Genomic DNA, 95,881 nt, shown 5'->3' with positions numbered 1-95,881 from the left:
ATGCCTGATGACCATAGCAAGTTGGTCCCACCCCTTCCCATCCCGAACAGGACCGTGAAACAACTTTGCGCCGATGATAGTGCTGCAACCAGTGTGAAAGTAGGTTATCGTCAGGCTTGTTATATAAAAAAACCCCGCGTGTGCGGGGTTTTTTTTCGTCTGCAGCATTCATCGGATCAGATGCCCCAGGTGATGCTTTCATTTTCCGCCTTGGCCGAGCGCAGCATTTCCATCAAGGGATAGGCGCGCTGCGAAAAATGTACTTTTTGCGCGCGCGCATGAGCGCCCGTTTCGCCATCTTCCAGCGTTTCCGGGGTATGCGCATCGTGTTCGATGTCGTTTTCCGGATGCAATTTGCTTTCCGCGACTTCTTTTTCCAGCAGGGCCAGGGCATCGCCCGCTTCCGCTGGCGTGATGACGCCGCGCGTGGGGTTCTTGTGCAGGATGTCGAGGATGCGTTGGGCATGTTCCTGGTACATCAGTACTTCTGGGGAGGATTTGGATTTGAATGAGATCAACATAAGCGCTTTCTGAAACTTGTTGTTAGTGTCGAAACAATATCACGACTTGAAATGTCGCACAGGCCGTCCGATTGCCCGGATTGCACATTTGCAAGCCGGATAGGGCCATCTGTTGGACAACGCACGTATTTACAAGAGCGTGTTTACCGTGAAAACATCCGTTTAAGCGATCGTTAAGTCTCAATCCAGTTTCACCGAGTCCATGAAAGTGTCGATGGTGTCACGCGACAGCTTGCTTTCTTCACCGAGTATGATGATCTGGAAGATGTGTTTGTCCTGCGCCACAAAACGGCCGACCAGCAGGACCGGCTTGCCCTGCTGCGTTCCCGTCGCTTCGACGCTCAGCGCGCTGCGTTGATGGCTGCCGGCCGCCGTGCTGCTGGCCGTCGATGCGGATTTCTCGCTGCGCACGACACCATTGATATTTTTCAACAGGGCTGTCTGCATGGCGGGCAGGGCCGTTTGTGCCTGTTCCGCACTGTCGAGCACGGCGCTGCCGATGGCGAAGGTATTGCCATCGACCTCGCTCGCCGTCATGGTCAGGCTGACTTTCTTGCCGTCGAGATCGATCTCGCGCGTCAGCACGGCCGGCTTGCCCGGAAACAGGGCCGTAAACTGGGCGTCGGGGCTGCGATAGTCGCGCCAGTCGAATTTCGGACTGCAGGCGGACAGGACGCTGGCGGCCGCGAACGTAGCCAGAAAGAGGGCAAGTGATGTTTTTTTCATCAGCAGATGGTAGCAGCGCTGCCAATCACGCGCAATCGCGCACGTGCGGGGTTCACCGCTTGCCTTATATCTCGCGCAGTACGCGCCGGTACTGGATCGCTTCGGCAACATGCGGTTGCGTGATGGCGGGGCTGCCCGCCAGGTCCGCGATACTGCGCGACACGCGCAGCACCCGGTGGTAGGTGCGCGCCGACCAGTGCAGGCGCGTCATGGCGCCATGCAACAACTGTTCGCCATGTGGTTCCAGGCGACAATGTTGTTCGATTTCTGTGTTGCTCAGCTGCTGGTTCGCTTTTCCCTGACGTGCCAACTGCAAGGCATAGGCTGCCGCTACCCGCGCGGCGATCGCTTGCGTACTTTCGCCGGCGCCTGCACGTCGCCCCAGCGCCGTCGGCGGCATGGCGGCCACTTCAATCTGCAGGTCGATACGGTCGAGCAGGGGGCCCGACAGACGATTGTGATAGCGCAATACGGCGTCTGGCGTACAGCGGCAACGACCGGAAGCGTGGCCCAGATAGCCGCACGGGCAGGGATTCATGGCGGCGATCAATTGAAAACGGGCAGGAAACTCGGCCTGGCGTGCCGCGCGTGAAATGCTGATCACGCCCGATTCCATGGGCTGGCGCAGCACGTCGAGCACCCGGCGGTGGAATTCGGCAATTTCATCAAGAAACAGCACGCCGCAGTGGGCCAGCGAGATTTCACCTGGCCGCGGCACGTTGCCGCCGCCCACCAGGGCTACGCCGGACGCCGTCTGGTGCGGGGCGCGATAGGGCCGCCGTTTCCAATGCTCCACCTTGAAGTGGCTACCCAGCGAATGCACGGCCGCCGATTCCAGCGCCTCTTCATCGCTCATGGGCGGCAGCACGCCGGGGAAGCGGCTGGCCAGCATGGTCTTGCCTGCGCCCGGTGGTCCCACCATCAGGATGTTGTGACCGCCCGCTGCCGCCACTTCCAGTGCGCGTCGTGCCTGCAGCTGCCCTTGCACGTCGGCAAAGTCGGGATAGGGAAAAGCGTGCGGTGCCAGCACGGGCTGGTGGCGTTGCAGGGCAGTCTGGCTGGCGTGCCTGGCAAAATGCGCACAGACCTCGAGCAGGCTGTGGGCGGGATAGATGCAGGCATCGCTGACGAGAGCCGCCTCGTCCGCGTTCGCCTGCGGCAAGATGAAGGCGCGTGGCGTGCCCGACTGGCTGCGCTGCATGGCAAAGGTCATGGCCAGGGCGCCGCGGATGGGACGCAACTGGCCAGACAGCGACAGTTCGCCCGCGAATTCATAGTGCTGTAATTGGTCGCCCGGCAACTGGCCGGAGGCAGCCAGGATGCCCAGTGCGATGGGCAAGTCGAAGCGGCCCGATTCCTTGGGCAAGTCTGCCGGCGCCAGATTGGCCGTGATGCGCCGCGCCGGCATCTCGAAGCCGCAGTTTTGCAACGCGGCACGCACGCGGTCGCGCGACTCCTTCACTTCCGTATCCGGCAGGCCGACTATCGTAAACGAAGGCAAGCCATTGGCAAGGTGGACTTCGACACTTACCTCGGGCGCCTCCATGCCGGCCAGGGCGCGGCTTTTCAGGACGGCCAGGCTCATCAGACTCCCCTGTAGCGCGGACGCGGGCAGGATCAGTCTAGCGCTTGAAAAGGTGTGAGGCTTGAGGTATGCCAGCAAGGTCGCCGATTACGGCGCCCTGCGTGCAGCAGCGGTTCAGGCTTTTGGATCGTTCAGGCGCGTTTCCAGTTCGATCAGACGCAATTCCAGTGCATCCAGTTTGGCACGGGTCTTGGCCAGTACTTGCGCCTGGATATCGAATTCCTCGCGCGTGACGAGATCGAGGCGGGCGAAGCCCTGGGTCATCATCGATTTCACATTTTTCTCGATATCCTTGGCCGGCGAGTTTTCGATGGCTTGATGGATCTTGCCCTGCAAGTCGTTAAAGAAGGTATTCATGTCCATGGTCAGTCCTTTTATGGTGCGGCCGGTGCATCGCACCATTGCGGTGCACAGCGGCGTTAATCTGGTGCGAAACTGGGCGCTTCATTGTGCTTCAGCAGTCCGTTGCCGCATTCCTGGCCGTGTGCAGGGTATGTATGGACGGAAATGCACCTGTCAAGGTGGCAATAGAGCTGGCACGTATTCTGCTAAAGAAGGTATGAACGCTTTGTGATCTCCAGCCAAGATTTTAAACCTCAACCGCTTTAAAAGTTCAATAAAAGGGAATCGCCATGAAGAATCTGTCCAAGAACATGACTTTAGCTGCAGCGTTGACGCTGGCCATGACCGCCTTGTGCGGTAGCGCCATGGCCCAGGATGCAGTGGCGGCGCCTGCTGCGGCCGAAGCGGTACCTGATAACGTGGTGAGCTACAACGTGGCGCTGACCAGCGACTACCGTTACCGCGGCATCTCGCAAAGCCGCTTGAACCCGGCCATCAGCGGCGGTGCCGACTATACCCATAACCCGACGGGCCTGTATGTGGGCACCTGGCTGTCGAGTATCAAATGGATCAAGGACGGCGGCGGCGATACCAATCTGGAATGGGATATCTACGGCGGCAAGCGGGGCGAGATCAGCAAGGATTTTACCTATGACGTGGGCGGCCTGTACTACTTCTACCCATCGAATGGACTGAGCACCAATGCCAACACCTTCGAGCTGTACGGCCAGCTGGGCTATGGCCCCGCGTACATCAAGTACTCGCATTCGACCACCAATCTGTTCGGCGTGGCCGACAGCAAGAACAGCGGCTACCTCGACGTGGGCGCCAACGTCGAGGTGCACGACGGTTACATCTTGAATCTGCACGCCGGGCGCCAGAAGGTTGAGCACAACGATTCCCTCAGCTACAGCGATTACAAGATCGGCGTGACCAAGGACTTCGGCATGGCGACCGTTGCCCTGGCGGTCGTCAAGGCCAATATCGTATCGTTGGCACCGAATGGCAAGAATCTGGCGAAATCCGGTCTCGTGCTGACCGTATCGAAAACCTTTTAAGCGAGACAGCCATGAAAATGATTACTGCAATCATTAAACCGTTCAAACTGGACGAAGTACGCGAAGCCTTGTCGGCTATCAATGTGCAAGGCATTACCGTCACGGAAGTCAAGGGTTTCGGCCGCCAGAAAGGTCACACGGAACTCTACCGTGGCGCCGAGTATGTCGTTGATTTCTTGCCAAAAACCAAGATTGAAGCGGCCGTCGATGACGCCATTGTCGACCAGGCCATCGAAGCGATCGAAGGCGCCGCGCGTACCGGTAAAATCGGTGATGGCAAGATTTTCGTCTACAACCTGGAACAGGTCATCCGCATCCGTACCGGTGAAACCGGCAACGAAGCGCTCTAAGGGGAATATTGATGCATAAAAATATAACAAAATTGCTAGCCGGGATAGCCTGTCTGTGTGCGTTTGGTGTCGCCACGCCGAGCTTTGCCGATGCGCCCGCCAAGACGGAGGCTGCCACGACCGCGGCCGTCGCCGCTCCGGCCGTGACGCCCGTGCCTGACGCCGCCGCTCCGGCTGCCGCCGCTCCGGCCCCGGCCGCTGCCGCGCCAGCCGCCGCGCCCGTTGCCAACAAGGGCGACACCAGTTTCATGATGATCAGCACCTTGCTGGTGATCTTGATGACGATCCCCGGCCTGGCCCTGTTCTACGGCGGCCTGGTGCGCTCGAAAAACATGCTGTCGGTGCTGATGCAGGTGTTCATGGTGTTCGCGCTGGTCATCGTGCTGTGGTGCATCTACGGCTACTCGATCGCCTTCACGGAAAAAACCGCCTTCTTCGGTGGCTTCGACCGCCTGTTCCTGAACGGCATCTGGGATCCGGCCAAGGGCACGTTTGCCGCCGCCGCCACCTTCAGCAAGGGCGTCGTCATTCCCGAGTTCGTCTTCGTCGCTTTCCAGGGCACATTTGCCGCCATCACCTGCGCGCTGATCGTCGGCGCCTTTGCCGAGCGCGCCAAGTTTGCCGCCGTGCTGGCCTTCGTCGTGCTGTGGTTCACGTTCGCCTACCTGCCAGCGGCCCACATGGTGTGGTTCTGGACCGGTCCTGACCTGATCACCAATGCCGCCACCTCGGCCAGCGAAGCCCTGAAGGCGGGCTGGATCTGGCAAAAAGGCGCGCTGGACTTCGCCGGCGGCACCGTGGTGCACATCAACGCCGCTGTCGCCGGCCTGGTGGGCGCCATCATGATCGGCAAGCGCGTCGGTTACGGCCGCGAATCGATGGCGCCGCACTCGCTGACGATGACCATGATCGGCGCGTCGCTGCTGTGGGTGGGCTGGTTCGGTTTCAATGCCGGTTCCTCGCTGGAAGCAGGCGACGTGGCGGCTTTGGCCTTCGTCAATACCTTGCTGGCAACGGCTGCCGCCACCCTGTCGTGGGTGTTTGGCGAATGGATTTCCAAGGGCAAGCCTTCCATGCTCGGTGGCGCGTCCGGCGCCGTGGCCGGCCTGGTGGCGATCACCCCGGCGGCCGGCTTTGTCGGCCCGATGGGCGGCCTGGTCATCGGCTTGCTGGCCGGTGTCGTCTGCCTGTGGGGCGTGAATGGCCTGAAACGCCTGATCGGCGCCGACGATTCGCTCGACGTATTCGGCGTGCATGGCGTGGGCGGTATCCTGGGCGCCTTGCTGACGGGCGTGTTTGCTGCACCACAACTGGGCGGCCAGGGCATCTTCGACTATGTCACCAACAAGATGTCGGCGGATCCGTACTCGATCGGCCATCAGGTGTGGGTGCAGGCGCAAGCGGTCGGCACCACCATCCTCTGGTCGGCCCTGGTTTCCCTCGTTGCCTATAAACTGGTCGACATCGTCATCGGCCTGCGCGTACCGGAAGAGGAAGAGCGCGAAGGCCTCGATATCACCAGCCACGGCGAGCAAGCTTATCATGGCTAAATAGCAATTATCTGGCATGCCAGCGCCCCGGCGCGGCATGTCCTGCTGGAAAAGGCGCCTCATTGAGGCGCCTTTTTTTCGTTATGGGAATGGAAAAGGTCTTTAAAACAAGGCTTTTGCCCCGATTTGGGGTACTTACACGGTAATATAGTCGGCAGTTCTGTGTGCTTTTTTGAATACTGCACATAATTTAAGGATGTAACTATGGTTCCCCATCTCGTCACGGCCCTGACCGGACCGCTGCTCGACCTCGAAAAAAAGATTCTGGCCGCGACGCCGGCCATTGAGCGCTGGTTTCGCATGGAGTGGCAAGAGCACACGCCGCCCTTCTATTGCTCGGTAGACTTGCGTAATGCGGGCTACAAGCTGGCGCCCGTCGATACCAATCTGTTCCCTGGCGGTTTCCACAATCTGGCGACGGAAATGCTGCCCTTGTCCGTGCAGGCGGCCATGGCCGCCATCGACAAGTATTGCCCGGATGCCCGCAACCTGCTGATCGTGCCGGAATTGCACAACACCACGCCGCAATACCTGCAAAACGTGGCGCGATTGATGCAGATCTTCCGCCAGACGGGGCTGCACGTGCGCTTCGGTTCCTGGTCGCCCGACATCACCCAGCCGACACCGTTGGCGTTGCCAGATGGCAACATGCTCGTCATCGAGCCCCTCGTGCGCCTGAACAATGGCCGCCGCCTGGGCTTGAAGGATTTCGACCCGTGCACGATTCTGCTGAATAACGACTTGTCGGACGGCATTCCCGATATCTTGCAAAATATTCATGAGCAAAGCCTGCTGCCGCCCTTGCATGCGGGCTGGGCCTTGCGCCGCAAGAGCAACCACTACACGGCCTACGATGAAGTGGTGAAAAAATTCGGCAAGATGATCGATGTCGACCCGTGGATGCTCAACCCCTTCCACGCCAAGTGCAGCGACGTGAACTTCCAGGAAGGCGAGGGCGAAGATGCGCTGGCCGCCAGCGTCGACGTGCTGCTGGCCAAGATCCGCAAGAAATACAAGGAATACGGCATCAAGGAAAAGCCCTTCGTCATCGTCAAGCCCGATGCGGGCACGTATGGCACGGGCATCATGACGGTGCGCGACGCCGGCGAAGTGCGTGACCTGTCGCGCAAGCAGCGCGACAAGATGTCCATTGTCAAGGACGGCAAGGTTGTCACCGATGTCATCATCCAGGAAGGCGTGCCGACCTTTGAAAGCATCAAGGATGCCGTGGCCGAGCCGGTCGTGTACATGATCGACCGCTATGTGGTGGGCGGTTTCTACCGCGTGCACGCGGAAAAGGGCGTGGACCAGAACCTGAACGCGCCCGGCTCGCAGTACGTGCCGCTGGCATTTGCCCAGCAGCATGCCGTGCCGGACTTGAAGGCCAAGCCGGGCACGGCCGCGCCGAACCGCTTCTATGTGTATGGCGTGGTGGCGCGCCTGGCCTTGCTGGCCGCGTCGCTGGAAATGGAGCGCACGGACCCGAATCCCGAGGTGTATTGATCCATCCCTGCGGCTTGCCGGGCGCGGTGACTACCGCGCCCGGCGATCTCGGCTAGAATCAAGCATTCCTTATCCAGGCTCCCCGATTGGACGCACCATGAAAATTGCATTCCTTGCCGACCCGCTGGCAGGCTTCAAGACTTACAAAGATTCCACCTTCGCCATGATGCGCGAGGCGGCCAAACGCGGCCACGCCGTGTACGCCTTCGAACAGAAGGACATGGCGCTGGAAGAGGGCATCGTCACGGCACTGGTGAAACATATCGAGCTGACGGGCGACGAGCGCGACTGGTACAAGGTCGTTTCCACCGAAGAAGTGCGCCTGTCGGCCCTGGACGCCATCATCGAGCGCAAGGACCCGCCGTTCGACATGGAGTACGTGTACGGTACGTATCTGCTGGAACTGGCGGAAAAGCAGGGCGCGCACGTCTTCAACAAGCCGTCCGCCATCCGCGACAACAATGAAAAGCTGGCCATTGCCCAGTTTTCCGAATTCACCTCGCCGACCCTGGTGACGTCGAACGAAGCGCGCCTGCGCGCTTTCCACGCCAAGCACCAGGACGTCATCTTCAAGCCGCTCGACGGCATGGGCGGCACGGGCATCTTCCGCGTCAAGGCCGATGGCCTGAACCTGGGCGCCATCATCGAGATCCTGAGCGAGAATGGCGCGCAGACCATCATGGCGCAGCGGTTTATTCCCGACATCGTCAAGGGCGACAAGCGCATCCTCGTCATCGGCGGCAAGCCGGTGCCGTTTTCGCTGGCGCGTATCCCGCAGGCGGGGGAAGTGCGGGGCAACCTGGCCGCCGGCGGCACGGGCGTGGCGCAACCCTTGACGGCGCGCGACCTGGAAATCGCGGAAAAGCTGGGCCCGATCCTGGCCGCGCGTGGCCTGATGCTGGTAGGATTGGACGTGATCGGCGACTATCTGACGGAAGTCAATGTCACCAGCCCGACTTGCTTCCAGGAAATCATGCAGCAGACGGGCTTTGACGTGGCGGCCATGTTTGTCGACGCCGTCGAGCATGGCGTTGCGCAAGCGCAGCAGCGCTAGAAGGTGAAATGACTATGGTAGGGATTTTGCTCATGACACATGCACCGCTGGGACAGGCCTTCATCGCCGCCTGCGCGCATGTGTTTCGCGGGCCAACGGAACGGTTTGAAGCCATCGACGTCGTCGCCGACCAGGACCTGGCGGAAGTGCAAAAGCTGGCGTCGGACGCCATCTGCCGCCTCGACGACGGCTCCGGCGTGCTGGTGATTACCGACGTGAAGGGCGGCACGCCGTCGAACTGCTGCAACAAGCTGGCCGATGCGGGGCGGGTGGAAGTCATCGCCGGCATCAGCCTGCCGATGCTGCTGCGCGCCATCACGTATCGCCGCGACACGCTCGACGTGGTGGTGGAGATGGCGCTGGCCGGTGCGCAAAGCGGCGCCGTGCGCGTCGATAACCGCATCCGCGTGGGAGAATAAGGAAGTGCATGGCCGCCGCCCTGAAGGCGGCGGTTTTTATAGGCCAAGATTGTCATCAGCGTAGTGCATTCAGGGATAGAGACCATACAAAAATGATTCAAAGAGAACTCGAAATCATCAACAAGCTGGGATTGCACGCACGCGCCTCCGCCAAATTTACCCAGCTCGCCGCCAAGTTCAAGAGCGACGTCTGGCTGACCCGCAACGCGCGCCGCATCAACGCCAAGTCCATCATGGGCGTGATGATGCTGGCCGCCGGCAAGGGCGCAAAAGTGACCCTGGAAGCCGAGGGCGATGATGAGCAGGCATGTGTCGATGCGCTCACCGCCCTGATTAATGACAGGTTTGGCGAAGGCGAGTAATGCCCGCCGAACGCAGCCGCAGCCGCATTCCGACAGGTCACCCCATGGCATCTTTCACGCTCCACGGCATCCCGGTCTCCCGCGGCATCGCCATTGGCCGCGCGCATCTGCTGGCGCCGGCCGCCCTTGACGTCAAACACTACCTGGTCGCCCAGGAACAGATCGAAGCGGAAGTCCAGCGTTTGCAAAACGCCATCGCCGCCGTCCACAAGGAGCTGCAAACCCTGTGGAACGAGCTGCCGAAGGACGCCCCCACGGAACTGGGCGCGTTCATCGACGTGCATGCGCTGATCCTGTCGGACCCGATGATCGCCGAAGCGCCGCTCGACATCATCCGTTCGCGCCACTACAACGCCGAATGGGCGCTGTTGACGCAGATTGATGAATTATCGGCGCAGTTCGACGAAATCGAAGACCCGTATTTGCGCGAACGCAAGGCCGACATCCAGCAAGTGGCCGAACGCGTGCTGAAGGTCTTGCTGGGCACGGAACAGCTGCTGCCGAAAGCGGCCGCCGACGATGAATTGCTGGCGCAGATGATTGTCGTCGCCCACGATATCTCGCCGGCCGACATGCTGCAGTTCCGCGACCGCTCCTTCATCGGCTTCATCACCGACGTGGGCGGCCAGAACTCGCACACGGCCATCGTCGCGCGCAGCCTGGATATCCCGGCTGCCGTCGGCATGTCGCAGGCGTCGATGCTGATCGAGCAGGACGACTGGCTGATCATCGACGGCGACGCGGGCGTGGTGATCGCCAACCCCAGTCCCCTGGTGCTGGAACAGTACCGCGAGCGCCAGGTGGCCATGCAGCGCGCGCGCAAGAAGCTGGGCAAGCTGAAAAAGACGCCGGCCGTCACCAGGTGCGGCACGCCGATTACCTTGCTGGCGAATATTGAACTGCCCGAGGATTGCCCGTTCGCGCTGGAATCGGGCGCCAGCGGCGTGGGCCTGTTCCGCTCCGAATTCCTGTTCATGGGCCGCGCGCACAAGATTCCCACCGAGGACGAGCAGTTCGAGGCTTACCGCAACACGGTGCAATCGATGAAGGGGCGCGTGGTGACCATCCGCACGCTCGACATTGGCGCCGACAAGCCGCTCGACCAGTCCGACCATACGGCCTTGAATCCCGCCCTGGGCTTGCGCGCCATCCGCTACTGCCTGGCCGAGCCGCAGCTGTTCCTGACGCAGCTGCGCGCCATTTTGCGCGCCTCCGCCTTCGGCAAGGTGCGCATCCTGATTCCCATGCTGGCGCATGCGTTCGAGATCGACCAGTCGCTGGCCATGATCGCGCAAGCGAAGGCCAGCCTGCGCGAGGACGGCGTCAAGTTCGACGACGAGGTCGAAGTGGGCGCCATGATCGAGATTCCCGCCGCCGCGCTGGCCTTGCCCATGTTCGTCAAGCGCATGGACTTCCTGTCGATCGGCACGAATGACCTGATCCAGTACACCTTGGCCATCGACCGCGTCGACTATGAAGTGGCGCATTTGTACAATCCGCTGCATCCGGCCGTGCTGCAACTGATCTCCATGACGATCGCCGCCGGCCACAAGGCGGGCATCGACGTGGCAGTCTGTGGCGAGATGGCGGGCGACGTGAAGCTCACGCGCTTGCTGCTGGGCATGGGGCTGCGCGAGTTTTCCATGCATCCGGCCCAGCTGTTGGCGGTCAAGCAAGAGATACTCAACAGCGATCTTGGCCTGATTGCGCCACAAATGCGCAAAATTATGCGTTCCATGGAACCAAATGTGATCGCGGAAGCTGTCCAGCAACTGCAGCTCATGTAAACTGTCACCTTATCAGCATCAGGACACCTCGCGCGCGGCAAGAGGTGTCCTGATGCTAAAGTTGCAGCACCTATCATCGCGGTGCTGCATCGACCATGGCCCGTGGGGCCGCCCCCCTTTTATAAACCGACACACATGTCATCCATTGGAATTGTTTCGCCGCAAACCATGTATTTTGCGCAACCCTTGCAGCTGCAAAGCGGAGCATCGCTGCAAGACTATATGTTGATGTATGAAACCTACGGCACCCTGAACGCCGACAAATCGAACGCGGTGCTGGTCTGCCACGCCCTGAACGCCTCGCACCACGTGGCCGGCGTCTACGTGGATGAACCGAAAAGCACGGGCTGGTGGGACAATATGGTGGGACCGGGCAAGCCGCTCGACACCAACAAATTTTTCGTCATCGGCGTCAACAACCTGGGTTCCTGCTTCGGTTCGACGGGCCCCATGCACACCAATCCCGCCACCGGCAAGCCGTATGGCGCCTCCTTCCCCGTCGTCACGGTGGAAGACTGGGTCAGCGCGCAGGCGCGGCTGGCCGATGAACTGGGCATCACGCAGTTCGCCGCCGTGATGGGCGGCTCGCTGGGCGGCATGCAGGCGCTGGCGTGGAGCATCATGTTCCCCGAGCGGCTGCGCCACTGCGTGGTGATCGCCTCGACCGCCAAGCTGTCGGCGCAAAACATCGCTTTCAATGACGTGGCCCGCCAGGCCATCCTGTCCGACCCCGATTACCATGGCGGCGACTTCTATGCCCACGGCGTGGTGCCGAAGAACGGCTTGCGCGTGGCGCGCATGGTGGGCCATATCACCTATCTGTCGAATGACGACATGGCCGAGAAATTCGGCCGCAAGCTGCGCGATGCGGCGCAGACGGGCGATTACAAGTTCGGCTTCGGCATCGATTTCGAGATCGAATCGTATTTGCGCTACCAGGGCGACAAATTCTCCGAATACTTCGACGCCAACACGTATCTGTTGATCACCAAGGCGCTCGATTATTTCGACCCGGCGCGCGCACACGGCGGTGACCTGGCCAAGGCCCTGTCGGGCACCAAGGCCAAGTTCTTCCTTGCCTCGTTTTCCACCGACTGGCGCTTCTCGCCCGAGCGCAGCCGGGAAATCGTCGAGGCGCTCGTCTGCAACCGCCGCCAGGTCACGTATGCGGAAATCGACGCGCCGCACGGCCACGACGCCTTCCTGCTGGAAGATGCGCGCTACATGAACATGGTGCGCGCCTACTATGGCCAGGTATGGAACGACATCGGGGCGGGCTTGCCCGCTCCTGCACAGCACACCGCCGTCCGCCAGGGCGCCAAGGAGACCGCATGACTTTTGACGAATTGAGCGCGCTGCGCCCCGACCTGGCCTTCATCGCCCACTGGGTGCCGGACAACGCGCATGTGCTGGACGTGGGCTGCGGCGACGGCGTGATGCTGCAATATCTGCAAAGCGACAAGGAGTGCAGCGGTTACGGCATCGAGATCGCCGACGACAAGGTATTGGCCAGTACTTTGCGCGGCGTCAATGTGATCCAGCAGGACATGGAAAAGGGCCTGGCCGTCTTTGGCGACAACAGCTTCGATACGGTGCTGTGCCTGTCGTCCCTGCAGATGATGAAGCAGGTCGAGCCGCTGCTGCGCGACATCGTGCGCGTGGGCGCCGAGGCCATCGTCTCGTTCCCCAACTTCGCCTACTGGCCGCACCGCGTGGCATTGCTGAAAGGGCGCATGCCCGTGTCGAAATCGTTGCCCTACCAGTGGTACGACACGCCCAACGTGCGCTGCGCAACCATCAACGACTTCCGCGAACTGGCCGAGGAATGCGGCCTGGAAGTGATCGAATGCGTGGCCCTGGCCGAAGGCAAGATGGTTTCCGTGCTGCCGAACCTGCGCGGCGACCTAGCCGTCTTCCGCCTGCGTAAAAAAGCGGTGCATTGATGAGCACAAGCCCGGCACCAGGCTGGCGTTCCTATGCCAATGGCCGCATGCTGGCCGTGCTGGTGCTGGGCTTCAGTTCCGGCCTGCCCCTGTTCATCCTGCTGTATCTGCTGCAGGCATGGCTGGCCAAGTCGGGATTGAACGTGAAGGCGCTGGGGCTGTTCGCCCTGGTGCAGTTCCCGTATATCTGGAAATTCCTGTGGGCGCCCCTGATGGATCGCTACCGCATCCTGGGGCTGGGCCGCCGGCGCGGCTGGATGGCCCTGACGCAGGTGGCGCTGTTCTTTTCCATCGGCGCCATGGGCATGCTCGATCCGCTCACCCAGATCGGCCTGATCGCGGCCGCTGCCGGCGGCGTGGCCTTTCTGTCTGCCAGCCAGGATATCGTCATCGACGCCTACCGGCGCGAAATCCTCAGCGATAACGAGCAGGGCCTGGGCGCCGCCGTCATCGTCAACGCGTACAAGGTGGCGGGCATGGTGCCGGGCGCGCTGTCGCTGATCCTGGCCGACCGCATGCCGTGGCAGCCCGTGTTCTGGATCACGGCCGCCTTCATGCTGCCTGGCCTCGTGTGCACCCTGCTGATCAGGGAGCCGACCGTGTATGGCTCGCCGCCGAAGACCATGCGCGAAGCGATCATCTTGCCATTCCAGGAATTCATCGCGCGCGATGGTTGGCGTAACGCAATGTGGATTCTCGCTTTCGTATTACTCTATAAAATCGGCGACAGCATGGCGACGGCGCTGGCGACGAAGTTTTATCTGGACCTGGGCTTTTCCATGACGCAGATCGGCCTGGCCGCCAACACCACGGGTTTCTGGGCCAGCCTGGCCGGCGGCGTGGTGGGCGGCGTGTGGATGCTCAAGCTGGGCATCAACCGGGGCCTGTGGGTGTTTGGCGCGCTGCAGGCGGTCGCGATTCTGGGATTCGCCTGGCTGGCGCAGGTGGGGCCGAACACCATGCTATTGAGCGCCGTGATCGGTTTTGAAGCTTTCGCCAGCCTGGGCCTGGGTGCGGCCGCCTTTGTCGCGTTCCTGTCGCGCACCACGGACCCGCGCTACACGGCCACGCAATATGCGCTGTTTTCCAGCCTGAGCGCCGTGCCGCGCACCCTGATCAATGCCTCGGTGGGCTTCCTGGTCGCCGAGCTGGGCTGGTTCTCGTTTTTCATCGTGTGCTTCTTCCTGGCCTTCCCGGCCATGATGATGCTGCCTAAAATCGCTCCATGGAGGTCTGCCAATGGCACCAATATCCCTTAAACGTTATACCGTCCTGGCCAGCCTGTGCGCGGCCACGGCGCTGGCGCCCCTGTCCGTCTACGCCCAGCAGGCAACGGTACAGGATGGCATCAAGGTGCGTCCCTTGTCGACGTCGCGCATTTTTGCCGGCGGCACCGATTTCAATGCGGAATCGAAGCAGCAATATACGCAGCTGGTCAACGAAGCGAAGGAAAAAAACGCGCTGGTGCCGGACAGCGATCCGCAAGTGAAACGCCTGCGCGCCATCGCCCAGCGCATCATCCCGTTTGCCACGCGCTGGAACGATGCGGCGGCCAACTGGAACTGGCAGATCAACTTGCTCAACTCGGACGAGGTCAACGCCTTTTGCATGCCGGGCGGGCAAATCGCTTTTTACAGCGGGATCATCACCAAACTGAACCTGACCGACGATGAAGTGGCCGTCGTCATGGGCCATGAAATTTCGCACGCCTTGCGCGAACACTCGCAAGCGCAGGCCGGCAAGGGCAACCTGGCCGCCGTCGGCTCGAAGCTGGTGGGTGCCGGCCTGTCGGCCTGGCTCGGCGTCGACCCGAATCTGACCAGCACCGCCACGAACATGGCGGCCAAGGGCGTGATGCTGAAGTTTTCGCGCGACGATGAACGTGAAGCGGACCTGATCGGCATGGACCTGGCCGCGCGCGCCGGTTTCGATCCGCGCGCCGGCGTGGTGCTGTGGCAGAAGATGGCGGCCGTGAGCGCGGGCGCGCCGCCGGAATTCCTCTCGACTCACCCGTCGGGCAAGGACCGCATCTCGCAGATGAACAGCCACATGGCGCAAGTGCTGCCCCTGTACGCGCGCAGCAAGGGCGTCAGCGTGGACGCCTTGCCGCCGTACCGCAGCAACGCCATCGCGCAGCGCTAGGATGTCTGTACGCAGTCCCGGCAACAAGCCGGCAGCGGCGCCGTTGCCCATGCGCGACGGCGTGGCGCCCAGCTACCTGTGGCTGCCGGAAGGGCAATGGCCCGACATGCTGGCGTTTTTGATCGAGCGCTATCCGCAGATCAGCGCCGCGCAATGGCGGGACCGCATGGCGCGCGGCGAAGTGGTCAACGGCGACGGCGCCGTGCTGGCACCCGGCAGCGCCTACAAGCGCGGCATGCGCATTTTTTACTACCGCGAGCTGGAACGGGAAACGCCTATCCCCTTCCAGGAAGAGATCCTGTTCCAGGACGACCACCTGGTGGTGGTCGACAAGCCGCACTTCCTGCCCATGACGCCGGCCGGGCGCTTCGTGCAGGAGACCCTGCTGACGCGCCTGAAGAAAACCCTGGACTGTGCCGACCTGACGCCGATCCACCGCCTCGACCGCGAGACGGCTGGCGTGGTGATTTTTTCGCGCCAGGTGGCCAGTCGCGGCGCCTATCAATCGCTGTTCCAGCGCCGCGAAGTGCGCAAGACGTACGAGGCGCTGGCGCCACGTCTGGATGGCCGCGATTTTCCATTTACCTACCGCAGCCGCATGGTCGAGGGGGAGCAGTTTTTCCTCATGCGCGAGGAAGCGGGCGAGCCGAACTCGGAAACCGTCATCGACGTGATCGAGCGGCGTGGCGAGTTGAATCTGTACCGGCTGCAGCCGCACACGGGGCGCAAGCATCAATTGCGCGTGCACTTGGCCGCGCTGGGCATCCCCATCGTCAACGATGCGTTTTACCCGGTGGCCCTGCCGTGCAAGGACGACGATATGTCGCAGCCCTTGCAGTTGCTGGCGCGCGCGATCGATTTCACGGACCCGTTGAGCGGCGCGCCGCGCCATTTTGAAAGCCGGCGCAGCCTGTAGCGGCGCTTACGCCTTGAGCGTGTAGTCGATGATCAGCGGCGCGTGGTCGGAGAAGCGCTCGTCCTTGTAGACGCTGACCGTATGCGCCTGGGCCGCGATGCCGGGCGTGGCGACGTGGTAGTCGATGCGCCAGCCCACGTTTTTCGCGTAGGCTTGTCCGCGGTTGCTCCACCACGTGTACTGGTCTTCGCGCTTGTCCAGGCCGCGGTGTACGTCGACAAAGCCCACTTCGTCGAAGACGCGCGTCAGCCAGGCGCGTTCTTCCGGCAGGAAGCCGGAATTTTTCTTGTTGCCCTTCCAGTTTTTCAGGTCGATTTCGTGGTGGGCGATGTTCCAGTCGCCGCAGATGACGACTTCGCGTCCCAGCGCCTTCAATTCCAGCAAATGCGGCAGGAACAGTTCCATGAAGCGGAACTTGGCTTCCTGGCGCTCCGGGCCGGACGAACCGGACGGGCAGTACACGGAAATGACGGAAAGATTGCCAAAATCACAGCGCACGTAGCGGCCTTCGGCGTCGAATTCAGGGCTGCCGAAGCCGATATGCACGGCGTCCGGTTCCACCTTGCTGTACACGCCCGTGCCGGAATAGCCCTTTTTCTCGGCATAGTGGAAATGGCCATGATAGCCGTGCGGGTTGAGGAATTCCGGCGTCATGTCGGGCAGTTGCGCCTTCAATTCCTGCACGCAGATGAAATCGGCCGTCTGCGTGCCCATCCAGTTGAAAAAGCCTTTTTTGGCGGCGGAACGGATGCCGTTCAGGTTGGCGGAGATAATTTTTGGCATAGGTCTAGAGTGAAAGGGCGCTGGACGGGGCCGGCGGGCGCGGCATGGCGATTGTCTCGCCGGTGCGCGCGGATTAAAATACAGGCACTTTTAAAAAATGAGGCTAATGTGAATAATTTACGCCAGCAGTTTATCGCGTTTTCAGTATCCAAGGGAGTCTTGCGGTTTGGCGAGTTCACCACCAAGGCCGGACGCCAGTCGCCGTACTTCTTCAATGCGGGCCTGTTCCATGACGGCGCCACCCTGGCCGAACTGGCGCAGTTCTACGCGCAGACCCTGCTCGACTCGGGCGTGGAATTCGACATGCTGTTCGGTCCCGCCTACAAGGGCATCACCCTGGCCTCGGCCACCGCCGTGGCGCTGGCCGGCAAGGGCCGCAACACTTCGTTCGCCTTCAACCGCAAGGAAGCCAAGGACCATGGCGAAGGCGGCACCATCGTCGGCGCCAAATTGCATGGCAAAGTTGTCATCATTGACGATGTGATCTCGGCCGGTACCTCGGTGCGCGAATCGGTGGACATGATCCGCGCCGCCGGCGCCGAGCCATGCGCCGTGCTGATCGCCCTGGACCGCATGGAGCGTTCGGGCCCCGATGGCCAGCTGTCGCCAAGTTCGGCGGTGCAGGAAGTGTCGAAACAGTACGGCATTCCAGTCATCTCGATCGGCAACCTTGACGACTTGTTCGGCTACCTGAATGGTGCGGGCGCCGATCCGGAACTGTTGAAACATAAAGAGGCTGTTTCCGCCTACCGCACGCGCTACGGGATTTAAAGCGCCCATGGCGGCGTTGCAGCGCGTTGCCGCACTAGCGTGCTGTCTGCCGCGCTGCGCCTTGCCCTGAACACTTTAAATCGCACTACTTTCCAGCAGCGCCCGCAGCCGCGGGTCGCTGCAGGCGGCGCTGGCCTGCGGATGGCATTGCAATAACCGCCGCAGCAGTGCGCCGCCGATGCCGCGCCGGCGGAACGGCGGTTTCACGAACAGCATGTTCACCGTCACTTCGTTCGCGCACTTGCTGATGTCGAGCATGGCCACCTGCTGGCCGTCGATCCACGCGCACAGCGCGCTGTCCCCTTGCCAGTCTATCTGCATCATCACGCCAGCCATGGTTTGAGCGCCGCATGCAAACCCAGGGCGAACAGGCCGATAAAAAAGCATCGCTTGAATACTGGCTGCGCGATGCGCCCGCGCAGCCATTGACCGGCCAGCATGCCGGCCAGCGCCGGCAGCAGCGCATACGCCGACGCGCCGGCCGCACCGAGACTGAAGTCGCCGTGCAGGGCCAGGCTGGCCGCCAGCGCCACGGTCGACGCCGTAAACGCCAGGCCCAGCGCCTGCACCAGCGCATCGCGCGCCAGGCCCAGTCCCTGCAGATACGGCACGGCGGGGATCACGAACACGCCCGTGGCGGCCGTCACCAGTCCCGTTACCGCGCCTGCCACGGGCCCCAGCCACGCTTCGTGCCGCGCCGGCACGCGCAGCTGCAGCGAGAACAGGCCGGCCAGCGCATACAGCATCAGCGCCACGCCCAGCGCGACGATGGCCCAGGCCCCGCTGTCGGCCGGCAGCAGGGCGCCGCCGGCCAGCGTGCCCGCCATGACGGCGGTCAGCATGGGCCACAAGCGACGCAGCAGCGCCCGCAGGCCGGGGCCGGCCGCCAGTTGCCAGACATTCGTCACCATCGACGGCACGATCAGCAGGGCGGCCGCCTGCACGGGCGGCATGACGAGGCTGAGCGTGCCCATGGCCACCGTCGGCAGCCCCAGGCCGACTACGCCCTTGACGAAGCCAGCGACGAGGAAGCTGGCGCCGACGGCCAGCATAAATGACGTCTCCATCTTTTTCATCCCACAGTGATTTTGCGTGGATTCTGCGCGCGCTTGCGGATTTCGCCAAGGTGGATTATTTTGAGTCAGCCTCTGTAAAATACGAAGGCTGATAAGATGGCGAAAAGGAGAGCCGCCATGCGCTTTGATCTGGTCGATTTGCAGCTGTTTGTCAACGTGGTGGAGGCGGGCAGCCTGACGGCGGGCGCCGCGCGCAGCCACCTGGCGCTGGCCTCAAGCAGTGCGCGCGTGCGCGGCATGGAAGAGATGCTGGGCATGCCCTTGCTGCTGCGCGGGCGGCGCGGCGTGGAGCCGACCCCCGTGGGCCAGACCTTGCTGCATCACGCGCGCCTCGTTTTACTGCAAATGGAGAAAATGCGCGGCGAGCTTGGAGAGTTTGCGCGCGGCTTGAAAGGGCAGTTGCGGCTGCTGTGCAATACGGCGGCGCTCAGCGAATTTTTGCCTGAGGCGCTCGGCGCTTTTCTCGACCGCCATCCGAACCTGACCATCGACCTGGAAGAGCGCCTCAGTTACGATATCGTCAAGGCTGTCTCGGAAGGGTTGGCCGATATGGGCATCGTGTCCGACTCGGTCGACATGCGCGGCTTGCAGACGTTTTTGTTTCGCCCCGACCGCCTGGTGGTCATCGCCGCGGCCGACGGCGTGCACCACCGCGCGCTGGGCCAGGATGGTGTCGTCGCGTTTTCCACGCTGCTGGATCACGATTTCATCGGCCTGGCCGATGACAGCGCGATGCAGCAGTATCTGGGCATGCATGCGGCGCGCCTGGGGCGCCCATTGAAGGTACGCGTGCGCCTGCGCAGCTTCGATGCCGTGTGCCGCATGGTGGCCAGCGGCGTGGGCATCAGCGTGGTGCCGTTGGCGGCGGCCAGCCGCTGCCAGCAGACGATGGCGCTGCGCTGCCTGGAATTATCCGATCCCTGGTCGGTACGCAATCTGACGATTTGCGTGCGCCAGTTCAGCGAATTACCCCTGTATGCGCGCCAGTTGATCGATCACCTGAAGGCGTGACAGGGCATGACAGGAGCAGCGATGCGTTTTTCAGAAGACAAGATGGCCAGCCTGCGGTGCAGCGACCAGGTCGAGCGCCCCATCCACATCTGGCAGCCGCCAGGGCCACAACAGCCACGTGCCGTGATCCTGGCGATCCACGGCGGCATGGCGCATGCGGGCGATTACGTCACGCCGGCGCTGTACTTCCGCCAGCACGCCATCGCCACCGTCAGCTTCGACATGGTGGGCCACGATGGCCAGCGCAAGGTCGATATCCCATCGTTCGAGGCTTTCCTCGACGACGAAGAGCTGTTCCTCGCCTGGGTCAAGCAGGCGTATCCAGGCGTGCCGATTTTCGTCATGGGCCATTCCATGGGCGGCTTGATCGCCACGCATCTGGGGCTGCGGCGCTTTGCGGGCGACCCGGCCATCAAGGGTTTTGTCATCTCATCGCCGTATTACGTGAATGCGATTCCCGTGCCGAAGGTGCTGCAGATGCTGTCGGGCTGGCTGGCGCAGCGCTTCCCCACGATGAAGGTGCCGCTGGGGAACCTGACCATGCTGCTCACGCACGACCAGACCATTACCGCGCGCCATTTCCAGGATGAGCGCGACCGCATCCGCGCCAGTGCCGCCTCGGTACGTTTCGCCCATGCCTTGACGTCGGCGCAAAAGGAATTGGCGGGCGGCTTGTCGGGCTGGCGTTTCCCCCTGTTTGCCGTAGTGGCCGGTGACGACAAGCTGGCCGACAGCCGCGCCACGGAGAGCATGCTGCGCAGCGTGCCCGATGGCTTGCTCGACTATCACTACTATCCGGCCAATTATCACGAGAATTTCAATGAACTGAACCGCGAGGAGATCTTCGCCGCCATTCTGGCGTGGATGGAAAAACAACTGGCACCCGCGCGGCGTGAGGCGCAGGTATCGTTATAATCAGGTCAATGGATTTTACCGCCGCATGCCGGCCCGGTCCCCGCGGCGCAGGGGAATACTGAAGGAATGAACGATGCGCTTGCTGATTGCCCTGATATTCCCGTGGCTGACCTTTTTCACGATCGGCCGTCCGATCGCCGGCATCATTTGCCTGATCCTGCAAATCACCTTGATCGGCTGGCTGCCAGCGACGATCTGGGCCGTATATGCGCTGAGCCAGTTCAAGACGGACCAGAAGATCGCCGAGGCCATGCGCCGGCGTTGATGGTTTCCTAAGTCCTGCCTAAGCTGCGCTTCCTATCTTGATTCAACCGACACGAGGAGAGTGAGATGGCATCAAACAGACGCGGTACCCTGGGCCTGGCGGCGGCAATGCTGGCCGCCGGGCTGTTGCTGGGAAGTGCGGCGCAGGCGCAAACGGATAACGCACTGCCGCCCGTGCAGAAGAGCGGGGCGGTGGAGTACCTGAGCGGCGGCATCGGCCTCGACGAGTCGACGGCCATCAAGAGCGCCAGCCGGCATTGGCCATTGAGCCTGGTGTTTTCCGTGCAGGCGGCAGGCAAGGCGGAATTTGCCTCCGACGTGAAGCTGCAGATCAGCGATGCCAAGGGGATGTCGGTGCTGGAAACGACGGCCAGCGGACCGTTCCTGCTGGCGAAACTGCCGCCGGGCAGCTACCGCTTGCGCGCCACCCTGGCCGGCAAGACGTTGGAACGCAAGGTGCAGGTCAAGGCGGGCAGCTCCGCGCGCGTGGAGCTGGTCTGGCCGGCGGGAACGAATCAGGGCCGGCCTTGATGCCGGGCGATGGCAAGGCGCCCGAGCGGGGCGTGCCGGCGCGCGGTTTGTCTGCCCATATCCTGCCCACGTCGGCGACGATGGTCGGCGTATGCATGACGGTGCTGTCGATCGGGCACCTGGCGCCGCGCGGCGAGGTGCGCGTGGCGATCGACAAGCTGCTGGCCGTCGATGCCATCGTCTTTCTCGTCAGCGCCGTGCTTTCGTTCATGTCGCTGCGCCCCGGCCAGTCGCGCTTGCGCTACGAATGGTGGGGCGAACTGCTGTTCATTTGCGGCCTGGCCCTGCTGGCGCTGGGCGCCGTGGTGCTGGCCTTCGTCATCAACTGACCTTGAGTACGCGCCCTTCGGTGGCGCTTTGCAGCGCCAGTTCGATCAGGCGTATCGTCGCCGCCGCATCTTCGGCTGCCACGGGCACCGGTGCGCCGTGGCGGATGGCGTCGGCCATGCCCTGGTAAAAGTCCTGGTAGCGGCCCGCTTGCATCTCGAGGTGTTCGAAATGGCCGTCCGGCTGCGTGCCCAGGTGCAGGGCGCCGCGCACGGGATCCACGCCCCAGCCGGGCTGGTCCGGCCTGCCGCCTGCCTTCAGGGCGTCTTCCTGCGGGTCGAGGCCAAACTTCACGAAACTGCCTTTGTCGCCATGCACGGCGAAGCGCGCCGTCGGCGCCTTTGCCAGGCAACCCGCTTGCAGCACCACGCGCAGCCGGTCGTAGTACAGCACAAGGTGCATATAATCTACAGCCTGCGCGCCGTCGCGCTGCAGGGTGATATCGGCGTACAGTTTTTCCGGCTGGCCGAACAGCTGCATGGCCTGGTCCAGCATGTGCGGACCCAGGTCGTACAGCAAGCCGCCGCCCGGTGCGCCAGACTCGCGCCAGCGCTGGCGGATCTCGGGACGGAAACGGTCGAAATGCGATTCGACGCTGGCGATGCGCCCCAGGGTACCCTGCGCCAGCAGCGTTTTGAGGGTCAGGAAGTCGCCATCCCAGCGCCGGTTGTGATACACGCTGAGCACCAGCTTGCGCTCTTTGGCCAGCGCGATCAGGCTCTGTGCTTCAAAGCTGGAAATGGTAAAGGGCTTGTCCACCACCACATGCTTGCCCGCCTGCAGGGCCGCTTGCGCCAGGCTGAAATGCGCCTCATTGGGCGCGGCGATGACGACCAGCTCGATGGATGGATCGGCAAACAGCTGCGCGGGCTCGGCATACACGGTCGCGTGCGGCCAATCCTTGTGCACGAGCTCCGGTTTGCTGGAAGCGACGGCCGCCAGCTCCAGGGCCTCGATGGCGGACAGCACGGGAGCGTGAAAGGTGGAGCCGGCAAAGCCGTAGCCGACCAGGCCGGTTTTGATCTTGTTCATGGCGTATTCACAGGTGCGTGGAAGAATCCATGATCATACCCGCAAGCGGGCGGCGCATAAAAAAAGGACGCCGCAGCGTCCTTTTGCATGCCTCTCGCGAAGATTACCCCGCCAGTTTGGCCTTCAGCAGTTCCGTCAGCTGGGCCGGGTTGGCCTTGCCCTTGGACGCTTTCATGGCCTGGCCGATCAGCGCGTTAATCGCCGCTTCCTTGCCGGCGCGGTACTGTTCCACCGACTTGGCGTTCGCCGCCAGCACTTCATCGACGATGGCTTCCAGGGCGCCTGAGTCCGAGATCTGCTTCAGGCCCTTGGCGTCGATGATGGTGTCGACCAGATTTTCGTCGTCCGACTTCGCTTCCCACATGCCGGCAAAGACTTCCTTTGCCGCCTTGTTCGAGATCGTGCCGTCGGCGATGCGCTTGAGCATGGCGGCCAGCTGCGCGGCGGAGACGGGGGCGTCGTCCAGGTCCACGCCTTCGCGGTTCAGGGTCGACGACACGTCGCCCATCAGCCAGTTGGCGGCGGCCTTGGCGTTTTCCTTGCCAGCCTTGTCGACCACGGCGACGAAGTAGGTGGCCATGGCTTTCGACTGCGTCAGCACCAGCGCGTCGTATTCCGGCAGCGCGTATTCGCTGATGAAGCGGGCGCGCATGGCGGCCGGCAGTTCCGGCATCGAGGCCTTGACCGTGTCGATCCACGCTTGCGAGATGACCAGCGGCGGCAGGTCAGGGTCCGGGAAGTAGCGGTAATCCTGCGCGTCTTCCTTGCTGCGCATTTCGCGCGTTTCCTTGCGGTCCGGATCGTACAAACGCGTCGCTTGCACGACCTTGCCGCCTTCTTCGATCAGTTCGATCTGGCGGCGCACTTCCACGTGCACGGCTTCCTCGATGAAGCGGAAGGAGTTCAGGTTCTTGATTTCGCAGCGGGTACCGAATTCCTTCTGGCCGACGGGGCGCACGGAGACGTTGACGTCGCAGCGGAACGAGCCTTCCTGCATGTTGCCGTCGCAAACGCCCAGCCACATGACCAGCGAGTGCAGGGCCTTGGCATAGGCCACGGCTTCGGCGGCGCTGCGGATTTCCGGTTCCGAGACGATTTCCAGCAGCGGCGTGCCGGCGCGGTTCAAGTCGATGCCGCTCATGCCCGCGTAGTCTTCGTGCAGCGATTTGCCCGCGTCTTCTTCCAGGTGGGCGCGCGTCAGGTTGACCGTCTTGGTGACGAATTCGCCATCCTTTTCATAGCCGAAGGTCAGGGCGCCACCGATGACGACGGGGTCTTCGAATTGGCTGATCTGGTAACCCTTGGGCGAATCGGGATAAAAATAGTTTTTGCGCGCGAAGACCGAGTGCGGCGCGACGGTGGCGCCGACGGCCAGGCCGAAGCGGATGGCGCGGTCGACGGCTTGCTTGTTCATCACCGGCAGCACGCCTGGCAGCGCCAGGTCGACGGGACTGGCTTGCGTGTTGGCTTCGGCGCCGTACTTGATCGGCGAACCGCTGAAAATTTTGGATTCGGTCGTGAGCTGCACGTGGTTCTCAAGACCGATGACGACTTCCCATTGCATAGTGTTCTCGCTTATTTTTTGGTGGCGCCGCCTGGGCGGCGCGAATTACTTCTTAAATGCCTGCCGGGCTGCGCGTATGCCAGTCCGTCACTTGCTGGAACTGGTGGGCGATATTGAGCAGTTTGGCTTCGCCAAAGTAATTGCCGATGATTTGCAGGCCGACGGGGCGCTTGGCGTTCTTTTCGCCCTCGCCGAAACCGCACGGGATCGACATGCCGGGCAGGCCGGCCAGGCTGGTCGACAGGGTGTAGATGTCGGCCAGGTAGTTCGCCACCGGGTCGTCCGTCTTGTCGCCCAGGTCCCAGGCGACGGTCGGCGCGACGGGGCCCATGATGACGTCGCAGACGGCGTTCGGGCCATTGAGCACGGCGTCGAAATCCTGCGCGATCAGGCGGCGGATCTTTTGCGCCTTCAGGTAATAGGCGTCGTAGTAGCCGTGGCACAGCACATAGGTGCCGACCATGATGCGGCGCTGTACTTCGGGTCCGAAGCCCTGCGCGCGCGACTTCTTGTACATGTCCTGCAAGTCCTTGTACTCGGTAGCGCGGTGGCCGTAGCGCACGCCGTCGTAGCGCGACAGGTTCGACGACGCTTCGGCCGGCGCGATCATGTAATAGGCGGGAATCGACAGGGCGGTGTTCGGCAGCGAGATGTTGACCAGGGTGGCGCCCAGCTTTTCATACTGCGCCAGCGCGTCGCGCACGGCCGCTTCCACGTCCTTGGCCAGGCCTTCGCCGAAGTACTCGCGTGGCACGCCGATGCGCAAGCCCGTCAATGGCTGGCCCAGTTCACGCGAAAAATCTTCCGCTACGCCGCCCTGTTCCGGCGACAGGCTGGTCGAGTCGCGCTCGTCGAAGCCGGCCATGGCGCTCAAGAGCAGGGCGCAGTCTTCGGCCGAGCGGGCCATCGGGCCGCCCTGGTCCAGCGACGAGGCAAAGGCGATCATGCCGAAGCGCGAGACGCGGCCATACGTGGGCTTGATGCCGGTGATGCCGCAAAAGGCGGCAGGCTGGCGGATCGAGCCGCCCGTGTCGGTGCCGGTGGCGGCCGGCGTCAGGCCAGCCGCCACGGCGGCGGCCGAGCCGCCGGACGAGCCGCCTGGTACGGCCGTCTTGTCCCACGGGTTTTGCACGGCGCCGAAGGCCGAGTTCTCATTGCCGGAGCCCATGGCGAATTCATCGCAATTGACCTTGCCCAGAGTGACCATGCCGGCGGCCTGGAATTTTTCCACCACGGTAGCGTCAAACGGGCTGGCGTAGTCGGCCAGCATTTTCGAGCCGGCTGTCGTGCGCCAGCCTTTCGTGACGAACAAATCCTTGTGCGCGATCGGCACGCCCGTCAAGGGCGTGGCCGTGCCGGCGGCGATGCGCGCGTCGGCCTCGGCAGCTTGCGCCAGGGTCAGGGCACGGTCGACGTGCAGGAAGGCGTTCGAGGTGTCCGCTTCGATGCGGTCGAGGAAATGCGTCGCCAGTGCAACGGCGGAAATTTCCTTGTTCTGCAAAAGCGTGGACAGCTGTTTGATGGATTTTGTATGCATGGCGTTTCTATTTTGATATTCGGCAAAAAGGCGGGAACAGCGCTACGGCGTGTTTACTCGATGACCTTGGGCACGAGGTACAGGCCATCCTGTACCTTCGGCGCCACGGCCTGGTAGGCGTCGCGGCGATTCTGTTCCGTGGCGATATCGTCGCGCAGGCGCAGGGCAATATTGTCCATGTGGGCGGCCAGCGGGTGGCTCAGGGGCGCCACGCCATCGGTATTGACGGCTTGCATTTGTTCCGCGAGTGCAAAAATCTTGTTCAATTGGGCCAAAGACGTGACGGCCTGGTCGTCGGCCATTTCAAGTTGGGCCAGGTGGGCGATGCGTTTTACGTCGGAGAGTGTCAGGGACATGGCGAATGGCGCGGAGTGCCGCGCATTAGTATTAAGTTGGCGTTTTGATAAAACGCGGGTATTTACTGCTATTTTGCTCACAAAAATCGAGGAATGCCGCGTAACTCGCGGCTGCAAGAGTCGCACTTTTCCATGGTTTTTGAGCAAATCGCATTCAAATTATAAGGTAGAATGGCGGGTTAATGCGTTGCCGGCGCTGATGGACTGCTGCCGCAGCATAGAAAAGATTGCGCAAGCGCCAAGCGAAACCCGGAAAAATCGCCTTTTGGATTTTCAGGGTGCCTGAAAGCGCCCGCTTTGAAACTCCCCATAAACAGCTTTTGCGCAGCTCGATGCGCTACAGGACACTCATGTTTGGTTTTTTACGCAGGTATATCTCCACCGATCTGGCCATTGACTTGGGCACGGCCAACACCCTTATTTATGTACGCGGCCTCGGTATCGTCCTGGACGAGCCATCCGTTGTCGCCATCCGCCAGGAAGGCGGTCCGAATGGCAAGAAGACCATTCAGGCAGTCGGCAAGGAAGCCAAGCAGATGCTGGGCAAAGTGCCGGGCAATATCGAAGCGATCCGTCCGATGAAAGATGGCGTGATCGCCGACTTCACCGTGACCGAGCAGATGCTCAAGCAATTCATCCGCATGGTGCACGACTCGAAATTCTTCCGTCCATCGCCGCGCATCATCATTTGCGTGCCGTGCGGTTCGACCCAGGTTGAGCGCCGCGCCATCCGTGAATCGGCCCTGGGTGCCGGCGCCTCGCAGGTGTACCTGATCGAAGAACCGATGGCAGCGGCCATCGGCGCGGGCTTGCCCGTGTCCGAAGCGACTGGCTCGATGGTGGTCGACATCGGCGGCGGCACCACCGAAGTGGGCATCATCTCGCTGGGCGGCATGGTCTACAAGGGTTCCGTGCGCGTCGGCGGCGACAAGTTCGATGAAGCCATCGTCAACTACATCCGCCGCAACTACGGCATGCTGATCGGCGAACAGACGGCTGAAGCCATCAAGAAGGCCATCGGTTCGGCCTTCCCTGGCTCGGAAGTGAAGGAAATGGAAGTCAAGGGCCGCAACCTGTCCGAAGGCATCCCGCGCTCGTTCACCATCTCCAGCAACGAGATCCTCGAAGCGCTGACCGATCCGCTGAACAACATCGTCTCGGCCGTGAAGAACGCGCTGGAACAGACGCCGCCGGAACTGGGCGCCGATATTGCCGAAAAAGGCATGATGCTGACGGGCGGCGGCGCACTGCTGCGCGACCTGGACCGCCTGCTGATGGAGGAAACCGGCCTGCCGGTGCTGGTGGCCGAGGACCCGCTCACCTGCGTGGTGCGCGGTTCCGGGATGGCTCTGGAACGTATGGACAAGCTCGGCTCGATCTTCTCCTACGAATAATCTGACAGAAGGGCCGGAAACCAACTCCGGCCTTTTTTTGGTTTTGGCGCCGGCGTCTGACCGGGGCCTGCACGTTGGCGCACTGCGCCTGGCCTGATTATTGGAAGTCATGGAATACAGTCCTCCGCCACTTTTCAAACAAGGCGCCTCCGCCCGCGTCAAGATGATGGTGTTCGCCGGCATTTCAATCGCCCTGCTGCTGGTCGATTCGCGCATGCACGCGCTGACGGCCGTGCGCCAGGCCGTCGGCACCGTGCTGTATCCGGTGCAGATGGCGGCCCTGGTGCCGCGCGATGTGGCGCTTGGCGTCGGCAATTACTTTTCTTCGCTGTCCGCCCTGGAAAAACAGGTGCGCGACCTGAAACACGAGCAAATCGCCTCGGCGCAGATCCTGCAGCAGGCGCAGCTCAACATCGTTGAAAACAACCACTTGCGCAAATTGATGGAAGCGCGCGAGCGCGTTCCCGTCAAGACCATGATGGCCGAAGTCCTGTATGACACGCGCGATTCGGCCACGCGCAAGATCGTGCTTGACCGGGGCATCCAGCATGGCGTGGAACTGGGCCGCCCCGTGATCGACAACCTCGGCGTGGTGGGGCAAGTCACGCGCGTGTTCCCGTTCACCTCCGAAGTGACCCTGCTGACCGATGAAGAGCAAGCCATTCCCGTGCAACTGCTGCGCAATGGCGTGCGCAGCGTGGCCATCGGCCGTGGCAAGTCCGGCACCATGGAGCTGCGCTTCACGGCCCCCAGCGCCGACATCCAGATCGGCGACATCGTCATTACCTCGGGCCTCGACGGCCTGTACCCGGCGGGCCTGGCCGTGGCGCGCGTGACCCTGGTCGAGCGCAATGCGCATGGTCCGTTCGGCCGCGTCGTGTGCCAGCCGCTGGCCGGCATCGAGCGCAACACCCAGCTGCTCATCTTGATGACGTCGCCGGACATTCCACCGCGTCCGCCCGCCGAAGAAGTCAAGACGGGCCGCAAGATCGCCGGCAAGATGGCGCCGATCAAGGACCCTGCCAAGGAGCCTGCGGCTGCCGCTGCGACACCACCGGCTGCCAATACGGCCGCAGTGCCGGCCGCGAAACCGCCTGCCAGCCCCGCGCCGAAACCGGCGGCGCCTGCAGGACCTGTACCAACGCCTGTACCAACACCTGCCGCCGTGCCACCGAAGGAAGCGACACGATGAACCGCCCGCATTACATCCTGCTGCCGGTCAGCCCCCTGTTCATCGGTTTTTCCCTGCTGTGCGCTTTTTTGCTGAACCTGCTGCCGTGGGGGCAGTTCGTCGGCGTTCCCGATTTCGTCGCCCTGGTGCTGGTCTTCTGGGGCATCCACCAGCCGCGCAAGGTCGGTATCGGCGTGGCGTTCTTCATGGGCCTGATGATGGACGTGCACGATTCGACCCTGCTGGGCGAGAATGCGCTGGCCTACACCTTGCTCTCGTATTTCGCCATCATGATGCACCGCCGCGTGCTGTGGTTCCCCATCCTGACGCAGGCGCTGCACGTGCTGCCGCTGCTGCTGCTGACGCAGGCGCTGCAATTGCTGACGCGGCTGATCGTCTCGGGCCGTTTCCCCGGCTGGCTCAATTTCATCGAGAGCTTCGTCGCCGTGGCCCTGTGGCCCCTCGTCACGTGGATCCTGCTGGCGCCGCAGCGCCGCGCCGTGGACCGCGACCACAACCGGCCGATTTGACGAGCGCCTGCCATGACTGAACTCAAGAACACCGAGCGCGAACTGCATTTTTTCCGCATGCGCCTGACCATCCTGGGCGGGCTCGTCTTCGTCTGCTTTTCGCTGCTGCTGGCGCGCTTCATCTGGCTGCAGGTGATCAAGCACGAGGATTATGCGACCAAGGCCGAAGACAACCGCATCGCCGTGGTGCCCATCGTGCCCACGCGCGGCCTGATCCTCGACCGCAACGGCGTGGTATTGGCGCGCAATTACTCGGCCTATACGCTGGAAATCACGCCATCGAAATTGAGCGCCAGTCTCGATTCCGTGATCGACGAGCTGTCGACTCTGGTGCAGATCGACATCAAGGACCGCCGCCGCTTCAAGAAGCTGCTGGAAGAGTCGAAGAACTTCGTCAGCGTGCCGCTGCGCACACGCCTGACGGACGAGGAAGTGGCGCGCTTCACGGCGCAGCGCTTCCGCTTCCCTGGCGTCGAGGTGCAGGCGCGCCTGTTCCGCCAGTATCCGATGGGCGAAATCGCCTCGCACGTGGTGGGTTTTATCGGCCGCATCAACCGCAATGAAGCGAAGGCGCTGGAAGAGGGCGAGGACGCGGCCAACTACAACGGCACCGACCATATCGGTAAGGAAGGCCTGGAAAAAAGCTACGAGAAGCAGCTGCATGGCACCACCGGCTACGAGGAGGTGGAAGTGTCGGCCGGCGGGCGCGCCATGCGCACCCTGTCGCGCACGGCGGCCACGCCTGGCAACAATCTGATCCTGTCGATCGACATCGAACTGCAAAAAGTGGTCGAGGAAGCGTTCGGCGAATGGCGCGGCGCGGCCGTGGCTATCGATCCGGCCACGGGCGACATCCTCGCCTACGTCTCCAAGCCAGGTTATGACCCCAACCTGTTCGTCGACGGCATCGACCAGCAAAGCTGGAATGATCTCAATACCTCGCTGGACCGGCCGATGGTCAATCGCCCCCTGTCCGGCACCTACGCGCCCGGCTCGACCTTCAAGCCCTTCATGGCGCTGGCCGCGCTGGAATTGGGCAAGCGCACGCCGAGCCAGTCGATTTCCGATCCCGGTTTCTTCATTCTCGGCGGGCATACCTTCCGCGACGACAAGGTGGGCGGCCATGGTACGGTGGACATGCACAAGTCCATCGTCGTCTCGTGCAACACCTATTACTATCAGCTGGGCCGCGACATGGGCATCGACGCCATCCACGACTTCATGAAGCCGTTCGGGTTCGGCCAGTTGACGGGTATCGACCTGAATAACGAAAAGACGGGCGTGCTGCCATCGACGGAATGGAAGCGCAATCGCTTCAAGACGCCGCAGCAGAAAAAATGGGTGGGCGGCGACACGATTTCGGTGAGTAACGGCTCCGGCTACAATTCGTATACGCCGCTGCAGATCGCCCACGCGACGGCCAACCTGGCCAATAACGGCGTGGTGATGAAACCGCATCTGGTGAAGATCATCGAAGACGCCGCCACGCGCGCGCGTACTCTGACGGTGCCGAAGGAAAGCTACCGCATCGCGCTCAAGCAGGAAAACATCGACATCATCAAGCGCGCCATGGTGGGCGTGACCAGCGAGCAGGGCGGCACGGCCGCGCGCATCTTCACCGGCGTGCAGTACACGGTGGGCGGCAAGACGGGTACGGCGCAGGTGGTGGGCATCAAGAAAAACGAGAAGTACAATGCCAAGCTGCTGGCCGAACGCCTGCGCGACAACGCCTTGTTTACGGCCTTCGCGCCGGCCGACAAGCCGCGCATCGCGATTGCCATCGTGGTGGAAAACGCGGGCTTCGGCGCCGGCGTGGCCGCGCCGATCGCGCGCAAGGCGCTCGACTACTACCTGCTGGGCAAGCGCCCGAGCGACAAGGAAAAGGACACCACCAAGGTGCCCAAGGAAGATGTCGACGAAGTGCGCACCCTGGAAGAAATCACGGACGAGCAAGCAGCCCCGACGGCACCTGCCAGACAATAAGGAAGCACATGCCCATTAACGAGAGGCGCTCGCTGTGGCGGCGCGCCAAACCCTATCTGGCGGTGTTCGATCCGCCGCTGATGATCATCATCCTGATGCTGCTCAGCACCAGCCTGCTGACCCTGTATTCGGCCAGCATCGGCATCCCCGGCAAGATCGAAGACCATTTACGCAATATCCTGCTGTGCTTTTTCGTCATGTGGGTGGCGGCCAACGTCACGCCGCAGATGATGATGCGCATCGCCGTGCCCGCCTATACGGTGTCGGTGATCTTGCTGGTGGCCGTGGCGCTGTTCGGCACCATCAAGCTCGGTGCGCGGCGCTGGCTGCATATCGGCGTGATCGACATCCAGCCGTCCGAATTCCTGAAGATCGCCACGCCGCTGATGCTGGCCTGGTTCTTCCAGCACAATGCGGGCGCCCTGCGCTGGAAATCGTTCGTGATGGCAGCCGTGCTGTTGCTGGCGCCCGTCTATCTGATCGCGCGCCAGCCCGACCTGGGCACGGCGCTGCTGGTGGTGGCGGCCGGCTTTACCGTCATCTTCCTGGCGGGCCTGTCGTGGAAGGTGCTGGCCGGCTTGCTGATCACCTTTGTTTCCTGCCTGCCGATCGCCTGGTCGCACCTGCATGATTACCAGCGCGACCGCGTGATGATGCTGATCGACCCGACCAAGGACCCGCTGGGCAAGGGTTTCCATATCATCCAGTCCATCATCGCCATCGGTTCCGGCGGCATGACGGGCAAGGGCTGGACGCACGGCACGCAAGCCCACCTGGAGTTTGTTCCGGAACGTACGACCGATTTTATTTTTGCCGTATATTCCGAGGAATTCGGCCTGGTCGGTAACTTGATCCTGATGCTGATGTATTTGCTGCTGGTGGGACGGGGGCTGATGATCGCCGCCAACGCCCCCAGTTTTTTCACTCGCCTGCTGGCAGGAGCGATCACTATGATTTTCTTTACTTACGCCTTCGTCAACATGGGCATGGTCAGCGGCATCGTGCCGGTGGTCGGCGTCCCCTTGCCATTCCTCAGCTATGGCGGCACCGCGCTGCTGACCCTGGGCGTGGCCACCGGTATCCTGATGAGCATTCAGCGCCACCGCAAGCTGGTGCAGACCTGATGCGCGCGCCTTTCGATACCTTTGTCATGCGCGGGCCGAATGTTGCCACACTGCTGGCGGTCTTGCTGACCCTGGCCGCCTGCGGCACGACGCCGCAAAAGCCCGCATCGAATAACGTGCCGCTGCCATCCGGCGGCAAGGTCAAGTCCCCTGTGCGCCAGGATCCCACCTTGCCTGCGCTGCCGGCGGCCGGCTCCGGGCGTGGCGGCTACTACAAGGATGACGGCCCGGGCGACAATCCGCCGGCCAACCTGCGCGACGTGCCCGATGCGGAAGTGCGCAACGAGCCGTATTCCACGCGCTCGAACCGCCCGTATGTCGTCTTCGGCAAGACCTACACGCCGATCACCGATAACGAACCGTTCAAGCAGAAAGGCACGGGTACCTGGTATGGCAAGAAATTCCATGGCCAGCGCACCTCGTCCGGTGAAATCTACGATATGTACAAGATGACGGCGGCCCATCCGACCTTGCCGATTCCATCGTATGCGCGCGTGACGAGCATCGACAGCGGCGAGCAGGTGATCGTGCGCATCAACGACCGTGGGCCGTTCCACGCCACGCGCGTGATCGACGTGTCCTACACGGCGGCGCTGAAACTGGGCTTCCTCGGCAAGGGCAGCCACCAGGTGGTCGTCGAACGGCTGCTGCCGGCAGATATCGACGCCATCCTGGCGGCCCGTGCGGCGCCCAAGCCGGTGCCGTCCGTGGTGGCCATCTCCATCGACACGCCGGTAGAAACGGGCGCCGTGGTGCAGCCGGAAGTGTCGACGCAGATGCTGCCCGTCGATGCGACGGTGGCGATGCCGGCGCCGGCGGCGCTGGCCAGCGGCTTCTACTTGCAGCTGGGTGCTTATTCGCGCGCCGACAATGCGGAATCGGGACGTTCGCGCCTGGCGCCATACGCGGCAGCCCTCGGTACCCTGGGTGTGGTGCAGGCCGGTAACCTGTTCCGCCTGTACGGCGGACCGTTCTCCAGCCGCGCCGAGGCGGCGCGCGCGGCGGCGAACTTGCCGGAATCGACAGGCATCAAGCCTATCGTCATTCAACGCTAGGCTCGCCTGATGCTGCAAAGCACCTGATAAAACCGTAGCGAGCGGCAGCGATTTTTGGCTAAGAAGCGCAGCTGTGCTGGAGCACAGCGAGCATCGCAGGCCGCAAAGCGCGACGCGCAGTAGGTTTAGTCAGGTGCTTATTTGCAGTTGCGCAGTTCCTGGTCAGGGAACTGCGTTTTGATCTTTTCCAGACGCGCGCGCGTGACGGCGTCGAGGTCGCGGAACTGGTAAGCCATCTGCTTGCTGGCGCTGTAGCGCGGTGCGACGCGGGCGCTGTGCACGCCTTGTTTGTTGAGCGATGCCAGCTGGCTTTGCGCGCTGGTTTCCGACTTGAACACCCCCAGTGAAATGCCCCAGCGTAGCGGGCTGCTTTCATTCATGATGAAGTAATTCGTCACTCCCAGCTGCTTCAATTCGCCCGCCTTGCGGTCGGCGCCTTCCTTGCTGCCCTGCGGCGGGATGTACACCATGTAGCTGGAAATCTCCTGGCCGGCCACGTTGCGGCGCGACTGGCGGTCGCCCAGGTCCAGCGACGCCACTTGCGCTTCGAAGCGGCGCCCGTCAGCCAGCAGGAAATTGCCCACTTCCGTACAGGCATACGATAGCGGTGGCGCCGGTGCGGCCGCCGCCGGCGTCACTGCTTCTTCCGCGGCAGGCGGCGCGGCGGGCGCCATGGCCTGCTCCTGCGTCAGCAAGGTGAGCTTGGTCGCCTGCAGCTGGTTTTTCAGGCGCGCCGGCTCGCGTGTCTCCGTGCGAAAACTGCCCAGATAGCCCTGGCCGATGGCTAGCACCAGCAGGTTGACGCCGGCCAGCAGCCAGAAGACGAATTTCAGCATGGGTGATTTCCTTGTGTTCCTGCAGCCCCGGCGCGTGCGGCCGCCTGCAGGCCGAGCATGACGATATTGTCGACCAGGTGCAGCGGCACCGCCAGCGCCAGGGCCGGTGCGATGCGCGATGCGGCGCCGCCCGACAGCAGGCAGGCGCTGGCGCCGTGCATGCGCACGGCCCGTTCGATGGCGCCTGCCTGGGCCGCCAGGCAGCCGGAGAGGATGGCGTCATCCGTGTTGTCGGCAAAGCCGGCCGGCAGCAGGGCGTCGCTGGCGATCTGCGGCAGCTGCGCCGTGTTGCGCGCCAGCGAGCTGGCCATCAGTCCCAGCCCCGGCAAGATCATCCCGCCGAGGAAAACGCCATCGGCCGTGATGGCGTCGATGGTGGTGGCGGTGCCGCAATTGGCGACGATGACGGCCTGGCCAGGCGCCAGCGCGTGCGCGCCGACGGCGGCGGCAAAACGGTCGCAGCCCAGTTGCGACGGCATGCGGTAGCCATTCGTCAGTCCCGCCAGCTGCGGCAGCGAGACAAAGTCGCGGGCAACGACCGGCAGCATGGCGCGCAGGCGCGTGCCGATGACGGCGCCTGCCACGTTCGACAGCAGTGCCTCGCTGATGGCGAGTGACGCCCACTGCGCGGCCAGGGTGTCGATCTGCGCATGCGTGACGGCGCCGCTGGCCAGCCAGCCGCCGGCGGCGCTGTCGGCGGCCACGAGCGCCCATTTGATGCGCGTATTGCCGGCGTCGATCAGCAGCAGCATGCGCTTACCCCCCCGTCAGGCGCAGGGACACGTCGCCGGACATGATGTGCTGCAAGCCATCTTCGCCGCGCAGCAGCAGCCGGCCCAGTTCATCTACGCCGGCCGCCACGCCTTGCTGCAGCAACTGGCCATTGTCGAGGATTTTTACGTGCTGGCCTTGCCAGGCATGCAGTGCGTTCCAGCGTTCCGTGAAGGGCGCAAAGCCCGTGTCGTCGAATTCGGCCAGCACGCCGGCCAGGCGGCTGAGCAGGGCCGCGACCAGGGTGTTGCGCTCCATCTGCGCCAGCCAGGGCACGGCCGAGACGCTGCGGCCGATCTGCCGTTCCAGCGCATCGGGCATCAGCAGGTTGAGGCCGCAGCCGATGACGGCCCACACGCCGCCGTCTTGCGTCTGCTGCGTCTCGACGAGGATGCCGGCCAGTTTATGCCCATCCTTGAGCAGGTCGTTTGGCCACTTCAGCTGCACGGGCACGCCCAGCGCCGTCATGGTTTCGGCCAGCGCCACGCCGACGGCCAGCGGCAGGCCGACCAGCCGGTGCAGCGGTCCCTTGAAGCGCCAGGCCAGCGAGAACATCAGGCTGGCGTCCGGTTGTGACACCCACGGCCGCCCGGCGCGTCCCCGTCCGGCCGTTTGCTGGCCGGCGATGCGCAGGGTGGGGCCGGCCAGGGTGGCGCAGCGCGCCAGCAGGTCGGCGTTGGTCGATCCCGTTTCGTCGACCACTTCGATGGCCACGTGGGAGGCGCCTGTGGCGCAATGGGCGGCAATGGCCGCGCTGTTCAGGTCTGAGTGCTTCGTCATGGTGGTCAGTTCAGTTGCGCGCCTTGTGCGGCGCATTCGCGAAGGCCCGGTCGTAGATGGCATTGGGCAGCGCGCGCAGCAGCTTGGCGACGACGCCCATCTGCCACGGGATCACGCGGTAGCTGTCGCCGTCGGCGATGGCGCGCGCGGCGCGCACGGCGAATTTTTCGGCCGGCATCAGGAAGGGCATGCGGTAGGCGTTATGGCGCGTCATCGGCGTGTCGATGTAGCCGGGCGTGATGGTGACGACCTTGATGCCCGCCGGTTTCAATTCCAGGCGCAGCGATTCGCAGTAGCTGATCACGGCCGCCTTCGAGGCGCTGTAGGCTTCGGCGCCGGGCAGGCCGCGGATGCCGGCCACGCTGCCGATGCCCACCAGGCGTCCGCTGCCCTGGCTTTTCATGGTGGCGATGAAGGGGGCGAAGGTGGCGACGGTGGCCGTGACGTTGATGGCCATCAAACGGGCGAAGGCGTCGAGGTCTTCCGCATGTTCGGTCAAGGTGCCGTACGACACGCCGGCGCTGGCGATGACGACGTCGATGCCGCCGGCATGGGCGATGAAGTCGCCGGCCGCGCTTTTCAGGGCGGCGTGGTCGCACACATCGACGGCGTAGGCGCGGTGGCGTTCAGGGTGGGGCAGGGAGGCGATCAGTTGCTGCAGGGTGTCGCCGCGGCGGGCCAGCAAGCCCAGATGGGCGCCCTGGCGCGCGTACTGCAGCGCCAGGGCGGCGCCCAGTCCGCTCGACGCGCCCGTGATGAAAACGCGATGCATCAGGCGATGCCCGGGCGCGCCAGGGAAGTGGCCATGCTTATTTCTTTTCCGCTTTGGCTTTCGCGACCAGCACGTCCATCACGCTGAGCGCCTGGGCGTTCAGCTGCTCTTCGTTCTTGGCCGACTTGCTGCCCTGGTCGGCCTGCGAAGGGGAGGTGATGTAGCGGCCATCGATGGCGATCATGGGCCAGAACGTCACGTTATAACCCTGCATCATGGCGTCCGCGCGGCGCACGCGGGCCGAGACACCCATCGAACGGTAGGTGTCGATGAACTTCTGGCGGTCCACGCCCTGCTTGGCGACGAAGTCGAAGACGGCATCGTCGGTGTTTAGGCGGTTGCGTTCCACGTGCATGGCGTGGAAGACGCCGGTGTGCAGCTTGTCGACCAGACCCATGGCTTGCAGGGTGAAGAACAAGCGCTGCTGCGGCGCCACGCTGTCATCGCGCGACACGTGCACGCGCTTGAAGACGATGTTGTCGCCCTGTTTCTTGACCCAGGCTGCCAGCTGCGGTTCGAGCACGTTGCAATGGGGGCAGTAATAGGCGAAGAATTCCGTCACTTCGATTTTCTTGCCCGATTCCGTCGCCTGCGGCGTGGGCAGGGTTTCGTACTCGACGCCGTTCTTCGGCTCGGCCGGCGACGCCGACGCCCCCATGGCGGCGGTGCACAGGGCGGCGGCGATCAGGATGTTCTTCAGAAAACGCATGCTGGTTCCTTATTTTTGGTTGCGGACGACGGCGACATCGATGCCGTTTTCAGACAGTTTGGTGCGTGCGCGGTTCATCGCTTCGAGCTGGTTGAACGGCCCGACCCGTACGCGGTGCAGCACGCCCGCATCGGTGCTGCGGTCGCTGATGGCCGCTTCGAAGCCGAGCAGCGCCAGTTTTCCGCGCGTGCTTTCGGCGTCCGACATGTCATGGAAGGCGCCAGCCTGCAGATAATAAATCCATTTGTCGCTGGCTGCATCGGCCTTGGTCTCTTTCGCGTCTGCCTTGACTTGCGGCGCGGGCGCTGCTGGTGCCGCCGTTGGCGTTTTCGGCGCCGGCTTGTCCTTCAATGTACCGATCAATTCCTGCAGCGCGTCCGGCGGCGGCGCCTTCGGCTGCTGCGCGGTGGCGGGCGCGGGCGCCGGTGCGGCAGGCTGCGTCGGCGTGGTGATCTCGCGTGGCTCCTTGGAGAAGTCGCGCGCCGCTTCCTTGGCCGCTTCCTTGTTGCCGTACATCGGCTTGTTCGGGTCGGCGATCTGACCGGCCGTCGGCTCGGCCGATTTGCCGGCCTTGCCCGACTTGTCGGTGAAGGGCGAGGCGCCCTTGGTGATCACCAGGGCGACCACCACGGCGATGCCCAGGCCGATGACCAGGCCGATGATGATGCCGACCAGGGTATTGCCCTGCTGGCGCCGGGACGAAGAGTAGCGGGAAGCGTGATTCATTGACGGTTTGACCTTCGCGATTACATTTTGTTTGGCGCGGACACGCCGATCAGTGCCAGGCCGTTGCGCAGTACCTGGCGCGCGGCGATGACGAGGGCCAGGCGGGCCATCTTGACGGCTTCGTCCTCGACCAGCACTTTTTCGGCGAAGTAGAAGCTGTGCAGGTTGGCGGCCAGGTCGCGCAGGTAGAAGGCGACCTGGTGCGGTCCCAGTTCGGCTTGCGCGCGCGCCAGCATTTCAGGGTAGGCGGCCAGGGTCGCCAGCAGGGTCGCTTCGGTCGGCGCCGTCAGCGGGGAAAGGTCGACGCTGGCGACCGTGCTGGCATCGCCGCCCCAGTTTTCCAGGATGCGGCAGATGCGCGCATGCGCGTATTGCACGTAATAGACCGGGTTTTCATCGGTGGTTTTCAGCGCCACGTCGACGTCGAAGACGAATTCCGTGTCGGCCTTGCGCGAGATCAGGAAGAAGCGCACGGCGTCGCGGCCCTTGGCGATGTCGCCGCCGCCCGACCATTCGATCAGGTCGCGCACGGTCACGTAGGAGCCGGCGCGCTTCGAAATCTTGACTTCTTCGCCATCCTTCATGACGGTGACCATCTTGTGCAGCACGTAGTCGGGGTAGCCCTGCGGGATGCCCATGTCGACCGCCTGCAGGCCGGCGCGCACGCGCGCGATGGTGCCGTGGTGGTCGCTGCCCTGGATATTGATGGCTTGCACGAAGCCGCGCTGCCATTTCACCAGGTGATATGCGACGTCCGGCACGAAATACGTGTAGGTGCCGTCCGTCTTGCGCATGACGCGGTCCTTGTCGTCGCCGAAGTCGGTGGTGCGTAGCCACAGCGCGCCATCCTGCTCATACGTGTGGCCCGCCTTGATCAGGGTTTCCACGGCGCTATTGACCTTGCCGTCCGCGTACAGCGACGATTCCAGGTAGTAATTGTCGAACTTCACGCCAAACGCCTGCAAGTCGATGTCTTGCTCGTTGCGCAGGTAGGTGACGGCGAACGGGCGGATCGAATCGATGTCGTCCACGTTGCCGTTGGCCGTCGCTGGCAAGCCATCGCTGGCCGAGACGGTCTTGCCGGCCTTGAAGTCGTTGGCGATATCGGCGATGTAGTCGCCGTTGTAGGCGGACTCGGGCCATTCGGCGTCGCCCGGCTTGAAGCCGCGCGCGCGCGCCTGCACGGAGTTGGCCAGGGTCTGGATCTGCACGCCCGCGTCGTTATAGTAGAACTCGCGCGTCACCTGATAGCCTTGCGCGTCGAACAGCGAAGACAGGGCGTCGCCCAGGGCTGCCTGGCGGCCGTGGCCCACGTGCAGCGGACCGGTCGGGTTGGCCGAGACGAATTCCAGGATGACTTGCTTGCCGGCGCCTGCCGTGCTGCGGCCATAGCTGTCGGCCTCGCTCAAGATGGTTTTCACCACGGCTTGCTTGGCGGCGGCGGAGACGCGCACGTTGATGAAGCCGGGACCGGCAATTTCCACTGCCTCGACCAGGCCCTTGCCGGCCGGATTGGCCAGCACGGCCGTTACGATGGTTTGCGCCAGTTCGCGGGGATTCTGTTTCAGCTGCTTGGCCAGTTGCATGGCGATATTGCAGGCGACGTCGCCATGCGATGCATCGCGTGGTCGCTCGAGCACTACGCTAGGCGCAAGCGAGGTGCCGGCCAGGACGGGAGCGAGGGCGGCCTGGAACAGGGCGATGATTTCTTGTTTCTGTTGGGCGAGCATGAGCAGGATGGCGGTGGAACCGCGTTAAGAATGAATAGAATGAATCAAAAAGCAAAACGGACGGCCAGTACCCAAGCCGCCCAGACTGCGTTAATTATACTGGTTTGCTGCCGGGAACAATACGCCAGCCGGCAGTGTGCCCTTGCCGGCGCTTTTCACGATATTATCAGGACAGCATGCCTATGTTGGTGCACGAAAACATCAGCATGGCGCATTCTGCTTGTATATATGCAGTTTTTTGCCGCAATTTACATGTATCGCTGCAATCGCTTGGGCCAGAGGGCGCCACAAACGCTACAATCGACCCTTTATTGATGACGCGCGGCCGCGACTTTGCCACCATGCAGCCCGCCGCGCGCAGCCACACCGGATAACTATGAACAAGCGCCCCACGCTGAAATTGAAAACCAAGCCGGCGCCAGGCCAGGCTCCTGCCGCACCGAAATTGCGTCCCAGCTACCATCCCGACCTGAAACCGGTCTTGCAGCCAGGCTTCCAACCCGATTTGCGCGCCGACTCGCTGGCGTTTTGCCTGCTCGGCGCGGCCAATGCTGTGGCGCAAGTGCGCACGGGCACGGCCCTGCCGCAGGCGCTGGCCAAGGTGTTTACGCAATCGAACGCCAGCCCGCAGGCGCGCGGCGCCATCCAGGATATTTCCTACCGTACCATGCGCCAGCTGGGCCGCAGCGAAACCCTGGTCGGCCTGATGACGTCGAAGGCGCCCGAGCCGCCGATGCTGGCCGCTCTGCTGTGCTGCGCGCTGTCGCTGATGTCGGCCGAGCCGGGCGAGCAGCCGTACGAAGAGTTTACCGTTGTCGACCAGGCTGTCACAGTGGCCACTTCGCACCCTGACCTGGCGCATGCCAAGGGCATGGTGAATGCCGTCTTGCGCCGTTTCTTGCGCGAGCGCAAATCCTTGCTGGAAGCGGCCCTGCAGCAACCGTTGGCGCAATGGAATTATCCGCAGTGGTGGATCGACTCGCTGCGCCTGGCTTACCCGCGCGACTGGCAAGCCATTCTGACGGCCGGCAATGCCGTGCCTCCGCTGACCCTGCGCGTGAATCGCCGCAAGAGCACGGTCGAAGCGTATCTGGCCGTGTTGGCGGAGGCGGGCATCGCCGCGCGCCAGGTGGGACCGTTCGCCGTGCGCCTGGACAAACCGATCGGCGTGGCGCTGATCCCCGGCTTCGAGCAGGGCGTCGTTTCCGTGCAAGATGCTGGCGCGCAATTGGCCGCGCCGCTGCTGGACTTGCAAGATGGCATGCGCGTGCTGGACGCCTGCGCGGCGCCGGGCGGCAAGACGTGCCACATCCTGGAGCTGGCCGACGTGCAAGTGACGGCCATCGATGCGGACGCCAAGCGCCTGCCGCGCATCGCGGAAAATCTCGAGCGCCTGGGCCTGGACGCCACCCTGAAGGCGCAGGATGCGCAATCGAGCGCGTGGTGGGACGGCCAGCAGTACGACCGCATCCTGGCCGACGTGCCGTGCACGGCCTCGGGCATCGTGCGCCGCCATCCCGATATTCGCTGGTTGCGCCGCAAGGGGGATGCGTTCCAACTTGCAACACTTTCCTCCAAAATTCTGGACAACCTGTGGCAGATGCTGCGCCCCGATGGTAAATTGCTGTTCGTGACATGTTCATTGTGGCCGCAGGAGTCCGAGGCACAGGCGGCGGCATTTGCGGTACGCAATAATGCGACCCGATTGACAGCGCCTGGCCAGCTGTTGCCGACTGGCAGCGCGGAGCAGGACCACGACGGTTTGTTCTATGCGCTATTCCAAAAAAATGCGGCTTGAGCGATTCGTCGAACCTTTTCTTACGGACACTACCGGCACACTTGTGACAACACGACTCTTCCGACTCCTGGCCCTGCTGCTGATGCTGACATGTACCATGCCACGCGCGCATGCCGCCGACATGGTCGAGATCACCCGTGCCTATATCGAGTCGGGCGAAGAGGGCTACAAGCTGGCCGCCACGTATTCCTTCGAGCTCAATCACGACCTCGATGATGCAGTACAGCATGGCGTGCCGCTGTATTTCACGACAGAAATCGAACTGACCCGGCCCCGCTGGTACTGGTTCGATGAAAAAGCCATCGTGGCGCGCCAGACCAGCAAGCTGTCCTATAACGTGCTGACGCGCCAGTATCATGTGTCGGGCGGCGGCTTGCAGCAAAGCTTTCCCACCCTCGACGATGCGCTGTTCCTGATCCGCCGTCCCAGCCGCTGGCTGGTGGCGCGGCGCGGCGAGCTGAAAGTGGGGCAGACGTACAACGTCACCTTGCGCATGGGCATGGACCGCGACTACCTGCCCAAGCCGATACAGGTCAATGCCTTCAATAACAGCGACTGGCGCCTGGCTTCGAATAAAAAAACCTTCTTGTATACGGCGGAGTAGTGAGTCAAGCATTGCGCTATTTGCTGGTGGTGGGCGGCGGCATTGTCAGTATCCTGCTGTTCCTGCTGGCGTCGGCTTCCGACAATTCCGGCTTTTTCGACCGCTATTACACCTGGCTGCTGGGCCTGAACGCGGCCGTCGCCGTGTCCCTGCTGGCGCTGGTGGGCATTTCCCTGGCGCGCCTGTACGCGCGCTACAAGAGCGGCAAGTTCGGCTCCAAGCTGATGACGCGCCTGGTGATGCTGTTCGCCGCTGTCGGCATCCTGCCGGGCCTGGTGATTTTCCTTGTCTCTGTGCAATTCGTCTCCCACTCCATCGAATCCTGGTTCAACGTCAAGATCGAAGCGGCGCTGGAATCGGGGATTGAGCTGGGCCGTGCCGGCCTCGATGCGGCCCTGGTCGAGCTCGACCACCGGGGCCACAAGGCCGTCGAAGAACTGGGCGCCGACCCGGTGGCCGGTCCGGCCGTGCTGACCAGCCTGCTGCGCGAAGAGGGCATGCAAAACGTCATGCTCGTCAGCGGCGACGGCGTGCTGCTGGCCAGCGCCGGGCCGCACAGCGCGGCCGACTTGCCGACGCCGCCCATGCTGGTGCAGGCAGCCTTGCCGGCCGGCTATGCCTCCGCCGAGGGCGGACTGGAGTTGCACGACGATGGCACGGAGTCGGGCGGCGGCGGTTTCCGCTCGGGCCTGCCGGCGTCGCTGGAAACGGCGGCCAGCCTGCGCCTGCGCGTGCTGGTGGCCGTGCCGGGGCCTTCCGTCTCGCCCCGCTATTTGCAACTGCTGCAATCGGTGCCGCCCAAGCTGGCGACGAATGGCGAAGTGCTGCGCGCCGCCTACAGCGAATACAAGGAACGTTTCGTCGCGCGCGTGGGACTGCGCAAGATGTACATGGAAATCCTCACCCTGACCTTGCTGCTGGCTATTTTCGGCGCCATCGGCAGCGCTTTCCTGATCGCCGGTAATTTGGCCCAGCCCCTGCTGCTGCTGGCCGAAGGCACGCGCGCCGTGGCCGAGGGCGACCTGTCGCCGCGCCCCATCGTCGCCACCAAGGATGAACTGGGCACCCTGACGCAGTCGTTCAACATCATGACGCGCCAGTTGCTCGATGCGCGCACGGCCGTGGAAAGCAACCGCGCCGCCTTGCAAAACGCCAAGGCCCACCTGGAATCGGTGCTGGCGAACATGTCGGCCGGCGTGATGGTGCTCGACGGCGACTTTAAACTGGTGACCTGCAATGAGTCGGTCGAGCGCATCCTGCAGCATTCGGGCATGAGCATGGTGGGCCAGCCGCTGGCGAATATTGCTGGAATGGAAGAGTTTGGCGGCGCCATCATCAGCGCCTTCACGGCGCAAAGCGCGCAATCGGCATCGGGCCGCAACCAGCAGCGCCTGCACTGGCAGCGCCAGATCGAGATTCCGCGCCGCCTGGGCAGCAGTGCCGACGAGCATGACATCACCTTGCTGGCGCGCGGTTCGCGCCTGCCGCTGGAGTCCGGCAGCGGCTACATCGTCGTCTTCGATGATATTTCCGACGTGATTTCCGCGCAGCGCTCGATCGCCTGGGGCGAGGTGGCGCGCCGCCTGGCGCATGAAATCAAGAATCCGCTCACGCCCATCCAACTGTCGGCCGAGCGCCTGCAGATGAAGCTCGAAGGCAAGCTGGAGCAGCCCGATGCCGACCTGCTCAGTCGCGCCACCACCACCATCGTCAAGCAGGTCGATGCGATGAAGCGCATGGTCGACGACTTCCGCGACTATGCGCGCACGCCGCCGGCCGTGCTCACGCCGCTGCGCCTGAACGAGCTGATCGAAGAAATACTGAACCTGTACCTGCGCGGCGACGATGGCGACATCATCCACCCGCTGCTGGCGCCGAATTTGCCGATGGTGATGGGCGATCCGACCCAGTTGCGCCAGGTGATACACAACTTGCTGCAGAACGCGCAGGACGCCATGGCCGACCTGCCGCCGGACTCGCCGCATCCGCGGATTGACGTAAGGACGGAAGCAATTCATTATCGCAGTGCGGACGGCGGCGTGAATATCGCCGTGCGGCTGGCCATCAGCGACAATGGCCCTGGTTTCGCGCCAAAAATCCTGGCGCGGGCCTTCGAGCCCTACGTGACCTCGAAGGCGCGCGGCACGGGATTGGGCTTGGCGATGGTCAAGAAAATTATCGATGAACACGGAGGACGCATCGATATCGAGAACCGGGTCGACGGCAATGGCGCTTCGGTGGTCATTTTGCTGTTAAAGTTAGCTCCCGACACTCCTGCCCAGGAATTCCTGGCGTGAGGGTCTGGTTTAGTATTTAAAACACTAATAAAATCATAGTTGTCCGCCGTGTGCATCTTGTGCGCGACGGCCGGCGAAATGAGGAAGGCAAGACACGAATGGCAAACATACTCGTAGTGGATGATGAAATGGGTATCCGTGAGTTGCTCTCGGAAATTTTGGGCGACGAAGGACATGCTATCCAGCTGGCCGAAAATGCGCAGCAGGCGCGCGAAGCGCGTGCCGCCGGTGCGCCGGATCTGGTATTGCTGGATATCTGGATGCCCGACACCGATGGCGTCACCCTGCTCAAGGAATGGCAGCGCGACGGCTTGCTGACCATGCCGGTGATCATGATGTCGGGCCACGCCACCATCGATACGGCGGTCGAGGCGACGCGCATCGGCGCCATGAACTTCCTGGAAAAACCGATTGCCCTGCAAAAACTGCTGAAGGCAGTCCAGCAAGGCTTGACGCGGGCACAGGAAACCGTGCGCGCGCCGAGCGTGGCGCCGCGCCCCGTGGCGCCCGTGGTGGCCGAGGAAAGCAGCCATCCCGTGCCGAGCTTTGGCGGCAGCGCGCCGCAACAGCTGATGGTGCGCCCAGGCATCGCCGTACCGGCGGTGGCCGAAGGCCATGGCTACAACCTGTCGTTCGACTTGCCGCTGCGCGAGGCACGCGACGCGTTCGAGCGCATGTATTTCGAACATCACCTGGGACGCGAAGGCGGCAGCATGACCCGCGTGGCGGAAAAAACGGGCCTCGAGCGCACCCATTTGTACCGCAAGCTGAAACAGCTGGGTGTCGAACCGGGCAAGCTGGCCAAGAAAAGCCTGTGACGGCAACCGTGCGGCGTCCGACGCCGCTGACTCTGGTCAGCGGTGGACGCGCCGCCGGGCGCGAAGCGGCCATCGCGCAAGCCTTGCCGCCTGGCCAGCCGGTCGCTGTGATCCTGGAAGGATTGGCTGACGGCAACGCCATCCTGGCCGATCTGGCCGGGCAAGTTTCTCCTCCTCCATCATTTCCATTGCAACTGTTGCGCATCGCGCCAGGTTGCCTGTGCTGCAGCGGCAATCTCGTATTGCGTGTAACATTGAATCGTCTGCTGCGCCATCCACCCGCACACTTGTTCATCAGCCTGGCCGACGCCACGCACATCGAACAATTGCGCACCTGGCTCACCGCCAGTCCCTACGATGCCCTGCTGGCGCTGCAAGCAGACATGGTGGTTTCCTGACGATTTCTTGATCGCCTTACCGCAGTCGTAGTTTGCATCTCGTTACAACTCTGTAGCCCGCAGGGTGGCATGGCCGCTTGAAATGGCGCCGTGTGAACCCCACCTCTGTTCTGACACCGCAGGAGCTTCTCCTGCTTGAGCGAAGGATGCAAAATGAACCTGATCTATAACAGCGAACAATACAGCGTCGTGGAATTCGGCGTCGACGGCGACCTCGAAGCCCTGCGCTTTGGCGGCTATGAAATCGTCGACAAGGGGGGCAAGCGGGAAACGTTTATCGCCGGCATCCTTGCGCAACACTTCCGCCGCGACGTTACGGAGCTGATTGCCAGCGAACCCAGCATGGAAGAGATCGATGAATTTTTGGGCAGCTATGATTCCCTCATGAGCCAGCCCGTCCTGTTGCACTAGTTAGAAAGAACCTTAACAGAACCGTAGCGAGCGGCAGTGAGTTGCGGCCGAGAAGCGGAGCTGTGCGAATGTACGGGGGCGCCGAGCCAGTGAGCATCGGAGGCTGCAAATCGCGCCGCGCAGTAGGTTATGTTAGGGTTCTAGGTATGGTATGGTGGTTGTGTTATTCAGCTGCAAACAGACCATGTGCCAACTTCTCGGAATGAATTGCAATGTCCCCACGGACATTGTCTTTAGTTTTACCGGCTTCGCCATGCGCGGCGGCCATACCGATACCCACCATGACGGCTGGGGCATCGCCTTTTTCGAAGGCGCCGGCGTGCGCCATTTCGTCGACCACCAGGCGGCCATCGCCTCGCCCGTGGCCGAACTGATCAAACGCTACCCCATCAAGTCGCGCAATGTCATCGCGCATATCCGCAAGGCGACGCAAGGCCAGGTGGCGCTGGAAAATTGCCACCCGTTCGTGCGCGAACTGTGGGGCCGCTACTGGGTCTTTGCCCACAATGGCGATTTGAAGGATTTCAACCCCGTGCTGACGGGCAGTTACCGCCCCGTCGGCTGCACGGACAGCGAACGGGCTTTCTGCTACCTGCTGCAGGAACTGCACGCGCGCTTTGGCGATGCCCCGCCGGCGTTGCCGCAACTGCATGCGGCCCTGGCGGAGTTGCTGCCCAGCATCGCCGCCCACGGCACTTTCAACATGATGCTGTCGAGCGGCGAGGCGCTGTTTGCCCATTGCTCGACCAGCTTGCACTATCTGGTGCGACAACATCCGTTTCCAACTGCTAAACTCTCCGATGAAGACCTGAGCGTGGACTTTTCCCAGGTGACGACACCCCAGGACCGCGTGGCCGTGATTGTTACCCAGCCGCTGACGACGAATGAGCAATGGACGGCGTTTGCGCCGGGCGAATTGAAATTATTTGTCGACGGGATGGTGCAAGACACGCCAGTCGCCTAATTTGTTGACGACAATAAACTGGATTGCTGCCAAAATACCCACAGCGCGGGCGGAATTCAGCTAAAGTATTGTCAATAGTGAACCTTGATGCGGGCGCGGCGCGGCCGGTGTCACTCGACGTGATTGATGAAGAGTTAATGATCGATATTTCCAGCAACGACATCACCCCGAAACCCTTGCGCGTGCGCGAGTTCTATCTGGGGCGACAACCTATCCTTGACCGCAATCAAGCCCTGTTTGGCTATGAGTTGCTATTCCGCAACGCTCCGGTCGGTCCCGCCAACATTACCAGCGACCTGTCCGCCACGGCCTCCGTCATCGCCCACGCTTCCCAGCTGGGCATGGAAAAGGTCATCGGCGACGCGCTCGGTTTCGTCAACGTCGATGCCGACGTGATCATGAGCGACATCTTCGTGTTCCTGCCGCGTGAAAAAGTGGTGCTGGAAATCGTCGAATCGATGCCCGTCACGCCGGAAGTGCGCGCGCGCATCAGCGAACTGGTGGGCCATGGCTTCACCTTCGCGCTGGAAAACGTCGTCTCCGACACGGAGCAAGTGCAGGAACTGCTGCCGCTGGTGCAATACGTCAAGATGGACATGAGCACGGTCGACCCGAAAGTGCTGGCAGCCCTGGCGCCCCGTTTCAAGCAGGAAAACAAGAAACTGGTGGCGGAAAAGGTCGAGACGCGCGAAGAATTCAAGTCGGGCCTGGACCTGGGCTTCGATTACTTCCAGGGTTATTACTTTGCCAAGCCCGCCATCATGACGGGCAAGAAACTGTCGCCGTCGCAACTGGCCGTCATGGAACTGATGACCCTGGTGACCTCGGACGCCGACAATATGGACATCGAGCGCGCCATCAAGCGCGACGTGTCGCTGGCCCTGAACCTGCTGCGCCTGGTCAATACACCGGCCGTGGGCGCGCGTCAGCGCATCGATTCGCTGAGCCAGGCCGTGACCGTGCTGGGCCGCCGCCAATTGCAGCGCTGGCTGCAAATCATGCTGTATGCGGAACCAAGCAAGCGCGGCCATAGCATGACGCCGCTGCTGATGCTGGCCACCACGCGCGGCCGTTTGCTGGAGTTGCTCGCGCATAAACTGCGCCCGAACCACGCCCATTCGGCCGATATCGCCTTTACGGTCGGCATCATGTCGCTGATGGATACCCTGTTCGGCGTGCCGATGTCGGAAATCCTCGGCCAGATCGAAGTGATCGACGAAGTGGCCGAAGCGCTGCTGTCGCGCGAAGGCTTCTACGGCGACCTGCTGCGCCTGGCCGAGTGCATCGAGCGCATCGAAGACATGGAAGGCGAGATCGTGCCAACCTTGCGCGACCTGGCCATGTCGCCGGACGACCTGGTGGAGCTGGAAATGGCCGCCTACGAATGGAGCGATAACGTTGTCAGATACGCCCTGTAATTGGCATAGCTAGCCATATCAAGAACCCCGCCCGGCAGTGCCCGGCGGGGTTTTTTTACGCCGGTAGCTGCACTACGCCGCGGCGCCGGGCCAGTGCTTGTGCAGTTCGGGGTCGGTGCGCAGTTCCCACAGGGCCAGGACGACAACGGCGATACCGACGACGAGCTCGTTCCACAGGACGACGCGCTGTTCGGCCAGCCGCAGTATCCACGGCGAGGCGGCGACCCAGACGCCCACCAGCAGGTTGACGACGACGGCCCAGAAATACGTCTTGTACAGGTCGAAGGCGGCCAGGATGGCGATCACGAGGCCCGAGACAAAGGCGTTGATCATCTGCGGCGAGCCTTCGGGATAGGAAAACGCCCAGGGCGAGACGACGAGCCACAGGCCCAGCAACAGGATCACCTGATCCTGCCAGCGTTTCAGTTTGAAATTGGTTGCCATATATCCTCCTTGCCGGTTGGGAACGGGCCGGAGCGGGCATGCAGCATGCCGGCCGGCATACTGCGTTAGTGCGCTTCGGCGCGCGATAAGTTCCGCGCGCCTTGTGCTTATATTATGGCATTACGACAGGTTCGGCGCCAGCCAGCGTTCCACGTCCTCGATGCTGACGCCACGGCGCTTGGCCATGTCTTCCACCTGGTCCATGCCGATCTTGCCGACGACGAAGTATTTCGACTCCGGGTGGGCAAAATAGAAGCCGGACACGGCCGCGCCGGGGAACATGGCATACGATTCCGTCAGCTGCATGCCGATTTCCTCGGCTTGCATGACCTCGAACATCTCTTTCTTGACGGTATGTTCGGGGCAGGCCGGGTAGCCTGGCGCGGGGCGGATGCCGACATATTTTTCGGCGATCATGTCGTCGTTGCCCAGGTGTTCGTCCGGCACATAGCCCCACAAATCCTTGCGCACGCGCTCGTGCAGGTATTCGGCGAACGCTTCGGCCAGGCGGTCGGCCAGGGATTTGAGCATGATGGACGAGTAATCGTCGTGCGCATCCTCGAAGCGTTTTTCGTATTTCTCGATGCCGAGGCCGGACGTCACGGCGAACATGCCGATGTAATCCTTCACGCCCGATGCCTTCGGCGCGATGAAGTCGGCCAGGCACTGGTTCGGACGCTGCACGCCGTCGACCACGGGTTTCACGCCCTGCTGGCGCATACCATAGTAAGTGAACGCCACGCTACTGCGCGTATCGTCGGTGTACACCTCGATATCGTCGTCATTGACGCTGTTGGCCGGCAGCAAGGATACGACGCCGTTGGCCGTCAGCCAGCGTCCGTCGATGAGTTTTTTCAGCAAGGCCTGGCCTTCCGCGTAGACCTTGGTGGCCGCGTCGCCCACCACTTCATCCGTCAGGATGGCGGGGAAGGGGCCAGCCAGGTCCCAGGTCTGGAAGAACGGGCCCCAGTCGATGTAGTTGGCCAGGGTGGCCAGGTCGACATTTTTAAAGACACGGCGGCCGATGAACTTCGGTTTCACGGGCGTGCAGGCGCCGTCGAACGGGACGAGCATCTTGTTGGCGCGCGCCTGCGCCAGCGGCAAAATCGGCAGCGCCTTCTTGTTGGCGTGCTGCTCGCGGATACGCGCGTAATCGAGTTCGATGTCTTCCACGTACTTGTCGCGCTGTTCCGGCGTCAGCAAGGATTGCGCCACGGACACGGAACGCGAGGCGTCCGGCACGTAGATCACGGGGCCTTCGTAGTTGTGGGCGATTTTCACGGCCGTGTGGGCGCGGCTGGTGGTGGCGCCGCCGATCAGCAGAGGAATCTTCAGCATGCGGAAGTGTTCGTCGCGCTGCATTTCCTTGGCGACATAGGCCATTTCTTCCAGCGATGGCGTGATCAGGCCCGACAGGCCGATGATGTCGGCGTTTTCCACCTTGGCGCGGGCGAGGATTTCCGAGCACGGCACCATCACGCCCATGTTGACCACTTCGAAGTTATTGCATTGCAGAACGACGGTGACGATGTTCTTGCCGATGTCATGCACGTCGCCTTTCACGGTCGCCATGATGATCTTGCCCTTCGGCTTGGCGACGATGCCCGTGCGCTTTTCTTCCAGCAGCTTTTCTTCCTCGATAAATGGAATCAGATGGGCCACGGCCTGTTTCATGACGCGCGCCGATTTGACCACTTGCGGCAGGAACATCTTGCCCTGGCCAAACAGGTCGCCGACCACGTCCATGCCGGCCATCAGCGGGCCCTCGATCACGTGGATGGGGCGTCCGCCATTGTGCAGCAGCTCCTGGCGCGCTTCTTCCGTGTCTTCCACGATGAATTGCGTGATGCCGTGCACCAGCGCATGCGACAGCCGTTCCTGCACCGTGCCTTCGCGCCAGGCCAGGGTTTGCGCCTCGGCCTTGCCGCCCGCCTTCAGGGTGCCGGCAAATTCGATCATGCGCTCGGTCGAGTCGTCGCGGCGGTTCAGCACCACGTCTTCCACGCGCTCGCGCAATTCCGGGTCCAGGTTGTCGTACACGCCCACCATGCCGGCGTTGACGATGCCCATGGTCATGCCGGCCTTGATGGCGTGGTACAGGAATACGGTATGGATGGCTTCGCGGGCTGGATCGTTGCCGCGGAAACTGAAGGACACGTTCGACACGCCGCCCGAAATCTTCGCGTACGGCAGGTTTTCCTTGATCCAGCGCGTGGCGTTGATGAAGTCGACGGCGTAATTATTGTGCTCTTCGATGCCGGTGGCGACGGCAAAGATGTTCGGATCGAAAATGATGTCTTCCGGCGGGAAGTCCAGCGCATCGATCAATAAATGGTATGCGCGCGCGCAAATTTCGATCTTGCGCTCGAAGGTGTCGGCCTGGCCCTTCTCATCGAAGGCCATGACGATGACGGCCGCGCCGTAGCGGCGGCACAGCTTGGCCTGGCGCAGGAATTCCTCTTCGCCTTCCTTCATGGAAATCGAGTTGACGATGGCCTTGCCCTGCACGCATTTCAGGCCCGCTTCGATGACCGACCATTTCGACGAGTCGACCATGATGGGCACGCGCGAAATGTCGGGTTCCGAGGCGATCAGGTTCAGGAAGCGCGTCATGGCCGCCAGCGAGTCGAGCATGGCTTCATCCATATTGATATCGATCACTTGCGCGCCGTTTTCCACTTGCTGGCGCGCCACGGATAGCGCCTCGTCATATTGCTCGTTGAGAATCATGCGCGCGAACGCCTTCGAGCCCGTGACGTTGGTACGCTCGCCCACGTTGACGAACAGCGACTCGTCATTGACGACGAACGGTTCCAGGCCCGCCAGGCGCAAGTCGTGCGATGGGGCCGGCACGGTGCGCGGGGTATTTTTTGACAGCAACTCGCCGATGGCGGCGATGTGCTCGGGCGTGGTGCCGCAGCAGCCGCCCGCCATGTTCAGGAAGCCCGCGTCGGCAAATTCGCGCAGCAGGGCCGACGTGTCGGCTGGCAACTCGTCGAAACCCGTGTCGCTCATGGGGTTGGGCAAGCCCGCGTTCGGGTAGATGCAGACGAAGGTGTCGGCGATCTTGGCCAGCTCTTCCGCGTACGGGCGCATCAGGGCGGCGCCCAGCGCGCAGTTCAGGCCGATGGTCAGCGGTTTCGCGTGGCGCACGGAATTCCAGAAGGCGGGCACGGTCTGGCCCGACAAGATGCGGCCCGATGCGTCCGTGACGGTGCCCGAAATCATCAGCGGCAGGCGCACGACATCCGGGTTTTGCTCGTAGAACAGGTCGATGGCGAACAGGGCCGCCTTGCAGTTCAAGGTATCGAAGATGGTTTCCACCAGCAACACGTCGGCGCCGCCTTCCACCAGGCCCTGCGTCTGCTGCAGGTAGGCGGCCACCAGTTGGTCGAAGGTGACGTTGCGCGCGGCAGGGTCGTTCACGTCCGGCGAGATCGACGCCGTCTTCGGCGTGGGCCCGAGGGCGCCGGCGACGAAGCGCGGCTTGTCCGGCGTGGAATATTTATCGCAGGCGGCGCGCGCCAGCTTGGCCGCCTGGACGTTCATTTCATAGGCCAGGTGGGCCATGTGGTAATCGTCTTGCGCGATCGTCGTGGCGCCGAAGGTATTCGTTTCGATCAGGTCGGCGCCGGCCGCCAGGTAGCGCTCGTGGATTTCCTGGATGATGTGCGGCTGCGTCAGGGTCAGCAACTCATTATTGCCCTTGACGAACAGTTCGCGCGCGCCACTGTCGGCCGGCGCGGCGAAATCGATGAAGCGGCCGGCGGGGCCGCCGCGGTACGCTTCTTCGTCGAGCTTGTATTGCTGGATGATCGTGCCCATGGCGCCGTCGAGAATCATGATCCGCTGCGCCAGAATGGCGCGCAAGGTGGCTTCGGTCGGGGACATGGCGGGGATCACGGTATCGTTCATTTCATGCTTTCAATAGGCAAACGGGCGGCGGCGCGGCGACAAGACGTTACGAGGCGGATGCGGGTCAGCAGGATCAGCTGACGGAGAGTTGCCGGCCGGGTAGGGCAGGCAGAAGGTGGCAATCGCCTGATTTCACCGGGTCTAAAATTATACGGCATCAGGCTGCTTTGGTTTTAAGCAAAAGCGGCCGTTCGCCCCACGGCAGGCCTTCTTGCAACACATCGCCTGCCGCCACGCCTGCTTCTGAAAATTACATTCCTGAAAATCTTACTCAAAACGTTAATTATTCCAGCAAAGTTGGCAGAACGATATGGCGTCTAGGCTGTGGAAAAATTTCCACATTATTTGCGCCGCATCAGCATATTTTTAATGAGTTGAATGGCAATAGCTGCAAAGGAAAGTAATTTTGATTTTAGCCAATACAGAGTGAGGGGAATAATGCCCAGAGTAAAGTTTGCCAAGCAGATATTTTAATTATTATCAAAACCAATTGAATCAAAAGCATTAATAGTTGTCTTTGGGAATCGAACTAAACCATAATATTGGTTCTTCGAAATTAAATTCTCACCAAAAGTCACCAATATGTCACATTTATCTCGTGTCCTTCCCGGCATCGCGCTGCATCAACATGGTTGCCAGCCATGAAAAACCATCTGCTTGTCGCATTGTTTGTCATGCTGGGCCTGTCCGCCTGCGGCGGTGGTGGCGGTGGGGGCGGCGACACGGTGGTGGCGACCACGTCGGGTACGCCCGTGCTGCTGCCTGCCGTGACGGCCGTTTCGGCGGCGAATGTCGCCGTCGGTGGCAGTCTGGTGCTTACGGGCACGAATCTGAGCCGCGTGACGGCTTTCCAGGTGGGCGGCGTGACCGTTGCCACCAGCGCCGCCAGCGACACCAGCATCACCCTGACCATGCCGGGCGTGCCCGTATCGGGCGCCTTGAGCCTCGTCAGCGCCAGCGGCACGGCGGCCACCAGCTATAACGTCAATGTGTACCTGCCCTTGAGCGTGGGCAGCGTCGCACCGGCGACGGGCGGCGTCGGTTCCAGCGTGACGATCACGGGCGGCGGCATGGGCGCCGTGACGGCGGTGCAGTTTGGCAATGGTGCTGCGGCAACGCCGCAAAGCCAGACGGCCGGCAGCGTGACGGTGCTGGTGCCTGCGGGCGCGGCGACAGGCGCGCTGACGGTGCGCGGTCCCTACAACGATGTGCTCAGCGGCGACACGTACACGGTGCTGGCCAGCGTGACAGTGACGTCGATCACCTCGGCCGTCAATAACGGAAGCTTGTCCGTGACGGTGCAGGGCAGCAATCTCGACCAGGTCACTTCGGCGTCGGTGGGCAATACGCCGGCCGTCATCGTCAGCGCCACTGCCAGCCAGCTGCTGCTGTCCGCGCCGGCCGCGGCAACGGGCAACGTGATGCTGGCGGCTGCGTCGCGCATCGCCGTGAATGCGGGCACGGTGTCGGCCTTTACCCTGGGCAGCATTGATTTCGCGCAAGTACTGAATTTGAATGCCAGCAATACGGCCTTGCGCTTGACGCGCGGCAAGCCGGCCGCCGTGCGCGTGTCCGTGCTGGCCGGGCAGGCGGGCCAGTCCAGCCCGGCGGTCACCTTGAATGCGACCGCCGCCAATGGCAGCAACCTGGGCAGCATCGCGATGACGGGGCCGGCGCTCTTGCCGACGACGAAGAACGATGACAGTTTCAACGGCAATTTCAGTGCCGTCCTGCCTGCAGGCTGGATCTTGCCCGGCGTGCGCGTGCGCGTGACGGCCGTCGGCAATGACGGCGTGCAAGTGAGCCAGGAAGCGGCGCCCGTGGTGGCCAGCCTGGCCAAGATCCGTCTGGTGCTCGTGCCCTTGAGCACCGATGATGGCGTGGCGCAACTGCCTGATGCCGAGGTGATCCGCGCCGCGCTGCTGCGCGTGTATCCGTATGCGACGGAAAATATCAGCATCACGACGCGCGCCGCACTGAGCCTGCCAGGCAGCAGCACGGCCGACAGCTGGTGGAGCGATGCCCTGGGCAAGCTGGAAAACCGGCGCGCGCTGGAAGACAGCGGCGCCTACTATTATGGTTTCGTGCCGAAGATGTCCGTCACCAACGCCGCCGGCCTGGCCTACATCAACCAGCGCAGCAGCGGCAACGACTTTACGTCGGCCATCGGCCTCGATGCCCAGTCCAATAGCATCGCGGCGGTCGACCCATTCTCCAATCAATGGCCTCTGTGGCTGACTACGCTCGTGCATGAGCTGGGCCACAACCACTCGCTGCAGCACGTTCCCTGCGGCGGTCCGGCTGGCGCTGCTGTCGACTACCCATATGCGAATGGCAATCTGGGCCCGCAACCGCTGTACAACAGCAACTATGCAGGCAGCATCGGCCAGCTGAGCAAGGCAGTCTATGGCAACACGCCGATGAAGGACGTGATGAGCTATTGCAGCGGCGCCTGGTTCTCCGACTACAGCTATGCGCGGGTGCAGCAATTCCTGGAAAAACGCAGCACGCAGATTACGGGCAGCAATGTGCTGGCCGCCAGCATGGCCGTGGCCCAGAACGGCTACCTGACCATTTCCGGCCGCATCACGCCTGGCGGCGTGGCCCTGCGCCCGGCTGTTGCCTCGTCGGCGCGCATCGGCACCGCTGCCAGCGGCAGCGGCCATGCTTATACCTTGCGCGTGTTGACGGCGTCCGGACAGACTATCGACTTGCCCTTCGATGGCGTCTCCGTGGCCGACCATGGCGGCAACGCCATGAGCCACTTCCGCGTCAGCTTCGCCAATCCGGGCGAAATCAGCGATGTGCAAGTGTTGGCAAATGGCAAGGCTTTAGCCAAGCTGGAACGCCCGGCGCGCCGCAGCAAGGCCGCCGCCAACGATGCCACGTTTGATGCGGCGCAAAGCGGTGGCCAGCTGGCGCTGGTCTGGAATGCCGAGGCGGAACCGTATGCCGCAGTCATGCACGTGGCTGCCGATGGCCGCAAGACGGTGGTCGCCAGTGACTTGACGGGTGGCAAAGCCAATGTCGACGTGAGCGCCTTGCCGGCCGGCGGCCGTTTCGAGGTCAGCCTGTCGTCGTCCGTGGGCGCACGCCTGATGAAGGTGCAGCGCCGCTAAGCTAGCGGGGCGGATGCAAAAAAGGCTTGCCGCGGCAAGCCTTTTTTTATGGCCATCGGGATGATGGCGCGGTGCAATCCGGTGAAGTCAGGCGAAGCGCTTGCCTTCGAGGGGGAAGCCCTTGATGAATTCGGCCGCAGGCAGGCGCTTGCCGCCCGGTTTTTGCAGTTCCGTCAGGCGCAGCGAGCCATTGCCGCAGGCCACGACGATGCCGTGCTGGGCGTCGGCCGCCAGCACCTGGCCCGGCGCTTCCTTGCTGTCCGCTTCGAGCACGTCGGCGGCCCAGATCTTGATGATGGTGCCATCGACCTGGCCGCAGGCGCCGGGAAACGGATTGAAGGCGCGGATTTTCAGGCCCAGTTCCAGCGCCGGCAGGCTGAAATCGAGCGCCGCTTCTTCCTTGGCGATTTTTGCCGCATAGGTGACGCCCGCTTCCGGCTGGGGCACGGCTTCCAGCGCTTGCAGCTGCATCTTGCGCAGGGTCTCGACGATCATCTTGCCGCCCAGGGTGGCCAGCTTGTCGTGCAGGCTTGCCGTGGAATCGCCCGCTTCGATGGGCGTGCGCTCGATGGCCAGCATGGGGCCCGTATCGAGGCCTTCTTCCATCTGCATGATGGTCACGCCCGTTTCATCGTCGCCGGCTTCGATGGCGCGGTGGATGGGCGCGGCGCCGCGCCAGCGCGGCAGCAGGGAACCGTGGATATTGATGCAGGGTTTGATGTCGAGGGTGCTGCGCGGCAAGATCAAGCCGTAGGCCGCCACCACCATCACATCGTAGTCGGTGGCCAGCAGGCGCTCGTGCGCTGCTTTTGCCTCGGCGGCGCGCTGCGGGTCCTTGCTGTCCATGCGCAGCGACAAGGGCTGCAGCACCTCGATGCCGTGCTGCAGTGCATATTGCTTGACGGCCGAGGCGTGCAATTGCATGCCGCGTCCGGCAGGGCGGTCGGGCTGGGTCAGCACCAGCGGAATCTCGAATCCCGCTTCGTGCAAGTCTTTCAGGGCCGTGGCGGCAAATTCAGGCGTGCCTGCGAAGATCACTTTCATATGGTTCCTTGACGTGAGGTGCGCAGGCCCGCGCCGAAGGCGCCAGGCTGGCAGGGTGTTACGGTCAGTCTATCAGCAGTACTGCAAAAGCGGCTTAGAAACGGCGGTTCTGTGCGCGCAGGCTCGCTTCGCGTTCGAGACCACGGATTTCCTTGATCATCTTGGTCTTGATGCGGTTGCGCTTGAGCGGCGACAGGTATTCGACGAATACCTTGCCCAGCAAGTGATCCATCTCATGCTGGATGCAGACGGCCAGCAAGCCATCGGCTTCCAGTTCGAACTGCTTGCCGTGGCGGTCCAGGGCGCGCACCTTGATGCGGGCCGGACGCTCGACGCCGTCGTAGACGCCAGGCACGGACAAACAGCCTTCGTCGTAGACCTGCTTTTCCTCGCTGGCCCAGGTGATTTCCGGGTTGATGAACACTTGCAGCTGGTTTTTTTCTTCGGTGATGTCGATCACCATCATCTGGATATGCTCGTCCACTTGCGACGCGGCCAGGCCGACGCCCGGGGCGTCGTACATGGTTTCAGCCATGTCGTCGATCAGGGTTTGCAGGCGCGCGTCAAATTCGGTGACGGGCTTGGCGATCGTGTGCAGGCGAGGATCGGGGTAACGCAGGATATTTAATATGGACATACGGATTCGACTGGTTAAGGTGGGCGCCGGTGCGCCGGATTATTCATGCCTGGGCCATGCGAACGATGGCAGGGCTATTTTCTGTTGGGTACGCCATGCTTGGGCGCGTATGGCACAACGGCGCGGCAGATGCGTTTGCCAGTGCGCTAATCGTTTGCTGCAAAGGGAAATTTTATCACAGACGCCCATGCTCCTGTGGATGGGAGGCCGTTTTGCACGCGCCTTGCACGCATCCTTGCGCGCGTCGGTATCGCGTGCGCGCCATGGCGCTAGCATGGGAGGGCACAGCACACAGCGAGGTGGTCATGCATGCACTTGCAACGACGGCAGACACGGCCACGGAATTGGCGGGCTGGCTGCGCCTGCAGCATCTGCCCGGCGTGGGGCCGGTGGCGGCGCGCGCCTTGCTGGCCCGCTTCGGCTTGCCGCCGGAGATCTTCGCCATGCCCTTCGAGGCCTTGCGCGAAGCGGTGCCGGCCAGCGTGGCGCGCGCCATCGTGCAGCCGCCCAAGCCCGTGACCAACAGCCAGCTGGAACTCACCCTGCAGTGGCTGCAGCGGCCCGGCAACGCCGTGCTGACCCTGGCCGATGCCGCGTATCCGCCCCTGCTGCTGGAAATCGCCGATCCGCCGCTGTTGTTATATGTACGGGGGCGGGCGGAATTGCTGTCGCGTCCCGGCGTGGCCATCATCGGCAGCCGCAATGCCAGCGCGCAAGGCATGCAGAATGCGGCCGCTTTCGCGCAAGCGCTGAGCATGGCGGGCCTGACCATCATTTCCGGGCTGGCGCTGGGCATCGATACGCACGCGCACGAGGGCGGCTTGCGCGGCGCGGGTGGCACGGTGGCCGTGATCGGCACGGGCGCCGATCTGGTGTATCCGCGACGTAACCTTGATCTAGCGCAAAGAATTGCCGAACAGGGTTGCATCGTCAGCGAGTACGCGCTGGGCTTGCCCGCCATGCCAGCTAACTTTCCGCGCCGCAACCGCCTGATCAGCGGCCTGGCGCGCGGCGTGCTGGTGATCGAGGCGGCCGCGCAATCGGGTTCATTGATCACGGCGCGCCTGGCCGGCGAGCAGGGGCGCGATGTATATGCCTTGCCCGGTTCCATCCATGCGACCCTGGCCAAGGGCTGCCATGCATTGATCAAGCAGGGCGCCAAGCTGGTCGAGTCGGCCGATGACGTGCTGCAAGAGTTGCAATGGCTGGGCGGCGTGCCCCAGGTGCCGCCAGCGGTGGAAGACGAAGCGCCGCTGCTGGCCGCGCTGGGCCACGATCCCCTCGATGCCGATACCCTGGCCGCGCGCAGCGGCCTGGCCATGGGCGTGCTGATGGGGGAATTGCTGGCGCTGGAGCTGGCAGGCCGGGTGGAACGCTTGCCGGGAGGACTGTTTCAACGCTGTAAATGACAGCTTGTCACTTGTGTGGCGGCCTTGCCGCACGGGGGCGCTTTGTCGGCGCGCACCCTTGTGTCGCAGCGAACTTAGCTGATAGAGTAGAGCCATGTTCGATATCCTGGTGTACCTCTACGAGACTTACTATCGCCCCGATGCCTGCCCCGAGCCGGCAGTCCTGGCGCGCAAACTGTCGGCCGTCGGTTTCGACGACGTGGAGATTTCCGAAGCGCTCGTCTGGCTGACGGACTTGAACGCCATGGCCGGCGTCGAACAAACCCTGACGGCCAGCTCCACGGGCACGCGCTTCTATGTGCAGCAGGAAAGCGACGTGCTGGGCACGGCCGCCGTCGGCTTCATCCAGTTCCTGGAAAGCGCCAAGGTGCTGTCGCCGCTGCAGCGCGAAATCGTCATCGAACGGGCGCTGGCGCTCGACGAGGCACCCGTTTCGCTGGGCAAGCTGAAAGTCATCGTGCTGATGCTGCTGTGGAGCCAGGGCAAGGAACCGGACGCCCTGATGTTCGACGATCTGTTTGTCGACGACGAAGACCTCCCGCCGCGCTTATTGCACTAATATATAGACGTCGCTGGCGGCCGCTGTCGCTGCCTGCCTGACCCTGGCGCCGCTGCCGCGCCATCCCCATTACCATGTGCTGCACCAGCACGCCCGCCAGCCTGTTGTGTTTGCGCTTGCGCATTCTTGCTTGCAGATAACTTGCCGAATTCTTCAATAGGCGCTTATCATTGGCCGCTTGACAAGACCACAAGTCACAAGGCCTTGCGCAGACAAAAGCGTCGGCGCCTGGCAATGCACTGTATGATGCGCATGCTGAAACTATCCTAGAGCATTTTTCGAGACTAAAAAATATGACAAAAACCCTCATCATCGCCGAGAAGCCTTCTGTCGCGAACGATATCGCGAAGACGCTTGGCGGCTTTACCAAGCACGATGAGTACTTTGAATCGGATGAATACGTCCTGTCGTCGGCGGTCGGCCACTTGCTGGAGATCGCCGTGCCGGAAGAATTCGACGTGAAGCGCGGAAAATGGAGTTTCGCGCACTTGCCGATGATTCCACCGTATTTCGCGCTGAACCCGATCGCCAAGACGGAAGCGCGCCTCAAAGTATTAAACAAGCTGATCAAACGCAAAGACGTCACCACCCTCATCAACGCATGCGATGCGGGGCGCGAAGGCGAGCTGATTTTCCGCCTGATCGCGCAAAACGCGAAAGCCAAGCAACCGGTCAAGCGCCTGTGGCTGCAGTCGATGACGCCGGGCGCCATCCGCGACGGTTTCTCGCACCTGCGCAGCGACGAAGAAATGCTGCCGCTGGCCGATGCGGCCCGCTGCCGTTCGGAAGCCGATTGGTTGATCGGTATCAATGGCACGCGCGCCATGACGGCGTTTAATTCGAAGGAAGGCGGTTTTTATCTGACCACCGTGGGCCGCGTGCAAACGCCGACCCTGTCCATCGTGGTCGAACGCGAAGACAAGATCAAGAAATTCGTGCCGCGCGACTTCTGGGAAGTGCGCGCCGAATTCGTTTGCGCGGCCGGTATCTATGAAGGCCGCTGGCTCGACACGAAGTTCAAGAAGGACGAGAACGACCCCGAGAAGCGCGCCGAGCGCCTGTGGAGCAAGACGGCTGCCGATTCGATCGCCACCGCCTGCCGCGGCCGCCAAGGCAATGTCACGGAAGAGTCGAAACCGACCACCTCGATGGCGCCGGGCCTGTTCGACCTGACCAGCCTGCAGCGCGAAGCGAACTCGCGTTTCGGCTTCTCGGCCAAGAACACCCTGGGCCTGGCCCAGGCGCTGTATGAAAAGCACAAGGTGCTGACGTATCCGCGTACCGATTCGCGCCACCTGCCGGAAGACTACATGCCGACCGTGCTGCAGGCGCTGGAAACGGTCAAGGACAACAGCAACTACCACCAGTTCGCCAAGCAGATCATCGACAAGGGCTGGGTCAAGCCGAACAAGCGCATTTTCGACAACACCAAGATCTCGGATCACTTCGCGATCATCCCGACGACGATCGCGCCGAAAAACCTGTCCGAGCCGGAACAGAAGCTGTATGACCTCGTCACGCGCCGCTTCATGGCCGTGTTCTTCCCGCCTGCGGAATTCCAGGTCACTACGCGCTACACGGAAGTGTCCGGCCATCAGTTCAAGACTGAAGGCAAGGTCATGACCAATCCGGGCTGGCTGGCCATCTACGGCAAGGAAGCGTCGACGGACGCCGACAAGGAAAGCAATGGCAACGGCAACCTGGTGCCCGTCGCCAAGGGCGAAAAAGTGCAGACGGAAAGCGTCAACGCCAACGGCCTGGTGACGAAGCCGCCTGCGCGCTTCACGGAGGCGACCTTGCTGTCGGCCATGGAAGGCGCCGGCAAGCTGATCGACGATGACGAGTTGCGCGATGCGATGGCCGGCAAGGGTCTCGGCACCCCGGCGACGCGCGCGGCCACCATTGAGGGCTTGCTGACGGAACGCTACCTGATCCGCGAAGGCCGCGAACTGATTCCGACGGCCAAGGCATCGCAGCTGATGACTTTGCTCAAAGGCCTGGGCGTCAATGAATTGACGGCGCCGGAGCTGACGGGCGAATGGGAATACAAGCTGTCGCAGATGGAAAAGGGCAAGATTTCGCGCGAAGAATTCATGCGCGAAATCGCGCAGATGACGCAGATCATCGTCAAGCGCGCCAAGGAATACGATAATGACACCATTCCGGGCGACTATGCGACCCTGGAAACGCCATGCCCCAACTGCAGCGGCGTGGTGAAGGAAAACTACCGTCGTTTCGCCTGCACCAAGTGCGAATTCTCGATGAGCAAGACACCGGGTTCGCGCCAGTTCGAAATTGCCGAAGTGGAGCAATTGCTGAAGGACCGCACCATCGGCCCGCTGCAAGGCTTCCGCTCGAAGATGGGCCGTCCGTTCGCGGCCATCCTGCGCATCGTGCGCGATGAAGAGATCAAGAATTTCAAGCTGGAATTCGATTTCGGCCAGAACGACGAGAGCGAAGACGGCGAAGGCGTCGATTTCACGGGCCAGACGCCCGTGGGACCGTGCCCCAAGTGCAACGCCGGCGTGTACGAAATGGGCCTGGCCTATGTGTGCGAACACAGCGTGGCCAAGCCGAAGACGTGCGACTTCCGCAGCGGCCGTATCATCTTGCAGCAGGAAATCTTGCCGGAACAAATGGCAAAACTGCTCAACGACGGCAAGACGGACTTGCTGCCGGGCTTTGTTTCGCAGCGTACCCGCCGCCCGTTCAAGGCATTCCTCGTGCGCGGCAAGGATGGCAAGGTGAGCTTCGAGTTTGAAGAGCGCAAGGCCAAGCCGGGCGCCAAGACGAAGGCGGCAGCGGCCGAGGCCGAAGGCGAAGAAGGCGCGGCGCCAGCAAAGAAAACGGCCGTCAAGAAAGCGGCAGCCGTCAAAAAAGCGCCGGCCAAGAAAGCTGCGGCCGTGAAAAAGCCGGCCGCCAAGAAGGCGCCGGCGAAGAAGGCGGCAGCGGCGGAGTAATCCGGCGCCAGCCAGACAGACAAAAGCCAGGGATCGCTCCCTGGCTTTTTTTACGTCCCGGGGCGCTTAGTCCAGGTAGTCCGAATACTCGCGCTGCGCGTAGTTCTGCAAGTTGGCCCACGGCTGCGCCTTGCTGACGGTGGGCTGCAGCTTGACGTCGACCCGGCGATAGAAGGTATTCGCGCGGTCGCCGCTTTCGATGATCAGCGGAATCTGTTTTTGCTCATCCCACAGGATGCGCTGGAACACACCATTCTTTTCCACTTCGCGCCAGCGCGCGCCCGTCACGTTCGACGCCTGTTTCGACAGCGGCATGGCGGCCACCAGTTTCGGGTCCAGCAGATAAAAACTGTTTTCCCAGGAACCGTCGAAATTGACGTTTTCGTACTCGGCCTTGGGGATGGCGACGACGATCTTGTCATGCGCATCGATGTATTCCACGCGCACGGTGTTCTTTTCCAGCATCACGTGGCGCGGTATCAGCACGGGATTGAAGTGCTTGTGCTCATGCTGCGTGGCCGCGGTCGACGTTTTCAATGCCACTTTCTTGTTTTCACCGTGGCTGTGGCCCGCATGCGCATCGGCCGACGGCGCCAGCACGCGCTCGACCCACACGTGGCCGGGGCGGCGCAGCATCTTTTCTTCGTAGCGGCTTTCGCGCGTCACGCCTTCGGGCGTCAGGACGCGGCTGTAATAGGTGATGCCCAGGTCCAGGTCGGCAGGCGTGGCAGGAGCGGCTTGCGCGCTGGCGGCAAAGCCGGCGGCGAGGAGGACGGCGATCAGGGACGATTTCATGGTGTTGCCTTTACGTGCAGAGGGGCGGAGGGCATACGCCATCCGCCCCGGTGGGGTTACCGTGTTGATGTGGATCAGAAGCCGAAGGCCGCCTTCAGCAGGTCAAACACCTTGGTGTTGTCCAGGGTGCCCTTGAAGGCCTTCGCGCCGGCGCCCGTGGCCAGCAGCTTGACGTCGCCGCCGCCGTGGGTTTCGCTGGCCAGGCGCACGCCTGTTTCTTGCAGGTAGTTGTCTTTCAGGGCCGTGGCGCTGTCGACGTTGCTGCGCAGGGCAGGGCGGTTCGGGCCGTTGCCGAACACCAGGGTGGTGTAGGTATTGCCATCGGCATCCTTGCTCGGCTGGTTATCCTTGTAGCCGCGGTTGATGTCGAGGATGTGGTTGCCGCGCTTGCCGTAGCCGTTGAAGGCCAGGGTGTGGTCATGGTCGGCCGTGACGACGATCAGGGTATTTTCCAGCTTCGGATCGGTTTCCTTGATCTTGGCGATGGCCGCCTTGATGGCGTCGTCGAAGGCGATGGTGTCCGTCAGCGCGCGCTTGGCGTTGATGCCGTGCAAGGCGTGGTCGATGCGGCCGCCTTCGACCATCAGGAAGTAGCCGTTCGCGTTTTTCGACAGCAAGTCGATGGCTTTCAGCGTCATTTCCGACAGGCTAGGCTGGGTCGCGCCTTCGCCCAGCGGCGGCGTGGCGGTGCGGTCCAGTTCATATTCCAGGTGGCTGCGGGTGCTGTACAGGCCGATGAATTTCTTGCCGCTCTGCGCCGCGGCCATTTCCGCCTTGTTGGCGGCCACGGTATAGCCCTTGGCGGCAAATTCCGTCAACAGGTTGCGGCCATCGGCGCGGCCATACTTGTTGCTGGCCGACCAAGGCGTAAAGTGGTTGCGGCCGCCACCCATCAGCACGTCGACGCCGTCGCCCAGGGCCGCGTTGTAGCCCGCGCCGCCCGGCACCGTTTGTGCAGCGATCGCGTATTGCGCATTGCGGTTGCAGATGTGCGAGAAAGTCGTCGCCGGCGTGGCGTGCGTCAGTTCCGTGGTGGTGATGGCGCCCACGGCCTTGCCCTTGGCTTTCGCCAATTCCAGGATGGTCGGCGCGCTCTTGCCGCCGGCCGGGCAGTTGTCCACGCCCAGGTTGCCGTTGACGTCGCGGCTCGGTTCCTTGGCGATGGTGTCCTGCGCCATCGAGATGACTTCATTGTTCATCTTGACGCCGGTCATGTAGGCGGCCATCGATGGCGCGCTGTCCGTCGTTTGCGCATCGTTCGAGAACGTCTTGATGCGCGCCGTGCGCTCCAGCGTGTCCATCGTCAGGTTGCCGTCTTCCTGGTACTGGTAGATGCGCGCCGCCGTCACGACGGACGGGCCCATGCCGTCGCCGAGGAAGAAGATGACGTTCTTGGCGTCGGCGGCGTAGGCGCTGGCGACGCTGGCGGCCACGAGCGTGGTCAGCAAGGAGAGTTTCAGGGCCGATTTCAGTGCGGCGGGTGTCGATGCAAGTTTCATGTGCTTGTCCAATTCTTGTCTCTTGGGGATTACAGACCGCCGGCGGTCTTGACCAGGCCGAATACTTTGGTGTTTTCGATGGTGCCAAGGAAGGTTTCCGAACCCTTGCCGATGGCGCCCAGGAAGACGTCGGTGCCGCCGTGGGTTTCATTGCCGACCGAGGTGCGGATCACTGCTTCCTGGTGGTAATTATTGGCGCTGGTGACGGTTTCATCGAGGCTGGCCATGGCGGCGCGGCTCGATTGCGTGCGGTTTTCGCCATTGCCGAAGCCGATGATCGAATACGGTGCGCCATCCAGGTCTTTCTCGACCGCGCCGGTCACGTAATTCTTCACCACGCCCAGCACGCCAGGGTTGCCGGCAGCCGTCTTGCCCGTGCGCTTGGCGTAGCCGTTCAGCACCAGCGTGTGGTCATGGTCGGCCGTGACGACGATCAGGGTATTGGCCAGGGTCGGATCGGTCAGCTTGGCTTTTTCGATGGCGGCCTTGATGGCGTTGTCGAACGCGACGGTGTCTTGCAACGCTTTCTTGGCGGTCGTTTCGTGCAGCGCATGGTCGATGCGGCCGCCTTCGACCATCAGGAAATAACCCTTCTTGTTCTTGGCCAGCACGTCCATGGCCTTGGTGGTCATTTCCGCCAGGCTAGGTTCCTTCGCTGCGTCGCGGTCCAGGTCGTAGCTCATGTGGCTGGACGTGAACACGCCGAACAAACGGTCCGTCTTGGCCGCATCGACGGCCTTGAAGTCGGTGGCGTTGTTGGCGACCGTGTAGCTTTTGGCTTTCAATTCGGCGATCAGGTCGCGGCCGTCGGAACGCTTGCCGCCATCCTTGAATTGCTTGAAGAATTGCGCGCCGCCACCGAGGACCACTTCCAGGCCGGTGGTGCCCAGGGCGCTGTTGTAGCCCGTGCCGCCCGGCACCAGGGCCGCGGCGATATCGTTTTCCAGGTCGCGGTGGCAGATGTGCGAGTAGGTCGCGGCCGGCGTGGCGTGTGTCACGCGCGCCGTGCTGACGACGCCGGCGGCGAAGCCCTTGGCCTTGGCCAGTTCCAGCAAGGTGGTGGCGGGCGTGCCGTTGCCGGTGCCGCATTTGTTGACCAGCTTGTTGTTATTCGCATCCGTGCCCGGATCGATGGCGACCGTGTTGGACGACATGGAGATGACTTCATTGTTCATCTTGACGCCGGTCATGTAGGCGGCCATCGATGGCGCGCTGTCCGTCACTTGCGCGTCGTTCGAGTACGTTTTCACGAAGGCCGTTTCCGGCAGGGTGTCCATGGTCAGCGCACCCTCTTCGCCCACGGAATAGATGCGCGCGGCCGTCATGGTGGTCAGGCCCATGCCATCGCCAAGGAAGAAGATGACGTTTTTCGGCGGCGCTTCAGCCACTGTCTCTTCTTTTTTTGCGTCGCTGCCGCAGGCGGCCAGCATCAGGGTGATGGCGACGCTGCAGCCAGCGACGGAAATTTTTCTGCGTGTCATGTGGTTCATCCGGCTAGGTTTGAAAGAGCTAGCAAGATAACAATCCAATGTGACACCCTCATGACGCTGTGACACATTTTGCGACGGCACTACGCCGCCGCAGTGGCGTGACTTTGGCGCGCGCCGTCGTTGGAAAAATACGCCGTAGCGTGTTCGTCATCGGGTGATTGCATCGATATAAGCAACAAACTATTGCGCTTTACCTAGTTTTTCTACCGCTTTGAGCAACGTAAGATGCAGTCATCCCAATCATCTTGTGAAGGCGCATCATGTTCTCCAAATCCATCAGCAGCGTTTTTGTCTCCACCCTGTTTGCCGCCGGCGCCGCCTCGGCCGCCGCCAGCGCACCCCTGACCCTGGAAGTCTTCAATCCGGGCGAAGCGGCTATCTTTCCCGTCGCTTCCGTGCTGGTCGCGGGCAAGCATGACGCCGTGCTGATCGATGCGCAATTTTCGCGCGCCGAAGCGCAAAAACTGGTGGAAAAGATCCGCGCCAGCGGCAAGAAACTGACGACCGTGTACATCAGCCACAGCGATCCCGATTTTTACTTTGGCCTCGACGTGATCAAGGCTGCGTTCCCGCAGGCGAAAATCGTTGCCACGCCAGAAACCGTCGCGGAAATCCGCCGCAAGGCTGACGCCAAGGTCGCCTACTGGGGCCCGATCCTGAAAGACAATGCGCCGCACGGCATCGTCATCCCCGACGCGCTGAAGGGCAAGCGCATCAGCCTGGAAGGCCAGTCGCTGGACATCGCCGGCCCGACGCCAGCGCGCACCTATGTGTGGATTCCATCGATCAAGGCCGTCGTCGGTGGCGTGGTGCTGTTTGGCAACTTGCACGTGTGGACAGCCGATACGCAAAGCCTGCAATCGCGCCAGGACTGGCTCAAGACCCTGGACGGCATCGCCGCCCTGAAACCCGTCACCGTCGTGCCGGGCCACTTCAAGGTCGGTTCGCCCCTGACGCCGGACAGCATCGGTTTTACGCGTGACTACCTGGTGACGTTCGAAGCGGAAACGGCCAAGGCCGCCAATTCGGCCGCCCTGATCGAGGCGATGAAACAGCATTACCCGAGCCTGGGCCTCGATGGCGCCCTGGAGACCAGCGCGAAGGTCGCCAAAGGCGAAATGAAATGGTAAGCGGCAACAAGGAGTCAACCATGCCCACACTGCACTACATTTTCGACCCCCTGTGCGGCTGGTGCTACGGCGCCGCGCCGCTGGTCGAGGCGGCACGCGCCGTGCCCGGACTGGCGCTGGCCTTTCACGCCGGCGGCATGATGACGGGCAGCAATCGCCGCCAGATCACGCCCGCTTGGCGCGGCTATGTGCTGCCGCATGACCGGCGCATCGAGCAATTGTCTGGCCAGCCGTTTGGCGACGCCTATATCAATGGCTTGCTGAACGACACCACGGCCATGATGGATTCCGAACCGCCGATCACGGCCATCCTGGCGGCGGAAATGCTGGCCGGCAAGGGCCTGGACATGCTGCAGCGCGTGCAACGCGCCCATTACGTGGACGGCTTGCGCATCGCCGACCTGCCCGTGCTGGTGGCGCTGGCGCAAGAACTGGGCATGGACGGCGCCGCCTTCCAGGCCGCATATGCGCAACAGGCGGGCGCCGCCACGCAGCGGCATATCGACGCCAGCCGCGCCTTGCTGGCGCAGGTGGGCGGACAGGGCTTTCCTACCTTCGTGCTCGACGATGGCAGCGGCAAGCTGTCCGTGATCGATATCGGCGGCTTCCTGGGCCAGCCGGCGAAACTGCAGGCGCAACTGGGCGGCGTGTGCGATGCACACGGTTGTGCATTGTAAATATCTATCGGTTCGATAAAATCAATTAGCTTTTCCTTTGTTGTTGACCTCGTTACACTAGTTCTATTAGTCAACAACGAAGGAAAAGCAGCCATGAGCCAACAGCCGCCATTCAGTACCGCCTCGGGCATCCCCGTCGCCGATAACCAGAATTCCCTCAGCGCCGGCCCCCGTGGCCCCTTGCTGCTGCAAGACTTCCACCTGATCGAAAAACTCCAGCATTTCAACCGCGAGCGCATTCCCGAGCGCGTGGTGCACGCGAAAGGGTCGGGCGCCTACGGCACCTTTACCGTCACGCACGACATTTCGCGCCATACCAAGGCCAAGCTGTTCAGTGAAGTGGGTAAGCAGACGGCCACCTTCGCGCGCTTTTCCACCGTCGGTGGCGAACGCGGCAGCGCCGACACGGAACGCGACCCGCGCGGCTTCGCCGTGCGCTTCTATACGGAAGAGGGCAATTGGGACTTGGTTGGCAACAACACGCCGATGTTCTTCATCAAGGACCCGATCAAGTTTCCCGACTTTGTCCACACGCAAAAGCGCGATCCGCAAAGCAACTTGAAATCGGCGGAAATGATGTTCGATTTCTGGAGCCATGCGCCGGAAAGCTTGCACCAGGTCACCATGCTGTTCTCGGACCGGGGCACGCCGGACGGCTACCGCCACATGGATGGCTTCGGCAGCCACACGTATAGCCTGATCAATGCCGACGGCCAGCGCGTGTACGTGAAATGGCACTTCAAGACGCGCCAGGGCATCAAGAACCTGCCTGCCGCGGAAGCGGGCCGCCTGGCCGGTGCCGACCCCGACTACGCCCAGCGCGACCTGTTCGGCGCCATCGAGCGCGGCGATTTCCCCCAGTGGGAAGTCAAGCTGCAGGTGGCGACGCAGGAGCAACTCGATGCATGGGAGCAGCGCACGGGCTGGAACCCGTTCGATTTGACGAAAGTGTGGCCGCATGCGGACTTCCCGCTGTTGCCAGTCGGTATTTTCGAGCTGAACCGCAACCCTGATAATTACCACGCGGAAGTCGAGCAAGCGGCCTTTTCGCCGGCCAACGCCGTGCCCGGCATGGGATATTCACCGGACAAGATGCTGCAAGGCCGCTTGTTCGCCTACCACGACGCCCAACTGTACCGGGTCGGCACGAACCACCAGCACTTGCCCGTGAATGCGGCCCGCTGCCCCTTCCACAACCAGCAGCGCGATGGCGGCATGGCGATCAACAATGGCGGCGCGGCGCGCAACTATGCGAACGTGGCGGCGGCCGGCACGCAGCCGCAAGGGCTGGGCCACGGCGAGCCGGCGCTGGACCTGGCCGGCGGCGCGGCGCGCTACGATGGCCGCGGCGTGGAAGATGATTACACGCAAGCCGGCAATCTGTTCCGTTTGATGTCGCTGCAGGCGAAGCAAAACCTGTTCGACAACCTGGCCGGTCCCTTGAGCCAGGTGCGGCCGGAAACCCTGCAGCGTCAGCTGGGCCACTTCGACCGGGCCGATGCCGCGTATGGCGCCGGCGTGCGGGCCGCCTTGCAGGCGCGTGGCGTGGTGCTGTAATTATGTGTTGCAGGCGGAACAAGCTTGTTCCGCCTGTTGTTGATACAGCACAAATTAGAGGGAGATACCAAATATTGCCGTATGGACATATTTGCCGCCCATGCGTAGACTTGTCGGTCTGATGATCGCGCGGCCTTCCTGGCAGCGTCCTGACTAGAAAGTCTTGTAATATGAATATGGCGAAGCTGTCGGTGCATGGGGACGACCCCACGCTCAAATCCATCCTCGAAGTCTTGCCCACGGATCCCGAACGGCAATGGCGCAAGGGCGAGGCGAAGGGCGCGGGCCGCGTGCATCTCGATTCCGGCTTCGAGGTGCTGATCGCGCAGGCATCCAAATCGCAAGTGTTGCCCTCGCGCATACGCAGCTACCTGGCCGAATGCCGCTCGCGCGGCGTCAGCTTCACCATGCCGCGTATCGTTGCCGAGCTGCAACTGGAGCTGAATGGCGACGACACGGTCGACTCTCCGCTGGATCTGACCCTGGCCGACATGCAGCACCTGACGGAAATGGGCATCAGCCTGAGCCTGGTGACGCGTTGCGCCGAGGCTTGAGAAGCGCCTGAGAATAAAAAAATGGCCACCTTTCCAGGGTGGCCATTTTTTGTCATGGTTCGGCGATGTCGACGGTGACCATATTGTCATCGGGCTTGCGGTCGATCAGCTTGTTGTCCGGATCGATGCCCGCCTTGCCGGGACGGCTGCCCACGATGACGGTATAGCTCGCTTCGCGCGCCGTCATGCGCAGGCGTTCGCGCAGCAGCGGATGGCCGTTCGCGTCGTCGACGCCGATCTCGATCCAGTCGTGCAGGGGCGCGTCGTGCTCCTCGCCCTGTTCGCCGGCCGTCAACTTGCTCGCCTGCACTTTCACGGTGACGGCGTACTTGCCGTCGCTGCGTTTCGTGGCCGTGGCCGACAGGGCGCGGTTGTCGAACAGCACGATTTTCTCGAACAGGTCGTCGATCAGGTAAGCTTGCTCGGGCGGCGTGACCTGGCGCAAGCCCTGGATCAGGGCCGTCACGCTGGCATACGGCGGGCCTTTCTGGCCATGCGTCTTCAGCAATTCGCGCAGCACGCCGTTGACCTTGTCTTCGCCGATGATGTCTTGCAGCAAGTACATGGCCAGGCTGCCCTTGTTGTAGTGGATGTAGGGCTGGTTTTCATTCTCGGCCAGCGGCAATTCCTTCTTGCGCTCTTCGCTGCGCCCCATCAGGTATTGATTCAGGTCATAGCGCAGGAAGCGGCGCATCTTGGCCGGCCCCACGGTTTTCTTCATCACCATCAGGGCCGAATATTCGGCCAGGGTTTCGCTGAGCACGGTAGCGCCCCGTGTATTGCCGCCCACCAATTGATGCGCCCACCACTGGTGCGCCACTTCATGCGCCGTCACGTAGAACGGATAATCGATATCCTTGGGATTCTTGTCATCGACCCTGGCGATGAAGCCCAGCCCTTCCGAGTACGGTATCGTGTTCGGGAACGATTGCGCAAACGTGGCGTAGCGGGGGAATTCGACGATGCGCAGGACCTTGTGCTGGTAGGGGCCGAAGTTCTTCGTGTAGTACTCGAGCGCTTCCTTGCTGCCGCGCACGAAGCGATCGAGGTTGTATTCATGGCCAGGGTGGTAATACACGTCGATGGCCACGTCTTGCCAGCGCTCGTGCTTGACGGCGTAGCGGGCCGACTGGAACGCGTAAAAATTCAGGATCGGCTGTTCCATCGTGTAATGGAAGTAATGGCGGCCCTTGGCGATCCAGTCGTTGTCCAGCATGCCCGGCGCGATGGCCGTCTGGCCGTCGACGGTACTGACGGTGGCGTCGAAGTTGATGCGGTCGGCGTCGTTGCTGATGTAATTGTCGGCCAGCCCCCGTGCATCGTCGCGCGGCAAGGCCCGTTCGCGCGCCGGCAAGCCGTGTTTCTTGCGGTCGCGCGGGTCCGTCAATTCCTGCTGCGGCTGGTAGCCGATGTGGGGCAGCACGGCATTCGTGAAGAAGGTGCCGTTGGCCACCACGGGCGTGTCCTGGCCCAGGCCGAAGATGCCGCGCGGCGCAAAGCGGACGTCGAAATCGAGGCCCAGGGTGGCGCCCGGCGCCAGCGGCGCGGCCAGGCGGTAGCTGTAAAAGCCCAGCTTGCCGTCATCGAGGCCGGGATGCACGCGCGCGTCAAAACGCAGGCGCATGGTGGAGCTCGGATCTTGCTGCACAAAAATGTGGCTGATCGGCAGGCTGGTCTTGTTTTGCAGCACATAGCGGCCCGTGACGGCCAAGGTGCGCTGCGCCGGGTAGATGGCCACGTCGAGTTTCACGTCGGTGATTCTCGGCTGCGGCGTGGCGGCAAACTTGCGGTACTGGCGCTCGACTGTGGCGCGGTCCGCATCGCGGGCGAATTCGGACTTGTAATCGTTGGCCACGTGGTAGACGTAGAACAGCACCGCGCCGGCGCCGACGAAGATCAGGGCGCCGCCGGCAAAGCTGGCCAGCACGCCCTGCGTCAGGCCGTGGCGCGCCAGGCGCAGGCGGATGCGCCAGCTGTCCTGCGCGCCGCGGGGCCAGAACAGCAGCGACAGCACCGTCAGCATGACGGCCGCGCCGCTCCAGTACAGCAAGTACCAGCGTTCGCGCAACAGATAGTGGCCGGCGCCGTTCATGGCCGAATACACGAAGTCCGGCGTGTTGCCGTACAGCAGCAGCGGATCGCCCAGGCCCAGCGAGGAAAAGCTGATGCTGGCGATGTGGTACAGGATCATGGCGAAATACGCCAGGTACTTGTGATTGATCAACAGCTGCAAAAAGATGGCCAGCACGGCGATCAGCGCGTAGGACGGCAGGTGCGACAGGAACAGCGATTCCAGGTACAGGCCGGGGTCGAGGCGGTAATAACCCTTGAAGACCTGGATCGACATGCCGCACAGCATGATTACCAGGCTCAGCAAGGCCTGCAGGCCGATCAGCGCAAACAGCTTCGACAGCAGGGGCAGCCAGTTCGGCACGGGCAGGGCGTCGAGCATCAAGTGCGTGCCCGCCTCGCGTTCGCGCCACACCAGTTCGCCCGCATAGAAAGTGGTAATGATCAGCATGAACAGGGCGAACGAGGCGCTGACCATGTCCAGCACCCTTTCCGTCACGGGATACGTATTCGTGCCATAGATGGAGCCCATGTCGAGCGCGCCGCCATACATGGTCAGCACGCCGGCCAGCACGATGACGACAAAATAGATGTTCTTGATGGTTTCGCGCAGATTCAGCCAGCTCATCTTGAGGAGCAGGGCGGCCAGGTTACGCTGCGCGAAGTCCGGTGTTTCCTGCGTGGACAGCGAAGCGTTCGACAGGCGCAGCGGGACGTCGCCCTCGCTGCGGCGCTTGCCGGCGCCCGCGTCCGTCGTGGCGTGGAACTGGAAGCGCCAGTAGCCGAGCAGCAATGCCACCAGGGCGAAGCCGGACCAGATGGCGCGGTTCAGCAAATACACGCCTTCCAGGGTCACCAGGCGCGTGTTGCGCTCCGCGTTCGGCCAGTATTCCGTCAGGCGTATCAGCGCCGTGGTGCCGAAGGGGTCGATCAGGGCGGCCAGGGTCTTGTAGTCGAGATCGCGTGCCAGGGACGGGGCCACCAGGTAGCCGATCAGCATGACCACCGAGCTGATGTAGACGGGCAGCATGCGCCGCGTCAGGGCCGCGATGACGAAGAAGATGGCGCCAAAGATGAACAGGTTTGGCAGTAGGGTAAATACATACGGCATCAGGTAGGCCAGCGCCCGTTGCGGCCCCAGCCGTTCCGGGTCGATGCCGGGCAACCAGGCGCCCAGCCAGGCACCGATGACGATGCTGGAAAACACCACCGCCAGCACCAGCCAGGCGCCGAGGAAGCGGCCGAACACATACTGGTATTTCCGGATCGGCGCGCTGAAGAAGAAATGCTGCATGCCGTATTCGAAATCCTGCTGCACCGAACGGCCCATCATGGCGGCCACCACGACGGCGCCGAAACAGCCCAGCAGGCTGCACGTGAATGCCAGCGAGCGGGGCGCGTTGATCAGGAACTTGCCGCCGAAACTGATGCTCGCTTCCTTGAAGACGCCGCCGGCGGCGGCCATCCACAGCATGGCCAGCGCCAGGAACATGGCGAAATACACCCAGGTGGACAGCAGCTTGAGCCGCTGTCGCGCTTCAAAGCGGGCGATGGCAAACATGGCGCGCCCCTCAGTCGCACTGCGGGGCGACGCGGTGGCGCCCGGCAATGGTGGCGAAATACAGGTCTTCCAGGTCGCCGATGGCTTCCTCGAAGCCGTCGCCCGGGTCGTCGTCGCTGTAGACGTGGATCAAGGTACGGCCCGACAGCAAGCGCGTGGAAATGACGGCGTGGCGCTGCTGGAAGCTGGCCAGCTCTTTCTTCTCGACGAAGCGCGCCCAGATCTTGCAGCTGACTTCGTCGATCAGTTCCTGGGTCTTGCCGCACAGCAGCAAATGGCCCTTGTTGATGATGGCCATGTTGGCGCACAGGTCGGCCACGTCGGACACGATGTGGGTCGACAGGATCACCGTCTTGTCTTCGCCGATGTCGGACAGCAAGTTATGGAAGCGGACTCTTTCCTGCGGGTCGAGGCCGGCCGTCGGTTCGTCGACGATGATCAGTTTCGGGTCGCCCAGCAGGGCTTGCGCGATGCCGAAGCGCTGGCGCATGCCGCCGGAAAAGCTGCCCAGGCGCTGGTGGCGCACGTCGAACAGGTTGGTTTGCTGCAACAGGCCATCGACGACCTCGCGCCGGCGCGCCCGCTGCGACAGGCCTTTCAAGGTGGCGAAGTGGTCGAGCAGCTCATAGGCCGTCACTTTCGGGTACAGGCCGAAGTCCTGCGGCAGGTAGCCGAGCATGCGGCGGATCTCGTCCTTGTCGTCGAGCACGTCGTAGTCGCCGAAGAAGACCGAGCCGGAATCGCATTCCTGCAAGGTGGCCAGGGTGCGCATCAGGGTCGACTTGCCGGCGCCATTCGGGCCCAGCAAGCCAAACATCCCGGGCGGTATCGTCAGCGACACGTTATCCAGCGCCACCACGCCATTCGCGTAGGTCTTCGACAATTTGCGAATCTGCAATTCCATACAACTCCTAACTCATGCGTTGCAGCCCGATGGTGCAGGGCTTCTGTATGCTGGCATTGTATTGAATTTAAGACGTACTGGGCAGTTGCATGCGATACACGGCATTTTCGCGTGACCAGAGTGCAATTGGGCGGGGTGGACGGCGCGCCCGTATGGGGCTTCCGTGGGGGCCTGTTTCGCCCCGCTGGCGCGCCGCGTGACTATCAATTACGGAATAGCACCGATTCGCGGTTAAACCACCAGCGGCACAGCATCAGCAGGGCGCCCGCGATCACCGTGGTCGAGGCGAGGATCACGCCGAACATGCGGTAATCCATGGTGCCCTTGACCAATTCCTTCATGGCCAGCGACACGTTGGTCAGCGGCACCATGGCCCACATCCAGTTCAGCTCGACGCCGGGCAGCATGGCCGCTACCGTGGGCAGGATGACGAACAGCATCAATGGCGTGATCATGCCGGCCGCTTCCTTGTAGCTTTTCGCGTAGATCGAGATCGACAGCAGCAGCGAGGCGAAGATGGCTGCCGTGGGCACCAGCATCAGGGTCACCATGGCCAGGTCGGGCAAGCCGATGCTGCGCACCATGACGGCCATGTTGCCTTCCAGCGAACTGCCGAAGATGGCCAGCAGGGCGCCCATGCTGCCCACCATCAGCACGGCCGACGTCATGCCCACCGTAAACAGCACGAGGAACTTGGCCAGCACGATGGCGCTGCGCGGCACGGGCGCCAGCAGCAGGGTTTCCAGCGTGCCACGCTCCTTTTCGCCGGCGCCCAGGTCGATGGCCGGATACATGGCCGCCGTCAGGCACACCATCAGCAGCAGATAGGGCAGCATGCCGCCGACGATGGCGCCCATCTGCTCGCGCTCGTTGGCCGTCGACTGTTTGTCGAGCACGATGGGGTGCAGGGCAAAGGCCAGCTGGGCCGGGCTCAGGTTCAGGGCCGACAGCGCGCTTTCGCGCAGGCTGGCGTTGTACGCCTCGACGATCTCGCGCACCCGCTGCTGGGTCACGTCGACCGTGCTGGCGCTGTTGTAGTGCAGCACTACCTTCGTTTGCTGTTGTTGCTGCAGCGATGCTTCAAAATGCGGCGGAATGACGACGGCGAACTTGATGGTGTCGTCGCCGATGGCGCGGCGGATGTCGCCCTCGCTGGCCAGCGGCACTTCGCGCAGGTTGTGCTGCTGGGCAAAACGCCCGCTCAAGCCGGGCGAATGGTCCTTGCCGAACAGGGCGTAGCGCATTTCCGCCGTTTTCGCGTTCTTGAACATATTGCTTGAAACATAAGCGAAGCCGCCAAAGATCAGCGGCATGGCAAAGATGGGGATCAGGATGGTGAAGATCAGCGTCTTGCGGTCGCGCGTGAGTTCCAGCAACTCTTTCACATAAATGGTCCACATGGCTCAGGCTCCCTGGTTGATGACGCTGACAAAGGCGTCGTACAGATCGGCACTGCCGCCCAGGTGGCGCAGTTCGCTGACCGTACCATTGAAGGCGGTGGTGCCGCGGTTGATGATGCAGACGCGGTCGCACAGCTTTTCCACCTCGTGCAGGTGGTGCGTGGAAAAGATCAGCGGCACGCGCAGCGCCTTGTAGCTGGCGATGAAGTCGAGCAAGATCTTGGCCGACATCACGTCCAGGCCCGTCGTCGGTTCGTCGAGGATCACCACCTGCGGTTCGTGCACGACGGTGCGGGCGATCGCGCACTTCTGTTTCATGCCCGTCGACAATTGATCGGCCCGCTTGCCGCCGTATTCTTCCATTTGCAGCAGGGAAAACAGTTCGTCGCAGCGGCGTTTCAGCTTGTCGGCCGGCATGCCATGCAGGCGGCCGAAATATTCCACGTTCTCGCGTGCCGTCAGGCGGCCATACAAGCCTGTCGAGCCGGACAGGAAGCCGATGCTCTGGCGCGCCACCAGCGGCTGGCGCAGCACGTCGACGCCGTTGACGAGGGCGCTGCCCGCGTCCGCCTGCAAGGCCGTCGACAGCAGGCGCAGGGTGGTGGTCTTGCCGGCGCCATTCGGGCCCAGCAGGCCCAGCACTTCGCCGGGGGCGCAGCTGAAACTGACGTCGCGCACGGCGTGAAACCAGCCCTCGTGTTCGCGCGGATCGCTGACGTGCGCGGCCTTGCCCTTGTGGGGCGGCATGCGGAAACGTTTTGCCAGGTGCTTGACCTCAATCATGTGCTTCATCCATTTAACGGTGAAGAACGAGAGTAGCATGCAAAAAATGTAACTTGCAAGGTGGAAATATCGTTTGGTCTATTGAAAAAAACAGCATCTTCATGCAAGCTGGCCCGGTGGGCGCCGGCGGACGGCGCGGGAGAGCGCAATGCAAACGATCGATCAGGCGATGCAGGACAAGGTACTGGCCGTGGCGCGCGCCGGCATGACCAGTGCCGAAGCCATCGGTTTCTTCCGCGTCAGCCTCGGGCTGTACTACCTGGCGGGCCTGATGACGGAGGAAACCCTCGATTTCAAGCAGATCGACGCGAAGTACAACCGTTTTATCTACCACTCGATCGGTGGCGGGCACAGCATCGCCAGCGTGCTGCAATTCATGAGCGGCGAGAAAGTCTTGCGCGTGCTGCAAGCGGAGCGTTTTCGCGCCGCGTTTGCCGAACATTGCCCGGACATCCCCGTCGACAGCATTTCCTTCCTGATTTCACTGAATCTGGGCGTGGCGAAAAGCCTGTCCGGCCTGGACGCCGTCGGCCCCGTGGTGGACTGGATCGAGCGGGAAAAAGCGCGCACAAGTCAATAAAGCCCCGTTCACCCTGTACGCGGCGTGGGTACGGCTGGCCCTGATCGTCCTATAATCCATGTTTTCCCTTACATGAATAGCCACGATGACCGCGAACCGCCACTTTGACCCCCTGGATCGTTTGATTGTTGGCGCCGACAAGGCCCTGCGCGTCATGGCGGGCGTGGCCTCGGCCTCGCGCCCCACGCCGGCCGCGCATGCGCCCGATGCGGAACTGAGCCCGGCCGAACAGCGCCACAGCGCCGGCTTGATGCGCGTCAACCATGTGGGCGAAGTGTGCGCGCAAGCCTTGTACAACTCGCAGGCGCGCTATGCGCACAGCCCGGCCATCCGCGCCCAGTTCGACGAAGCGGGACGCGAAGAGGAAGACCATCTGGCCTGGACGGCGCAGCGCCTGACGGAGCTGGGCTCGCGTCTGAGCCTGCTCAATCCCCTGTGGTATGCGGGTTCGTTTGCGCTGGGCACCATCGCCGCGCGCATGGGCGACGGCCGCAGCCTGGGTTTCGTGGTGGAAACGGAACGCCAGGTGGAAGCGCACCTGGCCAGCCACTTGCAGGAATTGCCGCCGCAGGACGCCAAGTCGCGCGCCATTGTGAAACAGATGGCCATCGACGAAGTGGAACACGGCGCCGCCGCCCAGCGACTGGGCGCCATCGACACCCCGGCGCCCGTGAAGGCGCTGATGGGCATCATGGGGAAAGTGATGACGAAAACCGCGTATTACATTTAAAACAAAGGCGCTCTGAAGAGCGCCTTTTTTATCCATATCTGAGCCGTGAAACGCCTGACAAAACCGTAGCGAGCGGAAGGGAGAGGTGGTCGAGAAGCGCAACCGTGCTGGAGCACGGTGAGCATCGCAGGCCGCCTATACCGACGCGCAGTAGGTTTGGTCAGGCGCTTTCTTCGATGATCTCGAAGGAATGGGTGATTTCCGCCGTCTTGGCCAGCATGATCGACGCCGAGCAATATTTGTCATGCGACAAGGCTACGGCCCGTTCGACTGCCGTGGGTTTCAGGGCCTTGCCGCGCACGGTGAAGTGGAAGTGGATCTTGGTAAACACTTTCGGGTCGGTGTCGGCGCGGTCGGCCTTCAGGGTGACTTCGCAGCCGCTGACGGCTTCGCGCCCGCGTTTCAGGATCAGCACCACGTCATAGGCGGTGCAGCCGCCCGTGCCCAGCAAGACCATTTCCATGGGGCGTGGCGCCAGGTTGTGGCCGCCGCCATCGGGCGCGCCATCCATGGTTACCAGGTGGCCGGAACCCGTTTCTGCCCGAAAACTCATGCCCGACGGGCCATTCCAGCTGACTTTGCATTCCATCGTACTCTCCGAAAATTGTAAGCGTTTTGTATTGTAATAGAGGAATGCCCATCCATGTGCCGCCCGCCGGGCCGCAGCCGGCCTCGATTGCAGCTTGACGCGGCAAGGTAAAGCCGCTTATACTTGTCGGCTTTCCGTTCGCTCAGGAAAAGTAAATAAGGCAGAGTCCGCATAGCAGCATCGGCGGAACCACCATTTGAGCGTGTAATCTATTAGGAAGTCAACATGAAAACATTTTCCGCTAAAGGACATGAAGTCCAGCGCGATTGGTTCGTGGTTGACGCGACGGACAAAGTCCTCGGACGTGTTGCCAGCGAAGTGGCACTCCGACTGCGCGGCAAACACAAACCAGAATTTACTCCTCACGTCGATACCGGCGACTTCATCGTCGTCATCAACGCAGGCAAACTGCGTGTGACCGGTACCAAAGCTACTGAGAAAATTTACTACCGTCACTCTGGCTATCCAGGCGGCATCTACGAAACCAACTTCCAGAAAATGCAACAGCGTTTTCCAGGTCGCGCGCTTGAGAAAGCGGTCAAAGGCATGCTGCCTAAAGGCCCACTCGGCTACGCAATGATCAAGAAGCTGAAAGTGTACGCGGAAGGTTCCCATCCGCACGCTGCTCAGCAACCTAAAGCACTTGTTCTCTAAGGAACTGACATGATCGGTAATTACAATTATGGAACCGGCCGTCGCAAAAGTGCAGTGGCTCGGGTTTTTATCAAAGTTGGCACAGGCTTGATCGTTGTTAACGGCAAACCAGCAAACGAATACTTTTCGCGCGAAACGGGTCTGATGGTCATCCGTCAACCACTGGAACTGACCGGCAATGTCGAGCGTTTCGACATCAAAGTCAACGTCCATGGCGGCGGTGAGTCGGGCCAGGCTGGTGCAGTTCGTCACGGCATCACCCGCGCTCTGATCGACTACGATGCAGCGTTGAAACCGGAACTGGCGAAAGCCGGCTTCGTGACCCGCGATGCACGTGAAGTCGAGCGTAAAAAAGTTGGTCTGCGCAAAGCACGTCGCGCAAAGCAATTCTCGAAGCGTTAATTTCTACGCTACAGCACCTTCCGGGGTGCTGGTCGAAAAGCCGCTGGACTTCGGTCCCGCGGCTTTTTTGCATTTCAGCGTGACTCGGCGTTGCGCTGTAAAATACGCGGAAATCCCGCGGGGGACTGTCTCCCCTCCATCTCTATGCAATATATACACAAGGAAAGAACATGATCAAAGTTGGCATCGTCGGCGGCACTGGATACACGGGCGTGGAATTGCTGCGCTTGCTCGCTACCCATCCAGATGTCGAGTTGACGGCGATTACTTCGCGCAAGGAAGATGGCTTGCCCGTTGCTGACATGTATCCTTCCCTGCGTGGTCACGTGAAACTGGCGTTTTCCTCGCCCGACAAAGCCAATCTGGAGCAGTGCGACGTGGTCTTCTTTGCCACCCCGCACGGTGTTGCGATGGCGCAAGCTCCAGCCCTGCTGGCCGCCGGCGTGAAAGTCATCGACCTGGCCGCCGACTTCCGCCTGAAAGACCAGGCCAAGTTCGAGCAATGGTACAAGATTCCCCACACGGCGCCGGAGCTGATCGAGCAGGCCGTGTACGGCTTGCCGGAACTGAACCGCGAAGACATCAAGCAAGCGAAGCTGATCGCCAACCCCGGTTGCTACCCGACCACCATGCAGCTGGGCTTTTACCCGCTGCTCAAGGCGGGCCTGGTCAACGCGGGCGGCTTGATCGCTGACTGCAAGTCGGGCGTGTCCGGCGCCGGCCGCAAGGCGGAAATCGGCATCCTGTTCTCGGAGGCAAGCGACAGCTTCAAGGCCTACGGCGTGGCCGGCCACCGCCACTTGCCGGAAACGACGGCGCAATTGCAGCGTTTCACGGACGAGAAAGTGGCGCTGACCTTCACGCCGCACCTGGTGCCGATGATCCGCGGCATGCATTCGACCCTGTACGCGCAGCTGAACAAGGATGTCAGCAATGAAGAATTGCAATCCTTGTTCGAAGAGCAATACAAGGATGAGCCTTTCGTCGACGTGATGCCGTTCGGCTCGCACCCGGAAACCCGCTCCACGCGCGGCTCGAACATGCTGCGCCTGGCCTTGCACCGTCCCGAAGGCGGCAATACCGTCGTCGTGCTGGTGGTGCAGGACAACCTGGTCAAGGGTGCAGCGGGCCAGGCCGTGCAATGCATGAACTTGATGTTTGGCCTGAAAGAAACGGCTGGTTTGCAACATATCGCCGTGATGCCTTAAATATAGGCACAGGCGTTTGCGCAGGTCCGGCGCCTTTTTGCCGGACCTGTGATAAATTGGACTGCCACGTACCCCGACAGGATGACGTTCATGTTCGAGCGCAACGCGAAAAACCCCATCGATACCCTGATCGGCGCTTCCACGCGGATCGAGGGCGACTTGCTGTTTTGCGGCGGTCTGCGCATCGACGGCCATGTGCGCGGCAACGTCACGGGCGAGCCGGGCGACCCCACCTATGTGGTGCTGGGCGAGGCGGGCCGCATCGATGGCGAGGTGCGCTGCTCGAGCCTGGTCGTCAGCGGCGAGATCAACGGCCCCGTGTATGTGTCCGAAATGCTTGAAATCCAGCCAAAAGCCCGCATTGTAGGGGAGGTCTATTACAAGGTGCTGGAAATGCACAGCGGCGCGCAAGTCCAGGGCAAGCTCAGCCGTCACGACAGCGCCGACCCCGTGCTGCACCTGGCCGTGTCGGAAATGTGAGCAGGAACAACACCCGCCAGCCGCGCCAGCGGCGGCCGCAGCGTGACTTGCGCCAACAGTCTATAATGAGGCTATGTTTTCTGAGGAGTCTGAAATGAATGCAGTCGCTGAAATGCAAGATGTGATCCCTTCGCCTATCATCTTTACCGATAGCGCCGCCGAAAAAGTCGCGCAGCTGATCGAGGAAGAAGGCAATCCCGACCTGAAATTGCGCGTGTTCGTGCAGGGTGGCGGCTGTTCCGGCTTCCAGTACGGCTTCACCTTCGACGAAATCGTCAACGAAGATGACACCACCATGGTCAAGAACGGCGTGCAGCTGTTGATCGATTCCATGAGCTACCAGTACCTGGTCGGCGCGGAAATCGACTACAAGGATGACCTGGAAGGCGCGCAGTTCGTGATTAAAAACCCTACCGCGACGTCCACCTGCGGTTGCGGTTCGTCTTTCTCGGTATAAGCACACCCGAGAAAACGCCCATGGCGGCGTTGCATTGCCTCGCCGTACTATCCGTACTGTCTTCGGCAATGCGCCTTGCCCTGAACGTTTTTCAGGCGCGCTGGTTTACAGGCGCAGCGTAAAAATAGCGGATCGATGATCCGCTATTTGTGTTTCTGGAATACTTGTTCCTGATCAACGCGGTATCAGCGCGGGTATAGCGCGCCCAGTACCCGCAAGCCCTGCGCGCCCGTCACGGCCGGCAAGTTGCCCGGCTTGCGCTGCGTAAAGCGCCAGGCCAGCCACGCAAAGGCCAGCGCCTCGACCTGGCTGGGCGCCACGCCCAACGCTTGCGTGGACTCCACCGCCATGCCCGGCAATTCAGCGGCCAGCGCCGCCATCAGGCTGGCGTTCTGCGCTCCCCCGCCGCACACATACACGGTTTCCGCCTGCGCCCCGTCGCGCAGGATGGCGTGCGCCAGGCTGGCAGCCGTCAGCTGGGTCAGCGTCGCCTGCACGTCGGCAGGCTGGGCGCCCGGATGCCTGGCCAGCTTGGTGCTCAGCCAGTCGGCATGGAACAGGTCGCGCCCCGTGCTTTTCGGCGCCGGCAAGTCAAAATAGGCGTCATTGAGCAACTCCGCCAGCAGGGCGGGGATGACTTGGCCCGTGGCGGCCCAGGCGCCGTTGGCGTCGTAGGGCTGGCCCAGGTGCCGCAAGACCCAGCCATCCATCAGCGCATTGCCGGGACCCGTGTCGTAGCCCGTCACCGTGCCGTCCGCATGCAGCGCGCTGATATTGCTGATGCCGCCGATATTGGCCAGCACGCGCGTGTGGCCCGGCAGATTGAAGATGGCCTGGTGAAAGGCCGGCACCAGCGGCGCGCCCTGGCCGCCGGCCGCCACGTCGCGGCTGCGCAAGTCCGCGATGACGTCGATGCCCGTCAATTCGGCCAGCAGGGCCGGATTGTTCAATTGGCGCGTAAAACCCAGCTCGGGGCGGTGGCGGATGGTCTGGCCATGCGCGCCGATGGCGGCGATGGCGTCCGCGACGATGCCCGCGTTGCTTAAAAGCATGGCGACGCACTCGGCGTAATGGCGCACGAGTTGATTGGCCGCCAGCGCTTCGCGTTCGATTTCATTCTGGCCGGCACTTTGCAAGGCCATCAGGTCGGCGCGCAGGCTGGCGGGAAAGGGAATGTACGCGTCGCCCAGGCTGCGCGTGCCGCCATCGTCGGAAAAGTCGACCAGCGCGCCGTCAACGCCGTCCAGGCTGGTGCCCGACATCAAACCGATATACAGCATGGGGTTTTCCTTGAATGCGTCAGTAAAGAAGTGCATTGTGCCGCATTTGTGCCGTACGCAAAAGCGCGCAGGAAAAACAAAAGCGCGCGGGAAAAAACAAAGGCACCGGCCATCTGCATGGGCGGTGCCTTTATTGTTGCCCGAAGGCCGTGTTGCTTAGCGCGACGCCAGTGCCGTGTCGTTCGGACGCAGCAGGGTGAAGCGGTGCATCATGTCGGCCGACACCATGCGGAAGCGGCTCAGCTCGGCGGCCGTCAATGGCGCCTGGGCTTGTACGTTCAGTTTGCTTGGGTCTTGCGCCACGCCGCCGACGCGGAATTCATAGTGCAAATGGGCGCCCGTCGACCAGCCGGTGGTGCCGACGTAGCCGATCACATCGCCCTGGCTCACTTTTTGACCTTTTTTCAGGCCCGAAGCGAAGCGGCTCATGTGAGCGTAGGCGGTGGTGTAGTTGGCCCAGTGTTTCAGGACGACAACATTGCCATAGCCATTTTGCATGCCGACGGAATCGACCACGCCGTCGCCCGAGGCGCGGATAGGGGTGCCCGTTGCTGCGGCGAAATCGATGCCCTTGTGCGCTTTCCAGTTGCCGGAAATCGGGTGCACGCGCATGGAGAAGCCGGACGAGATGCGGGAGAATTCGAGGGGGGATTTCAGGAAGGCTTTTTTGAGGGACTTGCCGTCGAAACTGTAGTAACCGCCGCCTTGCTTGCTGGCTGGGTCTTCGAACCAAACGGACTGGTAAGTCGTGCCGCGGTTGGTGAATTCACCGGCCAGGATGCGGCCCGCTCGGACAAATTCGCCATCTTGCCAGAATGTTTCGTAGACAACATTGAACGAGTCGCCGCGTTTCAGGTCGGAGCGGAAGTCGATATTGGTGGAGAACATTTCCACGATTTGCGCGGAAATCGAGTCTGGCAGGCGGGTGCCGTCCAGGCTGGAGTCGGTGGCGGCGAACAGGGTGGAAGTAATCTTGCGCGCGTGCATTTCAACGCGGCGTTCCAGCTGGGCTGCCACTTCCGTGGCCACGAACTTGTCGCCCTTGCGGGTGATCAGGATGTTCTTGACCGATTTGTCGGTGCCGTCGACGAGGGTGGCGCGCATCCAGTTGAGGTCGCCGTTTTCGGTCGTTTGCGCTTGCACGCGCTTGCCCGATTTCAGCAACATCACGCCGCGCGCGATCTTGTCGGTTTTAATGAAATTGGCGGCCGCCGGATCATCCACGCCGAGACGGGTCAGCAGGGTGGCGAGGGTATCGCCGGCGCGGACTTTTTCTTCGTGGGTGAAATTCTGGTCTACCTGTTCCATCGCGGAAATTTGCGAGGCGAGATCAGGCATTTCCAGGTTCTGGGCGATGGACGTTACCGGCAAGTCCGATGCGTCGGGCGCCATGGGCGACACAGCGACCGCGCCGAAGGCGGCCACGGCGAGCAGCACTGCGGAGGCACCGATAATGCGTGCCTTGCGTGTCGTCGTCAGCTGTGTGTACAAGCGTGAGCCTGTGATTTTATGTATAGGGTTCATGCAATCAGTTAAAATTTGCCCTTGAACGATTCGTGAACTAGTGCTCTTTGTTATTGTTATTTTGGTTCGTTTTCATACGGCAAGATTGATGGGATCGAGCATTATAGCAAACTCCGCAAACCTACTACCATTTTGAGATCTACAGTCAAATTTTATGGAAATCAACACCACCGCATCGCCTACAAAGGCTAACGCCGCTCAGACCGCGCTTCCGCTGTCGGACAGAGTACAAGAAGCCCTCGCGATTACCAAGCGTGGCGTCGACGAACTCTTGATCGAAAGCGAATTTGCGCAAAAATTAGCGCGCTCCGAGAAAACCGGTGTTCCACTGCGCATCAAACTGGGCCTGGACCCGACCGCACCCGACTTGCATCTGGGCCATACTGTCGTGCTGAACAAGATGCGCCAGTTGCAAAACCTCGGCCATCAAGTCATTTTCCTCATTGGCGACTTCACGTCCATGATCGGCGACCCTTCGGGCCGCAACGTCACGCGCCCGCCTTTGACCAAGGAACAGATCGAGATTAACGCGATGACGTATTTCGCGCAAGCATCTTTAGTGTTGGACGCCAGCAAGACCGAAATCCGCTATAACTCCGAATGGTGCGATCCGCTGGGCGCGCGCGGCATCATCCAGCTCGCTTCCCACTACACGGTGGCGCGCATGATCGAGCGCGACGACTTCACCAAGCGCTTCCAGGGCGGCATTCCAATTTCCGTACATGAATTCCTGTACCCGCTGATGCAGGGCTATGACTCGGTGGCCCTGAAGTCGGACCTGGAACTGGGCGGCACGGACCAGAAGTTCAACCTGCTGGTGGGCCGCGAACTGCAAAAGCAGTACGGACAGGAGCAGCAGTGTATTTTGACCATGCCTCTGCTGGAAGGTTTGGATGGCGTGGAAAAAATGTCCAAGTCGAAGAATAACTACATCGGCATCACGGAACCGGGCAACACCATGTTCGCCAAGCTGATGAGCATTTCCGACGTCATGATGTGGCGCTACTACGAGCTGCTGTCGTGGCGCTCGATCGCCGAACTGGCGCAACTGAAGCGCGAAGTCGAGGAAGGCCGCAATCCGCGCGATGCCAAGGTTGCGCTGGCGCAAGAGATCGTCGCCCGTTTCCACTCGCAGCAGGCGGCCGAAGATGCGCTGGCCGACTTCGTCAACCGCTCGAAGGGCGGCATTCCTGACGATATCCCGGAAGTGACCTTGGCCGGCGCCCCGCTGGGCATCCCGCAACTGCTGAAACAGGCGGGGCTGTGCCCATCGACGTCGGAAGCCATGCGCAAGATCGACCAGGGCGGCGTGCGCATCGACGGCACCGTGATCAGCGACAAGGGCTTGCAAGTGGAAGCCGGTCAGTTCGTGCTGCAAGTTGGCAAGCGCAGTTTTGCGCGCGTCACCTTGACGGCATGATCGCGCTGCTGCAGCGCGTCACGCAGGCGAAAGTCGACGTCGGCGGCGCCACCGTCGGCGCCATCGACGCCGGCCTGATGGTGCTCGTGTGTGCCGAGCGGGGCGATACGGAAAAGGAAGCGGACGCCTTGCTGACCAAGCTGCTCGGCTACCGCGTGTTTGCCGATGACGCCGGCAAGATGAACCGCAGCGTGACGGACGTCGCTGGCGGCTTGCTGCTGGTGCCGCAGTTCACGCTGGCGGCCGACACCAAGTCTGGCACGCGACCGTCGTTCACGCCGGCCGCTGCGCCGCAGGACGGCTTGCGTCTGTTTTCGCATTTCGTGGACCAGGCGCGCAGCCGCCATGCGACCGTGCAAACGGGGCAGTTCGGCGCCGACATGCAAGTGTCGCTGACGAATGACGGCCCTGTCACGTTCTGGCTGCAAGTGAACGCGAAGTAAACCTACTGCGCGTCGCCATTTGCGGCCTGCGATGCTCACTGTGCTTCAGCACAGTTGCGCTTCTCGGCCACAACTGGTTGCCGCTCGCTACGGTTTATTATTGAAATAATAATTATAAAGAGGAGCAAACGATGAAATTGTGGAGCGAGACGTTTCGTGATGGCGGCCTGATGCCGGCCGAGTATGCCTTTGCCGAGATCGATCCGGCCAGCCGCGTGCGCCTCGCCGGCAACCGCAATCCCCATCTGGCCTGGGACGAGGTGCCGAACGGCACCGAGTCGCTGGCCCTGTTCTGCATCGATCCCGATGCGCCGCAAGACGCCAGCCTGGTCAATGTTGAAGGCCAGGTCCTGCCGCTGACGGCGCCGCGCGGCGACTTTTATCACTGGAGCTTGCTCGACTTGCCGCCTGCCATGCGGGTTATTGCCGCCGGAGAATTTTCCAGCGGCATCACGCCGCGCGGCAAGGCTGCCGGGACTGCTACTGGGCTGCGCCAGGGCTTGAACGACTACACGGGCTGGTTTGCCGCCGACCCGGACATGGCCGGCGACTATTACGGCTACGATGGCCCATGCCCGCCGTGGAATGACGAGCGCATCCACCACTACATTTTCCGCCTGTATGCGCTCGACGTGCCGCAACTGGCCTTGCCCGAGCGTTTTACGGGGCAGCAGGCGCATGCCGCCCTGTACGGCCACATCCTCGACGAAGCCCAGCTCGTCGTCGCCTATTCGCTTCACCCCGAGTTGGCACTTACCCTGAAGAAATAAAGCATGAGCACCACGATTTTACTGATACGCCATGGCGAAACGGCCTGGAATGCGGGCCGCCGCCTGCAGGGCCATATCGACATCGCCCTGAACGAGGCGGGCCTGGCGCAAGCGGGGGCGCTGGGGCAGGCGCTGGCGGACGAACCGCTGGCCGCCATCATCGCCAGCGACTTGCAACGCGCGCAGCAGACGGCGCAAGCCGTTGCCGACGTGAAAGATTTACCCGTGCAAACGGATTCCTTGCTGCGCGAGCGCTGCTACGGCGCCTTCGAAGGCTTGCTGTATGCGGACATCGCCGCGCGCTATCCGCACGAGTATGCACAGTGGCAATCGCGCCAGATCGACGCCGTGATGCCGTCGGGCGAGCGCCAGGCCGAAAGCTTCCGCCAGTTCTATGCGCGCGCAAATGGCGCCATCGCCCGCTGGGCCCGGCAATATGACGGCCAGACGATCGCCATCGTGGCCCACGGCGGCGTGCTCGAGTGCGCTTACCGCGAGGCGGTCGGCATGACGCTCGACAGTCCGCGCGACTTCCAGGTCAAAAATGCCAGCGTCAACCGTTTTTCTTACGCCGACGGCAAGCTGCATTTGGTGCACTGGGGAAATATCGAACACTTGAGCGCGCCCGCGATGGACGAGCTGGGCTAAGCGGTCCCTCCTCACTCTGACGCACTGAACAAAAAAATAGTGCTTATTAATTAGGCAGGGAATCGGTTAAAATAGCAGGTTCCTCCGTCCATTCCAGGTTCTTCAGTGCAAATCGGCCCTCACATTCTGCGCAACAACGTTTTCGTCGCTCCCATGGCGGGCGTGACGGATCGGCCTTTCCGCCAGTTGTGCAAGCAGTTGGGCGCCGGTTACGCCGTGTCGGAGATGGCGGCGTCGAATCCGCGCCTGTGGGCGACGGAAAAAAGCTCGCGCCGCACGGACCATGCAGGCGAAATGGAGCCAAAGGCCGTGCAGATCGCCGGCGCCGATCCGCAAGACCTGGCCGACTGCGCCAAGTTCAACGTGGACCGGGGTGCGCAGATAATCGACATCAACATGGGTTGCCCCGTCAAAAAGGTGTGCAACAGCTGGTGCGGTTCGGCCTTGCTGCAAAACGAAAGCCTGGTCGAAAGGATCTTGCACGCCGTCGTCAACGCCGTCGACGTGCCCGTCACCCTGAAATTTCGCACGGGCTGGAACCGCGAAAACAAGAATGCCCTGAAAATCGCCCGCATCGCCGAGCAAGCCGGCATCCAGATGCTGACCCTGCACGGCCGCACGCGCGCCGATGGCTACAAGGGCGATGCCGAATATGAAACGATTGCCGCCGTAAAAGCATCGGTGGGCATTCCCGTGGTGGCCAACGGCGACATTACCAGTCCTGAGAAGGCCCGCTTTGTGCTGGATCAAACGGGCGCCGATGCCGTCATGATCGGCCGCGCGGCGCAGGGCCGGCCGTGGATTTGCCGCGAGATCGACCATTTTTTGCGCACCGGCACCTTGTTGCCGGCGCCTTACGTGGATGAAGTCCGCACCCTGATGGATGAGCATTTGCGCGCCCATTACGCGTTTTATGGGGAATTTCTCGGCGTGCGCACGGCGCGCAAGCACATCGGCTGGTATGTCAAGGATCTGGAAGGCGGCGAAGCGTTCCGACAGCAAATGAACTTGCTGGAGTCGACGGAAGCGCAGTTGCTGGCCGTCGATCAATTTTTTGAGTCGCAATGGAAATTTGGCGAACGGTTACAATACCGCCTCTCCGAATCCAGTGAAAGTGGCCTGATCGATGTGATCGAACCTGTGGCCACGGCAGCATGAGCAGATAGCAGCAAGCAGCATAAATCAGTGACCAGCAGTACAAGGGCGAGCGCCTATATACAGAGCGTCATGCAATATTAATTACAACACCGAGGCAAGAGGGCAGCACGCGGACCGCATGAGCGACGCGGCACCGGATAGCCAGGTGTTCAGCCGGTTGAAGCATACAAATGAGCAAAGAAAGCATTCAGGAAGTCGTACAGAAAAGTCTAGAAGATTACTTCAATGACCTGGGCGAACAGCAAGCATCGAATATCTATGACATGGTCGTGCTGACCGTGGAAAAGCCCATCCTGGAAGTCGTGATGACACGCGCCGATGGCAACCAGTCGCACGCCGCGCAGATGCTGGGCATCAACCGCAATACCCTGCGCAAGAAATTGCAGGAGCACGGTTTGCTGTAATGCCGGCATGCAAGTGACGCCAAGATTTGAATCCGCCGCCGCCTCAGCCAGACGACTGAGCGGCGCCATTCGCCAAGAACACTTAACCACCTAGCCACAGCCATGATCAAACAAGCTCTCCTCTCCGTTTCCGACAAGACCGGCGTTCTCGAATTCGCCCGCGCCCTGTCCGCCCTCGGCGTCAACCTCCTGTCCACGGGCGGTACCGCAAAATTGCTGGCAGACAACGGTGTTCCCGTCACGGAAGTTGCCGATTACACGGGTTTCCCGGAGATGCTCGATGGCCGTGTGAAGACCCTGCACCCGAAAGTGCACGGCGGTATCCTGGCGCGCCGCGATTTCCCTGAGCACATGTCGAAACTGGTCGAGCACGACATGCCGACCATCGACATGGTGGTGGTCAACCTGTACCCGTTCCAGGGCACGGTCGCCAAGGCCGATTGCACCCTGGAAGACGCGATCGAAAACATCGATATCGGCGGCCCGACCATGCTGCGTTCGGCGGCCAAGAACCACAAGGACGTGGTCGTCATCTGCGACCCGAGCGACTACGACGCCGTGCTGGCGGAAATGCGCTCTGCCGACGGCAAGGCCGGCGACGTCAGCTACGACACCAAATTCATGCTGGCGAAAAAAGTCTTTGCGCACACGGCGCAATACGATGGCGCCATCACCAACTACCTGACCAGCCTGGGCCCGACGAAAGTGCACGCCGAGCGCGGCGCCTACCCGCAAATCCTCAACGTTGCATTTGAGAAAGTGCAAGACATGCGCTACGGTGAAAACCCGCACCAGAGCGCCGCCTTCTACCGCGACCTGGTCACCACCGATGGCGCGCTGGCCAACTACCGCCAGCTGCAAGGCAAGGAATTGTCGTACAACAACATCGCCGATGCGGATGCGGCCTGGGAATGCGTGAAGAGCATGGGCGGCTTCGAGCAAAGCGCCGCTTGCGTCATCGTCAAGCACGCGAACCCATGCGGCGTAGCGCTGGGCAAGAATGCGGCGGAAGCGTATGCGCGCGCCCTGCAGACGGACCCGACCTCGGCATTCGGCGGCATCATCGCGTTTAATACCGAACTCGACGGCGCCACGGCCGGCGAAATCGCCAAGCTGTTCGTCGAAGTGCTGATCGCTCCATCGTTCTCCGCCGAAGCGAAACAGATTCTGTCGAGCAAGCAAAACGTGCGCATGCTGGAAATCCCGCTGGGCGGCGGCGTGCACGCCATGGACTTCAAGCGCGTCGGTGGCGGCTTGCTGGTGCAATCGCCGGACGCGAAAAACGTCGGTATCGGCGACTTGCGCGTGGTCAGCAAGCTGCAGCCAACGCCGCAGCAATTGGCCGACCTGATGTTCGCCTGGAAAGTGGCGAAATTCGTCAAGTCGAACGCCATCGTCTTCTGCGGCAATAACATGACCCTGGGCGTGGGCGCAGGCCAGATGAGCCGTATCGACTCGGCCCGCATCGCGTCCATCAAGGCGCAAAACGCCGGCCTGAGCCTGACCGGCTCCGTGGTGGCGTCGGACGCCTTCTTCCCGTTCCGCGACGGCCTCGACGTCGTCGTCGACGCGGGCGCGACCTGCGTCATCCACCCGGGCGGCTCCATGCGCGACCAGGAAGTGATCGATGCGGCGGACGAGCGCGGCGTTGTCATGTTGTATACCGGAACCCGTCACTTCCGTCATTGATCTGGAACAGGCCGGGATTCAATACCCCGGCTGGCAGTAACTCAGCGGCAGGCACCGGTTATTCACCGGTGCCTGCCGTATTCATTATAGAATCTGGCGATGATTATTCTTGGCATCGATCCTGGCCTGCGCACGACCGGCTTTGGGGTCATTGAAAAACACGGCAACAAGCTGCGCTATATCGCGTCGGGTACCGTCAAGACGGGTTCCGAAGGGGAGTTGCCGCCGCGCCTGAAGATCATCTTGCAGGGTGTGAGCGAAATTGTCGGCACCTACCAGCCCGATTGCGCGGCCATCGAAAAAGTGTTTGTCAACGTCAATCCCCAATCGACCTTGCTGCTGGGTCAGGCGCGTGGCGCGGCCATCTGCGCGCTCGTCAACGCCGACCTGTCGGTGGCCGAATACACGGCGCTGCAAGTGAAGCAGGCCGTCACGGGCCACGGCAAGGCGGCCAAGGAACAGGTGCAGGACATGGTGTCGCGCCTGCTGTCCTTGCCCGGCTTGCCCGGCACGGATGCGGCCGATGCCCTGGGCGTGGCCATTTGCCATGCCAACAGCATCGATGCGCTGGCCATGATAGGCGCCTTGGCGCCCCAGCTGCAGGGGCTGCGCATGAAGCGCGGCCGTTTAGTGGGATAGCTGCATGGCCCTCATATATATACACAACATTAGGAACACGCGATGATAGGCCGTCTCTCCGGTATTTTGCTTGAAAAGAATCCGCCACAATTGCTGGTCGATTGCCAGGGCGTCGGCTATGAAGTCGACGTGCCGATGAGCACTTTTTACAACTTGCCCCACGTGGGCGAAAAAGTCGTGCTGTTCACGCACCAGGCCATCCGCGAAGATGCGCACCTGCTGTTTGGTTTCGGCAATGCGGCCGAGCGTGCCGTGTTCCGCCAGTTGATCAAGATCACGGGCGTGGGCGCGCGCATGGCCCTGTCGATTTTGTCCGGCATGACGATCGCCGACCTGGCGCAGGCGATTACCCTGCAGGATTCCGGCCGCCTCGTGAAAGTGCCGGGCATCGGCAAAAAGACGGCCGAACGTTTATTACTGGAATTGAAGGGCAAGATCGGTGCCGATCTTGGCCCGCTGGGCGCGCACGCGGCGCCCGATGCGCAGTCGGATATCCTCAACGCGCTGGTCGCGCTCGGCTATTCGGACAAGGAAGCGCTGGCGGCCGTGAAAAACGTGCCGGCCGGCAGCGGCGTGTCGGACGGCATCAAACTGGCGCTGAAAGCGCTGTCGAAAGGCTGATAGGGCATGAGCATCCAGACCGACAGCTTCACGGAACAGCGCATCATCGACGCGGCGCCCATTTCGCACAACGAAGAGGCCATCGAACGGGCCTTGCGCCCGAAGCAGCTCGACGAATATGTGGGGCAGGAAAAGATCCGCGACCAGCTGGAAATTTTTATCACGGCCGCGCGCCAGCGCAAGGAAGCGCTCGACCACACTTTATTGTTCGGCCCGCCTGGCCTAGGCAAGACGACCCTGGCGCACATCATCGCGCGCGAAATGGGCGTCAACCTGCGCCAGACCTCCGGCCCCGTGCTGGAGCGTCCGGGCGACCTGGCGGCGATCCTGACGAACCTGGAAGCGAACGACGTCCTGTTCATCGATGAAATCCACCGCCTGTCGCCTGTCGTGGAAGAGATTTTGTATCCGGCGCTTGAAGATTATCAAATCGATATCATGATCGGCGAAGGCCCGGCCGCCCGTTCCGTAAAACTCGATCTGCAGCCGTTTACATTAGTGGGCGCCACCACGCGCGCCGGCATGCTGACCAATCCGCTGCGCGACCGCTTCGGCATCGTCGCGCGCCTGGAGTTCTACAACACGGGCGAATTGACGAAGATCGTCACGCGCAGCGCCGCCTTGCTGAAGGCGCCCATCGATCCGGAAGGCGCGCATGAAATCGCCCAGCGCGCGCGCGGCACGCCCCGCATCGCCAACCGCCTACTGCGCCGCGTGCGCGATTTCGCGGAAGTCAAAAGCAATGGCGAGATCACCAAGGTGGTGGCCGACAGGGCGCTGGCCATGCTCGACGTCGATTCCGCCGGCTTTGACGTGATGGACCGCAAGCTGCTCGAAGCCGTGCTGTTCAAGTTCGGCGGCGGCCCCGTCGGCATCGGCAACCTGGCGGCGGCCATCGGCGAAGCGGCCGATACCATCGAAGACGTGCTGGAACCATACCTGATACAGCAAGGTTTCCTGCAGCGCACGCCCCGTGGGCGTGTCGCCACGCCGGCCGCGTACCTGCACTTCGGCGTCAGCGCCCCGCGCATGGGTCCCGGCGGCGAAGCGTGGGAACTGTGATGGCGGAAGGCAGCCAACAGACCGCGCCGGGCATGCAGATCTGGATCGACGCCGATGCCTGTCCCGTCGTCATCAAGGAAATTTTGTACAGAGTCGCCGACCGCCTGGAGTTGCCGCTCACCCTGGTGGCCAACCAGGGCTTGCGCGTGCCGCCCTCGCGTTTCATCCGTACCGTGCAAGTGCCGTCCGGCGCCGACGTGGCGGACCAGGAAATCGTGCGCCTGCTCAATCCGGGCGACCTCGTCATCACGGGCGATATCCCGCTGGCCGCCGACGTGCTGACGAAGGGCGGCTTTGCGCTGAACCCGCGCGGCGAGTTTTACACGAAGGACAATATCGCTCAGCAACTGACGATGCGCGCCTTCATGGAAGAATTGCGCAGCGGCGGCGTCGACACGGGCGGCCCGGCCGCCTTCAACCAGTCGGATCGGCAACAGTTCGCCAATAGCCTGGACCGGCATCTGAGCAAGCATCACCGCAAGCCGGCGTAAAGCGGCAGGCGAAAAAAAACCGGCGCAAGCCGGTTTTTTTAAAGCCAGTTTGATCTAGCGCACAACTTTTCTCGTACCCACCACTTCCACCGTCACGCGGCGGTTCTTGGCACGCCCGGTGGCGCTCGTGTTGTCGGCCACGGGCTGCGTTTCTCCCTTGCCTTCCGTGTAGACGCGGTTCGTTTCCACGCCTTGCGCCACCAGGTAAGCCTTGACGGCTTCGGCGCGGCGCTGCGACAGTTTCTGGTTGTAGGCATCCGGACCGACGGCATCCGTATGGCCAACCGTGACGATGACTTCCAGGTCCATGCCGTTCAACTGGCCCAGCAACTGGTCCAGCGCCGCCTTGCCTTGCGGCTTGAGCGTCGATTGATCGAAATCAAACAATGCCTCCGAAGCAAACGACACTTTTTCCGCTACTGGTGTTGGCGCCGGCGCGGCCACGATGACAGGCGCCGGCATGGCGACGACAGGGGCGACGTCGGGCGCCGGCTGGTAGGCGGGCGTGGCGCTGGCCGGGCGGCCCAGTTTATACACGAGGCTGACGGAATACAGGTCCGCATCGCCGCGGTTGCCCACGGCGTCGTTCAAGCGATAGCGCTCGACTTCGCCGCGCAGGGCCAGCGCTTCGCTGAACTTGTATTCCAGGCCCAGGCCCAGCTTGGCATTGAGCTTGCGCTCGCTGGTATGCGTATTGGCCGAGCCCAGCAGGCGGTTGCCGCTGAACTCCGTGTTGGTCTTGGTGTAGTGCATGCCGACACGGCCCAGCAGGGACAGGCGCTGCGACAGCGGCAGCTGGCCCAGCAAGTCCAGGTTCACGCCGCGAAAGCCCGCTTGCCCGTTCAGCACGCCGTTGCCGCTGGTGGTCGACTGGAAATCGAACTTGCCCAGGTCAAAGTAGCCCGCTTCCACGGCGACATACTGGTTCAGTTGCCGGCCGACAAACAATTTATAGCCCGTGTCGCGCTGGTCCTTGGAAAAACCGGTGACGGTTTCGCCGTTGGCGGCCAGGCTGGCGCGCAGGCGCGGTTCGTCGATGGTGGCGCGCGACTGGCCCACGCCCGCGCCGAGGTACCAGGCGCTGTTGGCCCAGTCCGGGTTGATGAAAGTGTTGTCCTGCGCCTGCGCCGATTGCGCCGCCAGCAAGGCGCCGGCCATCACGCTCAGGGCGCCCAGTGTGTGTGCGATAGTCATGGTCATGTCCCGGTTATTTGGTGATCTGGTTGTTGCGCAGGGTAACGGCGGCAGCCGTCAGCACGCGGCCATTGAGCAGGGTCGTGTTGTCGCCCACCGTGATGGCGGCCGACTGGCCCAGGATATTGCCCTTGAAGACGCTGTTCGCGGCCAGGGTGGTGGGGCCGACGGGCAGCCAGCTGACGTTGTCGGCCGTGGCGCCATTGTTCAGGGCAAC

93 protein-coding genes and 1 rRNA gene (1 of these 94 running past the window's edge) are annotated in these 95,881 nt (G+C 62.3%); 60 read left to right on the top strand and 34 right to left on the bottom strand.

Features of this window, described 5'->3' with window-relative positions; genetic code table 11:
• Window positions 1-3 precede the first annotated feature (3 nt).
• A 5S ribosomal RNA gene (rrf, locus tag OX460_RS26760) occupies window positions 4-116 on the top strand.
• Between the two features lie 60 nt (window positions 117-176).
• Here rrf and OX460_RS26755 read toward each other — a convergent pair.
• The 4 genes from OX460_RS26755 to OX460_RS26740 form a co-directional block, all read right to left on the bottom strand.
• Window positions 177-521 (bottom strand): DUF1840 domain-containing protein, encoded by a 345-nt coding sequence (locus tag OX460_RS26755; RefSeq protein ID WP_034749443.1) that lies wholly within the window; start codon window positions 519-521, stop codon window positions 177-179.
• 180 nt (window positions 522-701) lie between these two features.
• Window positions 702-1,247: a hypothetical protein gene (locus OX460_RS26750; protein ID WP_289900467.1), complete on the bottom strand. Its 546-nt coding sequence runs from the start codon at window positions 1,245-1,247 to the stop codon at window positions 702-704.
• Between the two features lie 64 nt (window positions 1,248-1,311).
• Complete coding sequence (locus tag OX460_RS26745) at window positions 1,312-2,832, bottom strand: YifB family Mg chelatase-like AAA ATPase (RefSeq protein ID WP_289900466.1); 1,521 nt, start codon at window positions 2,830-2,832, stop codon at window positions 1,312-1,314.
• Between the two features lie 114 nt (window positions 2,833-2,946).
• Entirely contained in the window at window positions 2,947-3,195 is a 249-nt protein-coding gene (locus OX460_RS26740) for an accessory factor UbiK family protein (protein ID WP_035824443.1), read from the bottom strand.
• Window positions 3,196-3,464: 269 nt separating this feature from the next.
• Here OX460_RS26740 and OX460_RS26735 point away from each other — a divergent pair, with 269 nt between their 5' ends.
• The 13 genes from OX460_RS26735 (at window position 3,465) to OX460_RS26675 (ending at window position 16,258) form a co-directional block, all read left to right on the top strand.
• Window positions 3,465-4,232 carry a TorF family putative porin gene (locus tag OX460_RS26735; protein ID WP_251350963.1) on the top strand — a complete coding sequence of 256 codons (768 nt, stop codon included), beginning with the start codon at window positions 3,465-3,467 and terminating at the stop codon, window positions 4,230-4,232.
• 11 nt (window positions 4,233-4,243) lie between these two features.
• On the top strand, window positions 4,244-4,582 hold the full coding sequence (locus OX460_RS26730) for a P-II family nitrogen regulator (protein ID WP_010393464.1): 339 nt from the start codon (window positions 4,244-4,246) through the stop codon (window positions 4,580-4,582).
• A gap of 11 nt (window positions 4,583-4,593) precedes the next feature.
• Window positions 4,594-6,132, top strand: a complete 1,539-nt coding sequence (gene amt, locus OX460_RS26725) for an ammonium transporter (RefSeq protein ID WP_289900465.1) — start codon at window positions 4,594-4,596, stop codon at window positions 6,130-6,132.
• 204 nt (window positions 6,133-6,336) lie between these two features.
• Window positions 6,337-7,635 (top strand): glutamate--cysteine ligase, encoded by a 1,299-nt coding sequence (gene gshA, locus OX460_RS26720; protein WP_289900464.1) that lies wholly within the window; start codon window positions 6,337-6,339, stop codon window positions 7,633-7,635.
• Between the two features lie 97 nt (window positions 7,636-7,732).
• On the top strand, window positions 7,733-8,689 hold the full coding sequence (gshB, locus tag OX460_RS26715) for a glutathione synthase (RefSeq protein ID WP_289900463.1): 957 nt from the start codon (window positions 7,733-7,735) through the stop codon (window positions 8,687-8,689).
• Between the two features lie 14 nt (window positions 8,690-8,703).
• Window positions 8,704-9,108 carry a PTS fructose transporter subunit IIA gene (locus OX460_RS26710; RefSeq protein WP_035824452.1) on the top strand — a complete coding sequence of 135 codons (405 nt, stop codon included), beginning with the start codon at window positions 8,704-8,706 and terminating at the stop codon, window positions 9,106-9,108.
• Window positions 9,109-9,200: 92 nt separating this feature from the next.
• On the top strand, window positions 9,201-9,470 hold the full coding sequence (locus OX460_RS26705; RefSeq protein WP_034749416.1) for an HPr family phosphocarrier protein: 270 nt from the start codon (window positions 9,201-9,203) through the stop codon (window positions 9,468-9,470).
• A gap of 44 nt (window positions 9,471-9,514) precedes the next feature.
• Window positions 9,515-11,257 carry a phosphoenolpyruvate--protein phosphotransferase gene (gene ptsP / locus OX460_RS26700; RefSeq protein ID WP_077408955.1) on the top strand — a complete coding sequence of 581 codons (1,743 nt, stop codon included), beginning with the start codon at window positions 9,515-9,517 and terminating at the stop codon, window positions 11,255-11,257.
• A gap of 135 nt (window positions 11,258-11,392) precedes the next feature.
• A complete protein-coding gene (locus OX460_RS26695) occupies window positions 11,393-12,592 on the top strand; it encodes a homoserine O-acetyltransferase (RefSeq protein WP_289900462.1) in 1,200 nt (399 codons plus the stop codon).
• A complete protein-coding gene (metW, locus tag OX460_RS26690; RefSeq protein WP_099665555.1) occupies window positions 12,589-13,200 on the top strand; it encodes a methionine biosynthesis protein MetW in 612 nt (203 codons plus the stop codon). Before OX460_RS26695 ends, metW begins: the two co-directional genes overlap by 4 nt.
• Window positions 13,200-14,459: an AmpG family muropeptide MFS transporter gene (locus OX460_RS26685; RefSeq protein WP_289900461.1), complete on the top strand. Its 1,260-nt coding sequence runs from the start codon at window positions 13,200-13,202 to the stop codon at window positions 14,457-14,459. The genes metW and OX460_RS26685 overlap by 1 nt, the downstream gene beginning before the upstream one ends.
• Window positions 14,440-15,342, top strand: coding sequence for a M48 family metallopeptidase (locus OX460_RS26680; RefSeq protein ID WP_289900460.1), 903 nt, complete (start codon window positions 14,440-14,442; stop codon window positions 15,340-15,342). Before OX460_RS26685 ends, OX460_RS26680 begins: the two co-directional genes overlap by 20 nt.
• Window position 15,343: 1 nt before the next feature.
• Window positions 15,344-16,258 carry a pseudouridine synthase gene (locus OX460_RS26675; protein ID WP_251350968.1) on the top strand — a complete coding sequence of 305 codons (915 nt, stop codon included), beginning with the start codon at window positions 15,344-15,346 and terminating at the stop codon, window positions 16,256-16,258.
• 6 nt (window positions 16,259-16,264) lie between these two features.
• Here OX460_RS26675 and OX460_RS26670 read toward each other — a convergent pair whose 3' ends face one another.
• Window positions 16,265-17,041, bottom strand: a complete 777-nt coding sequence (locus OX460_RS26670; RefSeq protein WP_077399376.1) for an exodeoxyribonuclease III — start codon at window positions 17,039-17,041, stop codon at window positions 16,265-16,267.
• A gap of 108 nt (window positions 17,042-17,149) precedes the next feature.
• Between OX460_RS26670 and pyrE the strand changes: the two genes are divergently transcribed.
• On the top strand, window positions 17,150-17,812 hold the full coding sequence (gene pyrE, locus OX460_RS26665; RefSeq protein ID WP_035824465.1) for an orotate phosphoribosyltransferase: 663 nt from the start codon (window positions 17,150-17,152) through the stop codon (window positions 17,810-17,812).
• Between the two features lie 75 nt (window positions 17,813-17,887).
• On the opposite strand, the gene OX460_RS26660 is transcribed toward pyrE, so the two are convergent.
• Entirely contained in the window at window positions 17,888-18,136 is a 249-nt protein-coding gene (locus tag OX460_RS26660) for a GNAT family N-acetyltransferase (RefSeq protein ID WP_180278629.1), read from the bottom strand.
• Window positions 18,136-18,879: a sulfite exporter TauE/SafE family protein gene (locus OX460_RS26655; RefSeq protein ID WP_289900459.1), complete on the bottom strand. Its 744-nt coding sequence runs from the start codon at window positions 18,877-18,879 to the stop codon at window positions 18,136-18,138. Before OX460_RS26655 ends, OX460_RS26660 begins: the two co-directional genes overlap by 1 nt.
• 126 nt (window positions 18,880-19,005) lie before the next feature.
• Between OX460_RS26655 and OX460_RS26650 the strand changes: the two genes are divergently transcribed.
• The 5 genes from OX460_RS26650 to OX460_RS26630 all read left to right on the top strand — a co-directional run bounded on the left by OX460_RS26650 (window position 19,006) and on the right by OX460_RS26630 (window position 21,938).
• Complete coding sequence (locus OX460_RS26650) at window positions 19,006-19,899, top strand: LysR substrate-binding domain-containing protein (RefSeq protein WP_070222806.1); 894 nt, start codon at window positions 19,006-19,008, stop codon at window positions 19,897-19,899.
• 21 nt (window positions 19,900-19,920) lie between these two features.
• A complete protein-coding gene (locus OX460_RS26645; protein ID WP_289900458.1) occupies window positions 19,921-20,814 on the top strand; it encodes an alpha/beta fold hydrolase in 894 nt (297 codons plus the stop codon).
• A 73-nt stretch (window positions 20,815-20,887) separates the two neighbouring features.
• Entirely contained in the window at window positions 20,888-21,079 is a 192-nt protein-coding gene (locus OX460_RS26640) for a YqaE/Pmp3 family membrane protein (RefSeq protein ID WP_077399393.1), read from the top strand.
• A 65-nt stretch (window positions 21,080-21,144) separates the two neighbouring features.
• A complete protein-coding gene (locus OX460_RS26635; protein WP_289900457.1) occupies window positions 21,145-21,609 on the top strand; it encodes a carboxypeptidase regulatory-like domain-containing protein in 465 nt (154 codons plus the stop codon).
• A complete protein-coding gene (locus OX460_RS26630) occupies window positions 21,609-21,938 on the top strand; it encodes a hypothetical protein (protein WP_099668255.1) in 330 nt (109 codons plus the stop codon). Before OX460_RS26635 ends, OX460_RS26630 begins: the two co-directional genes overlap by 1 nt.
• On the opposite strand, the gene OX460_RS26625 is transcribed toward OX460_RS26630, so the two are convergent.
• From OX460_RS26625 to gatC, 4 genes are all read right to left on the bottom strand, one after another.
• Complete coding sequence (locus OX460_RS26625; protein WP_289900456.1) at window positions 21,931-22,968, bottom strand: oxidoreductase; 1,038 nt, start codon at window positions 22,966-22,968, stop codon at window positions 21,931-21,933. The genes OX460_RS26630 and OX460_RS26625 overlap by 8 nt on opposite strands.
• A gap of 103 nt (window positions 22,969-23,071) precedes the next feature.
• The gene (gene gatB, locus OX460_RS26620; RefSeq protein WP_257219060.1) at window positions 23,072-24,547 is read right to left on the bottom strand and encodes an Asp-tRNA(Asn)/Glu-tRNA(Gln) amidotransferase subunit GatB; all 1,476 of its coding nucleotides are present in this window, start codon (window positions 24,545-24,547) and stop codon (window positions 23,072-23,074) included.
• A 37-nt stretch (window positions 24,548-24,584) separates the two neighbouring features.
• The gene (gene gatA, locus OX460_RS26615; protein WP_289900455.1) at window positions 24,585-26,069 is read right to left on the bottom strand and encodes an Asp-tRNA(Asn)/Glu-tRNA(Gln) amidotransferase subunit GatA; all 1,485 of its coding nucleotides are present in this window, start codon (window positions 26,067-26,069) and stop codon (window positions 24,585-24,587) included.
• Between the two features lie 53 nt (window positions 26,070-26,122).
• The gene (gene gatC / locus OX460_RS26610; RefSeq protein WP_077399414.1) at window positions 26,123-26,425 is read right to left on the bottom strand and encodes an Asp-tRNA(Asn)/Glu-tRNA(Gln) amidotransferase subunit GatC; all 303 of its coding nucleotides are present in this window, start codon (window positions 26,423-26,425) and stop codon (window positions 26,123-26,125) included.
• Window positions 26,426-26,775: 350 nt separating this feature from the next.
• Here gatC and OX460_RS26605 point away from each other — a divergent pair, with 350 nt between their 5' ends.
• The 6 genes from OX460_RS26605 (at window position 26,776) to OX460_RS26580 (ending at window position 33,682) form a co-directional block, all read left to right on the top strand.
• Window positions 26,776-27,819, top strand: a complete 1,044-nt coding sequence (locus OX460_RS26605; RefSeq protein ID WP_010393186.1) for a rod shape-determining protein — start codon at window positions 26,776-26,778, stop codon at window positions 27,817-27,819.
• A gap of 109 nt (window positions 27,820-27,928) precedes the next feature.
• Window positions 27,929-29,011 carry a rod shape-determining protein MreC gene (gene mreC / locus OX460_RS26600; RefSeq protein ID WP_251350977.1) on the top strand — a complete coding sequence of 361 codons (1,083 nt, stop codon included), beginning with the start codon at window positions 27,929-27,931 and terminating at the stop codon, window positions 29,009-29,011.
• Entirely contained in the window at window positions 29,008-29,520 is a 513-nt protein-coding gene (mreD, locus tag OX460_RS26595) for a rod shape-determining protein MreD (RefSeq protein WP_077399420.1), read from the top strand. Before mreC ends, mreD begins: the two co-directional genes overlap by 4 nt.
• A 12-nt stretch (window positions 29,521-29,532) precedes the next feature.
• A complete protein-coding gene (gene mrdA, locus OX460_RS26590) occupies window positions 29,533-31,503 on the top strand; it encodes a penicillin-binding protein 2 (RefSeq protein ID WP_289900454.1) in 1,971 nt (656 codons plus the stop codon).
• Window positions 31,504-31,511: 8 nt separating this feature from the next.
• The gene (rodA, locus tag OX460_RS26585; RefSeq protein ID WP_077399426.1) at window positions 31,512-32,627 is read left to right on the top strand and encodes a rod shape-determining protein RodA; all 1,116 of its coding nucleotides are present in this window, start codon (window positions 31,512-31,514) and stop codon (window positions 32,625-32,627) included.
• A complete protein-coding gene (locus tag OX460_RS26580; protein WP_099665542.1) occupies window positions 32,627-33,682 on the top strand; it encodes a septal ring lytic transglycosylase RlpA family protein in 1,056 nt (351 codons plus the stop codon). Before rodA ends, OX460_RS26580 begins: the two co-directional genes overlap by 1 nt.
• 137 nt (window positions 33,683-33,819) lie before the next feature.
• Here the strand turns inward: OX460_RS26580 and OX460_RS26575 are convergent, their stop codons facing one another.
• The 7 genes from OX460_RS26575 to argS are packed head-to-tail and all read right to left on the bottom strand — an operon-like array spanning window position 33,820 to window position 40,006.
• Window positions 33,820-34,518, bottom strand: coding sequence for an SPOR domain-containing protein (locus OX460_RS26575; protein ID WP_289900453.1), 699 nt, complete (start codon window positions 34,516-34,518; stop codon window positions 33,820-33,822).
• Window positions 34,512-35,270, bottom strand: coding sequence for a type III pantothenate kinase (locus OX460_RS26570; RefSeq protein ID WP_289900452.1), 759 nt, complete (start codon window positions 35,268-35,270; stop codon window positions 34,512-34,514). The genes OX460_RS26575 and OX460_RS26570 overlap by 7 nt, the downstream gene beginning before the upstream one ends.
• Window positions 35,271-35,274: 4 nt before the next feature.
• Window positions 35,275-36,069 (bottom strand): biotin--[acetyl-CoA-carboxylase] ligase, encoded by a 795-nt coding sequence (locus OX460_RS26565; RefSeq protein WP_289900451.1) that lies wholly within the window; start codon window positions 36,067-36,069, stop codon window positions 35,275-35,277.
• 10 nt (window positions 36,070-36,079) lie between these two features.
• A complete protein-coding gene (locus OX460_RS26560) occupies window positions 36,080-36,841 on the bottom strand; it encodes an SDR family oxidoreductase (RefSeq protein ID WP_289900450.1) in 762 nt (253 codons plus the stop codon).
• Window positions 36,842-36,878: 37 nt separating this feature from the next.
• Window positions 36,879-37,550 carry a thiol:disulfide interchange protein DsbA/DsbL gene (locus tag OX460_RS26555; RefSeq protein WP_289900449.1) on the bottom strand — a complete coding sequence of 224 codons (672 nt, stop codon included), beginning with the start codon at window positions 37,548-37,550 and terminating at the stop codon, window positions 36,879-36,881.
• 9 nt (window positions 37,551-37,559) lie between these two features.
• Window positions 37,560-38,276 (bottom strand): SPOR domain-containing protein, encoded by a 717-nt coding sequence (locus tag OX460_RS26550; protein ID WP_289900448.1) that lies wholly within the window; start codon window positions 38,274-38,276, stop codon window positions 37,560-37,562.
• 20 nt (window positions 38,277-38,296) lie between these two features.
• Window positions 38,297-40,006, bottom strand: coding sequence for an arginine--tRNA ligase (gene argS, locus OX460_RS26545; RefSeq protein ID WP_289900447.1), 1,710 nt, complete (start codon window positions 40,004-40,006; stop codon window positions 38,297-38,299).
• Between the two features lie 376 nt (window positions 40,007-40,382).
• Here argS and rsmB point away from each other — a divergent pair, with 376 nt between their 5' ends.
• From rsmB to OX460_RS26505, 8 genes are all read left to right on the top strand, one after another.
• On the top strand, window positions 40,383-41,804 hold the full coding sequence (gene rsmB / locus OX460_RS26540) for a 16S rRNA (cytosine(967)-C(5))-methyltransferase RsmB (RefSeq protein WP_099665534.1): 1,422 nt from the start codon (window positions 40,383-40,385) through the stop codon (window positions 41,802-41,804).
• 97 nt (window positions 41,805-41,901) lie between these two features.
• Window positions 41,902-42,408 carry a DUF4390 domain-containing protein gene (locus OX460_RS26535; protein WP_251350982.1) on the top strand — a complete coding sequence of 169 codons (507 nt, stop codon included), beginning with the start codon at window positions 41,902-41,904 and terminating at the stop codon, window positions 42,406-42,408.
• The gene (locus OX460_RS26530; protein ID WP_099665532.1) at window positions 42,408-44,705 is read left to right on the top strand and encodes an ATP-binding protein; all 2,298 of its coding nucleotides are present in this window, start codon (window positions 42,408-42,410) and stop codon (window positions 44,703-44,705) included. Before OX460_RS26535 ends, OX460_RS26530 begins: the two co-directional genes overlap by 1 nt.
• 98 nt (window positions 44,706-44,803) lie before the next feature.
• Window positions 44,804-45,523, top strand: a complete 720-nt coding sequence (locus OX460_RS26525; RefSeq protein WP_034784724.1) for a response regulator — start codon at window positions 44,804-44,806, stop codon at window positions 45,521-45,523.
• Window positions 45,520-45,921: a GTPase gene (locus OX460_RS26520; protein ID WP_289900446.1), complete on the top strand. Its 402-nt coding sequence runs from the start codon at window positions 45,520-45,522 to the stop codon at window positions 45,919-45,921. Before OX460_RS26525 ends, OX460_RS26520 begins: the two co-directional genes overlap by 4 nt.
• Before the next feature lie 153 nt (window positions 45,922-46,074).
• Entirely contained in the window at window positions 46,075-46,332 is a 258-nt protein-coding gene (locus OX460_RS26515; protein ID WP_077399469.1) for a DUF3567 domain-containing protein, read from the top strand.
• Window positions 46,333-46,516: 184 nt separating this feature from the next.
• Entirely contained in the window at window positions 46,517-47,296 is a 780-nt protein-coding gene (locus OX460_RS26510) for a class II glutamine amidotransferase (protein ID WP_099668254.1), read from the top strand.
• Between the two features lie 137 nt (window positions 47,297-47,433).
• Complete coding sequence (locus OX460_RS26505; protein WP_289900445.1) at window positions 47,434-48,714, top strand: EAL domain-containing protein; 1,281 nt, start codon at window positions 47,434-47,436, stop codon at window positions 48,712-48,714.
• Window positions 48,715-48,786: 72 nt separating this feature from the next.
• Here the strand turns inward: OX460_RS26505 and OX460_RS26500 are convergent, their stop codons facing one another.
• Window positions 48,787-49,158: an SPW repeat protein gene (locus OX460_RS26500; RefSeq protein WP_099665530.1), complete on the bottom strand. Its 372-nt coding sequence runs from the start codon at window positions 49,156-49,158 to the stop codon at window positions 48,787-48,789.
• Window positions 49,159-49,278: 120 nt separating this feature from the next.
• On the bottom strand, window positions 49,279-53,073 hold the full coding sequence (metH, locus tag OX460_RS26495) for a methionine synthase (protein ID WP_289900444.1): 3,795 nt from the start codon (window positions 53,071-53,073) through the stop codon (window positions 49,279-49,281).
• 641 nt (window positions 53,074-53,714) lie between these two features.
• On the opposite strand from metH, the gene OX460_RS26490 reads away from it, so the two are divergent.
• The gene (locus OX460_RS26490; protein ID WP_289900443.1) at window positions 53,715-56,192 is read left to right on the top strand and encodes an IPT/TIG domain-containing protein; all 2,478 of its coding nucleotides are present in this window, start codon (window positions 53,715-53,717) and stop codon (window positions 56,190-56,192) included.
• Between the two features lie 87 nt (window positions 56,193-56,279).
• Here the strand turns inward: OX460_RS26490 and fmt are convergent, their stop codons facing one another.
• Together fmt and def are read right to left on the bottom strand one after the other, a co-directional pair.
• Complete coding sequence (gene fmt / locus OX460_RS26485) at window positions 56,280-57,236, bottom strand: methionyl-tRNA formyltransferase (RefSeq protein ID WP_289900442.1); 957 nt, start codon at window positions 57,234-57,236, stop codon at window positions 56,280-56,282.
• Between the two features lie 94 nt (window positions 57,237-57,330).
• Window positions 57,331-57,873 carry a peptide deformylase gene (def, locus tag OX460_RS26480; RefSeq protein ID WP_034784735.1) on the bottom strand — a complete coding sequence of 181 codons (543 nt, stop codon included), beginning with the start codon at window positions 57,871-57,873 and terminating at the stop codon, window positions 57,331-57,333.
• A gap of 305 nt (window positions 57,874-58,178) precedes the next feature.
• Between def and dprA the strand changes: the two genes are divergently transcribed.
• The 3 genes from dprA (at window position 58,179) to OX460_RS26465 (ending at window position 62,801) form a co-directional block, all read left to right on the top strand.
• Window positions 58,179-59,282 carry a DNA-processing protein DprA gene (dprA, locus tag OX460_RS26475; protein ID WP_289900441.1) on the top strand — a complete coding sequence of 368 codons (1,104 nt, stop codon included), beginning with the start codon at window positions 58,179-58,181 and terminating at the stop codon, window positions 59,280-59,282.
• Between the two features lie 94 nt (window positions 59,283-59,376).
• Window positions 59,377-59,841 (top strand): DUF494 domain-containing protein, encoded by a 465-nt coding sequence (locus OX460_RS26470; RefSeq protein WP_099665525.1) that lies wholly within the window; start codon window positions 59,377-59,379, stop codon window positions 59,839-59,841.
• Window positions 59,842-60,134: 293 nt separating this feature from the next.
• Entirely contained in the window at window positions 60,135-62,801 is a 2,667-nt protein-coding gene (locus OX460_RS26465; protein ID WP_077399489.1) for a DNA topoisomerase III, read from the top strand.
• Window positions 62,802-62,867: 66 nt separating this feature from the next.
• Here the strand turns inward: OX460_RS26465 and OX460_RS26460 are convergent, their stop codons facing one another.
• The 3 genes from OX460_RS26460 to OX460_RS26450 all read right to left on the bottom strand — a co-directional run bounded on the left by OX460_RS26460 (window position 62,868) and on the right by OX460_RS26450 (window position 66,525).
• Complete coding sequence (locus tag OX460_RS26460) at window positions 62,868-63,596, bottom strand: hypothetical protein (protein ID WP_289900440.1); 729 nt, start codon at window positions 63,594-63,596, stop codon at window positions 62,868-62,870.
• A 74-nt stretch (window positions 63,597-63,670) separates the two neighbouring features.
• Window positions 63,671-65,095 (bottom strand): alkaline phosphatase, encoded by a 1,425-nt coding sequence (locus OX460_RS26455; protein WP_289900439.1) that lies wholly within the window; start codon window positions 65,093-65,095, stop codon window positions 63,671-63,673.
• Window positions 65,096-65,124: 29 nt separating this feature from the next.
• On the bottom strand, window positions 65,125-66,525 hold the full coding sequence (locus tag OX460_RS26450; RefSeq protein ID WP_289900473.1) for an alkaline phosphatase: 1,401 nt from the start codon (window positions 66,523-66,525) through the stop codon (window positions 65,125-65,127).
• A 320-nt stretch (window positions 66,526-66,845) separates the two neighbouring features.
• Here OX460_RS26450 and OX460_RS26445 point away from each other — a divergent pair, with 320 nt between their 5' ends.
• From OX460_RS26445 to OX460_RS26430, 4 genes are all read left to right on the top strand, one after another.
• Window positions 66,846-67,715, top strand: a complete 870-nt coding sequence (locus OX460_RS26445; RefSeq protein ID WP_289900438.1) for an MBL fold metallo-hydrolase — start codon at window positions 66,846-66,848, stop codon at window positions 67,713-67,715.
• A gap of 20 nt (window positions 67,716-67,735) precedes the next feature.
• Window positions 67,736-68,392 (top strand): DsbA family protein, encoded by a 657-nt coding sequence (locus OX460_RS26440; RefSeq protein WP_289900437.1) that lies wholly within the window; start codon window positions 67,736-67,738, stop codon window positions 68,390-68,392.
• Between the two features lie 93 nt (window positions 68,393-68,485).
• Entirely contained in the window at window positions 68,486-69,949 is a 1,464-nt protein-coding gene (locus tag OX460_RS26435; RefSeq protein WP_289900436.1) for a catalase, read from the top strand.
• Between the two features lie 170 nt (window positions 69,950-70,119).
• Entirely contained in the window at window positions 70,120-70,503 is a 384-nt protein-coding gene (locus OX460_RS26430) for a hypothetical protein (protein WP_251350992.1), read from the top strand.
• 52 nt (window positions 70,504-70,555) lie between these two features.
• On the opposite strand, the gene OX460_RS26425 is transcribed toward OX460_RS26430, so the two are convergent.
• The 4 genes from OX460_RS26425 to OX460_RS26410 all read right to left on the bottom strand — a co-directional run bounded on the left by OX460_RS26425 (window position 70,556) and on the right by OX460_RS26410 (window position 77,221).
• Entirely contained in the window at window positions 70,556-74,134 is a 3,579-nt protein-coding gene (locus OX460_RS26425; protein WP_289900435.1) for a M1 family aminopeptidase, read from the bottom strand.
• Window positions 74,135-74,144: 10 nt separating this feature from the next.
• Window positions 74,145-75,038, bottom strand: coding sequence for an ABC transporter ATP-binding protein (locus OX460_RS26420; RefSeq protein ID WP_077399515.1), 894 nt, complete (start codon window positions 75,036-75,038; stop codon window positions 74,145-74,147).
• A gap of 203 nt (window positions 75,039-75,241) precedes the next feature.
• Window positions 75,242-76,438: an ABC transporter permease gene (locus OX460_RS26415; RefSeq protein WP_077399518.1), complete on the bottom strand. Its 1,197-nt coding sequence runs from the start codon at window positions 76,436-76,438 to the stop codon at window positions 75,242-75,244.
• A 3-nt stretch (window positions 76,439-76,441) separates the two neighbouring features.
• Window positions 76,442-77,221: an ATP-binding cassette domain-containing protein gene (locus tag OX460_RS26410; RefSeq protein WP_099668248.1), complete on the bottom strand. Its 780-nt coding sequence runs from the start codon at window positions 77,219-77,221 to the stop codon at window positions 76,442-76,444.
• A gap of 148 nt (window positions 77,222-77,369) precedes the next feature.
• Between OX460_RS26410 and OX460_RS26405 the strand changes: the two genes are divergently transcribed.
• Together OX460_RS26405 and coq7 are read left to right on the top strand one after the other, a co-directional pair.
• On the top strand, window positions 77,370-77,801 hold the full coding sequence (locus OX460_RS26405; protein ID WP_077399521.1) for a hypothetical protein: 432 nt from the start codon (window positions 77,370-77,372) through the stop codon (window positions 77,799-77,801).
• 85 nt (window positions 77,802-77,886) lie between these two features.
• Complete coding sequence (gene coq7, locus OX460_RS26400) at window positions 77,887-78,531, top strand: 2-polyprenyl-3-methyl-6-methoxy-1,4-benzoquinone monooxygenase (RefSeq protein ID WP_035824568.1); 645 nt, start codon at window positions 77,887-77,889, stop codon at window positions 78,529-78,531.
• A gap of 160 nt (window positions 78,532-78,691) precedes the next feature.
• Here the strand turns inward: coq7 and OX460_RS26395 are convergent, their stop codons facing one another.
• A complete protein-coding gene (locus tag OX460_RS26395) occupies window positions 78,692-79,120 on the bottom strand; it encodes an OsmC family protein (RefSeq protein WP_070278278.1) in 429 nt (142 codons plus the stop codon).
• Window positions 79,121-79,345: 225 nt separating this feature from the next.
• Between OX460_RS26395 and rplM the strand changes: the two genes are divergently transcribed.
• The 5 genes from rplM (at window position 79,346) to erpA (ending at window position 82,321) form a co-directional block, all read left to right on the top strand.
• Window positions 79,346-79,774 (top strand): 50S ribosomal protein L13, encoded by a 429-nt coding sequence (gene rplM / locus OX460_RS26390; RefSeq protein ID WP_010393282.1) that lies wholly within the window; start codon window positions 79,346-79,348, stop codon window positions 79,772-79,774.
• Between the two features lie 9 nt (window positions 79,775-79,783).
• The gene (gene rpsI, locus OX460_RS26385; protein ID WP_010393285.1) at window positions 79,784-80,176 is read left to right on the top strand and encodes a 30S ribosomal protein S9; all 393 of its coding nucleotides are present in this window, start codon (window positions 79,784-79,786) and stop codon (window positions 80,174-80,176) included.
• Between the two features lie 170 nt (window positions 80,177-80,346).
• Window positions 80,347-81,384: an N-acetyl-gamma-glutamyl-phosphate reductase gene (argC, locus tag OX460_RS26380; RefSeq protein WP_251350997.1), complete on the top strand. Its 1,038-nt coding sequence runs from the start codon at window positions 80,347-80,349 to the stop codon at window positions 81,382-81,384.
• Between the two features lie 90 nt (window positions 81,385-81,474).
• Window positions 81,475-81,864 carry a polymer-forming cytoskeletal protein gene (locus OX460_RS26375; RefSeq protein WP_077408960.1) on the top strand — a complete coding sequence of 130 codons (390 nt, stop codon included), beginning with the start codon at window positions 81,475-81,477 and terminating at the stop codon, window positions 81,862-81,864.
• Between the two features lie 94 nt (window positions 81,865-81,958).
• Entirely contained in the window at window positions 81,959-82,321 is a 363-nt protein-coding gene (gene erpA / locus OX460_RS26370; RefSeq protein WP_029496047.1) for an iron-sulfur cluster insertion protein ErpA, read from the top strand.
• Window positions 82,322-82,506: 185 nt separating this feature from the next.
• Here erpA and OX460_RS26365 read toward each other — a convergent pair whose 3' ends face one another.
• Both OX460_RS26365 and OX460_RS26360 read right to left on the bottom strand, forming a co-directional pair.
• Complete coding sequence (locus OX460_RS26365; protein WP_289900434.1) at window positions 82,507-83,601, bottom strand: anhydro-N-acetylmuramic acid kinase; 1,095 nt, start codon at window positions 83,599-83,601, stop codon at window positions 82,507-82,509.
• Window positions 83,602-83,757: 156 nt separating this feature from the next.
• Window positions 83,758-85,125, bottom strand: coding sequence for a M23 family metallopeptidase (locus OX460_RS26360; RefSeq protein ID WP_152253546.1), 1,368 nt, complete (start codon window positions 85,123-85,125; stop codon window positions 83,758-83,760).
• Between the two features lie 154 nt (window positions 85,126-85,279).
• Here OX460_RS26360 and tyrS point away from each other — a divergent pair, with 154 nt between their 5' ends.
• The 11 genes from tyrS (at window position 85,280) to OX460_RS26305 (ending at window position 94,470) form a co-directional block, all read left to right on the top strand.
• Window positions 85,280-86,545, top strand: a complete 1,266-nt coding sequence (gene tyrS / locus OX460_RS26355; protein ID WP_152253547.1) for a tyrosine--tRNA ligase — start codon at window positions 85,280-85,282, stop codon at window positions 86,543-86,545.
• The gene (gene dtd, locus OX460_RS26350) at window positions 86,542-86,988 is read left to right on the top strand and encodes a D-aminoacyl-tRNA deacylase (protein ID WP_289900433.1); all 447 of its coding nucleotides are present in this window, start codon (window positions 86,542-86,544) and stop codon (window positions 86,986-86,988) included. Before tyrS ends, dtd begins: the two co-directional genes overlap by 4 nt.
• A gap of 131 nt (window positions 86,989-87,119) precedes the next feature.
• A complete protein-coding gene (locus tag OX460_RS26345) occupies window positions 87,120-87,758 on the top strand; it encodes a YbhB/YbcL family Raf kinase inhibitor-like protein (protein WP_289900432.1) in 639 nt (212 codons plus the stop codon).
• Window positions 87,759-87,761: 3 nt separating this feature from the next.
• The gene (locus tag OX460_RS26340; RefSeq protein ID WP_099665513.1) at window positions 87,762-88,406 is read left to right on the top strand and encodes a histidine phosphatase family protein; all 645 of its coding nucleotides are present in this window, start codon (window positions 87,762-87,764) and stop codon (window positions 88,404-88,406) included.
• Window positions 88,407-88,511: 105 nt separating this feature from the next.
• Entirely contained in the window at window positions 88,512-89,564 is a 1,053-nt protein-coding gene (dusB, locus tag OX460_RS26335) for a tRNA dihydrouridine synthase DusB (protein ID WP_289900431.1), read from the top strand.
• A 170-nt stretch (window positions 89,565-89,734) separates the two neighbouring features.
• Window positions 89,735-89,968: a helix-turn-helix domain-containing protein gene (locus tag OX460_RS26330; RefSeq protein WP_008445162.1), complete on the top strand. Its 234-nt coding sequence runs from the start codon at window positions 89,735-89,737 to the stop codon at window positions 89,966-89,968.
• Window positions 89,969-90,070: 102 nt separating this feature from the next.
• Window positions 90,071-91,657, top strand: coding sequence for a bifunctional phosphoribosylaminoimidazolecarboxamide formyltransferase/IMP cyclohydrolase (purH, locus tag OX460_RS26325; RefSeq protein ID WP_077399554.1), 1,587 nt, complete (start codon window positions 90,071-90,073; stop codon window positions 91,655-91,657).
• Window positions 91,658-91,756: 99 nt separating this feature from the next.
• A complete protein-coding gene (gene ruvC, locus OX460_RS26320) occupies window positions 91,757-92,296 on the top strand; it encodes a crossover junction endodeoxyribonuclease RuvC (RefSeq protein ID WP_289900430.1) in 540 nt (179 codons plus the stop codon).
• A gap of 42 nt (window positions 92,297-92,338) precedes the next feature.
• Window positions 92,339-92,917, top strand: a complete 579-nt coding sequence (gene ruvA / locus OX460_RS26315) for a Holliday junction branch migration protein RuvA (protein WP_034784779.1) — start codon at window positions 92,339-92,341, stop codon at window positions 92,915-92,917.
• 6 nt (window positions 92,918-92,923) lie between these two features.
• The gene (gene ruvB / locus OX460_RS26310; protein ID WP_034749202.1) at window positions 92,924-93,979 is read left to right on the top strand and encodes a Holliday junction branch migration DNA helicase RuvB; all 1,056 of its coding nucleotides are present in this window, start codon (window positions 92,924-92,926) and stop codon (window positions 93,977-93,979) included.
• Window positions 93,980-94,011: 32 nt separating this feature from the next.
• The gene (locus OX460_RS26305) at window positions 94,012-94,470 is read left to right on the top strand and encodes a YaiI/YqxD family protein (RefSeq protein ID WP_289900472.1); all 459 of its coding nucleotides are present in this window, start codon (window positions 94,012-94,014) and stop codon (window positions 94,468-94,470) included.
• Window positions 94,471-94,524: 54 nt separating this feature from the next.
• Here the strand turns inward: OX460_RS26305 and OX460_RS26300 are convergent, their stop codons facing one another.
• Together OX460_RS26300 and OX460_RS26295 are read right to left on the bottom strand one after the other, a co-directional pair.
• Window positions 94,525-95,664 (bottom strand): OmpA family protein, encoded by a 1,140-nt coding sequence (locus OX460_RS26300; protein WP_289900429.1) that lies wholly within the window; start codon window positions 95,662-95,664, stop codon window positions 94,525-94,527.
• A 13-nt stretch (window positions 95,665-95,677) separates the two neighbouring features.
• A protein-coding gene (locus OX460_RS26295; RefSeq protein ID WP_289900428.1) for an ice-binding family protein crosses the window boundary here: on the bottom strand, window positions 95,678-95,881 show its end. The gene runs 1,314 nt beyond the window's last position; the window shows 204 of its 1,518 coding nt (coding positions 1,315-1,518); its start codon lies beyond the right edge, outside the window; its stop codon occupies window positions 95,678-95,680.

It is taken from the genome of Janthinobacterium sp. SUN033, assembly GCF_030397595.1.
GTDB lineage: Bacteria > Pseudomonadota > Gammaproteobacteria > Burkholderiales > Burkholderiaceae_D > Janthinobacterium > Janthinobacterium kumbetense.
The sequence above is the reverse complement of the archived record's forward strand: the minus strand, read 5'-3'. Positions and strand labels throughout refer to the sequence as shown.

Coding starts and splice junctions, on each gene's coding strand:
- OX460_RS26755 (WP_034749443.1), bottom strand. CDS start 521: ATGTTGATCTCATTCAAATCCAAATCCTCCCCAGAAGTACTGATGTAC.
- OX460_RS26750 (WP_289900467.1), bottom strand. CDS start 1,247: ATGAAAAAAACATCACTTGCCCTCTTTCTGGCTACGTTCGCGGCCGCC.
- OX460_RS26745 (WP_289900466.1), bottom strand. CDS start 2,832: ATGAGCCTGGCCGTCCTGAAAAGCCGCGCCCTGGCCGGCATGGAGGCG.
- OX460_RS26740 (WP_035824443.1), bottom strand. CDS start 3,195: ATGGACATGAATACCTTCTTTAACGACTTGCAGGGCAAGATCCATCAA.
- OX460_RS26735 (WP_251350963.1), top strand. CDS start 3,465: ATGAAGAATCTGTCCAAGAACATGACTTTAGCTGCAGCGTTGACGCTG.
- OX460_RS26730 (WP_010393464.1), top strand. CDS start 4,244: ATGAAAATGATTACTGCAATCATTAAACCGTTCAAACTGGACGAAGTA.
- amt (WP_289900465.1), top strand. CDS start 4,594: ATGCATAAAAATATAACAAAATTGCTAGCCGGGATAGCCTGTCTGTGT.
- gshA (WP_289900464.1), top strand. CDS start 6,337: ATGGTTCCCCATCTCGTCACGGCCCTGACCGGACCGCTGCTCGACCTC.
- gshB (WP_289900463.1), top strand. CDS start 7,733: ATGAAAATTGCATTCCTTGCCGACCCGCTGGCAGGCTTCAAGACTTAC.
- OX460_RS26710 (WP_035824452.1), top strand. CDS start 8,704: ATGGTAGGGATTTTGCTCATGACACATGCACCGCTGGGACAGGCCTTC.
- OX460_RS26705 (WP_034749416.1), top strand. CDS start 9,201: ATGATTCAAAGAGAACTCGAAATCATCAACAAGCTGGGATTGCACGCA.
- ptsP (WP_077408955.1), top strand. CDS start 9,515: ATGGCATCTTTCACGCTCCACGGCATCCCGGTCTCCCGCGGCATCGCC.
- OX460_RS26695 (WP_289900462.1), top strand. CDS start 11,393: ATGTCATCCATTGGAATTGTTTCGCCGCAAACCATGTATTTTGCGCAA.
- metW (WP_099665555.1), top strand. CDS start 12,589: ATGACTTTTGACGAATTGAGCGCGCTGCGCCCCGACCTGGCCTTCATC.
- OX460_RS26685 (WP_289900461.1), top strand. CDS start 13,200: ATGAGCACAAGCCCGGCACCAGGCTGGCGTTCCTATGCCAATGGCCGC.
- OX460_RS26680 (WP_289900460.1), top strand. CDS start 14,440: ATGGCACCAATATCCCTTAAACGTTATACCGTCCTGGCCAGCCTGTGC.
- OX460_RS26675 (WP_251350968.1), top strand. CDS start 15,344: ATGTCTGTACGCAGTCCCGGCAACAAGCCGGCAGCGGCGCCGTTGCCC.
- OX460_RS26670 (WP_077399376.1), bottom strand. CDS start 17,041: ATGCCAAAAATTATCTCCGCCAACCTGAACGGCATCCGTTCCGCCGCC.
- OX460_RS26660 (WP_180278629.1), bottom strand. CDS start 18,136: ATGATGCAGATAGACTGGCAAGGGGACAGCGCGCTGTGCGCGTGGATC.
- OX460_RS26655 (WP_289900459.1), bottom strand. CDS start 18,879: ATGGAGACGTCATTTATGCTGGCCGTCGGCGCCAGCTTCCTCGTCGCT.
- OX460_RS26650 (WP_070222806.1), top strand. CDS start 19,006: ATGCGCTTTGATCTGGTCGATTTGCAGCTGTTTGTCAACGTGGTGGAG.
- OX460_RS26645 (WP_289900458.1), top strand. CDS start 19,921: ATGCGTTTTTCAGAAGACAAGATGGCCAGCCTGCGGTGCAGCGACCAG.
- OX460_RS26640 (WP_077399393.1), top strand. CDS start 20,888: ATGCGCTTGCTGATTGCCCTGATATTCCCGTGGCTGACCTTTTTCACG.
- OX460_RS26635 (WP_289900457.1), top strand. CDS start 21,145: ATGGCATCAAACAGACGCGGTACCCTGGGCCTGGCGGCGGCAATGCTG.
- OX460_RS26630 (WP_099668255.1), top strand. CDS start 21,609: ATGCCGGGCGATGGCAAGGCGCCCGAGCGGGGCGTGCCGGCGCGCGGT.
- OX460_RS26625 (WP_289900456.1), bottom strand. CDS start 22,968: ATGAACAAGATCAAAACCGGCCTGGTCGGCTACGGCTTTGCCGGCTCC.
- gatA (WP_289900455.1), bottom strand. CDS start 26,069: ATGCATACAAAATCCATCAAACAGCTGTCCACGCTTTTGCAGAACAAG.
- gatC (WP_077399414.1), bottom strand. CDS start 26,425: ATGTCCCTGACACTCTCCGACGTAAAACGCATCGCCCACCTGGCCCAA.
- OX460_RS26605 (WP_010393186.1), top strand. CDS start 26,776: ATGTTTGGTTTTTTACGCAGGTATATCTCCACCGATCTGGCCATTGAC.
- mreC (WP_251350977.1), top strand. CDS start 27,929: ATGGAATACAGTCCTCCGCCACTTTTCAAACAAGGCGCCTCCGCCCGC.
- mreD (WP_077399420.1), top strand. CDS start 29,008: ATGAACCGCCCGCATTACATCCTGCTGCCGGTCAGCCCCCTGTTCATC.
- mrdA (WP_289900454.1), top strand. CDS start 29,533: ATGACTGAACTCAAGAACACCGAGCGCGAACTGCATTTTTTCCGCATG.
- rodA (WP_077399426.1), top strand. CDS start 31,512: ATGCCCATTAACGAGAGGCGCTCGCTGTGGCGGCGCGCCAAACCCTAT.
- OX460_RS26580 (WP_099665542.1), top strand. CDS start 32,627: ATGCGCGCGCCTTTCGATACCTTTGTCATGCGCGGGCCGAATGTTGCC.
- OX460_RS26575 (WP_289900453.1), bottom strand. CDS start 34,518: ATGCTGAAATTCGTCTTCTGGCTGCTGGCCGGCGTCAACCTGCTGGTG.
- OX460_RS26570 (WP_289900452.1), bottom strand. CDS start 35,270: ATGCTGCTGCTGATCGACGCCGGCAATACGCGCATCAAATGGGCGCTC.
- OX460_RS26565 (WP_289900451.1), bottom strand. CDS start 36,069: ATGACGAAGCACTCAGACCTGAACAGCGCGGCCATTGCCGCCCATTGC.
- OX460_RS26560 (WP_289900450.1), bottom strand. CDS start 36,841: ATGCATCGCGTTTTCATCACGGGCGCGTCGAGCGGACTGGGCGCCGCC.
- OX460_RS26555 (WP_289900449.1), bottom strand. CDS start 37,550: ATGCGTTTTCTGAAGAACATCCTGATCGCCGCCGCCCTGTGCACCGCC.
- OX460_RS26550 (WP_289900448.1), bottom strand. CDS start 38,276: ATGAATCACGCTTCCCGCTACTCTTCGTCCCGGCGCCAGCAGGGCAAT.
- argS (WP_289900447.1), bottom strand. CDS start 40,006: ATGCTCGCCCAACAGAAACAAGAAATCATCGCCCTGTTCCAGGCCGCC.
- rsmB (WP_099665534.1), top strand. CDS start 40,383: ATGAACAAGCGCCCCACGCTGAAATTGAAAACCAAGCCGGCGCCAGGC.
- OX460_RS26535 (WP_251350982.1), top strand. CDS start 41,902: ATGCCACGCGCGCATGCCGCCGACATGGTCGAGATCACCCGTGCCTAT.
- OX460_RS26525 (WP_034784724.1), top strand. CDS start 44,804: ATGGCAAACATACTCGTAGTGGATGATGAAATGGGTATCCGTGAGTTG.
- OX460_RS26515 (WP_077399469.1), top strand. CDS start 46,075: ATGAACCTGATCTATAACAGCGAACAATACAGCGTCGTGGAATTCGGC.
- OX460_RS26510 (WP_099668254.1), top strand. CDS start 46,517: ATGTGCCAACTTCTCGGAATGAATTGCAATGTCCCCACGGACATTGTC.
- OX460_RS26505 (WP_289900445.1), top strand. CDS start 47,434: ATGATCGATATTTCCAGCAACGACATCACCCCGAAACCCTTGCGCGTG.
- OX460_RS26500 (WP_099665530.1), bottom strand. CDS start 49,158: ATGGCAACCAATTTCAAACTGAAACGCTGGCAGGATCAGGTGATCCTG.
- metH (WP_289900444.1), bottom strand. CDS start 53,073: ATGAACGATACCGTGATCCCCGCCATGTCCCCGACCGAAGCCACCTTG.
- OX460_RS26490 (WP_289900443.1), top strand. CDS start 53,715: ATGAAAAACCATCTGCTTGTCGCATTGTTTGTCATGCTGGGCCTGTCC.
- fmt (WP_289900442.1), bottom strand. CDS start 57,236: ATGAAAGTGATCTTCGCAGGCACGCCTGAATTTGCCGCCACGGCCCTG.
- def (WP_034784735.1), bottom strand. CDS start 57,873: ATGTCCATATTAAATATCCTGCGTTACCCCGATCCTCGCCTGCACACG.
- dprA (WP_289900441.1), top strand. CDS start 58,179: ATGCATGCACTTGCAACGACGGCAGACACGGCCACGGAATTGGCGGGC.
- OX460_RS26470 (WP_099665525.1), top strand. CDS start 59,377: ATGTTCGATATCCTGGTGTACCTCTACGAGACTTACTATCGCCCCGAT.
- OX460_RS26465 (WP_077399489.1), top strand. CDS start 60,135: ATGACAAAAACCCTCATCATCGCCGAGAAGCCTTCTGTCGCGAACGAT.
- OX460_RS26460 (WP_289900440.1), bottom strand. CDS start 63,596: ATGAAATCGTCCCTGATCGCCGTCCTCCTCGCCGCCGGCTTTGCCGCC.
- OX460_RS26455 (WP_289900439.1), bottom strand. CDS start 65,095: ATGAAACTTGCATCGACACCCGCCGCACTGAAATCGGCCCTGAAACTC.
- OX460_RS26450 (WP_289900473.1), bottom strand. CDS start 66,525: ATGCTGGCCGCCTGCGGCAGCGACGCAAAAAAAGAAGAGACAGTGGCT.
- OX460_RS26445 (WP_289900438.1), top strand. CDS start 66,846: ATGTTCTCCAAATCCATCAGCAGCGTTTTTGTCTCCACCCTGTTTGCC.
- OX460_RS26440 (WP_289900437.1), top strand. CDS start 67,736: ATGCCCACACTGCACTACATTTTCGACCCCCTGTGCGGCTGGTGCTAC.
- OX460_RS26435 (WP_289900436.1), top strand. CDS start 68,486: ATGAGCCAACAGCCGCCATTCAGTACCGCCTCGGGCATCCCCGTCGCC.
- OX460_RS26430 (WP_251350992.1), top strand. CDS start 70,120: ATGAATATGGCGAAGCTGTCGGTGCATGGGGACGACCCCACGCTCAAA.
- OX460_RS26425 (WP_289900435.1), bottom strand. CDS start 74,134: ATGTTTGCCATCGCCCGCTTTGAAGCGCGACAGCGGCTCAAGCTGCTG.
- OX460_RS26420 (WP_077399515.1), bottom strand. CDS start 75,038: ATGGAATTGCAGATTCGCAAATTGTCGAAGACCTACGCGAATGGCGTG.
- OX460_RS26415 (WP_077399518.1), bottom strand. CDS start 76,438: ATGTGGACCATTTATGTGAAAGAGTTGCTGGAACTCACGCGCGACCGC.
- OX460_RS26410 (WP_099668248.1), bottom strand. CDS start 77,221: ATGATTGAGGTCAAGCACCTGGCAAAACGTTTCCGCATGCCGCCCCAC.
- OX460_RS26405 (WP_077399521.1), top strand. CDS start 77,370: ATGCAAACGATCGATCAGGCGATGCAGGACAAGGTACTGGCCGTGGCG.
- coq7 (WP_035824568.1), top strand. CDS start 77,887: ATGACCGCGAACCGCCACTTTGACCCCCTGGATCGTTTGATTGTTGGC.
- OX460_RS26395 (WP_070278278.1), bottom strand. CDS start 79,120: ATGGAATGCAAAGTCAGCTGGAATGGCCCGTCGGGCATGAGTTTTCGG.
- rplM (WP_010393282.1), top strand. CDS start 79,346: ATGAAAACATTTTCCGCTAAAGGACATGAAGTCCAGCGCGATTGGTTC.
- rpsI (WP_010393285.1), top strand. CDS start 79,784: ATGATCGGTAATTACAATTATGGAACCGGCCGTCGCAAAAGTGCAGTG.
- argC (WP_251350997.1), top strand. CDS start 80,347: ATGATCAAAGTTGGCATCGTCGGCGGCACTGGATACACGGGCGTGGAA.
- OX460_RS26375 (WP_077408960.1), top strand. CDS start 81,475: ATGTTCGAGCGCAACGCGAAAAACCCCATCGATACCCTGATCGGCGCT.
- erpA (WP_029496047.1), top strand. CDS start 81,959: ATGAATGCAGTCGCTGAAATGCAAGATGTGATCCCTTCGCCTATCATC.
- OX460_RS26365 (WP_289900434.1), bottom strand. CDS start 83,601: ATGCTGTATATCGGTTTGATGTCGGGCACCAGCCTGGACGGCGTTGAC.
- OX460_RS26360 (WP_152253546.1), bottom strand. CDS start 85,125: ATGAACCCTATACATAAAATCACAGGCTCACGCTTGTACACACAGCTG.
- tyrS (WP_152253547.1), top strand. CDS start 85,280: ATGGAAATCAACACCACCGCATCGCCTACAAAGGCTAACGCCGCTCAG.
- dtd (WP_289900433.1), top strand. CDS start 86,542: ATGATCGCGCTGCTGCAGCGCGTCACGCAGGCGAAAGTCGACGTCGGC.
- OX460_RS26345 (WP_289900432.1), top strand. CDS start 87,120: ATGAAATTGTGGAGCGAGACGTTTCGTGATGGCGGCCTGATGCCGGCC.
- OX460_RS26340 (WP_099665513.1), top strand. CDS start 87,762: ATGAGCACCACGATTTTACTGATACGCCATGGCGAAACGGCCTGGAAT.
- OX460_RS26330 (WP_008445162.1), top strand. CDS start 89,735: ATGAGCAAAGAAAGCATTCAGGAAGTCGTACAGAAAAGTCTAGAAGAT.
- purH (WP_077399554.1), top strand. CDS start 90,071: ATGATCAAACAAGCTCTCCTCTCCGTTTCCGACAAGACCGGCGTTCTC.
- ruvC (WP_289900430.1), top strand. CDS start 91,757: ATGATTATTCTTGGCATCGATCCTGGCCTGCGCACGACCGGCTTTGGG.
- ruvA (WP_034784779.1), top strand. CDS start 92,339: ATGATAGGCCGTCTCTCCGGTATTTTGCTTGAAAAGAATCCGCCACAA.
- ruvB (WP_034749202.1), top strand. CDS start 92,924: ATGAGCATCCAGACCGACAGCTTCACGGAACAGCGCATCATCGACGCG.
- OX460_RS26305 (WP_289900472.1), top strand. CDS start 94,012: ATGCAGATCTGGATCGACGCCGATGCCTGTCCCGTCGTCATCAAGGAA.
- OX460_RS26300 (WP_289900429.1), bottom strand. CDS start 95,664: ATGACTATCGCACACACACTGGGCGCCCTGAGCGTGATGGCCGGCGCC.